Annotated in this window: 85 protein-coding genes and 6 pseudogenes (2 of these 91 running past the window's edge); 45 read left to right on the top strand and 46 right to left on the bottom strand. The window is 68.6% G+C overall.

The annotated features are described in order from the left end of the window. The 3 genes in view from OG504_RS02150 to OG504_RS02140 are tightly spaced (at most 2 nt apart) and all read right to left on the bottom strand, a layout consistent with a single transcriptional unit that may run on beyond the window. A protein-coding gene (locus OG504_RS02150; RefSeq protein ID WP_405988110.1) for a 2OG-Fe(II) oxygenase family protein crosses the window boundary here: on the bottom strand, positions 1–64 show its start. It extends 824 nt beyond the left edge of the window; the window shows 64 of its 888 coding nt (coding positions 1–64); it begins with the start codon at positions 62–64; its stop codon lies beyond the left edge, outside the window. Beyond that, a complete protein-coding gene (locus OG504_RS02145) occupies positions 61–1,041 on the bottom strand; it encodes a 2OG-Fe(II) oxygenase family protein (RefSeq protein ID WP_405988109.1) in 981 nt (326 codons plus the stop codon). Before OG504_RS02145 ends, OG504_RS02150 begins: the two co-directional genes overlap by 4 nt. A gap of 2 nt (positions 1,042–1,043) precedes the next feature. Next, positions 1,044–1,763 carry a tRNA-dependent cyclodipeptide synthase gene (locus OG504_RS02140; RefSeq protein WP_405988108.1) on the bottom strand — a complete coding sequence of 240 codons (720 nt, stop codon included), beginning with the start codon at positions 1,761–1,763 and terminating at the stop codon, positions 1,044–1,046. 478 nt (positions 1,764–2,241) lie between these two features. Between OG504_RS02140 and OG504_RS02135 the strand changes: the two genes are divergently transcribed. From OG504_RS02135 to OG504_RS02110, 6 genes are read left to right on the top strand one after another with little or no spacing between them, the layout of a single operon-like run. Then, positions 2,242–3,411, top strand: a complete 1,170-nt coding sequence (locus OG504_RS02135; RefSeq protein ID WP_405988107.1) for a hypothetical protein — start codon at positions 2,242–2,244, stop codon at positions 3,409–3,411. A 31-nt stretch (positions 3,412–3,442) separates the two neighbouring features. Next, positions 3,443–5,002: a carbamoyltransferase C-terminal domain-containing protein gene (locus OG504_RS02130; RefSeq protein WP_405988106.1), complete on the top strand. Its 1,560-nt coding sequence runs from the start codon at positions 3,443–3,445 to the stop codon at positions 5,000–5,002. Further along, complete coding sequence (locus tag OG504_RS02125; protein ID WP_405988105.1) at positions 4,999–6,801, top strand: amino acid adenylation domain-containing protein; 1,803 nt, start codon at positions 4,999–5,001, stop codon at positions 6,799–6,801. Before OG504_RS02130 ends, OG504_RS02125 begins: the two co-directional genes overlap by 4 nt. Further along, positions 6,798–8,060 (top strand): MFS transporter, encoded by a 1,263-nt coding sequence (locus tag OG504_RS02120; protein WP_405988104.1) that lies wholly within the window; start codon positions 6,798–6,800, stop codon positions 8,058–8,060. Before OG504_RS02125 ends, OG504_RS02120 begins: the two co-directional genes overlap by 4 nt. Further along, positions 8,057–10,438: a non-ribosomal peptide synthetase gene (locus OG504_RS02115; RefSeq protein ID WP_405988103.1), complete on the top strand. Its 2,382-nt coding sequence runs from the start codon at positions 8,057–8,059 to the stop codon at positions 10,436–10,438. The genes OG504_RS02120 and OG504_RS02115 overlap by 4 nt, the downstream gene beginning before the upstream one ends. Next, on the top strand, positions 10,438–11,802 hold the full coding sequence (locus OG504_RS02110) for a condensation domain-containing protein (protein ID WP_405988102.1): 1,365 nt from the start codon (positions 10,438–10,440) through the stop codon (positions 11,800–11,802). Before OG504_RS02115 ends, OG504_RS02110 begins: the two co-directional genes overlap by 1 nt. 721 nt (positions 11,803–12,523) lie before the next feature. On the opposite strand, the gene OG504_RS02105 is transcribed toward OG504_RS02110, so the two are convergent. After that, positions 12,524–13,426, bottom strand: coding sequence for a LysR family transcriptional regulator (locus tag OG504_RS02105; protein ID WP_405988101.1), 903 nt, complete (start codon positions 13,424–13,426; stop codon positions 12,524–12,526). A gap of 185 nt (positions 13,427–13,611) precedes the next feature. On the opposite strand from OG504_RS02105, the gene OG504_RS02100 reads away from it, so the two are divergent. Together OG504_RS02100 and OG504_RS02095 are read left to right on the top strand one after the other, a co-directional pair. Then, positions 13,612–14,550 carry a family 2A encapsulin nanocompartment shell protein gene (locus OG504_RS02100; RefSeq protein WP_405988100.1) on the top strand — a complete coding sequence of 313 codons (939 nt, stop codon included), beginning with the start codon at positions 13,612–13,614 and terminating at the stop codon, positions 14,548–14,550. Positions 14,551–14,921: 371 nt separating this feature from the next. Continuing rightward, the gene (locus OG504_RS02095; RefSeq protein ID WP_405988099.1) at positions 14,922–16,598 is read left to right on the top strand and encodes a family 2A encapsulin nanocompartment cargo protein cysteine desulfurase; all 1,677 of its coding nucleotides are present in this window, start codon (positions 14,922–14,924) and stop codon (positions 16,596–16,598) included. Positions 16,599–16,688: 90 nt separating this feature from the next. Here the strand turns inward: OG504_RS02095 and OG504_RS02090 are convergent, their stop codons facing one another. Beyond that, on the bottom strand, positions 16,689–18,374 hold the full coding sequence (locus OG504_RS02090) for an ABC transporter family substrate-binding protein (RefSeq protein WP_405988098.1): 1,686 nt from the start codon (positions 18,372–18,374) through the stop codon (positions 16,689–16,691). A gap of 161 nt (positions 18,375–18,535) precedes the next feature. On the opposite strand from OG504_RS02090, the gene OG504_RS02085 reads away from it, so the two are divergent. The 10 genes from OG504_RS02085 (at position 18,536) to OG504_RS02040 (ending at position 38,450) form a co-directional block, all read left to right on the top strand. Continuing rightward, positions 18,536–19,522 carry an ABC transporter permease gene (locus OG504_RS02085; RefSeq protein ID WP_405988097.1) on the top strand — a complete coding sequence of 329 codons (987 nt, stop codon included), beginning with the start codon at positions 18,536–18,538 and terminating at the stop codon, positions 19,520–19,522. Further along, positions 19,519–20,418, top strand: coding sequence for an ABC transporter permease (locus tag OG504_RS02080; protein WP_405988096.1), 900 nt, complete (start codon positions 19,519–19,521; stop codon positions 20,416–20,418). Before OG504_RS02085 ends, OG504_RS02080 begins: the two co-directional genes overlap by 4 nt. After that, positions 20,415–22,223, top strand: coding sequence for a dipeptide ABC transporter ATP-binding protein (locus OG504_RS02075; protein ID WP_405988095.1), 1,809 nt, complete (start codon positions 20,415–20,417; stop codon positions 22,221–22,223). The genes OG504_RS02080 and OG504_RS02075 overlap by 4 nt, the downstream gene beginning before the upstream one ends. A 154-nt stretch (positions 22,224–22,377) precedes the next feature. Beyond that, positions 22,378–24,126 carry a diacylglycerol kinase family protein gene (locus tag OG504_RS02070; protein WP_405988094.1) on the top strand — a complete coding sequence of 583 codons (1,749 nt, stop codon included), beginning with the start codon at positions 22,378–22,380 and terminating at the stop codon, positions 24,124–24,126. After that, a complete protein-coding gene (locus OG504_RS02065) occupies positions 24,127–25,080 on the top strand; it encodes a YihY/virulence factor BrkB family protein (RefSeq protein WP_405988093.1) in 954 nt (317 codons plus the stop codon). It begins immediately after the preceding gene. A 3-nt stretch (positions 25,081–25,083) separates the two neighbouring features. After that, entirely contained in the window at positions 25,084–25,887 is an 804-nt protein-coding gene (locus OG504_RS02060) for a phosphatase PAP2 family protein (RefSeq protein WP_405988092.1), read from the top strand. Between the two features lie 393 nt (positions 25,888–26,280). Beyond that, positions 26,281–29,277, top strand: coding sequence for a helix-turn-helix transcriptional regulator (locus tag OG504_RS02055; protein WP_405988091.1), 2,997 nt, complete (start codon positions 26,281–26,283; stop codon positions 29,275–29,277). A 108-nt stretch (positions 29,278–29,385) separates the two neighbouring features. Further along, the gene (locus OG504_RS02050) at positions 29,386–29,589 is read left to right on the top strand and encodes a hypothetical protein (RefSeq protein ID WP_405988090.1); all 204 of its coding nucleotides are present in this window, start codon (positions 29,386–29,388) and stop codon (positions 29,587–29,589) included. Between the two features lie 68 nt (positions 29,590–29,657). Further along, the gene (locus OG504_RS02045) at positions 29,658–33,893 is read left to right on the top strand and encodes a carboxypeptidase regulatory-like domain-containing protein (protein WP_405988089.1); all 4,236 of its coding nucleotides are present in this window, start codon (positions 29,658–29,660) and stop codon (positions 33,891–33,893) included. Between the two features lie 492 nt (positions 33,894–34,385). Next, on the top strand, positions 34,386–38,450 hold the full coding sequence (locus OG504_RS02040) for a beta-galactosidase (protein WP_405988088.1): 4,065 nt from the start codon (positions 34,386–34,388) through the stop codon (positions 38,448–38,450). A 60-nt stretch (positions 38,451–38,510) separates the two neighbouring features. On the opposite strand, the gene OG504_RS02035 is transcribed toward OG504_RS02040, so the two are convergent. Next, positions 38,511–38,831, bottom strand: coding sequence for a hypothetical protein (locus tag OG504_RS02035; protein ID WP_405996236.1), 321 nt, complete (start codon positions 38,829–38,831; stop codon positions 38,511–38,513). A gap of 278 nt (positions 38,832–39,109) precedes the next feature. On the opposite strand from OG504_RS02035, the gene OG504_RS02030 reads away from it, so the two are divergent. Together OG504_RS02030 and OG504_RS02025 are read left to right on the top strand one after the other, a co-directional pair. Next, entirely contained in the window at positions 39,110–39,901 is a 792-nt protein-coding gene (locus tag OG504_RS02030; RefSeq protein WP_405988087.1) for a hypothetical protein, read from the top strand. A gap of 665 nt (positions 39,902–40,566) precedes the next feature. Next, on the top strand, positions 40,567–42,084 hold the full coding sequence (locus OG504_RS02025) for an MFS transporter (RefSeq protein ID WP_405988086.1): 1,518 nt from the start codon (positions 40,567–40,569) through the stop codon (positions 42,082–42,084). Positions 42,085–42,397: 313 nt separating this feature from the next. Here the strand turns inward: OG504_RS02025 and OG504_RS02020 are convergent, their stop codons facing one another. Beyond that, the gene (locus tag OG504_RS02020; RefSeq protein ID WP_405988085.1) at positions 42,398–43,627 is read right to left on the bottom strand and encodes a PP2C family protein-serine/threonine phosphatase; all 1,230 of its coding nucleotides are present in this window, start codon (positions 43,625–43,627) and stop codon (positions 42,398–42,400) included. Positions 43,628–43,889: 262 nt separating this feature from the next. Here OG504_RS02020 and OG504_RS02015 point away from each other — a divergent pair, with 262 nt between their 5' ends. Next, positions 43,890–44,225 carry a hypothetical protein gene (locus OG504_RS02015; RefSeq protein ID WP_405988084.1) on the top strand — a complete coding sequence of 112 codons (336 nt, stop codon included), beginning with the start codon at positions 43,890–43,892 and terminating at the stop codon, positions 44,223–44,225. Positions 44,226–44,628: 403 nt separating this feature from the next. Here OG504_RS02015 and OG504_RS02010 read toward each other — a convergent pair whose 3' ends face one another. From OG504_RS02010 to OG504_RS01990, 5 genes are all read right to left on the bottom strand, one after another. After that, positions 44,629–45,654 (bottom strand): amidohydrolase family protein, encoded by a 1,026-nt coding sequence (locus OG504_RS02010; protein WP_405988083.1) that lies wholly within the window; start codon positions 45,652–45,654, stop codon positions 44,629–44,631. 305 nt (positions 45,655–45,959) lie between these two features. After that, positions 45,960–47,264: a C4-dicarboxylate transporter DctA gene (gene dctA, locus OG504_RS02005; RefSeq protein WP_405988082.1), complete on the bottom strand. Its 1,305-nt coding sequence runs from the start codon at positions 47,262–47,264 to the stop codon at positions 45,960–45,962. A gap of 104 nt (positions 47,265–47,368) precedes the next feature. Further along, positions 47,369–48,265: a hypothetical protein gene (locus OG504_RS02000; protein ID WP_405988081.1), complete on the bottom strand. Its 897-nt coding sequence runs from the start codon at positions 48,263–48,265 to the stop codon at positions 47,369–47,371. Continuing rightward, the gene (locus OG504_RS01995) at positions 48,258–49,124 is read right to left on the bottom strand and encodes an amidohydrolase family protein (protein WP_405988080.1); all 867 of its coding nucleotides are present in this window, start codon (positions 49,122–49,124) and stop codon (positions 48,258–48,260) included. The genes OG504_RS02000 and OG504_RS01995 overlap by 8 nt, the downstream gene beginning before the upstream one ends. A 659-nt stretch (positions 49,125–49,783) precedes the next feature. Further along, the gene (locus OG504_RS01990) at positions 49,784–50,458 is read right to left on the bottom strand and encodes a GntR family transcriptional regulator (protein WP_405988079.1); all 675 of its coding nucleotides are present in this window, start codon (positions 50,456–50,458) and stop codon (positions 49,784–49,786) included. 486 nt (positions 50,459–50,944) lie between these two features. On the opposite strand from OG504_RS01990, the gene OG504_RS01985 reads away from it, so the two are divergent. After that, positions 50,945–51,208, top strand: coding sequence for a PQQ-binding-like beta-propeller repeat protein (locus tag OG504_RS01985; RefSeq protein WP_405988078.1), 264 nt, complete (start codon positions 50,945–50,947; stop codon positions 51,206–51,208). Positions 51,209–51,260: 52 nt separating this feature from the next. Here the strand turns inward: OG504_RS01985 and OG504_RS01980 are convergent, their stop codons facing one another. Continuing rightward, positions 51,261–54,281, bottom strand: coding sequence for a glycosyl hydrolase (locus OG504_RS01980; protein WP_405988077.1), 3,021 nt, complete (start codon positions 54,279–54,281; stop codon positions 51,261–51,263). A gap of 235 nt (positions 54,282–54,516) precedes the next feature. On the opposite strand from OG504_RS01980, the gene OG504_RS01975 reads away from it, so the two are divergent. Continuing rightward, positions 54,517–54,828: a hypothetical protein gene (locus OG504_RS01975; RefSeq protein ID WP_405988076.1), complete on the top strand. Its 312-nt coding sequence runs from the start codon at positions 54,517–54,519 to the stop codon at positions 54,826–54,828. A 284-nt stretch (positions 54,829–55,112) separates the two neighbouring features. On the opposite strand, the gene OG504_RS01970 is transcribed toward OG504_RS01975, so the two are convergent. The 6 genes from OG504_RS01970 to OG504_RS01945 all read right to left on the bottom strand — a co-directional run bounded on the left by OG504_RS01970 (position 55,113) and on the right by OG504_RS01945 (position 62,013). Continuing rightward, positions 55,113–56,201, bottom strand: a complete 1,089-nt coding sequence (locus OG504_RS01970; RefSeq protein ID WP_405988075.1) for a PQQ-binding-like beta-propeller repeat protein — start codon at positions 56,199–56,201, stop codon at positions 55,113–55,115. A 584-nt stretch (positions 56,202–56,785) separates the two neighbouring features. Beyond that, positions 56,786–57,709, bottom strand: coding sequence for an STM4011 family radical SAM protein (locus OG504_RS01965; protein ID WP_405988074.1), 924 nt, complete (start codon positions 57,707–57,709; stop codon positions 56,786–56,788). Positions 57,710–57,718: 9 nt separating this feature from the next. Next, complete coding sequence (locus OG504_RS01960) at positions 57,719–59,056, bottom strand: STM4012 family radical SAM protein (protein WP_405988073.1); 1,338 nt, start codon at positions 59,054–59,056, stop codon at positions 57,719–57,721. After that, positions 59,053–59,868 (bottom strand): STM4013/SEN3800 family hydrolase, encoded by an 816-nt coding sequence (locus OG504_RS01955; RefSeq protein WP_405996235.1) that lies wholly within the window; start codon positions 59,866–59,868, stop codon positions 59,053–59,055. Before OG504_RS01955 ends, OG504_RS01960 begins: the two co-directional genes overlap by 4 nt. 7 nt (positions 59,869–59,875) lie before the next feature. Next, the gene (locus tag OG504_RS01950) at positions 59,876–61,057 is read right to left on the bottom strand and encodes an STM4014 family protein (protein WP_405988072.1); all 1,182 of its coding nucleotides are present in this window, start codon (positions 61,055–61,057) and stop codon (positions 59,876–59,878) included. Continuing rightward, entirely contained in the window at positions 61,054–62,013 is a 960-nt protein-coding gene (locus OG504_RS01945) for an STM4015 family protein (RefSeq protein WP_405988071.1), read from the bottom strand. The genes OG504_RS01950 and OG504_RS01945 overlap by 4 nt, the downstream gene beginning before the upstream one ends. Before the next feature lie 169 nt (positions 62,014–62,182). Between OG504_RS01945 and OG504_RS01940 the strand changes: the two genes are divergently transcribed. Then, positions 62,183–62,509, top strand: coding sequence for a hypothetical protein (locus OG504_RS01940; RefSeq protein WP_266867828.1), 327 nt, complete (start codon positions 62,183–62,185; stop codon positions 62,507–62,509). 87 nt (positions 62,510–62,596) lie between these two features. Further along, positions 62,597–63,667, top strand: coding sequence for a DUF6745 domain-containing protein (locus OG504_RS01935; RefSeq protein ID WP_405988070.1), 1,071 nt, complete (start codon positions 62,597–62,599; stop codon positions 63,665–63,667). 522 nt (positions 63,668–64,189) lie between these two features. Here the strand turns inward: OG504_RS01935 and OG504_RS01930 are convergent. Both OG504_RS01930 and OG504_RS01925 read right to left on the bottom strand, forming a co-directional pair. Next, positions 64,190–65,398 (bottom strand): serine hydrolase domain-containing protein, encoded by a 1,209-nt coding sequence (locus OG504_RS01930; RefSeq protein ID WP_405988069.1) that lies wholly within the window; start codon positions 65,396–65,398, stop codon positions 64,190–64,192. 273 nt (positions 65,399–65,671) lie between these two features. After that, positions 65,672–65,830: pseudogene (locus OG504_RS01925) on the bottom strand (IS5/IS1182 family transposase); the annotation flags it as partial. Positions 65,831–65,888: 58 nt separating this feature from the next. Between OG504_RS01925 and OG504_RS01920 the strand changes: the two are divergent. The 5 genes and pseudogenes from OG504_RS01920 (at position 65,889) to OG504_RS01900 (ending at position 68,925) form a co-directional block, all read left to right on the top strand. After that, positions 65,889–66,374: a nuclear transport factor 2 family protein gene (locus OG504_RS01920; RefSeq protein ID WP_405988068.1), complete on the top strand. Its 486-nt coding sequence runs from the start codon at positions 65,889–65,891 to the stop codon at positions 66,372–66,374. Positions 66,375–66,538: 164 nt separating this feature from the next. Further along, a pseudogene (locus OG504_RS01915) lies at positions 66,539–66,954 on the top strand (IS5/IS1182 family transposase); the annotation flags it as partial. A gap of 98 nt (positions 66,955–67,052) precedes the next feature. Next, a complete protein-coding gene (locus OG504_RS01910) occupies positions 67,053–67,541 on the top strand; it encodes a hypothetical protein (protein WP_405988067.1) in 489 nt (162 codons plus the stop codon). A gap of 123 nt (positions 67,542–67,664) precedes the next feature. Next, a complete protein-coding gene (locus tag OG504_RS01905; RefSeq protein ID WP_405988066.1) occupies positions 67,665–68,318 on the top strand; it encodes a hypothetical protein in 654 nt (217 codons plus the stop codon). A gap of 316 nt (positions 68,319–68,634) precedes the next feature. Beyond that, positions 68,635–68,925 carry a hypothetical protein gene (locus OG504_RS01900; protein WP_405988065.1) on the top strand — a complete coding sequence of 97 codons (291 nt, stop codon included), beginning with the start codon at positions 68,635–68,637 and terminating at the stop codon, positions 68,923–68,925. A gap of 156 nt (positions 68,926–69,081) precedes the next feature. Here OG504_RS01900 and OG504_RS01895 read toward each other — a convergent pair. Next, positions 69,082–69,648 (bottom strand): annotated as a pseudogene (locus OG504_RS01895) (transposase); the annotation flags it as partial. A 105-nt stretch (positions 69,649–69,753) separates the two neighbouring features. Then, positions 69,754–70,242: a MarR family winged helix-turn-helix transcriptional regulator gene (locus tag OG504_RS01890; protein WP_405988064.1), complete on the bottom strand. Its 489-nt coding sequence runs from the start codon at positions 70,240–70,242 to the stop codon at positions 69,754–69,756. A 64-nt stretch (positions 70,243–70,306) separates the two neighbouring features. Between OG504_RS01890 and OG504_RS01885 the strand changes: the two genes are divergently transcribed. Then, positions 70,307–70,687 carry a 4-oxalocrotonate tautomerase family protein gene (locus OG504_RS01885; protein WP_402166629.1) on the top strand — a complete coding sequence of 127 codons (381 nt, stop codon included), beginning with the start codon at positions 70,307–70,309 and terminating at the stop codon, positions 70,685–70,687. 94 nt (positions 70,688–70,781) lie between these two features. Here OG504_RS01885 and OG504_RS01880 read toward each other — a convergent pair. Both OG504_RS01880 and OG504_RS01875 read right to left on the bottom strand, forming a co-directional pair. Continuing rightward, a pseudogene (locus tag OG504_RS01880) lies at positions 70,782–71,714 on the bottom strand (transposase); the annotation flags it as partial. A 127-nt stretch (positions 71,715–71,841) separates the two neighbouring features. Then, complete coding sequence (locus OG504_RS01875; RefSeq protein WP_405988063.1) at positions 71,842–72,177, bottom strand: hypothetical protein; 336 nt, start codon at positions 72,175–72,177, stop codon at positions 71,842–71,844. Between the two features lie 203 nt (positions 72,178–72,380). Between OG504_RS01875 and OG504_RS01870 the strand changes: the two genes are divergently transcribed. Further along, positions 72,381–72,908 carry a SigE family RNA polymerase sigma factor gene (locus tag OG504_RS01870; RefSeq protein ID WP_405988062.1) on the top strand — a complete coding sequence of 176 codons (528 nt, stop codon included), beginning with the start codon at positions 72,381–72,383 and terminating at the stop codon, positions 72,906–72,908. Beyond that, positions 72,898–73,491 carry a hypothetical protein gene (locus OG504_RS01865; RefSeq protein WP_405988061.1) on the top strand — a complete coding sequence of 198 codons (594 nt, stop codon included), beginning with the start codon at positions 72,898–72,900 and terminating at the stop codon, positions 73,489–73,491. The genes OG504_RS01870 and OG504_RS01865 overlap by 11 nt, the downstream gene beginning before the upstream one ends. Positions 73,492–73,829: 338 nt before the next feature. Here the strand turns inward: OG504_RS01865 and OG504_RS01860 are convergent, their stop codons facing one another. Next, positions 73,830–74,714, bottom strand: a complete 885-nt coding sequence (locus OG504_RS01860) for a helix-turn-helix transcriptional regulator (protein WP_405988060.1) — start codon at positions 74,712–74,714, stop codon at positions 73,830–73,832. A gap of 36 nt (positions 74,715–74,750) precedes the next feature. Beyond that, on the bottom strand, positions 74,751–75,557 hold the full coding sequence (locus tag OG504_RS01855) for an SDR family oxidoreductase (protein ID WP_405988059.1): 807 nt from the start codon (positions 75,555–75,557) through the stop codon (positions 74,751–74,753). 366 nt (positions 75,558–75,923) lie between these two features. On the opposite strand from OG504_RS01855, the gene OG504_RS01850 reads away from it, so the two are divergent. Beyond that, on the top strand, positions 75,924–76,397 hold the full coding sequence (locus OG504_RS01850) for a hypothetical protein (protein WP_405988058.1): 474 nt from the start codon (positions 75,924–75,926) through the stop codon (positions 76,395–76,397). A 315-nt stretch (positions 76,398–76,712) separates the two neighbouring features. On the opposite strand, the gene OG504_RS01845 is transcribed toward OG504_RS01850, so the two are convergent. Then, on the bottom strand, positions 76,713–77,594 hold the full coding sequence (locus tag OG504_RS01845; protein ID WP_405988057.1) for a helix-turn-helix transcriptional regulator: 882 nt from the start codon (positions 77,592–77,594) through the stop codon (positions 76,713–76,715). Between the two features lie 187 nt (positions 77,595–77,781). On the opposite strand from OG504_RS01845, the gene OG504_RS01840 reads away from it, so the two are divergent. After that, positions 77,782–78,543, top strand: a complete 762-nt coding sequence (locus tag OG504_RS01840) for an SDR family oxidoreductase (RefSeq protein ID WP_405988056.1) — start codon at positions 77,782–77,784, stop codon at positions 78,541–78,543. 90 nt (positions 78,544–78,633) lie between these two features. Here the strand turns inward: OG504_RS01840 and OG504_RS01835 are convergent. From OG504_RS01835 to OG504_RS01810, 6 genes and pseudogenes are all read right to left on the bottom strand, one after another. Continuing rightward, positions 78,634–78,876: pseudogene (locus tag OG504_RS01835) on the bottom strand (helix-turn-helix domain-containing protein); the annotation flags it as partial. 836 nt (positions 78,877–79,712) lie between these two features. Continuing rightward, positions 79,713–80,564, bottom strand: coding sequence for an oxaloacetate decarboxylase (locus tag OG504_RS01830; RefSeq protein ID WP_405988055.1), 852 nt, complete (start codon positions 80,562–80,564; stop codon positions 79,713–79,715). 217 nt (positions 80,565–80,781) lie between these two features. Next, a complete protein-coding gene (locus tag OG504_RS01825; protein WP_405988054.1) occupies positions 80,782–81,210 on the bottom strand; it encodes a hypothetical protein in 429 nt (142 codons plus the stop codon). Further along, on the bottom strand, positions 81,207–81,803 hold the full coding sequence (locus OG504_RS01820) for a hypothetical protein (protein ID WP_405988053.1): 597 nt from the start codon (positions 81,801–81,803) through the stop codon (positions 81,207–81,209). The genes OG504_RS01825 and OG504_RS01820 overlap by 4 nt, the downstream gene beginning before the upstream one ends. After that, positions 81,796–82,299: a DUF4166 domain-containing protein gene (locus tag OG504_RS01815; protein WP_405988052.1), complete on the bottom strand. Its 504-nt coding sequence runs from the start codon at positions 82,297–82,299 to the stop codon at positions 81,796–81,798. Before OG504_RS01815 ends, OG504_RS01820 begins: the two co-directional genes overlap by 8 nt. After that, positions 82,229–82,855, bottom strand: a complete 627-nt coding sequence (locus tag OG504_RS01810; protein WP_405988051.1) for a hypothetical protein — start codon at positions 82,853–82,855, stop codon at positions 82,229–82,231. Before OG504_RS01810 ends, OG504_RS01815 begins: the two co-directional genes overlap by 71 nt. Here OG504_RS01810 and OG504_RS01805 point away from each other — a divergent pair. Further along, the gene (locus OG504_RS01805) at positions 82,846–83,052 is read left to right on the top strand and encodes a hypothetical protein (protein ID WP_405988050.1); all 207 of its coding nucleotides are present in this window, start codon (positions 82,846–82,848) and stop codon (positions 83,050–83,052) included. The genes OG504_RS01810 and OG504_RS01805 overlap by 10 nt on opposite strands. Before the next feature lie 30 nt (positions 83,053–83,082). Here the strand turns inward: OG504_RS01805 and OG504_RS01800 are convergent, their stop codons facing one another. After that, positions 83,083–83,712, bottom strand: a complete 630-nt coding sequence (locus OG504_RS01800) for a TetR/AcrR family transcriptional regulator (RefSeq protein WP_405988049.1) — start codon at positions 83,710–83,712, stop codon at positions 83,083–83,085. A 70-nt stretch (positions 83,713–83,782) separates the two neighbouring features. On the opposite strand from OG504_RS01800, the gene OG504_RS01795 reads away from it, so the two are divergent. Beyond that, positions 83,783–84,655, top strand: coding sequence for a ketopantoate reductase family protein (locus OG504_RS01795; RefSeq protein ID WP_405988048.1), 873 nt, complete (start codon positions 83,783–83,785; stop codon positions 84,653–84,655). A 94-nt stretch (positions 84,656–84,749) separates the two neighbouring features. Here OG504_RS01795 and OG504_RS01790 read toward each other — a convergent pair whose 3' ends face one another. From OG504_RS01790 to OG504_RS01775, 4 genes and pseudogenes are all read right to left on the bottom strand, one after another. Continuing rightward, a complete protein-coding gene (locus OG504_RS01790) occupies positions 84,750–85,049 on the bottom strand; it encodes a DUF2461 family protein (RefSeq protein ID WP_405988047.1) in 300 nt (99 codons plus the stop codon). Continuing rightward, the gene (locus OG504_RS01785; protein WP_405988046.1) at positions 84,950–85,465 is read right to left on the bottom strand and encodes a hypothetical protein; all 516 of its coding nucleotides are present in this window, start codon (positions 85,463–85,465) and stop codon (positions 84,950–84,952) included. The genes OG504_RS01790 and OG504_RS01785 overlap by 100 nt, the downstream gene beginning before the upstream one ends. A 9-nt stretch (positions 85,466–85,474) precedes the next feature. Beyond that, entirely contained in the window at positions 85,475–85,744 is a 270-nt protein-coding gene (locus OG504_RS01780; RefSeq protein ID WP_405988045.1) for a hypothetical protein, read from the bottom strand. Next, a pseudogene (locus OG504_RS01775) lies at positions 85,741–86,124 on the bottom strand (IS701 family transposase); the annotation flags it as partial. The gene OG504_RS01780 and the pseudogene OG504_RS01775, both read right to left, overlap by 4 nt. A gap of 779 nt (positions 86,125–86,903) precedes the next feature. Here OG504_RS01775 and OG504_RS01770 point away from each other — a divergent pair. Then, on the top strand, positions 86,904–89,144 hold the full coding sequence (locus OG504_RS01770) for a hypothetical protein (RefSeq protein ID WP_405988044.1): 2,241 nt from the start codon (positions 86,904–86,906) through the stop codon (positions 89,142–89,144). A gap of 303 nt (positions 89,145–89,447) precedes the next feature. Here the strand turns inward: OG504_RS01770 and OG504_RS01765 are convergent, their stop codons facing one another. Next, positions 89,448–91,508, bottom strand: a complete 2,061-nt coding sequence (locus OG504_RS01765; RefSeq protein WP_405988043.1) for a serine/threonine-protein kinase — start codon at positions 91,506–91,508, stop codon at positions 89,448–89,450. A 442-nt stretch (positions 91,509–91,950) separates the two neighbouring features. Next, on the bottom strand, positions 91,951–93,168 hold the full coding sequence (locus OG504_RS01760) for a tyrosine-type recombinase/integrase (RefSeq protein WP_405996234.1): 1,218 nt from the start codon (positions 93,166–93,168) through the stop codon (positions 91,951–91,953). Between the two features lie 1,338 nt (positions 93,169–94,506). Here OG504_RS01760 and OG504_RS01755 point away from each other — a divergent pair. The 4 genes from OG504_RS01755 to OG504_RS01740 all read left to right on the top strand — a co-directional run bounded on the left by OG504_RS01755 (position 94,507) and on the right by OG504_RS01740 (position 97,507). After that, on the top strand, positions 94,507–94,767 hold the full coding sequence (locus OG504_RS01755; RefSeq protein ID WP_405988042.1) for a hypothetical protein: 261 nt from the start codon (positions 94,507–94,509) through the stop codon (positions 94,765–94,767). A gap of 281 nt (positions 94,768–95,048) precedes the next feature. Further along, entirely contained in the window at positions 95,049–95,966 is a 918-nt protein-coding gene (locus OG504_RS01750) for an XRE family transcriptional regulator (RefSeq protein ID WP_405988041.1), read from the top strand. Between the two features lie 136 nt (positions 95,967–96,102). Beyond that, complete coding sequence (locus OG504_RS01745; RefSeq protein WP_405988040.1) at positions 96,103–96,483, top strand: hypothetical protein; 381 nt, start codon at positions 96,103–96,105, stop codon at positions 96,481–96,483. Positions 96,484–96,718: 235 nt separating this feature from the next. Next, complete coding sequence (locus tag OG504_RS01740) at positions 96,719–97,507, top strand: SAM-dependent methyltransferase (RefSeq protein ID WP_405988039.1); 789 nt, start codon at positions 96,719–96,721, stop codon at positions 97,505–97,507. 7 nt (positions 97,508–97,514) lie between these two features. Here OG504_RS01740 and OG504_RS01735 read toward each other — a convergent pair whose 3' ends face one another. Both OG504_RS01735 and OG504_RS01730 read right to left on the bottom strand, forming a co-directional pair. Further along, complete coding sequence (locus OG504_RS01735) at positions 97,515–98,447, bottom strand: helix-turn-helix domain-containing protein (protein WP_405988038.1); 933 nt, start codon at positions 98,445–98,447, stop codon at positions 97,515–97,517. An 85-nt stretch (positions 98,448–98,532) separates the two neighbouring features. Continuing rightward, the gene (locus tag OG504_RS01730) at positions 98,533–98,772 is read right to left on the bottom strand and encodes a DUF397 domain-containing protein (RefSeq protein WP_405988037.1); all 240 of its coding nucleotides are present in this window, start codon (positions 98,770–98,772) and stop codon (positions 98,533–98,535) included. A gap of 182 nt (positions 98,773–98,954) precedes the next feature. Here OG504_RS01730 and OG504_RS01725 point away from each other — a divergent pair, with 182 nt between their 5' ends. Next, entirely contained in the window at positions 98,955–99,464 is a 510-nt protein-coding gene (locus tag OG504_RS01725; RefSeq protein WP_405988036.1) for an ATP-binding protein, read from the top strand. Positions 99,465–99,803: 339 nt separating this feature from the next. Here OG504_RS01725 and OG504_RS01720 read toward each other — a convergent pair whose 3' ends face one another. Further along, entirely contained in the window at positions 99,804–100,736 is a 933-nt protein-coding gene (locus tag OG504_RS01720; RefSeq protein ID WP_405988035.1) for an LLM class flavin-dependent oxidoreductase, read from the bottom strand. 109 nt (positions 100,737–100,845) lie between these two features. Here OG504_RS01720 and OG504_RS01715 point away from each other — a divergent pair, with 109 nt between their 5' ends. Further along, positions 100,846–101,313 (top strand): MarR family winged helix-turn-helix transcriptional regulator, encoded by a 468-nt coding sequence (locus OG504_RS01715; protein ID WP_405988034.1) that lies wholly within the window; start codon positions 100,846–100,848, stop codon positions 101,311–101,313. Between the two features lie 69 nt (positions 101,314–101,382). Here OG504_RS01715 and OG504_RS01710 read toward each other — a convergent pair whose 3' ends face one another. Together OG504_RS01710 and OG504_RS01705 are read right to left on the bottom strand one after the other, a co-directional pair. Next, positions 101,383–102,639 (bottom strand): IS256 family transposase, encoded by a 1,257-nt coding sequence (locus OG504_RS01710; protein ID WP_405988033.1) that lies wholly within the window; start codon positions 102,637–102,639, stop codon positions 101,383–101,385. A gap of 456 nt (positions 102,640–103,095) precedes the next feature. Next, positions 103,096–108,150: a LamG-like jellyroll fold domain-containing protein gene (locus tag OG504_RS01705; protein WP_405988032.1), complete on the bottom strand. Its 5,055-nt coding sequence runs from the start codon at positions 108,148–108,150 to the stop codon at positions 103,096–103,098. Positions 108,151–108,628: 478 nt separating this feature from the next. On the opposite strand from OG504_RS01705, the gene OG504_RS01700 reads away from it, so the two are divergent. Beyond that, positions 108,629–115,343: the 5' portion of an RHS repeat-associated core domain-containing protein gene (locus OG504_RS01700; protein ID WP_405988031.1), read on the top strand. It continues 56 nt past the right edge of the window; only the first 6,715 of its 6,771 coding nucleotides appear in the window; its start codon is at positions 108,629–108,631; its stop codon lies off the right edge, out of view.

Here is a 115,343-nt window from a genome sequence, read left to right as displayed (position 1 = left end):
CGAAGACCAGGCCCGACTCGCCCTGGGTGCGGGCGCGTTGGAGAGCCAGTGATCGGGGTGTCACGGTGTACCCGCCTCCGGCATATCGGTGCCCTCGTAGATCTCGTGGTCGTTGACCTCGATGAGTTCGCGCGAACCACACACGCGTTCCAGGCCGGTGCCCGGCAGGTGGCGGTAGATGCCGTCGTCGGCGCCGGGTTCGCAGCGGCTGGAGCTGAAGTGCCCGAAGCTGGAGCGGTCCTGGTCCTGTCGCGCCACCCGGTGCATGATCGCGGCGACCGGCCGTGCCGCGCGTGCGGTCAGGATCTGCATCGCCAGGCCGAAGTTGACGACGAGACAGGCCGGGTCCGGCCGTACGGCCTCCCAGCGGTCGCGGCGGTTCACCTCAAGTCCCGGCACGGTCGTGCGCAGCAAGGTGACGAAGCCGTCGTCCTTGTGCGAGCTGAGCCCGATCGACGTGTGGTCGGGCCGGTAATGGTTGAAGGTCAGATGGTACGAGCCCGCTCCCCGGGAACAGCCGCCGGTCGCCTTCACCCAGTCCCCGGACGGTATGCCCACATGGGTGAGGACTGAGCGCAGCACCTGGCGGGACAGCCGGGTGAGCGCCTCCCCGAGAGCCAGGATCTCCGGCGGGAAGTCCCGCTGCCAGAAACGCCGTTCCAGAAGAAACTGCTCGATCTGGTTCACCCGTTGATGAAATCCGAGCAGCGGGTCGTCGAAGTGGTCCGCCCGCAGCTCGTGAAAGCGTCCGTACGGGACAGTCGAGGGCCCCAGGTGGAACTGCCGGGAAAAGATGTCTCCGGCCGTGGTGTCCAGGCTGTCCGGGATTTCGAGCAGGAACACGCCGTCGGCCAGCGCGCGTTCACCGGCGCTCGGCCGGCCGGCGGTGTCGAAGACGAGCTCGCCGTCCTCGATACGGGCCCGCTCCAGTACGGCCACGGGCAGTTCGGATTCGGTTGCGACGGTGTCGCCGGCCCGTTTGGCATAGACATCACGGTAGACGTGCCCGCGACGGATATCTGGGTGGATTTCCGAGGGCACTTTCAACGTCCTTTCAGATGTAAGGACACCACGATCAGCCGACGCAGTTCTTCGGGAGCGTCGGGATGTGTTCCAGCGGCGATCTCTGCAAGTGTGCTGAAGGATCCTGGATAGACCATGACGGGAATACCTCTTTCCTCAAGGCAGGCGAAGACCGCGAACTCCTCCAGAAAGTAGTCGGAGGATCTGCTCACCCTTCGGTCCATTTCCGTCGCCTCGACTCCGAGGGAACGTTTTGCATGATAGCCGCGGCCGAACGAGTCCACGGACTCCCGGAATTCAGCATCCGTCTCGTAATACTTCCGCAGATACCGGTGGTGTTCGCCGTAGCCGTCCCACTGCTGAACATCGCTGCAGCGCAGGAAGGTGAACGAGGTGTTTTCCCGCTGGCTCGCGAAGATCTCCCGGGTGTTCTCGACGAACTCGTCGCCGAGACGGATCGCCTCGGTCAGCGCGGCCTCGCCGCTCAGTGAACGGGTGGACTCCAGGGTGATGCGGTGAATACTGTCACCGATCAGCACGGTGCAGTCGGAAAACCGCCGGGAAATCCAGACGAGCATGCTCGCGAGCTTCCCCGGGGTGAAGTTGCTGTTCTCCAGGCTGACGCCGAGAAAACAGCGGTCGTGCTCGTCGTAGCTCTGTCTCCTGGAAGGTGGCGACACTCGTTGGATCTCGGCCTTGTAGCGGGTGCGGGTTTTACTTCCTGACACATCGAACGGCATGAATCAACCCATCCTGTGATGACGGGGTGTTACCGAAAGTTGATCGCTACGCCAAAGGACGCTAAATGGCCGTCGGACCGAGCGTCAAGCTTTCGATTATGAACGCTCTGTTGCGAAGTGAGCGGCCGTCAGGTCGGGGTGAGGGGGTGTGGACAACCTCAGCGACGCGTGCCATGCTCGTTGAGCGCAGTCGTTGATCCGCGTCAGGCCACATCGCTGGCCCATCGAGATCCGCTGAGCGTTTTCGGGCATACCTCAGGCCCAGTCGAGTGTGTGCTTTCTGTGTTCCTTCTGCTTCTCCCCATCCCCCTTCTTTCGTCCTTGGTACGAATGTCCAGCAGTAGGGAGAAGTGTCATTTCCGGAACGGTTGAGAGCACACGAGGCCCGCTGTCCTGGCAGCAGACCGCACGTCTGAGGGATGAGGCCGCCCATGGCCGCTACGCGGGAGTGGCGAGTCTCTTCCCCCTCCCGGATACGGTGTCGGACGATGAGGTGCGGGCGCGGCTGACCCGCATCGTGCACCGCGAAGAAGCGCTGCGGATCACCGACGCGTCGCTGCTCGACGGCGGTTGGGCCGGCTACGCCGACCGGATCGACCTGCCGCTGCGTTTCCGGTCCTGCGGGTCGCAGGCCGAGATGCTGTCCCTGGCCGGCCGGCAACCGGACAACTGGTTGGACCGGGACGGCACTCCGCTCTGGCGGATGACGGTCTTCGACCACCCCGACGACCACGGCCGCAGAGCGCGCACCCTGCACGCGATGTTCGACCACTTCGTCACCGACGGCCGCAGCATGCACCTCATCGAGCAGGAGCTGACGGCCCAGGCCGGCGCCCCCGGCCGCACGGCGGCCCGCAGGAGCTACCGGGACTGGGTCACCCGGCAGCACGCCCACTACCCGTGGGACGATCCCCGGCCGACCAGTCCCGCCCGCGAGTTCTGGCACCGCCATCTGGCCGGCACGTCCGTCGACCGGCCGACCGCGTTGCCCTTCGCCGGTGTTCCCCCGCCCGGCACCCCGGCGCGGATCACCTCCGTGAACCTGCCGGTGCCGCTGTCCGCCGCCGCGCTGCGCGCCGGAGCGGCCCGGCTCGGCGTCAGCCCCTTCCTGCTCGTCCTCACCGCCGTCGCCAGTGTCACCGCACAGGAGGCCGGCACGGACGACATCACTCTGCGCGTGATCAGCAACGGCCGCCCCGCCGGACACCTCAACACGCTGGGCTGGCTCGCCGACTCCTTCCCGGTCCGGCTCTCACACCCCGAACTGCCGGACGCCCAGCGCTCGTTGACACCCACGACGGCCGTGTGGGCACAGCTGCTGGAGTTCCACACGACCCCCATCGGATGGATCCGAGCCACCTGCCCGCCGGCTGCCGAGAACGAGATCCCGCAGGAGCGGCGGCGCATGCAACTGGTCGTGAACTTCGTTGCGCACGACATCGGCGGCAAGTACGAGGTCGCGACGGAGGAGAGCACCGAGCCCGGTGACATCGACGGGCTCCACATCGTCGTACTGCCGGGCCCGGACGGCCGGTTGCGGCTCGGCGCGATGTTCAGCCCCGGGTTCTTCCCGCCCCGCGAGACCCGCGCGTTCCTCGACGGACTCGTCAAGGGCATCGCCCGTCTCGCCCTGCACGGCAACCGCTGACCCTCCGCACGGAGATCGAAGGGACACCACCGTGTTGATACTCGCAATCAAGCCCGGCCACGACGGCGGCATCGCAGCCCTCCGCGACGGCAGGCTGCTGTTCTCCCTGGAGTCGGAGAAGGACTCCTATCGCCGCTACACCGGACTGACCCCGGCCACCGTCCTGTCGGCAGCCGAACTGTGCGACGGCATCCCCGATGTCATCGCGCTCGGCGGCTGGTACCGCAGAGGTGTGATCGACCGTCACATCGGTGCCGGTTACGAGGGGCAGGAGATCCACGACGGATTCAGGGACTTCTTCGGCAAACGCGTGCGGTACTTCTCCTCCTCGCACGAGCGCTCCCACATCATGATGGCCCTCGGGCTCGCGCCGGAGTCCGACGCCGAGTTCCGTACGGTGCTCGTGTGGGAGGGCTACACCGGCGCCTACTACGTCGTCGACCGGAACGCCCGGATCGTCAGGACGATTCCGGTGCTCAGCCAACCCGGGGTGCGCTACGCGCAGTTGTTCGCCATCGCGGATCCCGCCTACCCGAGTGACGCGACGCATCAGCGGTTCCAGGACAGCGGCAAACTCATGGCGCTGGCTGCTTTCGGACGGGCCGAGGACGCGGACGCGGACATCGTGGCGACCGTCGACCGGCTGCTGGACCCGGCCTCCGAACTACCGTTGCCGAAAACCGACTTCAGGGACTCCCCGGTCTACGACTCCGGGGTCACCAGCCAGGCCACCAAGACCGCCGCCGCCCTGTTGACCCGCCGCGTCTTCCAGCTCTTCGAGGACACTGCCCGGCGTCAACTCCCAGCGGGGACACCTCTGTTGATCTCAGGCGGCTGTGGCCTCAACTGTGACTGGAACGGTCTGTGGCGGCAGTCCGACCACTTCTCGTCGGTGTTCGTGCCCCCGTGCACCAACGACTCCGGATCGGCCATCGGAACCGCCGTCGACGCCCTCCACCACACGACAGGCCGTTACACCGTGGACTGGAACGTCTACGGGGGCCTGCCGTTCGACCGGGACAGCATCCCGGACAGTTCCGTGTGGTCGCACCGGCCCCTGGACCACCACCGGCTCGCCCGGACACTGTCGGCCGGACGGGTCGTCGCCTGGGTGCAGGGCCGCTGGGAGATCGGGCCGCGCGCCCTCGGACACCGCTCCCTGCTGGCCGAGCCCTTCACCGCACGAACCCGCGACCGGCTCAACGAGATCAAGGCCCGCGAGGACTACCGGCCCATCGCCCCCTGCTGCCGTGCGGAGGATGTCGGCGACCTGTTCGAAGGCGACTTCGACGACCCGTACATGCTCTACTTCCGCAAGGTCAAGAGCAGCGAACTGCACGCCGTCACGCATGTCGACGGCAGCGCGCGCGTCCAGACCGTCAGCCGCACGGACAACGCCGAACTCCACACCCTGCTCTCCGCGTTCGCGCGGGAGCGGGGTGCCGGAGTCCTGTGCAACACCTCCCTCAACTTCAACGGCCGGGGCTTCATCAACCGGATGTCCGACCTGGTCGAGTACTGCGAGGCACGCGGAATCGACGACATGGTCGTCGGCGACGACTGGTACTCGCGCCGGGGCGCCGCCGCATGACCACACAGACCTGGCAGGACCTGAGGACGGCGGAGTGCCTGCACACGCTGTTCGCCCGCACGGCGGCACTCCACCCGGGGCGGACCGCGGTGTCCGACGGGAGGGGCAGCCTGAGTTACGCCGAACTGGACGCGGCGGCGGACCGTCTCGCCCACCGGCTCCGGGCTCTGGGCGCCGGCCCCGAAGTACCGGTCGGCGTGTGCCTGGAGCGTGACATCGACCTGATCGTGGGCCTGCTTGGTGTCCTGAAGTCGGGCGCCTGCTATGTGCCGCTGGACCCCCGGCACCCCGCCGAGCGTCTGCGATCGGTACTCGACGACACCGGTGCGTCCCTGGTCGTCGGCGGGTTCCCCGACGACGGCGTCCGCACGGTGCCGGTGGCCGGCCCGGTGCCGGCGATCGAGCCGGGCGTGCCGCTCCCCACGGCCGACCCGGCCTGCACGGCGTACATCATCCACACCTCCGGCTCGACGGGCCGCCCGAAAGGCGTGCCGGTCACGCACGCGGCAGTGGTCCGCATGCTCCGTGCCTGCCAGGACCGACTCGACTTCTCCGGGCAGGACGTGTGGACTCTGTTCCACTCCGTGGCCTTCGACTTCTCGGTGTGGGAGACCTGGGGACCGCTCCTGCTCGGCGGTCGGCTCGTCGTCGTCCCGTACGAACTGAGCCGCGACCCCGACGCATTTCTGGACCTGCTGCTGCGGGAGCGGGTGACCGTAACCGGTCAGACCCCCTCGGCATTCCGCCAGTTGCTGCGCGCGGCGGAGCGTGCCCGGTTCCCCGTGACGGACCTGCGCGTGCTCGCCCTGGGCGGTGAAAGCCTCCAACCGTCGCTCCTGCGCCCCTGGTTCGAGCACTACGGCGACGCGTCACCCCGGCTGTTCAACATGTACGGCCTCACCGAGTCGACCGTCGTCTCGACCGTCCACCCCATCCGGTACGCGGACGCCGAGCGGGCTGCCTGCTCGATCGGCCGACCGCTGCCGGGTACCCGGGTCCATCTGCTCGACGAGGACGGCAAACCCGTCTCCGATGGCGCCACCGGCGAGGTCCACATCGGTGGGGACGGCATCGGCCGCGGCTACCTGAACCGGCCCGAGCTGACCGAACAGCGTTTCGTTCCGGACCCGTTCGGTCCGCCCGATGCCCGGATGTATCGCACCGGGGACCTCGCGTCGCACGACGTGGACGGTGACCTGGTCTTCCATGGCCGGGCCGACTCCCAGGTCCAGCTGCGCGGCTTCCGGATCGAGCCCGGCGAGGTGGAGGCGGCCATGAAACTCCACCGGGAGGTCGCCGACGCGGTGGTCACCGTACGCGAGAACACGTCCGGGGTACGGCAGTTGGTGTGCCACTGGATTCCCCGGCGGGAAGCCCTGGACGACGGCCGGGAGACCGCCGCCGCGATCCGGGCCGCGCTGACGGAGCGGCTCCCGGAACACATGATTCCGGCCGTCTTCGTCGCGGTGGAACGGTTTCCGCTGACCACGAGCGGCAAGCTCGACCTCGCCGCCCTGCCGGCACCGGCCCGGCAAGTCCCTGCGGAATCCGGCGGTGCCCGGCCGGTGGACAGCGCGGCCGGCGCGCTGCTCGCCGGGATCTGGGCCGAACTGCTGGAGCTCGACCAGGTCCGCCCCGACGACAACTTCTTCTCCCTGGGCGGCGACTCCATGCTGGCCGTCGAGATGATCGCCCTGGCCCAGGAGCAGGGGGTGGAGATCAGCATGCCCGCGCTGTTCGCAGGCCCCACCATCGCCGCCCTGGTCAGCGCCTCGGCGGCGGAAGGGGAAGGGCCGTGACGGATCGCCCCGCCCTGCCCGGGTCCTTCCGTTGGCTGCTGCTGGGCCGCTCGGCGGTCTCCCTGAGCGACGCGCTGATGCCAGTGGCCCTGGGGTTCGCGATCCTCGACGTGACGGGTTCGGTCGGCTCCCTTGCGACGGTCCTTTCCTGCGCGGTGGGGGCCCGTATGGTGGCGCTGCCCCTGGCCGGGGTGCTTGTGGACCGCTACGACCTGCGGCGTCTGGCCTGCTCGGCGGATCTCGTACGGTGCGGGGTGCAGGCCTTCGTCGGGGTGCAACTCCTGTCCGGGCAGCCGGGTGTCACCGCCATCGCCGCCATGGAGGTGCTCGCCGGGGTCGCGTCCGCGATCTCGATGTGCGCCGCGTCGCCCCTGGTGGCAGCCGTCGTGCGAGACGAGCGGGCGCGGCAGCGGGCCAACGCGCTGATGGCGACGGGACAGGGAACCGCCCTGCTGCTGGGGCCATTGGCCGCGGGCGGCATCGTGCTCACGGTCAGCCCCGGCTGGGTGTTCCTCATCGACGCCCTCGCCTTCGGATTCGGAGCCGCCACGTTCGCGGCCATCCGGATCCACCGAGGGCCCGCCGGTGTGCGCGGTGCGTCCGCGTGGGCCGATCTCGCCACCGGCTGGAAAGAGATCCGGTCCCGGAACTGGTACTGGATCACGCTCGTCGCGCACGGTGGCGTGAACTTCGCGGACCAAGTGCTCATCACGCTCGGCCCGTTGACCGCCGCCCGGCACCACGGCGAGGCGGTCTGGGTGGCGTGCGTCCAGGCAGGTGGTGTCGGACTGCTCGGCGGATCACTGCTCGCCTCCCGGTTCCGGCCGAGACGGCCGCTGTTCATCGGCAACACCGTCCTGGCGGTCTTCGCTCTTCCGCTCACCCTTTTCGCGGTCTGGGCCCCGGCGCCACTGATCGTCGCCGCCTACGGCCTGTCATGGGCGGTACTGGGCGCTGTCAGTCCGTTCTGGGCCACGCTGGTGCAGGCCCGCATCCCGCACGAGGCCCTGGCACGGGTCACGTCCTACGGCTGGCTCTCCTCGCTGGCAGCCCAGTCACTGGCCCTGTTGTTCGCACCGCTCGCCGTCGCCGCCTGGGGTTCCACCCCGGCGCTGGTCACCGCCGCTCTGCTGGTCGTGGTGCTCTGTTTGGCCTCGGCGTCGACGTCGGCCATCCGCCGGGTAGGTCCACCGGACACCACCGCAGCGACCAGAACCGAACTCCTCGCGTACGGCACGGCCCGGGACGGTGCCCCATGACGCTCGGTCATGAGGTGTCCGTCCACCAGGCGTCCGATGTCGAGGTCACGCTGTCGTCGGATCTCCTCGCGCCGCTCGACCATCTCGCCGAGGAGTGCGGTGTCGGGCGGAACACGGTGCTGCGCACGCTGCTCCGGGTGCTGACGCTCCGGCACGGCGGGCCCGGCACGGCGGAGGACGACACACACCCGGAGTACTCATGCCGCGAACGGCTGCGTCATGCCGTGGACGGCGGCTCCGTACCCGACGATGTCACGGACAGCGGGCCGACCGTCCGGGTCCCGTGCCCGATCGGTTCCCCGGCTCCGCCGTCCGAACTGGCCGCGCAGTATGTGCAGTTGCTTCGCCGGGCGACGGCTGAACCGGACCGGTCGCCGCACACCTTCTCCCTGCTCACAGAAGAAGCCGCGAAGCTGCTGCCCGACCCGTCGAAGGCCGTCTCGGACTCCTCGGGCCAGGCGGCCTCGGCCACCGCGCTCTCCCTGTTCCTGGACCACGCAGCTCGACACCCCGATGCCCCGGCGATCGAGTCGGCTGCGGGCACCTGGACCCGCTCCGAGCTGGCCCGACGGGCCGGCCGTGTCGCGGTCGCCCTGCGCGATGCCGGGGTCGCGGCGGGGGATGTCGTGGCCGTCCGCGCGGTACGCGGCCCGGGGCTGATCGCGTCACTCGTCGGCATCATGCTGGCCGGCGCGGTGTTCCTGCCGGTCGACGCACGGCTGCCACCGGCCCGGCGGCGCCGGCTCATGACACAGGCCTCGGCCACGGCCGAGATCGTGCTCGGCGGATCGGCAGCCCGGTGCGAGGACGAAGCCACGGAGCCGTGCGGGGCACTCCGCGTCAGCCTGCTGGTGGACGCGATGACGGCCGCCGTCGGCACACGTCCTTGGGGATCCGGACCGGAGTCGGCGGTGCCCGAGGCGATCCCGGCCCCCGACGGTCTGGCCTATGTTTTCTTCACCTCCGGCACGACGGGCGAGCCAAAGGCGGTGTGGGGTCGGCACAGCGGGCTGCTCCATTTCCTCGACTGGCAGGCACGACGGTTCGCCGTCACCTCGCGGGATCGTGTCGCGCAGGTCGTCGCTCCTTCCTTCGACCCCTTTCTCCGGGACGTTCTGCTGCCCCTGACCACCGGAGCCGTCCTGTGTGTGCCCGAGGAAGAGACCCTTGCCTCGCCCGACGCCGTCCTCGCCTGGCTCTCCCGCGAACGGGTCACCGTCCTGCACGCCGTTCCATCGTTGACGGCACGGTGGCTCACCGCAGCCGTAACACCACGCCTGGACCGGCTGCGGCTGACGTTCTTCGCCGGGGAACCGCTCACCGACTCCCTCGTGCGAGCCTGGCGCCGGCATCTGGCGGTCGGCGCCGAGCTGGTGAACCTGTACGGCCCGACAGAGACCACGCAGGCCAAGTGCTTCTACCCGGTGCCCGGCGAACCGTCCCCCGGCATCCAGCCGGTCGGCACGGCCATGCCGGGTGCGCAGGCGCTGGTGCTCGGGCCGCACGGCATGTGCGGAATCGGTGAGATCGGTGAGATCTGCGTCCGCACTCCCCATCACGCCCTGGTACCCGACGACCGTGCCGGTTTCGTCCGCAACGCGGCTCGCGCGGACCCCGACGATCTGGTGTACCGCACCGGCGACCTGGGGCGCTACCGGGCGGACGGCCAGCTGGAGATCCTGGGCCGCCTGGACCACCAGGTCAAGATCCATGGCACCCGGGTCAACCCGGCCGAGGTCGCGGCGGCCCTGGCCCGACACCCCCTCGTCGAGGACTGCGTGGTGGTCGGTCTGCGGGAGCAGGGCGTCGTACGCCTCACGGCCTACGTCACCCTCCGGTCCCCCGCCGACGAGCCCGAACGCCTGTTGCGTCACTGGGCGATCGACCAGTTGCCCCGGGCCATGGTGCCCAGCCGGGTGCTGGTGCTGGACCATCTCCCGGTCACCGCCAACGGGAAGGTGGACAGGGCCGCGCTGCCGCCCCCGACACGGATGTCCCACGAAGACGCCGGATCCGCAGGCGCGACGGCACAACGGGTGGGCGAACTGGCGGGACTCCTGCTGGGCCGTGCCGCGCTCACCCCCGACGACGACATCGTCGACCTCGGCGGGCATTCGCTCGTACTGATTCATCTGCTCTCCCGGATCGAGGCAGAGTGCGGAGCACGGCCGAACTTCGCCGAGGCGTTCCGGCACCCGACGCCTGCGCGGATCGCCCGGCAGATCGAGGAACTGAGATCGACGCCCCCGGACGACAGCTCACGTGCCGGGGCGCGGGCGGTCTCACGACCTCGACGGCTGTCGGAAAGTGAAGCGGACGTCCTGTTGGCGATGCTCGAAGAACTCGAAGAACTCGAAGAACCGGAGGCCGGGACGTGATGCCCCTTCTTCCCCTCGTCGCCCGTGCCGGCGCCTCGCACGAGCTACAGCGCAAGACGCGACGTCTGAACACGCTGCTCGGCGAGGCGGACAACGGAGAACTGCTGCCTCTGTCCAGCGGTCAGCAACGGCTCTGGTTCCTGGAGCAGTTCCACCCGGCCTCGTCGGCATACACGGTCAGTCGTCTGCTGCGTGTCCAGGGCCCGCTGCGCCACCAGGCGCTCCGCTCGGCCGTGGACGGGCTGGTGGCCCGGCACGAGATGCTGCGTACCCGTTACGCCACCGTCGGCGGCCGTCCCGTACAACTGCTGCCGAGACGGTCGCCGCGGCACGTCCACCACCTCGCCCACCGCACCGCCGCCTGCTCTGGCGAGGCCCTCGGCCAGGTCCGCGAGGCGGCCGGGCGAGTTTTCGACGTGTCCCGGGGGCCGCTCTTCGAGGCCGTGCTGACGGAGGTCGCCGCGGAGGACGCGTTTCTCCTGTTGCGCATGCACCACTCGATCACCGACGCGTGGTCCAGTGACCTGCTCGTACGTGACCTGCTGCTCCTCTACGAACTCCACGCTCACGGCCATTGCGACGCGCTGCCTGAGACCACCGCCTACCGGGACTTCATCGCCTGGGAAGAGGTGCACGCCGCGTCCTCCTCCGTGCGTGACGGACTGGACTACTGGCGGGGCGCGCTCGCTGCCCCCCGGGGCACGCCGGCCCTTCTCGGCGAGCGCCAGTCGGAGTCCGACGCGGCGGACACCGTGCGTTTGACCCTTCCGCCTGCCACCGTTCGGAACCTGTCGGCTTTCTGCCGTCGGACGCGGACCACGTCCTTCATGGTGCTCCTCGCGGTCTTCCTGACCATGCTGCGGCGGCACACGACCGAGCACGACCTGGTTGTCGGGACACCCGTGGCCAACCGCAGATCCAGCGCCTTCCACGAAACCGTGGGCTATTTCAGCAACACCTTGGCTCTGCGTACCGACCTGCCGGACCCGGTCGGGTTCCCCGAGGTCCTGTCCCGTGTCCGCGACACGGTCGTCGAAGCCCTCACCCACGATGACGTTCCCCTCGCCGATGTCGTCCGCGCCGTAAACCCCGAACGCGGCCCGGGGGGCGACCCGTTGTCCAGAGTGGCCTTCTCTCTGCAGCCTCACAGGGAGGACATTCCCCGCCTCACGGCCCTCGACGTCCGGCCGATGGTCTTGGAAACCGGGACCACCGCCTACGATCTCGTACTCGATCTGGCAGAGACGGGCGACAGTGTCCTCGCGGACTTCGTCTACCGCACCGGCCTCCTCCGCCGGGAAGAGGTGCGCCGCATGGCCGCCGAGTTCGTGTCGCTTCTGGAAGACAACGTGCCGCCGGTGTGAGTGGCTCGCTGATGCTCCCGATATCTGGGCCTTCATATTGCCGGGGCATCGCAATCAATGGGACTTCATGACTCAACCATGACTTGCTCATGACATATCTGGTGAACTCTTGCTCTCCTACTCCGTGTCGGCGCATCGTCGCTCTGCGGCACCGATCCCGTGTGTCGCATCCGTCCGAGCACGCGGTCCTGGTGGCGAGGACCTGAGTGCCGGGGACGTTCGGACTCGTAGGTCTCCAGCAGGGTTTCGGTCATGCGTCCCGTCGGGGCGGCGGCGCCGGCCAGGAACACGCGGCCGACGCGGTAGTTCTCTGCTCGGCGGGCGGGGGCTGCCGAGCCGGGAGGCGTAGCGGATGGTGACGAGCCGGCATTCGTCGGCGTAGAAGGAATGGAAGCGTTCGGTCACCTCGTGGTGGGTGGGGTCCTCGGCCGGGTCGGCGGTGGTGCCGGAGTACGCGATCCGGTGCAAGCCCGGCTCGCCGATCGGTACGACGCCGGCGAAGTTTCCGTCGGGCCTGGCCCATCTCGGTCACCGCGGTCGGCGGCACTGCCGTGTCCGCGCCGAGCACGACATCGGCGACGGTGTTTCCCGTGACGTCAGGAGAGACGTTCGATGTCTCAACTCGCAGACGCAGCAGCTTTGTTCGTGGCCGAGCCCTCCACCCGGCCCCTGACCGTCGGCAGCTGCCGCCGCACGAACCGGACCGCACCAGCGTGTGGCGTCAGGACGGCCACTCCGGTTCGGAGACGGTCGCGGCGAGTGCGTCGAGGAGCACCTGGGCGGGTTGGGACGCGGGCGGCTTGCCGTACACCGCGGCCACGACCTGTCTGCGCATACCGGCGATGCGGTGCAGTCGGACACCGGGGTGCCTGTTGGCGAGGAGGGTGAGGCCGGGCAGCAGGCTCACGCCGAGGCCGGCCGCGACGAGCGCCTGTACGGCGACGTAGTCGTCGGTCTCGAACTCGACGACCGGCTTGAACCCGGCCCGCCCGCAGGCCGCGACGAGGTGCTCGCGGCAGCGTTCGCACCCGGCGATCCATCGTGTGTCGGCGTAGGTGGCCAGCTCGGCCGGGTGGCCGTCCCAGGAGCGGTCGGCCGGTGTGACCACGTACAGCGGCTCGTCGAGAAGGGGCGTCATTGTGGTGTCGCGGCGATCGCGCTGGGGCGGGTCGCCGTGCTCGAAGACCAGCGCCACGTCGACGTCGTTGTTGCGCAGGGCGTTGAGCGCGTCCGGTGGTTCGGCCTCGCGCAGGGTCAGCTCGATGCCGGGATGCCGGTCGGAGACACGGGCGGCGGCGAGCGGCACCAGGGTGGCCAACGCCGAGGGAAATGCGGCCAGTCGGACCCGGCCGGTGCGCAGTCCGGCCAGTTCGTCCAGTTCCGCGTGCACCGATTCGACCTGCGCGAGGATCGACTCGGCGCGGTCCACCAGCAGTCGGCCGGCCTCGGTGAGCCGGATACCGCGCCCCATCCGCTGCAACAGTGGCATGCCGACCTCGGCCTCGAGTTTGGCGAGTTGATGGCTCACCGACGGCTGCGCGTAGTGCAGTGCCTCGGCGGCCGCCGTGATCGAACCCTCGCGGGCGACGGCGACCAATACACGCAACCGACTCAAGTCGATCATTTGCGAATCATAGACCGCGTCGATGACGGCCTCGAAAACACGCATTGGACCATTACCGGACCTACTGCGACGGTGAATCGATAGTGGGTGCGAGAGATCTCGGCCGCACACCTTCCCGTCGGTGACCGTCGGTGATCTCACCCGTCACGCGTGCCCGGACTCCGGGCGCGGAAAGGAGATGTCGCATGACCACGGCTGTGAATCCACCGTCGCGATCGATGTCGGTGAGCGACAGCGCGGCGCGAACTCTCGCGAACGCCACCAAGACCGTTCCACAGATGAGCTCCATCACGCCTCGCTGGCTGGTGCATCTGATGTCCTGGGTCCCGGTCGAGGCCGGTATCTACCGGGTGAACAAGGTCGTTCACCCCGAGTCGGTGCGCATCGAGTGCGACAACTACGACGAGTCGCCGCTGCCGGACACCTTCGTCGACTACGAACGGGAACCCCGCGAGTACCGGCTCAAGGCCGTCCAGACGGTCCTGGACCTCCACACCCGGATCTCCGACCTCTACTCCAGCCCGCACAACCAGACCGCTCAGCAACTGCGGCTGACCATCGAGGCGGTGAAGGAGCATCAGGAGGGCGAGCTGATCAACAGCCCGGAGTACGGGATGCTGGCCAGCGCGGCGGGGACACAGCGGATCTCCACGATGGCGGGCCCGCCGACGCCGGACGACCTGGACGCCCTCATCACGAAGGTGTGGAAGCAGCCGGCCTTCTTCCTCACCCACCCCGAGGGGATCGCCGCGTTCGGCAGGGAGTGCACCCGGCGTGGTGTGCCGCCGGCCACGGTGAGCATGTTCGGCTCGCAGTTCCTGACCTGGCGCGGACTGCCGATCATCCCGTCGGACAAGGTCCCGCTGGAGAACGGGAAGACGAAGTTCATCCTGCTGCGCACCGGCGAGTCGCGCCAGGGCGTGGTCGGACTGTTCCAGCCCGGCCTCTCGGGCGAGCAGGGGATGGGCCTGTCGGTGCGCTTCATGCAGATCGACCGCAGCGCCATCGCCTCCTACCTGATCTCCCTGTACTGCTCGCTCGCCGTACTCACCGAGGACGCGCTCGCCGTGCTCGACGACGTCGAGGTGGACAAGTTCCATGACTACGCGCCGAGTTACCGGTAACCATGACCACGCCCCCGACTACCGGTAACGAAGCCGCCCCCGCGTGGCTGCCGGACGAGGAGACGCTGAGCCGGATGGCCGGGGAGTTCTTCCGAGCACTCCCCGGGCAGCCGGCGGACACGGAGGCGCCGGCTCCGGCCTTCGACGGTCGGCCGGAGTGGCCGACGCCCACCGGCCTGCCGCTCGCGGACTCTTCTCCTACGGCACCTGCGGGGCCGTCGGCCGCGCAGTCCGTTCCCACGGTGCCCACCGGTCCGCCGGCCCCGGGCCCGTTCCCCGCCCAGCCGGCCGGAGCGCCGACGGCGGATTTCGCGCCTTCGGTGCCAACCGGTCCGCCCGCTGCTGGATCCGCTCCCGCGGTGTCCGCAGGCATGCCGACTGCGGACCCGCTTCCTCCGGTGCCCACCGGCCTCCCGTCCATGGACCCGCCGCCCCCGGCACCGACCGCCGGAATGAGCCCGCCGTCCGGGCCGCCACCGACCAGCGCCCCGGCCACGTTCATGGCGAGCCCCTATGCGGTGGGTGCGCCCGGAGCCGCCGGACCCACCCCGGAGGCACCGGCCCAGCCGGTACCTCCGGGGCCGCCGCCCGCCCCGTCGCCGGCCGCACCGGCCCGACTTCCGGACCCCGGGCCGTACTACTTCCTCACCGAGGCACCCGGGTACCCCGCCCAGGCGCCGGAGCTCCCCGGCTTCGGGCACCTCGGGCTGCCGCCGCTTCCCGACCTCATGTCACCGACCGCGACGACCGCGCCGTACTACTTCGTCCAGGAACCCGACGCGTCCGGTGCGCCGTCGGGACTGCCGCTCGACCAACACCCGGCCTTCGACGTGCAAGCGGTCCGCCGGGACTTCCCGATCCTGTCCGAGCTGGTCAACGGGCGGCCGTTGATCTGGCTGGACAACGCGGCGACCACGCAGAAGCCGCAGGCGGTGATCGACCGGCTGGTCGAGTTCTACTCGCGGGAGAACTCCAACATCCACCGGGCGGCGCACGAGTTGGCCGCCCGGGCGACGGACGCCTACGAGGGCGCCAGGAAGACCGTCGCCCGGTTCATCGGGGCGGGCTCCGCCGAGGAGATCGTGTTCGTCCGGGGCACCACCGAGGCGATCAACCTGGTCGCCAAGGCATGGGGTCCCGCGCACATCCGCGCCGGCGACGAGATCGTGCTCTCCCATCTGGAGCACCACGCCAACATCGTGCCCTGGCAGATGCTGGCGGAGCAGACCGGCGCGGTGATCAAGGTGATCCCGGTCGACGACAGAGGGCAGTTGCTGCTCGACGAGTACACCGCGCTTCTGTCGGAGCGGACCAAGCTGGTCGCGGTCACCCAGATGTCCAACGCGCTCGGCACCGTCGTACCGGTCGAGCAGGTCATCGAGATCGGACATCGCGCCGGGGCACGTGTCCTGGTCGATGCCGCGCAGTCGGTCCCGCACCTGCCGATCGACGTCAGGGCACTGGACGCCGACTTCCTCGTCTTCTCCGGGCATAAGTTGTTCGGACCGACCGGGATCGGGGTGCTCTACGCCAAACGCGAGGTCCTTGAGGACATGCCTCCGTGGGAGGGCGGCGGCAACATGATCACCGACGTGACCTTCGAGAAGTCCAGCTTCCAGCCGCCGCCGGGTCGTTTCGAGGCCGGTACCGGCAACATCGCCGACGCGGTGGGGCTGGCCGCGGCCATCGACTACGTCGAGCGCGTCGGCCTGCCGAACATCGCCGCCTTCGAGCACACCCTCGTCGAGCACGCCACCGAGGGCCTGCGCGGCGTGCCCGGGCTCCGGCTGGTCGGCACCGCGCCGAACAAGGCGAGCATCGTGTCGTTCGTCCTCGACGGCTACGAGCCGGCCGAGGTCGGCACAGCGCTCAACGAGGAGGGCATCGCGGTCCGTTCGGGCCACCACTGCGCGCAGCCGATCCTGCGCCGGTACGGACTGGAGGCCACCGTCCGGCCGTCGTTCGCCTTCTACAACACGCATGGGGAGGTGGACACGCTGATCGCGGCGGTCCACCGGCTCGCGGACCGCCGAGGCGGGCGCCGCTAGCCGTATGTGCCACCACAACCGGTACGGCGGAGACCTGTCCGAGGTCTCCGCCGTACCGGCACGAAGCCGGTCGTTCCGCTCTCCGGCAGGTCACTTCTTCAGCCAGCCGACCCTCGTGTAGTCGACGTCCGCGAGGCCGCTCGCGCCGTAGTTGGCCAGGTTCGAGCGGACCGCGAGGACCTGGGGGCGCTGGTAGACCGGGATGGAGTGGCCCAGCGCCCAGATCTTGGCGTCGGCCTCGTTGTAGAGCTTGTTCGCCTCGGTGGTGTCCGTGGTCTCGGTGGCCTTCTTCAGCAGGGCGTCGATCTCGGGGGAGCCGACCGAACCGTAGTTCTGGTAGAGGTTCTTGCCGGACGGCTCGCGGTAGATCGGGTACGCCTGGGAGCGGAAGATCTGGTCGACCCAACGGAAGCTCGTCAGATCGAAGTTGCCGATGGTGACGTACTTGGAGAAGTAGTCGTTCGACGGCACCTTCACGATGTTCAGCTTGATCCCGACCTGCGCCAACTGTGCCTGCACCAGCTCCGACTGGTCCACCTGCGCGGAGGTGGAGCCCGCGCTGAGCGTGTAACCGAGGGTGAGCTGCTTGCCGGCCTTGACCCGCTTGTCGCCCTGGAGCTTCCAGCCCGCCGCGTCCAGCAGCTCGCCCGCCTTCTTCAGGTCGTACGTGCCGTAGGTACCGGAGTTGTCCTGGTAGCCGGCCTGGTTGGGCATGAAGAAGTGGCTGCCGTACGGCTTCAGTTGGACGGGGAGGTCCTTGCCGAAGGCTGCGGCGATGGACGTGCGGTCGATGGCGTGCTGGAGGGCCTGGCGAACGCGGACGTCCTTGAGCGGGCCGCGCGCGCCGTTGAACTCGATGTGCACCTCGTCCCAGCGGGCGCCGACGCGGATGTCGGTGCCGGCCGCCTTGTACAGCCGCTTGTAGTCCTCGGGCAGGAGCGCGCTCGCGTAGTCGATCTCCTTGTTGAGGTAGGCGTCCGTCCAGGCGGAGTAGTCCAGGGCGCGGAAGACGATCGAGTCCAACTTGGGCTTCGTTCCCCACCAGTTGGGGTCCGGGACCGCTGTGATGGTCTGGGCCGCCTTGTCGTACGAGGAGATCTTGAAGGCGTTGCCGGTGATCGGGATCCGCTGCGTCCAGCCCTTGTTGAACTTGTCCGGGGTGCCGATCCCGGCGGCCGGCAGCAGCGGGTTGAAGAGGTGCTCCCAGTCGGCGTACGGCGTGGAGAAGGTGACCTTCACCTGGTGCGCGTCGGCGCCCTGTTCGACCTTGCCGATCTGCTCGTAGCCGGAGGTGTCGGCGGCCTCGTACGCCTTGTCCGTGCCGTTGTTCGCCTTCCACAGGGCCTCGAAGTCCCGCCAGCCGATGGCCTTTCCGTCGGACCACTTGGCTTTGGGGTTCAGCTTGTAGACGACCGTCTGCGGGCTGGTCGAGGTCACCGAGGCGGAGAGCAGGAAGTCAGTGTCGGGGTGGGACTCGCCCTGGGCGTCCGCCCAGAACAGCCGGGGCTCCACGAGTTCGTTGATGTCCGTCGCGTCGCCCTGGTTGCCGTTGGCGGTGTAGCGGTTGTAGTCCGCGATCCACTGCGAGATCGCCAGCTTGAGGGTGCCGCCCTGCTGGACGTCGCTCAGCGGACGGGCGTTGATCTCCTGGCTGCCGGCCGGGGCCGCGCTCTTCCGCGCGACGGGTTTGCCGTCGTCGGAGGAGCCGCAGCCGGTCACCAGCAACGCGGTGGCCGCGGTGGCGGCGATCCAGGCTGCGGCGGAGGTCTGTCGCATGTCGGTGTCCTTCGTGAGGCCGGTGATCATCGGTGGGCGCGCCGGGACTTCAGGTGGATGCACCGAACGTAGAACGGCCTACGACCCGCGGGGGAGACCCCCTGGACACCTGACATGTTCTCTTCATAGTGTGGCAACAAGACGCCTGGACCATTTCTTCTGTGCCTGCCTACCTGGCCAAACGACTCGGCTACTACGCCCTGTTGCTCCTGGCCGCCGTCTGCCTCTCCTACCTGCTGGCCTCCCTCGCGCTCCACCCGCGCGAGTACTACGCCGGCCGGCAGCCGCCCATCCCCGTGGCCTCGGTGAACCACCATCTCGACGAGATCGGCGTCAACGACCGCACCCCGCTCCTGACCCGCTTCCTGCGCTGGCTCGGACACGCGGTGCGCGGCGACCTCGGGCAGACCATCGACGGCACCTCCGTCAACGCCGAGTTCGGCCGCCGACTCGGGGTCAGCCTGCGGCTGCTGCTCGCCGGGACCGTGTTCGGGACCGTCGTGGGAGTGCTCGTCGGGGCCTGGACGGCGGCACGGCAGTACCGGTTCAGCGACCGGGCCGTCACCCTCGCCTCCTTCGCACTGCTCTCAACTCCCGTGTTCCTGCTGGCGATCCTCCTCAAGACCGGCGCGATCTGGTTCAACCAGACCACCGGCACGGACCTGATCCAGTTCACGGGAGAGAAGAGCCCCGGCGTCACCGGCGGCCTCTGGACCGTCCTCAAGGACCGCAGTGTGCACCTGCTCCTGCCCACCCTCTCCGTCGCGCTCTTCGCCGTCGCGAGCTACAGCCGCTACCAGCGCAACACGATGCTCGACGTCCTCGGCTCGGACTATCTGCGCACGGCGCGGGCCAAGGGCCTCGCCCGCCGCACGGTCTTCCTCAAACACGGACTGCGTACGGCCCTCATCCCCATGTCGACCTACTTCTCCTACGGCTTCCTCGCGCTGTTCACCGGTGCCATCTTCACGGAGACGATCTTCGGCTGGCACGGGATGGGGGAGTGGTTCGTCGCGTCGATCGGCAAGAACGACGTGAACTCCGTGGTCGCCGTGAACCTCTTCGCCGCCGTCACCGTGCTGCTCTCCGGTTTCCTCGCCGACGTCCTGCACGCAGCGCTCGACCCGCGCATCCGGCAGGCGTCATGACGACGGCCGTCATTGCCGAAGAGGCACCCGTCGCCGCCCCGCCCGCCGGTCGCGCCACCGTCGTGCTGCGCCGCTTCCTGCGCAACCGCACCGCCCTCGCCGGAGCCGTCGTCCTGGTACTGCTGTTCCTGCTGGCCTTCGTCGGGCCGTACGTCACCCCGTGGTCGTACAGCCACATCGACTACACCGCGCTGCGGGCCGCCCCCGACACCGACCACTGGTGGGGGACGAACCGGATAGGTCAGGACGTGTTCGCGCAGACCGTGCGCGGTCTGCAGAAGTCGCTGATCATAGGGCTGCTCGTCGCCGTGCTGTCGACCGGGCTCGCCTCGCTCGTCGGCGCCTGCGCCGGATACTTCGGCGGGTGGACCGACCGGCTGCTCATGTTCCTCGTCGACCTGCTGTTGGTCTTCCCGTCCTTCCTGATCATCGCGATCGTCTCGCCCCGGCTGAACTCCAGCGGCTGGTTCGCCCTGGTCGGGCTGCTCGGACTCTTCGCCTGGATGATCACCGCCCGGGTCGTGCGGTCCATGACCCGCTCCCTCAAAGAGCGCGAATTCGTGCGCGCCGCGCGGTACATGGGCGTCGGACCCTTCCGGATCATCTGGCGGCACGTGCTGCCCAACGTGGCCTCCTTCCTCATCATCGACGCGACCATCCAGGTCGGCGGCGCGGTGATGAGCGAGACCGCGCTGTCGTACTTCGGCTTCGGCGTCCAGCCACCCGACGTGTCCCTCGGCACGCTGATCGCCGACGGGACGAGCGCCGCGGTCACCTACCCCTGGATGTTCTTCTTCGCGGCCGGACTCCTGGTCGTCTTCGTCCTGGCGGTGAACCTGGTGGGCGACGGGCTGCGGGACGCGCTGGACCCCACCTCGAAAGGCGCCTCCCGATGAGCCCGATACTCCAAGTGACCGATCTGGACGTCGACTTCGACGGACGACCCGCCGTACGGGGGGTCGGTCTCACCCTCGAACGCGGTGAAGTCCTCGGTCTCGTCGGCGAGTCGGGCTCCGGCAAGTCCGCGACCGCGCTCGCCGTACTCGGCCTGCTCCCGGGCAACGCGACGGTACGCGGATCCGTCCGGCTCGACGGCCAGGAACTCGTCGGCGCCTCGGAGCGGCAGCTCACGAAGGTTCGTGGCAGCCGGGTCTCCATGGTCTTCCAGGACCCGCTGTCCGCGTTCACGCCCGTCTACCGGATCGGCGACCAGATCGCCGAGGCGGTACGCGCCCACCAGGACGTCTCCCGCGATCAGGCCCTGGAACGAGCCGTCGAACTGCTCGACGTCGTCGGGATCCCCGAACCCGCCCTGCGCGCACGGGCGTTCCCGCACGAGTTCTCCGGCGGCATGCGCCAGCGCGCGATGATCGCCATGGCGATGGCCAACGACCCCGACATCATCCTCGCCGACGAACCGACCACCGCCCTCGACGTCACCATCCAGGCCCAGGTGCTCGACGTCCTGCGCACCGCGCGGCGCGAGACCGGGGCCGCGTTGCTCCTGGTCAGCCACGACCTCGGTGTCATCGCCGGGACGGCCGACCGGGTGGCCGTGATGCACGGGGGACGGGTCGTCGAATCGGGCACGGCCGTCGACGTCTTCGAGCGGCCCCAAGAGCCGTACACGAAGCGGCTGTTGGCCGCCGTGCCCCGGATGGACACTCCGCGCGCACCCCAACCGCCCACCGGGGAAACGGTGTTGAAGGTACGCGGACTCACCAGGACCTTCCCCCTCCTCAAGGGAACCGCCTTCAAGCGCCGGATCGGCTCCGTGTACGCCGTCGACGGCGTCGACCTCGACATCAGGCGCGGCGAGACGCTTGCCCTCGTCGGCGAATCGGGGTCCGGGAAGTCGACGACGCTCTTCGAGCTGCTCGAACTGGCCCGCCCGGAAGGCGGATCGATCGAGCTGTTCGGCAGGGACCTCGCCCGGCTCGGCAAGGCGGAGGTGAAGGCCCTCCGCCGCCGCGTCCAGATCGTCTTCCAGGACCCGATGGCCTCCCTGGACCCGCGGATGCCCGTGGGGGACATCGTCGCCGAGCCGCTGCGCACCCAGGGGGTCGACCGGGCGACGATCGGGCGTCGCGTGCCCGAACTCCTCACCCAGGTCGGGCTGGACCCGGCACACGCGGAGCGCTACCCGCACGAGTTCTCCGGCGGCCAGCGGCAGCGCGTCGGCATCGCCCGCGCGCTGTCCGTCGAACCCGAACTGCTCGTCCTCGACGAACCGGTCTCGGCCCTCGACGTCTCCGTCCAGGCCGGCGTGCTCGAACTGCTGCGACGCCTCAAGGAAGAGCTGGGCCTCGCCTATCTCTTCGTCTCCCACGACCTGTCCGTCGTACGGAACATCGCCGACCGCGTGAGCGTGGTCTACCTCGGCCGCACGGTCGAGGCCGGCCCGGTCGACGAGGTCTTCGAGCGACCCCGGCATCCCTACACCCAGGCTCTCCTCTCCGCCGTACCCCTGCCGGATCCGGTACGCGAGCGGGCACGGCAGCGGTCGCGCATCCTGCTCGCTGGGGACCCGCCCAGCCCGACGCGACGCTACGGCGGCTGCCGGTTCCGGGCACGCTGCCCGCTCCACCGGCAGTTGGGGGACGGGGAGCGGAAACGGTGTGAGCAGGAGGTTCCGGTGCTCGACGGGGACGGGGCGGCCTGCCACTTCCCGCGTGTACGGGAGGTTGTCCTGCCGTCCTAGGGGGCGGGTCCGAGACGGTCGTCGTGGTGTGGGCTCGTGGATTCCCACGTGAGGGTGTGTCTGCGCCTCGGCTTCGGGGGCAGACGGCGATGGATCGGGTGCGAACGGCACCCGGCCGTGGACCGCCGCGAGGCGCCGACCCGTGGGAGCTCCGATGTCGACCGCCGTGCCGGGAAGAGCAGCAGGAGCGACCGGGGACGAACCTGAGGCGGTCCGGCGGGGTCGGTCGCCTGTTCTGCCCCGGGGTACCGGCAGTACCGCGGCGCGCATCGGCGTACTGACCGTCTGTCAGGCCGCCCTGATCGTGGGCTTCGGGCTCCTGATCACGGGACCGGCCCGGAACGTGTGGCCGCTGACGGTCGAGGACCATGTCGACGAGGGGTTCGAACGGATCCGTACGAGCTCGCTCACCACCCTGTCGTACCTCGGCTCGGAGGCGGGCAACACCCTCACGGTGATCGCCGTCACCCTGCTGAGCTGCGTGGCCCTGCTGCTCGTGCCCCGGCTGCCGATGTGGCGTCAGGCGGTGTTCCTCGCCGTCGCCGTCTCGCTCCAGGCACTGGTGTTCCTGGCCGTCACCGAGTCGGTGGACCGGACCCGCCCTCATGTGCACCGCCTCGACGCCTCCCCGCCCACGTCCAGTTACACCTCCGGCCACACCGGCGCGGCCACCGCGCTCTACGCCGGACTCGCGGTGCTCGTGCTGTCCCGGGTGCGCAGGCCGTGGCGGTGGCCGCTGGCCGGGCTGCTGTTCCTCGTGCCCCTGGCCGTCGGCGTTTCCCGCCTCTACCGGGGCATGCACCACCCCACGGACGTGATCGGCGGTATCGCCAACGGCACCCTGTCCCTGCTGATCGTCGGCCGCGCCCTGTTCACCGACGCGTCCGTGGCCGCCGTTCCCGCGCAGCGGACCGGGCACGCCGACACGACCGCGCGGGGCGAGGAGCGCGAGCCCGGCAGCACCGCCGTGATCTTCAACCCCACGGTGACCGACGCGGCGGCCCGCGAGAAACTGCGGCGGATCCTGGAACAACACGGCCACCGCGCACCGGAGTTCATCGAGACCACCGCCGACGACCCCGGCACCGGCCAGGCGACCGGAGCGGTCAGGGCCGGAGCGGACCTGGTCGTGGTCTGCGGCGGCGACGGAACCGTGCGGGCGGCCGCCGACGCCCTGGCAGGCAGCGGCGTACCGCTCGTCGTGGTGCCCTGCGGCACCGGCAACCTGCTGGCCCGCAACCTCGGCCTGCCGCTCACCCCCACCACCGCGCTCGACACCGCCCTGTCCGGCACCCCGCACCGCATCGACCTCGGCCGCATCGAGGGGGACGGCCTCGCCCCCACCCACTTCACCGCGATGTCCGGGGCCGGGCTCGACGCGGCGATGCTGGAACACACCGACGATCGCGCCAAGTCCGCCGTCGGCTGGCTCGCCTACGTACTCGCCACAGTCGGCACCCTGCGCACACCCCGGATGCGGCTGACGGTCCGGTTCGACGACGGGCCCGTCCTGCACCGCACGGCCCGCATGGTGCTCCTCGCCAACGTCGGCACCGTACAAGGCGGTCTGACACTCCTCCCGGCGGCCCGCCCCGACGACGGCCTGCTCGACGTGCTGATCCTCGACCCGCGCGGCCCCGGCGGCTGGATGCGCGCTCTGGGCATCCTGATGCGCGGTCGCGGGCGGAACGCGTGGCCCACGACCGTGGAAACCCTCGTCCCCGAGGGCACCGGCACGAAGGGCGTACCGGTGGAGTTCCGCACCTTCCGACGGGCCGAACTCACCTTCGCCGTACCGCAGTCGCGTGAACTCGACGGCGACCCGGTGTCCCACGGCCGGCGTCTCACCGCAGAGGTCCGCCCCGGCGCGCTGACCGTGCTGCTGCCCATCCGGGAGAAGTGAATGGGTACCGCCACCAAGGTCCCCGAGACCCGCGACATGACCGGCGACGACCTCTCGGCCGACGAGGCCCTGGCGTCGCTCCGCCGCTACGGCCGCTGGCCGCTGCTGCGCGACTCCTTCGTCCGGTTCCGCTACGCCGACGGCTTCAGCCATTCCCGCGCGCTCGCCCTGCAGACGGTGCTGGCGGTGATCCCGCTGGCCATCGCCTTCGTCGGCCTCTCCACGGCGCTGCACACGGAGAACATCGGACGACTCGCCGAACTGACCATCCACCGGATCGCGCAGGGGCCCAGCGCCGACGTCGTCGACGACGCACTGGACCGAAGCCGCCACAGCGCGGGCGACGGTGACGAGATCGCGCTCTGGTTCGGCCTGCTCTTCTCCCTGGTCAACGTCACCACCGCGATGTGCCAGATCGAACGCGGCGCCAACCGGATCTACGGGAACGAACGCGACCGCCCCTTCCACCAGAAGTACCTGCGCGGGCTCGTGATGTCGCTGAGCGCCGGGATCCCGCTCGGACTCGGGTTCGTCGTGATGGTGGCCGGCGGCGACCTGGCCGCCGCGGCGGCGACGGTGTACCACCTCGACGGCGATGCCAGGACCGCCTGCGAGATCCTGCGTTGGCCCTTCGGCCTGCTGCTCGCCCTCCTCTCGGCCAGCGCGATCTTCCGCCGGTCCCCCCGCCGCCGCCAGCCCGGCTACACGTGGCTGGCCTTCGGCGCCGCCGTCTACCTCGTCCTGTGGACGGCCCTGACCTGGCTGCTGAGCCTGTACCTGGACATCAGCGGATCCTTCGACACGGTCTACGGCCCGCTCAGCGCCTTCATGTCCCTGCTGCTCTGGGCCTACCTGACCTCCATCGCCCTCTTTCTGGGCCTGTCCTTCGCCGCGCAGCTGGAGGCCGCGCGGGCGCTGCGACCGGGTCCGATCGCAGCCGACCCGGGAGTGTGAAGAGTGGTTCGCGCCGCGGCCCAGCGCCTTCGTGACCTCCGTCGTCGGACGGCCGACCGCAGATTCGGCATCCACCTGTTCACTTCGGCCACGGTCGCTGCCACAGCTGCCGTCCCCTTCGGCCTGCTGCTCGTCCTGGTCGAGGGACACTGGCAGCCGCTGCGCCGTCTCGACGCGGGCGCGGCACGGAGGTTGAACGAGGCCGCCCTCGAACACCCGGCGTGGACAAGCACGTTGAGGTTCCTGTCCGACCGGGTGTGGGACCCGGTCACCCTGCGGACGGCCGTAGCGCTGCTGACCGTATGGCTGTTGTACCGCCGGGCCTGGCGTCTGGCCGCCTGGTCCGCCGTGACGGCCACGGCCGGTGGGCTCATCGGGCTGCTGGTCAAAATCGTGGTCGAGCGGGCCCGACCGTCTCTGGAGGACCCGGTCGCGCACGCACCGGGTTTCTCCTTCCCCTCGGGACACGCGATGACCGCGACCACCTCGTTCGCCATCTTCCTGTTGGTCCTGCTGCCCCTGGTGCCGCGTGCCCTGCGGGCGTTGTGCTGGGGCGTCGCGATCGTGTCCGTACTCGGCGTGGGCTTCACCCGGATCGCCCTCGGCGTCCACTGGTTCAGCGACGTCGTGGGCGGCTGGCTCCTGGGCCTCGCCGTCGTGGCCCTCACCACCTGGGCCTTCGAGGCCTGGCGCACCGACGCGGGCCGTCGCCCCGCCGGCTTGAGCGAGGGACTGGAGCCCGAACTCACCGGCGCCCACCCCGAATCCGACCCCTCCGTCCGGAACACACGGCGGATCGGTAGGTGACTGACGACCGAGTGCGCGAGATCCCAGGAGGAGCGTATTGGTCGGGCAATCGTGGGACCTTGTCCGCGGTTGGGTCGGCTCCGGAGGTAGCCCTGTGCGCAACACCCTTAGAGAGTGGGCGAGTTCCGCGCACCGGCACTGACGCGGGCATCACCGACCAGGCGCGTCGCAACTCCGCCTCGGCGCACTGAGCAGCAGGATCACAACGGCGTCGGCACTTGTTTGACGAGCCGTCAATAACTGACGGTGTCTCAGAATTGTATGAAGCGGCAGAAGTTGGCCTGCCAGGGCGCGGTCAATACGGCGATCGTGGCATGCTGCGATGTCGAGGCCCGCACGGGCAGTCGGCGCCCGGGTCGCGCAGACCCTGGGCAGGGTGGGGAAGGCGGTCGGATGGAGCGCTCTGGGGAGGAGCGCCTCCCGCGCGTGCTGCCCGGCGTCAGCGCTCCGCGTTTCGTCGGCCGAGCGGCCGAACTGCACCGGCTGACGGACGCCTTGGCCCGGCCGCCGGCCGCGGTCCTCGTCGAGGGCGAGGCCGGAATCGGCAAGAGCCGACTCGTCCAGGAGGCGCTGGAGGAGCCCGGTATCGCCGCCCGACGGCCGCTGTCCGCCATGTGCCCCCCGTTCCGGGAGGCCCTCACCCTGGGCCCGGTCGTCGATGCCGCCCGTGAGGCCCGGCCCGACGTGGCGGAGCTGGCCCTCACTCCCCTCGCCGGGGTACTGCGGCCGCTGTTCCCCGAGTGGACGCAGGACCTGCCGCCGTCGCCCGAGACGCTGTCGGACGCAGGCGCCGCCCGGCACCGGCTCTTCCGCGCACTGGCCGAACTGCTGGACGCCATGGGCGTCGGCGTGCTGGTCCTGGAGGACGTCCACTGGGCCGACGAAGCCACCCTGGACTTCCTGATGTTCCTCGCCTCCCGCCGGTCCCGCCGGATGAGCCTGGTGCTGACCTACCGTCCCGAGGACGTGGCGCCGGATTCCACGCTGATGCGGCTGACCTCCCGGCCACCGGCCGGCACCGGGTACGTACGGATCGGCCTCGGCGCGCTGGACGTGCCGCAGACCGCCGAGTTGATGTCGTCGATGCTGGACGGGGAACACGTCTCCGAGGCATTCGCGTCGTTCCTCCAGGAGCGGACCGACGGTGTGCCGCTGGCGATCGAGGAGTCCGTCCGGCTGCTGCGCGACCGGGCCGATCTGGTCCGGCGCGACGGCGAGTGGGTGCGCAGGACGCTGGCCGACATCGCCGTGCCGCCCACCATCCGGGACGCGGTCGCCGAGCGCGCCTCGCGCCTCACCCCGGTCGCGCAACGCGTCCTCCAGGCCGCCTCCGTGCTCGCCGAACCGGTCGGCTCGGCCGTCCTCGCGACGGTGAGCGGGCTCCCGAACAACGTTGTCGGCGAGGCCGTGGACGCCGCCGTACGCAGTGGACTGCTCGGCGAGGACCGCGCCGCCCGGGTCCGCTTCCGGCACGCGCTGGCCGCCCGTGCGGTCTACGACATGACACCCGCGCCCGACCGCCGAGCCCTGCACCGGGAAGCGGGCCGCGCACTGCGGGCCGTGACACCGCAGCCGGTGGCCCGGCTCGCCCACCACTACCGGGAGGCGGGGGACACCGGGCAGTGGCGCGAGTACGCGGAACGGACCGCGGACCTCGCCCTGGCCTCCGGGGACCATCGCACCGCTGTCGGACTGCTGCACGAGTTGCTCACCGAGAGCGATCCGCCCGCCGCCTCGGTGGCCCGGTGGGCACAGAAGATGCCGGTCCTGGCCTTCAACGGGCTCGTTGCCCGCGGCGACCTGACCCGCGCGCTGCGCAGGGTGCTGGACACAGAGGCGCTCGCCCCGCACGACCGCGCGGCCGTCCGCACCCAGCTGGGGCGCATGCTGCTGCACGCGGGCGAGTACGCGGCCGGCGCGGCGGAACTGGAGCGGGCACTGCCGGACCTGGCCGACGAACCGTTCCAGGCCGCCTGGGCGATGAACACGCTCGGCGCCCCGCCGAGCACCCTGATGACCGCCGGGGAACACCGCCGTTGGCTGGACCGGGCGGCCGACGCGGCCCGGCTGCCGATGACGGCGGACCAGCGGCTGGCTCTCGCGGTGGACCGGGCAACCGCCCTGCTGGACATGGGCGACGAGGTCGGCTGGGACGTGGTCGCGGAACTGCCCGACACCGCGACGACGCCCGAAGGAATGATGCAGCTGACCCGCAGCGGACTCAACATCGGTAACGGGGCCATGCGTTGGGGCCGCTATGACCAAGCCAGAGCGCTGCTGACGACCGGGCTGGCCAGGGCCGAGGGACACCGGTACCGGCGGCTGCACGACATGATCCTGGTGACGCTGGTGCACCTGGACTGGTTCACCGGCGCCTGGGACGGACTGGCCGAGCGGGCCGCCGCCCTGGCAGAGGTGGACGAGGAGCCGCTGCTCCAGCTGGACGCCCTGCTGGTCACAGCCCTGCTGGACGGGGCGGTCGGCGGCGGCGACGCGAACCCCGGCCAAGTGGCGGTGGCCGAGGGCGGGTTGGGCACCGTCGAGGAGCGGCTGCGCCAGGTGCTCGACGCGGGGCTGCGGCGCGGCATCGTGGATCTGCCGCTGGAGCCCGCGGCCGCCCTCGCGCGGATCCGGCTCGCCGAGGGGTCGGCCGCAGAGGCGCTGGAGTTGACGGAGGGACCGGCCGACGTCGTGGCCCGCAAGAACATCTGGCTGTGGGCCACCGAGTTCGCACCGGTACGGACCGGCGCGCTTCTCGCGGTCCAACGGCCCGACCAGGCACGGCAGTTCGTCGCGGACCTGGCCGAAGGTCTCAGCGGCAGGAACCTCCCGGCAGCGCACGCGGCCCTGGAGACGTGTCTCGGAGTGCTGGCGGAAGGAGAGGGCCGCAGTGTCGACGCAGCCGCCGCGTTCGGCCGGGCCGCCACCGCCTGGACGCGCCTGCCGCGACCGTATGACGCACTGCTCGCGACCGAACGCCGGGCCGGCTGCCTGCTGACAGCGGGGGACAGGGACACCGGACTGGCCGAACTCGCCCACGTGCAGGCGGGATTCACGGCTCTGGGAGCACGGAAGGACGCCGACCGGGTGCACCTCGCGCTTCGTGCGGCCGGGGCTCCGGTACGACAGGTGTGGCGCGGCGGGCGGCGCGGCTACGGCGACCAACTGTCGCCGCGCGAGCTGGAAGTGGCCCGGCTGATGCTCACCGGTCTGACCAACCCGGCCATCGCACGAGCACTCTCCCGATCCCCGAAGACCGTTGCCGCGCAACTGAACTCCGCGATGCGCAAATACGGAGTGACCTCGCGCACCGCACTCGCGGTCACCCTGACACAGGCCGGAATCACCCCGCCGGAAGGCCACGTCACCGGCGCGCGCTCCGATCTTTAGGTCATCCGCCCCATCGCGAGGACACACGGCGACCATCGATACTCGATGCGCGCACGATCCCCGAGCCGGCCTGCACCTGGGCATGACCGGAAGGGCGTCATCCATCGGATGAGCAGCACCCCCGAACCGAAGTCCGGCGCACCGAGCGCCCGTACAGACATCCCCGCCACCGGAGCGCGGCACACCGAAGTGCCGCCCACCGGAGCGCGACACCCCGAACCGACGCCCGCCGCACCGGGCGTACCCGCCGACGACACGACGTCGGACCCCGCCTGCGCGGACGACTCGTACAGCGGTTACGAACCTCTCTGATCCCGGCCCGACCGGGTCCTGAACGCGACGAAAAGGGTGCCCCCTTGCTGTCCTCAAGACGTGCGCGCATGCGCGCACCCCTCTCCCTTCTCATAGCGGGCTGTCTCGGCGCCGCTGCTCTCACCGCGATACAACCGGCCACCGCCTCGGCGGCCACCCCCAGTTCCTCGGCCTCCTCGTCCGCCGCCGACTCCGCCAAGTCCTCCGACCTGCTCAACGCCGTGCCGCAGGACAACGTCCCGCAGAACTACGTCCCGGCCGGCTGCAACAACCCGAGCCTCAAGGACGGCGTGGCCCAGTGCTTCGCCGACGTGCGTACCGGCTCCGACCACATCGTCCGGCCGCAGGTGAGCGCGCCCCCGTCCGCGGCGTTGGGCCCGGCCGACATCCAGGCGGCCTACAGTCTTCCCGCCGGCGGCGAGGGCAGGACGGTCGCGATCGTCGACGCGTACGGCGACTCCCACGCCGAGGCCGACCTGGCCGCGTACCGCGCGTACTACGGGCTGCCCGAGTGCACCACCGCCAACTCCTGCTTCCGCAAGGTCGATCAGAGCGGTGGCACGGACTATCCCGCCGACGACGAGGGCTGGGCGCTGGAGACCGCGCTCGACCTCGACGCCGTCTCCTCCGCCTGTCCGGCGTGCAACATCCTTCTCGTGCAGGGTGATTCGGCAAGCCTTGACGACCTGGGCACCGCGGTCGACACCGCCGTACGCCTGGGCGCCAAGTACGTCTCCAACTCCTACGGTCTGCCCGGCGAGAGCGCCTCCGAGACCGCGTACGACCACCACTACGACCACCCCGGGGTGGCCGTGGTCGCGTCCACCGGCGATACCGGCCATGTCCAGAACTGGCCTGCCACCAACCCCGATGTGGTGGCCGCCGGCGGCACCCGGCTGACCCGCACCGCGGACACCGAACGCGGCTGGACGGAGTCCGCCTGGACCTCCGGCGGATCGGGCTGCTCGCTGTACGAGACCCAGCCCACCTACCAGCGGGGGCTCGCCACCGGCTGCGACACCCGGGCGACGGCCGACGTCGCCGCGGTCGCCGACCCCGCGACCGGCCTGGCCGTGTACGACACGGTGGGCAGGGACGGCTGGCTGCAGGTCGGCGGCACCAGCCTCTCCGCACCGCTGATCACGGCGATGTACGCGCTGGCGGGCACCCCCGTCGAGGGCACCTACCCGGTGACCTACCCGTACATCAACGCCTCCGGGCTGACCGATGTCACCGAAGGGTCCAACGACGACTGCGGCACGGTGGTGTGCACCGCCGGCCCCGGCTGGGACGGACCGACCGGTCTCGGCACCCCGGTCGGAGTGTCCGCGCTGGCCTTCGGCGTCCATGGAACGCTGTCCGGACGAGTCACCGACAGCGTGTCCGGCGCCCCGCTGGCCGGTGCGGCGCTGGCCGTCTCCGAAGAGGCGACGGGCGGCCGGGAGTACCACGTCACCACCGACGCCGAAGGCGCGTACAGCCTCCCCGTCGCGGTGGGCGAGTACCGGATCACCGCCACCGACTTCGGCTACCGGGAGAACACCAGCTCCGGAGTGAGCGTCGCCGAGAACCAGAGCACCACCGCAGACCTGACCCTGGTGAAAGTGCCGACCCGGACGGTGTCCGGCACGGTGAAGGATGGCAGCGGGCACGGCTGGCCCCTGTACTCGAAGATCACCATCGACGGCTATCCCAACGGAGCCCTCTACACCGACCCCTACACCGGCAGGTACAGCGTGGACCTTCCGGAGGAGGCCACCTACGCCGTCCATGTGGCCCCGGTCTACCCCGGCTACCAGAGCACGGACCTGAGTGTCCCGGTGGGCACCGCCGACGTACGTGCCGACGTGGCCCCGGACGTGGACCTGACGGCCTGCGTGGCGCCCGGCCACGCGTACCCGGGCGCGGCCGACTTCGGAGGCTGGACCGGCACGACACCGGAGCACGGCTGGACGGTCGTCGATCACGGGACGGACGGCGCCACCTGGGACTTCGCCGACAGCTTCCTGGCCAACTACACGGGCGGAACCGGGAACTGGGCCGCCGCCGACCCCTGGGGCCGGGGCGGTGTCCATGAGGACACCGAACTCATCTCGCCCACCTTCAGCCTGGCAGGCCAGAGCTCACCCGTCCTCCGCTTCTACGCCCTCTACGCAGCCAGCAAGGATTCGGCGGCGACCGTCGACCTCAGCCTCGACTCGGGCGCGACGTGGACCACGGTGTGGCACCGGGACACGGCCGAGTACCTGGGCCACGTCGAGGTTCCCCTGACCCAGGCGGCAAACGCGAAGCACGTCAAGGTGCGCTTCCACTACTCCGGCAGCGGCCTGTCGATCTGGCAGCTCGACACCGTCACCGTCGGCTCCTGCGCAACTGTGAGCGGAGGCATCGTCGCCGGAAAGGTCGTCGACGGCAACACGGGCGACGCCATCACGCCCGCCACCATCACCGACACCGCCGACGGCTACGCGACGGCGACCACCGCGGCGACCCCCGACGACCCGGCGTCCGACGGCTACTACTGGCTGTTCAGCGCCCCCGCCGGACGGCACACGTACCGGACCGCCGCCGCCCGCTACACCACCTCGACCGGCACCTTCACCACGCGGCCGGACAAGGTCAACCGGTTCGACCGCACGCTCAAGGCGGGCCGCCTGGCGGTGAGTTCGGCCGGTCTCTCCGTCAGCGAGACGCTGGGCGGATCAGGGAGCAAGAAGGTCACCTTCACCAACAAGGGGCAGGCGCCGCTGCACGTCAACCTCGGTGAGCAGAGCACCGGTTACACCTCGCCGGACGGGATCTCCACGACCACCTCGGATTCCTCGGCGGGGGCCCCGACGCTGCGCGTGAAGGGCAACTACTCACCCGGACCGATGAGTTCCCTCCCCTCGGCCACGAAGAGCACGTCGAGCGAGCCGTCCGCCACTGCATCGACGGGTCCCTGGACCGGTATCGCCGACTACCCCGAGCCCGTCATGGACAACGCCGTGGGCACCTACCAGGGCAAGGTCTACTCCGTCGCCGGAGTCTCCGGTCTCTTCGGCGGGGAGTACCTCGACCGCGGCTATGTGCACGACCCGTCCACCGATGCCTGGACCCCCATCGCCGACCTCCCCGAGGCCCTGGAATCACCGGGTGGGGCGTTCATCGACGGGACCATGTACGTCGCCGGCGGCTGGACCGAGAGCGGTGCCCGCGCCTCGCTCTACGCGTACCACCCCACCACCGACACCTGGACCCGCCTCGCCGATCTGCCCCAGGCGATCGGCATGCCGAACGTGACCACCCTCGACGGCAGCCTCTACGTCATCGGAGGCTGCACCGGATCCGGCTGCGGAGACAGCGTCAGCACCGTCTACCGCTACACCCCGGCCACCAACAGCTGGACCCGCCGCGCCGACTACCCGTTCACCATGGAACGCGGGGCCTGCACCGGTATCACCGGTGAACTGGTGTGCGCCGGCGGCATCACGGTCGTCGGTGGAGGGGTCGCCCCCCCCAAGGGACAGACCTACCGCTACAGTCCCGCCGCCGACACCTGGACCCGTGCGGCCGACATGCCCGACGCGAGCTGGGGCGCCACCGCCAGCGGGAACGACGGCAGACTCCAGGTCGTCGGCGGCATCGTCGGAACGGCCGCGGTCAACACCGTCGCCGAATACGACCCGGTGTCCAACTCCTGGTCCAGCCTGCCCAACACCGGCTCCGCCGTCCTCCGGGCCGGCGGCGGCTGCGGGATCTACCGCATCGGGGGCATGACCGCGGCCCTGGACGCCGTCTCCGCGGCCGAGATCCTGCCCGGGCACGACCAGTGCGACGGCGACGACGTCACCTGGCTGTCGGCGGACAAGACCTCGTTCGATCTCGCCCCCGGCCGGTCCACCACGGTCACCGTCCACGCCGACGCCTCCGCCGTGGACAGGGCGGGCACGTACACCGCGCGGCTCACCTACAGCACCGACGCTCCCTACGCCGGAGCGTCGGTGAAGGTCAGCCTCAAGGTCGAGGTCCCCCGCACCTGGGGCCATCTCTCCGGAACGATCACCGACAAGCGCACGGGAGCACCACTCGCCGCGGCCACCGTCCTGATCTGCCCGGTGGCGCACGCCGGAACGACCGGCTGCGGCCACCTCGTACACACCGTACGCACCGACTCCGACGGCCACTACGACCTCTGGCTCGACGCCCGCCCGAGCCCGCTGCGGATCACGGCCTCTGCCGCCGGCCACCGCTCGGCATCCAAGGAGGTGACCCTGCTGCCGGGCCGCGCCACGACGGCCGACCTGTCGCTGACCGCGACCTGACCCCACCGTCACCCCGCGCCCGCCCGGACTCTCTGTCCGGGCGGGCGCGGCTTCGCCCTGTTCCTGCGCACACCCCGAGACGGGTGTCCCTCGGTGGGTGTGGACGGTCCGCGCCGCGAGGAACTGGGACCGCGTGCCGATGTCTGTCCAGGCAGGACGTTGTCGTGGTCGCTGCGCTGACACCACTTCCCGACCGGACCCTCAACGGGCGGTTCCAGCAACAGTCGTTGGCCATCCTGACGAGGCCGGGTCGGGTCTCGGACGTGAGCCCGGGGCCCGACCTCACGGCTGTGTTCTTCCGACCCATTGTGGTTGGGCCCGCGCCCCCTTACTGTTCGGCTTTGCCTGAGTCTGTTTGATGCTGTTCGCCCAGTCGGTCTGGAGGCCGCCGTGCGGGATGGTCGGAACGGTTCAGAGGGTGCGAGACCCGGTCGCCGTCGGTGGTGGAGGGCGATCCTCGCGACTGCCGCGACCATCGCCCTGGCGGTGGGCATGACCGCGCCAGCCACGGCGGTCGCGCAGGACGTCGGAGAGCAGCCTCCCGCCGTCGCGTCGCAGGCGCACACCGTGACTCTCGACGGCTACTCCTTCCTCGTCGACGGCAAACGCACCTACCTGTGGTCTGGCGAGTTCCACTACTTCCGCCTCCCGAGCCAGGACCTGTGGCGCGACATCTTCCAGAAGATGAAGGCCGCCGGCTTCAACTCGACCTCCCTGTACTTCGATTGGGGCTACCACTCACCGAAGCCGGGCGTGTACGACTTCACCGGGGTGCGGGACGTCGACAAGCTCCTCGACATGGCCCAGGAGGCCGGCCTCTACGTCATCGCCCGCCCGGCGCCGTACATCAACGCGGAGGTCGACAGCGGCGGCCTGCCCGGCTGGCTGACCACCAAGGCGGGCAACAACCGCAGCGACGACCCGCGGTTCCTGAAGTACGCGGACGAGTGGCTGACCCAGATCGACCGGATCATCGCCCGCCACCAACTCACCAACGGCACCGGGTCAGTGATCGCCTACCAGGTCGAGAACGAGTACTACAACGGCTCGGCCGCCGGCCGTTCCTACATGCAGCACCTGGAGGACAAGGCCCGCGCCGACGGCATCACGGTCCCGCTGACCGGCAACAACAACGGCACCTTCAACTCCGGTACCGGCGCCCTGGATGTCGACGGCCCGGACTCCTACCCGCAGGGCTTCGACTGCTCCAACCCCGCGAAGTGGAACGGCGTCCCCGACATCAGCTACGACCACCCGGCCGGAAAACCGCTGTACTCACCGGAGTTCCAGGGCGGCGCCTTCGACCCCTGGGGCGGACCCGGTTACGACAAGTGCGCCCAGCTGATCAACGACCAGTTCGCCAACGTCTTCTACAAGCAGAACATCGCCGTCGGCGCGACCGCGCAGAGCTTCTACATGACCTACGGCGGCACCAACTGGGGCTGGCTCGGCATGCCCGAGAACTACACGTCGTACGACTACGGGGCCGCGATCCGCGAGACCCGCCAGCTCGATCCGAAGTACGACGAGGACAAACTCATCGGCTACTTCACGCAGTCGGTCGCCCCGCTGACCAAGACCGAGGCGATCAGGGCCACACCGCCGGACGACTCCGCGGTCGTCGACACCGCCCGGATGAACCCCGACACCAAGACGCAGTTCCACGTCCTGCGGCACGGCAACTCCACGTCCACGGCAGTCGACAAGACCCACATCTCCCTGGACTTCAACGCCCAGCCGACCACGGACACCACCTACACCTGGGACGACCCCGACTCCGCGCTCCAGTACGCCGGTTCGTGGTCCCATGTGGCCAACACGAGCTACACCGGCGGCGATTACCAACACACCGAATCGTTCTCGAACAAGGCGGGCGACTCGCTCACCGTCCCCTTCGACGGCACCGCGATCCGCTGGATCGGCTCGAAGACCAACAACCACGGCAACGCAGACGTCTACCTCGACGGCACCAAGACGGCCACGGTCGACGACTCCGGCAGCGAGAGCCAGGCGGTGCTCTTCCAGAAGACCGGCCTGACGCCCGGCGCGCACACGCTGAAGATCGTGGTCGCCGGGAGTCACGGCTCGGGATCCACGGACAACTACGTGGCCGTCGACGCCATCGACGTGCCCACGGCCGCCACCGTCGAGCCGACCTACCCGGTCGTGCCCCAGCAGCCCGGCACCGCGATCACCCTCGACGGCCGCGACTCCCACGTCATCGTGGCCAACTACCGCCTCGGACAAGCGCAGTTGCAGTACTCGACCTCCGAGATCATGACCAGCGCGACCATCGGGGACCGGGACATCGGCGTGCTCTACGGCGACCAGGGCAGCGACGGCGAGACCGTCCTGCGCTACGCCACCAAGCCCACCGTGACCGCCGACGGCGGTACGATCAGCACCACTTGGGACCCGGCCACCGGAGACCTGCGCCTCAACTACACACACCAGGGCCTGATCCGCATCACCATCAGCGGCGACGGACAGCGCCCGCTCCTGCTGCTCGTCGGCGACAAGTCCACCGCGAAGACCTTCTGGCGTCAGGACACGGCGAGCGGCCCCGTGCTCGTGCGCGGCACCCATCTCCTGCGGACGGCGACCAGCCTGCACGGCGGCCACACCGTGGCGCTCACCGGCGACAACGCCGACGACAAGAACATCGAGGTGTTCACCTCCGCAGCCCAAGTCACCTGGAACGGCAGGACATTGGGCACCGATGCCATCGACACGGGGAGCCTCACCGGGAAGATCCCGGCGGCCGCCCCGATACATCTGCCGACGCTCACGAACTGGAAGCACGCCGAGGAATCCCCCGAGGCGGCCCCCGGTTTCGACGACACCAGCTGGCAGGTGGCCGACAAGTCGACCACCAACAGCGTCTCCGGCGTCAACTCACCGCCGGTGCTCTACGCGGACGACTACGGCTTCCACACCGGCAACACGTGGTACCGCGGCCGATTCCGCGCCACGGGCAAGGAGACCGGCATCCACCTGGTCTCGGACTCCGGCGGAGGCGCCCAGGCGTTCTCCGCCTGGCTGAACGGAACCTTCCTGGGCAGCTCCACCACGGGCAGCGGTGACTTCACCTTCCCGGCCGGCTCCGTGAAGTCCACCGGCGACAACGTCCTCTCCGTGCTCACCGTCAACATGGGGCACGAGGAGGACTACAACTCCACCAACGGCAACAAGACCGCGCGCGGCCTGACCAGTGCCTCCCTCGTCGGCGCGCCGCTCACGTCCGTCACCTGGCGCCTCCAGGGCGTACGGGGCGGCGAGGACCTCCAGGACACCGTCCGCGGCCCGCTCTCGACGGGCGGCCTCTACGGCGAGCGGGCCGGCTGGTCCCTGCCGGGCTACCCGGATGCCAACTGGAGCCGCGTGTCCCTCCCGACAACCGACACGACACCCGGAGTCTCCTGGTACCGCACCGACGCCAACCTGGACCTGCCGCACGGCCAGGACACGTCGCTCGGGCTGACGTTCACCGACGACCCGGCCCGCAAGTACCGCGCCACGATCTTCGTGAACGGCTGGCAGGTCGGCAACTACGTCAACTACCTAGGCCCGCAGCACACGTTCCCGGTTCCCAACGGCATCCTGAACCCGAACGGCCACAACAGCATCGCCATCGCCGTCTGGAACCTCGACGGCAGTACCGGCGGCCTCGGCAAGGTCGCGCTGACCAACTACGGCAGCTACGCCTCCTCCCTGCGCGTCGCGCAGAACGACAGCCCTCGCTACGACGCCCGGACCTACGCCATGCCGAAGCGACCGGGAGCGGACGTCACCCTGGACGTGCCGGACACCGCCCAGCCGGGACAGGCCTTCACCGCCCGGGCGACGGTGCGGGTACCGAAGGACCGTCGGTCAGCTTCCGGACTGACGGCGTCGCTCTCCGCCCCCGACGGCTGGAGCGTGAGCGCCCCGAGCCCCACGTCGGTCAAGCGCCTGCAGCCCGGTGCGTCGGCCACCTTCACCTGGCAGGTCGAGCCGCCGACCGGAACGCTGCCATCCGCCTCGGCACTCACCGCCACCGTGCACTACCGGCAGAACGGACGGCAGGCCGTCATCGCCGACGAGCGCATCGTCGGCGGAATACCGCCCGCTCCGCCTGCCAGGAAGAGCGACGTGAGCGCCCTGCCGTTCCTGTCCTCCACGAACGGCTGGGGCCCGGTGGAACGGGACACCAGCGTCGGCGAGCAGGCGGCCGGGGACGGTCGTCCGATCACCGTCGCGGGCGTCGGTTACGCCAAGGGCCTGGGCACCAACTCCGTCAGCGACGTCCAGCTCTACCTCGCCGGGCAGTGCTCGCGGTTGACGGGGGATGTCGGCGTCGACGACGAGACGGGCGGCGCGGGCACGGTGACGTTCTCCGTGATCGCCGACGGCAAGACCCTGGTCACCACGCCGACGATCCGCGGCGGACAGGCCGCGGTGCCGATCGACGTCGACGTCAGCGGCGCCCAGGTGATCGACCTCAAGGTCGGTGACGCGGGCGACGGCAACGGGAACGACCACGGGGACTGGGGGATGCCGACGCTGACGTGTGAGTGAGCGTCGCTTCGTTCGCGGGTTGTCGCCGTCGGCTGCGAGGCGGGTGAGCGAAGCCGGTTCCTACGTGGGGCTCGCATCGTCGAGGAAGTGAAGCAACACGGCGGCCTCGGCGCGGAGTCGTGCGATTCGGTGCACGTGCGCGGGCGTGGTCAACTGTGCCGCGGCTTCCAGACGTTCGGCGGCTTCGGCTCTCACGATCTCGACCACACGGTGCTCACTCAGCTCACGCCGAGCCCTCTCCGTGACGCCGACACCGACCGGCGATTGCTCAAGGGCCGAGCCACGAAGCTCGGTTCCCTGCACGGGCACCGCCTCGGCGTTGTCCAGCGCGCCGAGGGTTGCCCGAAGAGCGCTCATCGCGACCTTGTCACCTGCGCGCATCGCTTCCGGGAGCGCTCGACGCATGCGAAGACGTAAAGACATGTCGGCGAGCCTATGGCGGCGCCCTTCGGCCCCACAACGCGAATTGCGTGCTGCGCCAGACCTCCCGCAGCGATCGCCTGGACCGGGGATGTCGTTGCCCTGCCTGGCGGATGCGGCCGTTGGTTCGAAGAACAGGGCAACCGGGACCGTCCCGCACGGGTCTAGCCACCGATGACACACCATCAGGTCTCGTCGTGCGGGGACGCGGCGAACCCAGTGTCCCGAAGGGGGACTCCATGCGTATACGCCCGGCCGTTTCCGTCGCTTTCCTGACGGCCACCCTTTCAGCATCGGTGCTTCCGGCAACCGCCCGAGCGGCGGACACGGCCGCTGCCGACGACACCACGTTCTCGAACATCGTGGTCAATGGAGGCAAGGACATCGTGCTCGGCCTGACCACCAGAGAGACCGTCACGATCACGTGGACGGCCCATGACCCGGAGGGCGTCGCCGCGTCCTGGGCCTACCTGTGGCACGGTCCCAACACCGACGACGCCGACGGCATCCTGCCCCTGTACCCGCCGGCCGGTACATGCGTGGTGTCGCCGACCGACCCGACGACCTCCACCTGCAAGGTGAGCATCGCTGTGAGTACCGCGCGGGACTTCGACCACAACGGCCTCGCCGGCGCCTGGAAGGTGCTCGCCGGGGCGCAGGACACCGACGACAACTGGACGGAGACCGACGTTGCCGGTACGGCGAACTTCAAGCGGAACGCCAAGGTGACGGTCAACGCCTCGCCCGAGCCGGTGAAGAAGGGCAGGACGATCACGGTCACCGGGAAGCTGACCCGCGCCGACTGGGAGAGCGACACCTACACCGGCTATCGGGGGCGGACGGTCCAACTGCAGTTCCGTAAGAAGGGAAGCTCCGTCTACACCACGCTGAAAACCGTCACCAGCGGCGCCGGAGGCACGCTGAAGACCACAACCAAGGCCAAGACCGACGGCTACTACCGCTTCGCCTTCACCGGCACCCCCACCACCGGCGCGTCCACGGCGACAGGCGACTTCGTCGACGTCAGATGACGAACCGCACCCGTTCCGGCCTGTCGGCGCGGTGTCGCGGTCGAACGGCCGGTGATCGTGACGTGGTCGCCCGAGTGCCCGTCCGGTTGCCTGCCGACGGGTGCACGAGCAGGCGGCGTGAGGTGGCCCGGTCGCTGCCCGGCAGCCGCGTCACGGTCGACCTCCGTGCCAAGTTCCATCGCGGCGAGCTGACCCGGCAGAGGACGAGTGACGCGCCGGCGGCCGTTTCCGACCTGCTTGGACCAGGCGAGTCCAAGCGTGCCGAAGAGATGGCATCTCCCTTCGGCACCGTGTCGAGGAGCGGCGGACTCCGGCGTCTCCCGACGCTGCCAGGTCGGCCGACGGATGCGGAAGTCGCAGATGGAGGCGACCATGAGCCTCATCGAGGCGAGTGGAGATGCCCATATGACGCGTTCTGCCAAACCTCTTCGGTATGCCCTGCGCCACCTCGCGCCGACCACGGTGCCCGCGGACCTGACCGGCGCCGCGGGGGGACAGTCGGCCCTGCTCGCGGTCACCGTCGCGATGCAGCCCCGTCCACGGCCGAACCCGCCGACGGGTTCGGAACAGGGGACTGCCCACCCGTAAGCGCACACGGCTCGGAAAGGACACCGATGTCCGGAAGTGGAACCTCCTCCTCATCCAGACAGCTGACACTGGCCGCGATGATCTTCGCGGTGGCGATGACGTTCATCGACCAGACGATCGTGTCCATCGCCGCACCGAACATCCAGGCCGAGCTGGGGCTGACGAACACCGGCGTGCAGTGGGCCATCAACTCCTACCTGCTGGCGATGGCCGCCCTGTTCGCCTTCGGGGGACGGCTGGCCGACACTGTCGGGCACCGGCGCATGGTCATCCTCGGGGTGATCGTCTTCGCCGTCGCGTCCGCACTGTGCGGGCTGACGCCCAAGGGTGGCGCTGCCGAGGGATGGCTGATCGCGTTCCGGGCGCTCCAGGGGGCGGGCGGAGCGCTCATGTACCCGGCCGCCCTGGCCATCGTGGTCAACTCCTACGCGTTGCAGGAGCGAGGCAAGGCACTCGCCCTCTTCTTCGGCGTCGCGGGCGGTCTCACCGCGGTCGGTCCGATCCTCGGCGGCTGGCTGACGCAATGGACCTGGCGGGCCATCTTCTGGGTCAACATCCCCGTCGCCGTCGTGGCACTGGTGCTCATCGCCATGGCGCGTCCACACACCCCGAACCGGCCGGCCCCGATGGACTACCGCGGACTGGCACTCATCGTGGCCGGTGTGGGCCTGAGTATCTTCGGCTTCCAGCAGTCCTATCTGTGGGGCTGGCAGTCCGCGGCGACCTGGCTGTGCATCGTCGTGGGCCTGCTGCTGCTCGTGGTCTTCGTCCTCGTCGAGCGGCGAACCGTCCATCCGCTGCTGGACGTCGAACTCTTCCGCGACCGGGCCTTCTCCGTACAGAACGTCGTCCTGGGCGTGGCCATGGCAGCGTTCGTGCCGGTGTTCTTCTTCACGAGCGTGTACGCGGAGGTCGCCCTCGGAAAGAAGGCGTCCGAGGCCAGCCTCGACCTGCTCTACTTCTTCCTCGGCTTCGTGGTGGCCGCGCAGGTCGGCGGACGCATGCTCGACCGGATCGGCGCCAAGCGGCCCGTGGTCCTGGGCTGCGCACTGGCCTGCGTCGGCTTCTTCCTGTGGGCTGGCCGGGTGACCGAACTGAGCGAGAGCCGCATCGTGTGGTGCATCGTGCTCGCGGGCGCGGGAATGGGGCTGATGCTGGGACAGTCCAACACCGACGCGGTCAACCGCGTACCCCAGCTCTCCTACGGCGAGGCGACCGGAGTCACCCAGACCGTGCGCAACTACGGTTCCAGCCTGGGCCTGGCCGTCCTCGGCACGATCTTCGCCTCGGTGCTGCAGTCACGGATCACCCGGTCCCTGACCGCGCAGGGGATGGCCCACGATGCGGCGAGCCGAGAGGCCAAGTCGATCTCCCAGCTGAGCTCAGGGCAAGGCAGTGGTGGCACCGGGTCCATTCCGCACTTCGTGCGGCTGGGCGTGGCCGAGGCAACCCGCTCGGTGCTGCTCGGCATGAGCGTGATCATGGCCATCGCGTTCGTCGTCGCCCTGTTCGGCCTACGACGCGGAGTCCAACAGGAACTGCCCGCCGACAAGGGGGGATCGAGACTGGCCCCGGCACCGGAAACAGGAGACTGACGGGACGCCACGGCAGGCACAACGAGCGGGGACTGGACCTGTCGGTCACGCCGGGGCGCCGACCGGACCAGCCTGGTGAGGTACGAACTCCGCACATGGTCGGCTTGCGGCCGGGCAACTCGATTCCACCCGACTCGGGACGCCCGGCCGTGCTCGTTCTCCGGTACCCGCACGGGGCCGCCGGGCCGCCGTGATTCCGACATGCCTCAGGTACGGCGTCACCGGCGTTTTCCTTCCCCGTTGTGACTCGGCGTCTGTGCCCACACTTTGACCCCGCGGTGAGTCGACGGTTCGGTGTCGGGCGAAGCCGCCGTCACAGCCGCAGGACGATCAGGGCCGTGTCGTCGGTGTTGCCCTCGGCCGGGAGCAGGTCCGCGAGGAGGGCGTCGGCCAGGGGCTCGGGTTCCGCGTGCCGGTGGCGGGCGAGGGAGTCGGCGAGGCGGGCCAGCCCCTGGTCGATGTCCTCCGTGCGACGCTCGATCAGTCCGTCGGTGTACAGCACGAGGGTGGCGCCCGCGGCGAAGGGGATGCTCGTCTGCGGCCGGCCGACATGTTCGGGTCTGGCGCCCAGGGGCGGGTCGGTGGCCTGGTCGAGGAAGGTCACCGTGCCGTCGGGGTCGAGCAGGGCCGGGGGAGGGTGGCCCGCGCAACTGTAGGTGATGGTGTGGTCGTCCCAGTCGACGAACGTCGTCACCGCGGTGGCCGATTCGGCGCCCTCGACGAAACGGGCGTACAGACCGAGGGCCTCCAGCGCGGAGCCCGGCCCGTCGGCGACCCGGCAGGCCGCGCTCAGGGCACTGCGCAGCTGGCCCATGGCGCAGGCGGCAGCCAGACCGTGCCCGACGACGTCACCGACGGCGACCGCCATTCCGCCGTCGGGCAGGTCGACCAGGTCGTACCAGTCGCCGCAGACGTTCAGGGAGTCCACGGCGGGCCGGTAGCGGACGGCCGCGCGGTGGTGGCCGACCGGTCGCGGCGGGGGCAGCATCGCCGCCTGCAGGGTCAGTGCCACCTCGCGCTCATGGGCGTGGGCCCTGCGCAGCCGCTCGTTGACTTCCTGCAGCTCACGCGCCCGGGTGTACAGCTCGGCCTCCAGTACCCGGGACCGTCTGTCGTCGGCTCGGCCACCGAAGGCCCGGACGAACTCGGTGACCTCCTCCACCCGGTGGACGATCAGCATCACCTTTCCGTCAGGGCCCCGGACGGGCGCGTTGACGGGGCTCCAGAAGTGTTCCACCCAGCGGCCGGGCCGCTGGGGGTCCTCGATGTCGTAGCGGAGCAGTGCCATGGTGTCTCGCTCGCCGGTGGTCACCGCGCGCAGCATCGACTCCCGGGTCTCGCGCATGCCGGCCGCCGCCGGGTCCTTGGGGTTCTCGGGGAAGACATCGAAGATGTAGCGGCCGACCAGCTCCTCGCGGGTACGTCCCGACAGGCGCTCGAAGTCCTCGTTGGCGTCGATGTAGACCAGCTCGGGGGTGAGCAGCGCCACCATGCCGGGCAGGGCGTGGAAGACCGCCGCATGGTCGATCTCCGGAAACTGCATGGCCTGCCCGCTTCGATGCCGAGGGTCACTGTGTCGTTCCACGATAGGAGGGATCCGGCCACGAGGCCCGGAAACGGGTCTTTCGGTCCGGCGAGCAGCGATAATGCCGCGGGCCGTCACCCGACCGGGTGGCCTGCCCCCGAGGGCCGCCCTGGGCGACTGAGCGATGGTATGGCCCGGTGAGCGGCCACGCCGTTCATGAGGCGGCCCCTGTCGAGCCGCCGACGCCCGCGGTGACACGGCGGTATGTACACGGCGGTGTGTGCGTGTGCACCCCGCCGGCCAGGATGAGTACTTCATGCGTATCGGTGATGTCGTCGCGGGCAAGGATGCGCCGCCGCCGCAGCTGTCGGAGCGCGAGCTCGCGGAACGCCGCTGTCGCGCGGCCGAGTTGGCCTCGACCTACCGAAGCGGGTTCCTGTGGCTCGCGGGCCCGGCAACCGTCTGCCGTGGGCAAACTCGTCCTGACCTCGGAGATCGTCAAGCGCGCCGATGGCAGGACAACGTTCGCATGGTCGATGAACTCCCGCCGACCGGCCGGGCCTACGAGACGGTGTCGGCCGGTGGCGGGGCGGTGATTCGGTGGTCACGCGGATGAGCGGGCGTCCGGCACGACCACGGGCCGCCGGCCGGCACTGGACATCCCCGATGCCTCCAGGAGAAGCCCCCCCCGATATTTTCTTCGCGGTTCCGCCGCGCGCCTGGCCCTGGAACGCACTCCCTTGCCCGGCCCGCCGGTGAGCAGGACCTGATGTTCGGGGTTCGTGGAGGTGTCGGTGTCTGCCTACGCCTTCGTACGTCGGAGAGCCGGCACCCTTTGTCTTCTCGGAGGGCTGCCCGGAACACAGGACGGCCGCCAACTGCCTGGGCCGGCGCGCCTCGGCGTGGGGAAACCACGTGGTCGGCGCCGGAGAGGAGGCCCGTACGGGTCTCGATGTCGACGAGGATCGTGGGTGAGGCGCAGGGGCTCGATCGCACCTGATGCTCGGCGCCGAGAACATTCACCGGCCCTGGCGCTTGAGCAGCGCGTCGACGCGGGGGTACACGGCGCGGGCGTTGTGTTCTTGGACCGCCGCCAGGTCGTCCGCGGGCAGCTTGGCCGCCTCCGCGTAGCGGCGGGTGTCGTCGAAGTGGTGGCCGGTGCACGGGTCGATGTCGCGGACGGCGCCGATCATCTCCGAGGCGAAGAGGATGTTGCGGGCCGGGATGACGTCGTAGAGGAGGTCGGAGCCGGGCTGGTGGTAGACGCAGGTGTCGAAGTAGACGTTGTTCAGGACGTGTTGCTCCAGTGGCGGTTTGCCGAGTGCCATCGCGAGGCCCCGGAAGCGGCCCCAGTGGTAGGGGACGGCGCCGCCGCCGTGCGGGATCACCAGGCGCAGGGTCGGGAAGTCGGCGAACAGGTCGCCCTGGACGAGCTGCATGAACGCCGTGGTGTCGGCGTTGAGGTAGTGGGCGCCGGTGGTGTGGAAGGCGGGGTTGACGCTCGTGCTGACGTGGATCATCGCGGGGATGTCGTACTCGGCCATCTTCTCGTAGAGCGGGTACCAGGAGCGGTCGGTGAGGGGTGGGGAGGTCCAGTGGCCGCCTGAGGGGTCGGGGTTGAGGTTGACCGCGACGGCGCCGAACTCCTCGACGCAGCGGGTGAGTTCGGGTACGCAGGTGGCGGGGTCGGTGCCGGGGGACTGCGGGAGCATCGCGGCGGGGGCGAAGCGCTCGGGGTACAACTGGCTGACGCGGTGGCAGAGTTCGTTGCAGATGGCCGCCCAGGCGGCGGAGGTCTCGAAGCCTCCGATGTGGTGTGCCATGAACGACGCGCGGGGCGAGAAGACGGTGATGTCGATGCCGCGTTCGTCCATGAGCCGCAGCTGGTTCGGCTCGATGGTTTCGCGCAGTTCGTCGTCGGCGATGCGCAGGTCCGCGCGGGTGGGGGCGGTGGACGGATCGGTGAGGGAGGCGATCTGCCGCCTGCGCCATGCCTCCAGGGCCGGCGGGGCGGTCGTGTAGTGACCGTGACAGTCGATGATCATGAGTTCTTCCCTCTCGCGGAAGCCTCGTCGTGACGCGGCGCGGGGCTGTGCCGGTCACGCGGTCCAATGTCGTCAAAGAAATCGGGGAGGGGGTACGCCGTCGATCGGCGCAGCCTTTGGGACGCCTGGCGCGGGTGATGTCGCAGGCTCGGAGGCTGCCTCGGGGATGCGTGTCATCGGAAGGTTGCGGCTACGGGCGGTGGTGTGCGGCCGGACACTCGCGCGGCCCCCGGTGCCTGCCGTCCCTGCCGGCCTGAGATCGCCCCGATCGTCCAGCCTTGCCCCGCTTCGCTCGCGGGTGCGTGTCACGCGGCTGTCTGGTACCCGGCATCGAGCTCAGCGTGCAGCCGGTCCCGGTCGATGGCGTTCTCCCATTTCCCGACCACGAGGGTCGCCACGCAGTTGCCGGCGACATTGGTGAAGACGAAGGCGGCCGACAGGATGCTGTGAATACCGACGACCAGGGCGATGCTGTCCACCGGGATCTTGTGCGTCGCGCTCAGGGTCAGTGCCAGCACGGCGAGCGCGGATCCGGACACTCCAGCGCCACCCTTGGACGTGAGCAGCAGGACGAGCAGGAGACCGACCTGCGCCTGCCATCCCAGATCACTCCCGGTCGCCTGCGCCAGAAAGACGCTGACCGAGGCGAAGTACAGACACGTCCCGTCGTGATTGAAGCTGTACGCGGTGGGAAGCACCAGGCCGACCACGGGCTCGTCCACTCCGAGTTGCTTGAGCTTGGAGGTGAGTTGAGGGAAGACGCTCTCCGACGAACTGGTGCCGAGCACGAGGAACAGCTCCGCGCGGAAGTACCGCAGCAGCTTGAACAGACTGATGCCCGCATACCGCGACACCGGCCAGAGAACCAGGAGGAAGAAGAGCAGGACGATCAGATAGAAGACTCCGATCAGTTTCCCGAGCGAGGTCAGTGTGCCCAGTCCGTACTTGGACACGGTGAACGCGATGGCGCCGAAGGCCGCGAGCGGTGCGATGCGCATGACCTTGCCGATGATCCAGAACAGGGTCTGCTGGACGCTGCCGACGATGTCCAGTACGGGTTGCGCCCGGTCGCCGAGAGAGGCCAGCCCGCAGGCGAACAGGACGGAGAACACCAGGACTTGAAGGATGTCTCCTTCGGCGAACGCCTGTACCGCGGATGTGGGCACCAGACTGACGAGGAAGTCGTCGAAGCCTTCCGACTTGGCGGGTGCGGTGTTCGCCGCCGCGTGCAGTGACGACGGATCTATGTGCATGCCCGCACCGGGGCGGAGCACGTTGACCACGACGAGCCCGATGACGAGGGCGATCGTCGTGATCACCTCGAAGTACACGAGCGCGCGCACCGCGATACGGCCGACCTTGCCGAGATCACGGACACTGGCGATGCCGTGGGTGACGGTGCAGAAGATGATGAGGCCGACGACCATCTGGATGAGGTGGATGAAGATGTCGCCGAGGAACTGAAGATGGTGTCCGACGGACGGGGCGAAATTGCCCACGACGACGCCCAGTGCGACTCCGGCGATCACCTGGAAGGCGAGGTCGTGGTAGAAGCGGTGGCGCGGTTTGACCGGTTGCACGGGTGTGGCCGTGGATGTTGCTTCACTCATCGTCGTTTCCAGTTTCTTCGTTGAAAGACTGGTGGGGAGAACCGGTCGGGGAACACCGGTGGGGAAATCGGGGAGTGCGGCAGGAGCAGTCGGCGTACGGGGGCTCAGTCGGCGTCGCTGCCGAGAACGCTCCTTGCCGGTTCGAAGATCTCGTCCGGTGTGAGTCCTCTGGGCAGCAGTCCCTGTTCCAGACAGGCCCCCACGATGTGCTCGATGGGCTCACGCAGGCGGTCGAAGCCGAAGAGGGTCGGGGACGGTACGCCGGCCGGGCGCTCGACGGCCGCGTCGGCCCTGAGCAGAAGGTGATACGCCGCTCGGACCGCCTGCGGGTCCCGGCGGCAGGCCGACGCACCGGCGACGACCATGTGGTTGACGGGCAGGTACCCGTGCTGGTGCCACCACCGCTCGTCGCGAGCGTCGGCGTCCGGGACGACGCGAACGAACTCCTCTCCCTCGGGGAGATCGTTGCCGAGTATCGCGGCGTCGATCCGGCCCTCGCGCAGCATGTCGGGCAGAGAGGCTCCGCCGCTCCCGCGCCTGACGAAGTCGGGGTCCGTGTACTGGGCCACGTGGGGTTCCTCGTGGGTGATCCAGCGCATGTCGCGTGCCGCCAGTCCGAAGTCCTCGGCGAGGTGCGAGCGCACCCACATGCCCGTGGTCTGGGTGTACGAACGCACACCGACCTGTGTGCCGGCCAGGTGTGCCGGTGCGACAGGTCGTGAGGCGTGGGCGATGAGACAGCCGCGCTGGAAGCGCGCGGCCACCACGGCCGGCAGCAGGACCACGGGACGGCCGTAGGCGATGGCCTGCAAGGCGGTCACGACGGCCAACTCGCAGAGGTCGTAGGCCTCTTCGCGCACCATGGGTGCGAAAGCCCGGTGGACCGGTGCGATGTCGGTGAACGACAGGGTGACCCGCTCGTCACGGAGTTCGCCGCTCTTCAGCTTCGCGGTGTGAGGGTGGTCGGCGAGGACGGTTCGCAGGACGGCGGGCTCAGGCACGGGCTTCGCCCGTCGTCGCGAGGGAGGAATAGAACGCGCGGGCCGTACCGCCGAGGACCGACCTCAGGTCGTCGTCGGAGAGGCTGGACAGCGCGCCGCGGGCCTCGTCGAGGATGTCGGAGAGAGTCCCCTCCGCAGCGGGGAAGTTGGAGCCCCACGCGATACGTCCGGCGCCGTACGAGGCCACCAGGTCCGTCAGGAAAGCCTCGGTCGTGGACTTGCCCGCCCTGGAGGCCTCCAGGGCACGGTGGGTGAGTTTCAGGTGTACACCGGGGTGGACCGCCAACTCGAAGAGTTTCCTCGACAGTTGGTACGGGTGGCCGTCGGACAGGTCGGGGCGCGCGCAGTGGTCGAGCAGTACCCGCACACGGGGAAAACGCTCCAGCAGGTTCTGCAGGGCGGGCAGCCCCTGGATCGTCATCTGCAGACACACGGGGATGTCGTTCTCCTCCGCGTAGGCCCATGCGGGATACGAGCGTTCATGGCCCAGCCAGTCCGCCTGGCCGGGCATCGTGGTCCCGGTGGTGAACAGGCGGAAACCGGAAAGTCCCTGGTCCTGCCACTTCTTGATCTCGGTCACGGCGCCGTCGGCCAGGGCGTCGATCGAGTAGACCCCGACGAACCGGTCCGGGTGGGAGCGGACCGCTTCGGCGACGTATCGGTTGTCGTGGCCGTAGACCGTGGAGGCCTGCACCACCACCGCCCTTGAGATACCCGCGCCGTCGAGTGCGCGCGTCAGGCCGTCGATGTCCACCGGGTGGGCCTGTGACCACGCGGACTGTCGTCCCCCGACAGGGGCGTGGGGATATCGCGCGGTGTCCGGTGAGATGACGTGCGTGTGCGTGTCCACGATCTCCATCAGGCCTCCCAAGGTCTTCGGCTCGGTGTCGGTCGCTCGGCATGGCCGAAAGTCGTGCACCGACTGCACCGACTGAAGTCCAGGGCGGCAAAATTGTCAACAATTTCATCCGAACATTTTTGCAGTTATGAGTCGGCGAAGGTGCCGGCCGGCCGTGGGGGTGGGGGGTGACGCGCGGCCCAGGACGACGCGAAGCTGGCCCTGACGTGGGGGAATCTCCATCTGCTGATCCGCCGTGGGCAGTGCGGTGTCCCAGGCGTGGTCGGCTGCGCCGACAGGCCCTGGGGGCGCACATCAGGTGCTGACGCATGCCTCGAAAGAAGCGACTGTGACTGGCGCCGAACGCGTACACGGCCATCCGGCCGGGCTCGAGTGGGTGACCTGCCGCAGCAGCTCGGCGGCCTCGGGCACGCGCTTGTCGTAGCCGGACTGCTGGGGCAGCGGGCGGGGGAAGGGGGGACCGCAGGTGAACCCGGGGATGGCGGAGTCACCCGGCTTCGGAGGTGAAGCCGAGCATGGTCGGCACCATTGCCGGCCTGACGAGTTCGGCGCCGGATGCGGAGACGCCGTCAGCAGGCCGTCGGCCTCACGGTGCACTCGGAGCAGCCGACTTCAGCCCAGGAGGCAAGACACCCTCCGCTCGCCGACCCCTCGGCGGATCACCTGGGGGCGACGGACCGGGCGGTCCCCGTCGTGCGCAGTTCGTCGATCACGCTGGCCAGCTGCGCCTCGGTGGCCGCTTCGGCGGAGTCGGCGTCACCGGCCACGATGGCGTTGATGATGGACAGGAGCTGGGGCAGCGACTGCTGCGGACGCCCAGGCCGCATCGCGAGGCGGAACTGGAATCGCACCATCTGCGTGTTGAGCCGTTCCAGTTGACGTTTGGCGACCGCCTGGCCACTGAATTCGATGATGAGGTCGTGCAGCCTTCGGTTGAGCGTCGAGTAGGTCTCGGGGGCGTTCTCGGCGACCGCCGCACACAACTGCGTGCCGACCTCGGTGAGTTCGGCACGCTGCGCCTCACTCGCGTACGTCGCTGCCCTGCGCGCGCACACCCGCTCCAGCGCCGAGCGGCACTCGGTGATCTGGATGGCCTCCTCGATCGAGATCAGCCTGACCCGCGCCCCACGGTTGCGAACTATCTCCACCAGGTCGTCGGAGGAGAGGTCGACCAGCGCTTCGCGTACGGAGCTCCGGGTCACCCCGAGATCATCGGCCAGGTCCTGCACCACCAGCCGCTGACCCGGCACAAGGTCACCGTCCCGCAGAGCGTCGCGGATGTGCGCGCTCACGTGGCTTCGAGCAGCCGCCCCCTTGATGCGCGTGCTGGTCACCGGCTGTCGTTCCTCTCTCGCACACGAACATCCGCCGCCGTGTTACCAGGCTTCGGACCAGATCACTGATTTTATCATCGGAGATATTGTCAGCAATTATTGGTGACGATCGGCCGGGCTCACGGCACACGGCGCCCGCCGAACGGCAAGAAGAAGCCAAGTGGTCTTCCCCGGATACTGCCACGGGTGAAGTGGCCACCATGGCGGCGGGCGACATGCACCGCGTGACCACAGCCCCTGAAGCCGACAACGGCTGGATACGCTCCTCATCATCAGCGTCCCGCCGTGCGCTGGAGATCGGGTGCACCGTGACTCTGGAGAGGCGGCCGCGGTGTCGAACTGCGCGAACGCGTCCGGCTGTTGGCCGGCCCAGTGCCGTGGTCCTCGAGTTCTCGCGCGTCCCAGTAAGTCGACGGCGCCCGTCAGTACTGTTGGGCGGCCTGTGCGGGTGCGCGGTCGGGGAGGATTTCGCCAAGGGCGAAGGGCATGCCGGAGAGGTCAGTCCAGTGGGGGCCGGAGTCATCGAGCCCTACCCGCAGGCCCTTCCGTGGCTGTCGGCGGGCAGGGCCCCGGACACCGGTCTCACCAGCGGGTGGTTCCCGAGGCCGCTCGCTCGCACCGCCCACCTCGTGCGCGCGGCCGAGCCGGCGTCTGCAGACCGGCGGGGAGGTGTATTCGACGCTCGCGGTGGCGGACGGGACCGTGTACATCGGCAGCCTGGACAATTTCCTGGACGCGATGCACACCTGACACCGGCGCGCACTCGTGAACTACCCGTCTACGAGAGCCCGGTCGAGGGCGGTCAGCTCACCTTCTGCTGCACGTACGGCGTGAGTCGGACCGGTCCGACCAGGCCGTAGGCCTGTCTCGCGGATGTGCCGAACACCGTGGGGTTGCTGATCCGCAGCCGGTTGAACAACGGGGTGGCCACCTCGACCTCGATGATGTTGGCGCCGTGGCGCAGATGTCCGCCGAGGTCCACCACGGGGTTGAGCCGGTCGACAGGGTCGAGCTGTGTTCCGTTGACGGTGACCCGGCAGGTGTCGCTGACGCTGCCGAGGTGGAGCAGGGCACCCGTGTCGGAGGACCAGGTGTTCGGCAGGGTGACCGTTGTCCGGTAGCGGCCGATGCCGCCCACATCGGCCAGTTCGGGGATCTGCGACCACGGCAGCAGGGCATCGAGGACGAGGCTGTGCGTGACGACCGTGGTGGTGGTCGCGGTGGCGCCGGGCTGCCAGTCGTCGACCGAGAGCGTCCACCGGTCGAGGGGGACGGCCGGCGGTACCTCGGGGATCTCCGTGGTGACCTTGTGGCCCGTCGACAGGGTGGTGGTGCGGATACCGGCCGTGAAGGCTCGTACGGCCAGTGATCCGTTCGCGAAGAGCGCGGCGTCCGCGTCGGTGGCGATCGCGTGCGGACGGCTTCCGGAGCGGTCCCCGAACAGTCCCGGGGCGCCCAGCGCGACGACGAGGGTCTCGCCTGGCTGGAGCGTCACCCGGAAGGTGAACGCGTCGCCGTCCTGGGTGTACCGGGCGAGCCGGGTGACCCGCCCGTTCCACGGGTCCAGCAGGTAGGGGACCGCGCCGGACCCCTTGCGGTGGGTGGCGCGCAGTGTGACGTCGTGGTCGATGAGGGCGACGGCAGGCTTGACGGTCTCGGCGTGCTTGCCGTTGCACAGGTAGTAGAAGTCGGCGTCGTCGGTGACCCGGTGGGCGTTCAGCAGGGTCGACGACACGGAGTAGACGGCGTCGGAGGTCACGCCGAGTTCCGCGAACGCCGCGCCGACCAGGGTCTTGTCGGTGATCTGGCGGACGTTCGGCAGAGAGAGCAACTGGGCGGTCAGCGCGCGTAGTTCGGCCGTCTCCCCGTCGTCGGGGAGGCCCGGGGTGAGTGCCTGGTCGAAGGCGCCGAGGAGCACGGTGGGCAGGCCCGCACGCGCGAACTTCAGGAGTCTGCGGGCGTCGGCGACGGCCAGCGTGGGGGTGGAGCCGTAGAAGAAGTCGCCTTCGAGGAACAGGGCCTTGTAGGCGGGCCCGTCGGGTGCGAGGCGCCTGCCGGAGACCTTGGCGGTGGGCAGGTCGAGCAGGGGGCCGCTCAGGAACTGGTGGGTCCAGCCGAGGGGGACGCCCGTCGAGGTCAGCCAGGATGCCCCGATGCCGGTGGCCGTGTAGCCGGTCTGCCGGAAGACGGCGATGTCCGTGCGGGCGGTGCCCGACCGGAGCACCTCGTGGACGCGGCCGAGGTAGGCGGCGATGTCGGGCACGTGGCGCCAGGTCGGCTGCCTCGGCCCCCACGACTCGCCGTATCCCGGGGCCCCGCTGTACGGGCTGAACGCGGCGAAGCCGGGCCAGCCGACGCCCGGTGCGGTGGCGTAGGAGAAGCCGTGGATCACGGTCTGGTTGACGCCCGCGGCGTACGCCCCGCCCATGGTGCGCAGGAACTTGTCCCACGTGGTGTTGTAGGCGCCGCCCGCATACGCGCCCGCCTCGCAGGACAGGGTGCGGTGACCGGCCATGTCACGCCCGCCCGCCAGGCAGCGGTAGTCGTCGAGGTTCTTGAAACCGAGCGACTCGCCCTCGGGGACGTCGAGAACGGCCGCCGAGGCGATGGCGTCGGTCTGGAGACCGTACGGCTGGGAACGCAGCTTCATGCCGTGTCCGTGCGCCCAGGACGCGAGCGCCCCGAGGTGGTGCTTGTTGAACAGACCGGAGACGGTCTCCCAGAAGTCGTGCCGGATCTCCTGGGTGAGCCGCGCCTCGAAGGCGAAGATCTGGTTGCCGTTGTCGAGGACGACGGCCGGCAGATACGGCAACAGGTCGCGTCCGGTGTGCTCGCGGAAGGCCGCGGGCAGGCCGGACGTCCACTGCAGCCCCTTGGTCTCCAACTCGACGGAGTCCTCGAAGAACGTGCCGCCCGCCGATCTCAGGAGTTGACGGAGCGTGGAGTCCAGGATCATGGAGTCCCAGTAGCGGGTGACGGCCGCGGTCCCCGCCGCGCTGAAGTGGTCGACGACATACGCGGCGGGGGAGGAGTGCGGCCCTGCCTCGGGCTGCTGGCCCGAACCCCGCTGCCAGTACGACAGGATCACCCAGGCCGCCGAGTCGGGCGGAGTCCAGCTCAGATTGCCGCCCGACACCTGACCGGTGAGGTCGGTGACGCTCTCGGCGTCCAGTCCGGTCGCCTTGCCGCTGGAGTAGGCGGTGTTGACGCGGGCGGCCTGCACGGCGACGAGCTTCTGCTCGGTGACACCCGAGGCGGCCGCGTAGACGGAGGCCGGCACCGGACCGTCGTAGGCTGCGCCGCCGGTCAACGTGGCCTTGCCGTAGGCGAGTTCCTTCACCGCTGCGTCGTCGTCGGGGGTCACTCCGGGCACGGCGACGGGCCAACTCGGGCCGAGGGTGAGGTCGATGGTCAGTCCGCGTCGGGCGGCCTGCCGCAGCGCGGCCGTCACAGCGTCGCGCCAGGCCGGGCTGCCCCACCCGTGGTGGGCGGTGTCCAGCACGGAAGTGTCGGTGATGCTGTGGTGCACGGCCGCGATCTCGGCGCCGCCGAATCCCGCGTCGGCCATCCGGTCGATCTCCCGCGCGATCTCCACCGGGTCCACCAGTCCGTCCGGCCACCACCAACGGAACCTGGGCCGGACCGACTTGACGGGTCGGGCGAACCAACTCGCCGTGGGCGCGGCCGCGGTGGAGCGAGTCGTCCCGGAGGATGCGGCGGCGCTCGCCGTCGGACCGAGTGTCGCGAGGACGCCCGTCGTCAGAGCGGCCGCCATGACGGACCGGCGCGTCGCACCGCCACGCTGCGGGTGGGTCTCATGCATGGTTCAGCCCCAACTTGTCACGGGAGAGCGAGTGTTGAATCGTTTCATTCACTATGAGTGCGGGAACCGTAATTCGCCCTCTGAAGTGAGGTCAAGAGGAATGACAACGATTCATGTCCGTGAAAGGTGGGGCGTGTTGGTGGAGCGGTGCGCTTCGGGGCGGGATGTCGGGCCGGACCGAGGTCAGCCTGGAGGAGCGGACGTCCGGCCGGGGTCCGTCGGGTGGGCCGGGGGCGTGGCGTCGACGACCTCGGTGACGGACCGGCGATCGGCGAGGATCCTCGGTGTCCACTGGCTCCAACAGGCCTTGGCGTACCGGGACCTGGCCGCGGGATTCGGTCGGCAAACCGCAGTGCCCGCTCCGCTGTCCCGCGACCCCGACGAGGAGGTACGCCTGGTCCACTTCCTGCGCCGTGACCTGCGTGGCGACGACGGACATGCCACGGCGACAGCGGTCCGTATCGTCTGGACCGCCGAACATCTCAACGTGGCCCGCCGCCCGCCGCCCAGCCTGGAAGCCGCGGCGAAGCCGAGTGGCCGACGCTGATTGATTCCACGGGGCGGCGCCGCAGGAGGGGCATACGGCAGCCGCTCGGCTTCCCTGACACCACATGGCCGGGAGCGCGGTAGCCATCGACATCCACCCTTTTTCTGAGGATGCCGGGGCGTGGGGGCCCGTGCCGAGGAGGTCCGCGCCTCGTGCCGAGGAGGGCATTGCGTAGTGAGGGGGCTCGATCCGGCCTGTGCGGGAGGCGGGAACGACGGAGACGGTGGCGTGGTAGGCGCGCCGGTGTCAGTGGTCGGCCCTGCTGGCGCCAGTCCGCTTCCTGCTCAGGCGTGGACGCCCAGCAGACGCCCGTTCTGGAGGCCGAAGTGCAGTACGCCGTTGGCCACCGCAGGTGTGGAGAAGACCGGGCTGCCGGTGTCCGCCTGCCACCGTTCCTCGCCCGAGATCGCGTCCAACGCCCACATCCGACCGTCGTTCGTACCGACGTACAGCGTGCCGTCCGCCACCACCGGGGCCCAGCGCACCCAGACACCGACCTTGCGACTCCACCGTCTTTCGCCGGACACGGCGTCGACAGCCCACAGATATCCGTCGGCGGTGCCGAAGTAGACGATGCCCTGGGCCACCGCCGGCGTGGATTTCACCCAGGCGCCGGCCGGGAGCTTCCATCGGACCTGACCCGATGTCGCGTCCACCGCCCACAGGTGCCGGTCGGCGCTGCCGACGTAGAGGATGCCGTCGGCCACCACCGGCGACGACCACAGTCCACTCAGCGTCTTCAATTGCCACCGCACCTGACCGGAGGCGGTGTGCAAAGCCCACAGAACGCCGTCATTGCTGCCGACGTAGACGGAGCCGGCCTCCGCGGCCGGCGAGGAGCGCACGCCTTTGCCGACACGGACCTGCCACCGGCTCGCTCCTGAGGCGCTGTCGACCGCCCGGAAGAAGCCGTCGTTGCTGCCGAAGAGGACCATGCCGTCGGCGACCACCGGCGTGGACCGCACCAGGCCGTCCGTCCTGACCCGCCAACGCTCCCGGCCCGAGACGGCGTCCACCGCCCACAGGCATTTGTCCCAACTGCCGATGTAGACAGTGCCGTCGGCGACGGCGGGCGACGCGGCCACCACGCCGCCGATCCTGCACTGCCAGCGTTCCTCGCCGGACAGGGCGTCGACGGCCCACAGGGTGTGGTTCCAACTGCCCACATAGACGGTGCCGTTGACCACGGCCGGTGACGATTCCTTCACTGCTCCGCCGGTGTCCAGCTGCCAGCGCAAGGCACCGCGCTGCTGCCCTGCCTCCTGCTCTCCGTTCCCGTCGGCGCCGCGGGCGGAAACGAGGGCATACGGTTTGACGACGACCGGCCGGTACGCGAAGTAGCCGATGACCTCGATCGCGTTGAAAATCCCCAAGGGCACGAGGATCAGTGCCCACCACGGTGTGAGTTGGCCCACGAGGATCGATATCAGCGCGGCGACGCAGCCGATCCCTGAGCAACTGGCAACGAGAAGCTCAAGGGCTCCTTTGGCGCGAAGGCCTCGAAGTAGCATGGCCGACAACATATGATCACTCGACTGTCGAATCGGTCAAGATTGCGGAAAACGTCAACACCCGGTGATCCGGCGGAACTTCGGCGCAAGGCGCTGTTTGATCGTCGCAGTCGCAGTCGCAGTCGCAGTCGCAGTCGCAGTCGCAGTCGCAGTCGCAGTCGCAGTCGCAGTCGCAGTCGCAGTCGCAGTCGCAGTCCCGATCCTGTCTCGTTCGCCCGGACTGCCTTTGCCGCTGCCGTCGGCCTGACCTGTCAGGTGCTGTTCATGCCCGGCCGGGACAGCGACCCCACGCGCCGATCCGCGTCGGGCGGCGACGCGGCCTGAGCCAACGGCCAACTCTCCTACGAGGCGCTGTCGCCGGCGCCGCGCACCATGATCGACCTGCTGGTTGCGGCACCCGCGCGGCCCGCGCCGGACGCATCGCCGCCGTCCGCGAACCCGTCTTGTCAGCGGACCGATCCGTCGCCCTCGCCTCCGCCGGACATCGACCGCGCCGTGATCTGCAGGGCGCGCGCGGTGCCCGGTCGGGGAAGGGCGGACGGCACCCGCTCCAGGACACCGCCCGCGAAGACGTCGTACAAGGGCAGGGACTCCAGGTGGACATAGCCGATGTGGCAGTCGCAGACGGCCAGCGGACACGCGCGCGGTCGCAGCTCCGCCCGGTAGGAACCGTCGTACAGGTTCCCCAGCTCGTCACGGACGAAGTGGCAGCGGCGGACCGTGCCCGCGCCGTCGACCGAGATCACGGACTCGCCGGTACGGCACGGGAGTCCGGCACTGCGGTGCGGGTGCCGACTGTACGGGAACAGGGGGTCGAGCGCGGTCCAGTCGTCGGCCTCGGCGTCGTCGTAGGTATGTCCCTCGGCGGCGTTGATCCAGAGGTAGACGTGCGGGGGCAGGTCGTCGCGGAGGCGGCGGGCCGCTGCCAGATGGGCGGGCAGGCCCACCACGCCGACACTGAAGCGCACCCCGCGGTCGGCCAGTTCACGGCACTTGCCGAGGAAACGGTCGTAGGGGGTCTGGCCGGGGTGGTAGGTGCACCACAGGGCGAGTGTGTCGAGGTCGGCCTCGGTGAGCCAGCCGGTGCGGCAGCTCAGGTTGGTCTGTATGGCGACCCGGCGCACATGCGGCAGCCGGGACAGCTCGGTGAGGGTGCGCCGGTACCAGGAGCGGACCAGGCCCTCGCCCCACGGTGTGAACAGGAGCGACAGGTCGTCCTCGCTGGCCGTCGCCCACCGCGCGAAGCGCTCCAACGCCTGCCGGTCCGCGCGGAGTTGGGCGGTCGAGTCGCGGCGCTTGGCGAACGGGCAGTAGGGGCAGTCGTAGTCGCAGGACGCGAGCGGCCCCCGGTACAGGACGGTGAGATCCATGACGGTCCGTCACTTCCGTTCGTAGGCGGCCATCGCGGACCGCACCTCGGGGGAGAACAACTCCGGCCCCACGGCGTCCGAGTGCGCCAGGCCCTCCGGGGTCAGCACGAGCGACTCGCCCGCCGCGCCGGTCAGCCAGCCGTGTCCGGCAAGCCGGTCGAGCTCCGCCCCGAAGTCGTCGTCGGGTGAACTCCCGAAGCGGGCGCGGTAGTCGGCGACGGACAGACCCTCGGCCTGGAGGAGGGACTGGAGGAGATGACGGCGACGCGCCTCGTGTCCGTCCACGCGGTAGCCGACCTCCGCGTGCGCGAAGTCGGTCGTCGTGACGTAGTCGTCGATGATGCCGCGGATCTCGTGCATGCCGACCGCGTAGTCGAAGGAGTAGTGCAGCGCCGATGTGTACGAGCGGGCCCCGCAGCCGAGCCCGATCATGCCGTCCGTCTGGCAGGCGTAGTCGTCGGCGCCCTGGGGCGGGGCGTCGGCCCGGCGGAACATCCGCATCGACTGCTGGACATAGCCCCGCGCGAGGAGGTGGTCACGCCCCGCCCGGTACAGCCGCAGCCGTAGTTCGTCCCACTCCGGGTCGACTCCGGCGTCCCCCTGGTGCCGGCCGAGACCGGTCAACGGGCGGACGTAGAGCGGGTACAGGTACAGCTCCTCGGGGCGCCAGGTCAGGGCCGCGTCCAGCGAGGTGCGCCAGGTTCGCTCGGTCTGGCCGTCGATGCCGTAGATGAGGTCGATGTTGAGAACGGGGATGGTGGTGTCCCGGATCCGGCCGAGCGCGGCCTCCACGTCGGCACGGCGCTGCGGGCGTACGGCGGCCCTGGCCTCGGAGTCGACGAAGCTCTGGACGCCCAGGCTGAGGCGGGTCGCGCCGCGCTCCGCGAGGACGGCGAGCCGGTCCGCGGTGGCCGTGGCGGGCGAGGCCTCCACGGAGAGCGGGACCGCGCGCAGATCGGCGCCCATGCGCTGCTCGGCAATGTCGCACAGGCGCTCCAGCTCGGACGCGGTGAGGAAGGTCGGGGTGCCGCCGCCGAACGCCGCGGTGGCGAACCGCACCGGCTCCGCATCGCCGAGTGCCGCCCGGACGGTGTCCGCCTGCCGCTCCAGGGCGTCGAGATAGGCGCCGGTCAGGCCGTCCGGGGCACCGATGCGGGTGAAGAGGTTGCAGAAGCCGCAGCGGACCTCGCAGAACGGTATGTGGACGTACAGCGAGAGGGCGCTGCGGTCCTCCGTCGCCCACAACTCCCGCAGCGCGGGCCGGTCGGGGAGGCGGCGGTAGGCCGTCTTGTGCGGATACGCGTAGACGTAGTGCTGATAGGGGCTGGTCTCTTGAGCGGTGGTCATCGGACGGCCTCGGCGGGGTCGAGGAGGAAATGGGCGTACGGCACGGTCCACACGGACTCGTGGCCCAGACGGTGGCCGGTGTAGCCGTCGTCGCCGTAGGCGGTGCCGTGGTCGGAGCAGACGATGACGAAGCAGGGGCGCCGGGAACTCGCCGCGGCGAACAGCCGCCCGATGTGCCGGTCGACGTACTCCAGCGCGGCGGCGTGCGTCTCCCGGGTGTCACCCGCCTCGCGGGTAGCGCCCGGCAGGTGGAACCAGTTGGGCTGGTGCAGCGCCGACACGTTCACGAACAGGAACAGGCGCTGCTCGGCGGGCAGTTCGCCCACCACCTGTTCCACGCGGTCGATCTGGTTCTCGAAGGAGTGCGGCGAGGTGACGCCGAACTCCTCCTCCCAGTGCGCCTCTTGGAACAGGCCGGGCAGTACGGAGCCCAGCGGACCGCGCCGGTTGAAGAAGCCCACGCCCCCGACGCAGACGGTGCGGTAGCCGGCCGCAGCCAGTCCGGACACCAGGTCGGGGGTGTCGTAGACGAAGGTGCCCTCGGCGGTGGTCTCGCTGCCGGCGAAGCTCGCCGCGAACAGCCGTGGATGCGGGCCGGGTTCGGCCGGAGTGGGCAGGAACCCGGCGAAGATCGCCTGGTGCGAGGCGTAGGTGAAACTGCCCGGAGCGTGCCGCCTCTCCCAGCGTCCGCCGGGCAGATGGCGGGTGAGATGCGGGATGCGCCCCTCGGCCGCCAGCTCGACGGCCACGTCGTGCCGCAGCGTGTCGAGGGTGACCAGCAGGATGTCGTGGTCGCCGACGATCGCGTTCATGTCGGGCTCAGGCATGGGCTGTTCCTGTTCTGTACGGGTGAAGCGGGCCGCTTCCGGCCGGTGCGCGCAGGACGGCCGCCACCTGCGCGCCGTAGGTGTCCAGACCTTCGGCGCCACTGCCGGGCAGTCCGGTGAGCCGGGGGAGCAGGTCGCCGAAGGCGTTGACCTCGCCGACGAAGCTGCGCCGCCAGTCCACGGCCGGCAGCAGGTCGACTCCGACGCACAGCGTGCGCGGGAAACAGGACGCGGCGCGCTCGCACACGTCCAGGACGTCGGACCACCGGGCGCCCGCGGCGGTGACGGCCCGTCGGACGCCGTCGAGATCGCCGCGGCTGCCTCCCAGATGCAGGTTGGTCAGCGGCCAGCGACTGGTACGCACCACCGTGTGGGTGGCCCGGCCGGCCACGACGACCACCCGGAGATCCGCGGCACGGCCCGCCTGGGAGGCCTTCGGCACCCAGCGTTCGAGATGCAGCCCGTCCGGGGCCAGCGCGTCCACGATGCGGGCGACCTCCCGCTCGTCGTGATAGCGCCGCACCCGAAGGGAGTTGTGGAGCGCGCCGTCCGGACCGGTCTCGACGGATGTGGTGGCCCTGATCCGGCCGCCGCCGGCCGTCTCGACGGCGAGGACACCCGAGGCCGACGACCCGTGGGCGGGCTTGACGAACAGCCGGGGCATCCGGTGCTCGCGCATCAACGTCCGTACGTCGTCCCAGCCGTGCACGCGCGCGCCGTGCGGACCCGAAGTGGGGGAGTCCGGGACGGGCACCCCGGCCGCGTCCAGTACGGCGTGACACGCCCGTTTGTCGAACAGCGCCGCCAGGTCGTCCGGGTCGGCGAGGGGGATGCCGCCGCGCAGCGTGCGCAGCGCGGCGGTGAACCGCGTGTACCAGCGGGCCGAGCCCTCGACCCGGGTGGGGTCCGAGGCACCTCGCAGGAGCCGGTCGACCTCGGGGTTCTCGCCGGGGGAGTCGACCCGGACGAACTCGTCGGCGGCGAAGGCCGCTCCCCGCGCGCGCAGGACGTCCGTCCAGGCGACGACGCGGGGTGCGGGCAGCCCGGCCGCGCGCACGGCGTCCGCGAAGAGGGCCACCCTGCGGTTCTCGGGGTTGCCGACCACCGCGAACCGGGGGCCGGTACGGGCGGGCGACACGGTGACGATCGGCCAGGCCGCGGTGGACGCGGTCACTCCCCGACGGCGACGTAGCGCCAGACCGTGCCGTCGTCCTCCGTGTCCTCCTCGGCGTCGTCACGGTCCAGGTCGACCTCCACGCCGGCCGGCACCAGCGTCTGCCGTATCCGCTCCGTGACGGCCTCGCTGAGGTAGTTGTGGTGCAGGTCCAGCTTCTTGAGGTGCGTCAGCGGCTGCCCGCTCAGCAGCGCTACGGCGCCCTCGTCGGTCAGCACGCCCATCGACAGGTCCAGCACCTCCAGGCGCTCCACCACCGGGGCGGCGGCGACCGCGGCGGCCACCGCGTCCTGCATCTCGCTGTTGCGCAGGGCCAGATGACGCAGGCGCGGCAGCCGCGCACCGGACAGGATCGGCTCCAGGTCGGCGGCCTCGCTGTCACCGCCGTAGTCCGGCGTGCCGAGCCACAGGTCGAGGTGCTCCAGGGCGGGCAGGTCACTGGCGCCGATGCCGCGCACCACCTCGACGGGCAGTCCGCCCGTCTCCGCCACCAGCCGGCGCAGCGTGCCGTGCCGCAGCGCGGTGAACTCGAGCCCGGTGCCGCCGCGCACACCGAACTCCTCCAGCGCCGGGTAGGCGTTGAGCAGTGGTGAGACATCGCTCTGGTGGATCCAGGAGATCTCGCACTCCTCCATCACCAGGTCGCCGACGAACAGCGCGCGCAGTGCGGGGAAGGCGTCCCGGGCCTCCATCAGCGCCTCGAAGATCTCGGTGGGCGCGCTGTCGTAGGCATCTCCCCATGCGCCGATGATCAGCGCCCGGACCCGGTTCGTGTCGACGGAGGCGCGGAAGCGGGTGAACGTGTCGGGCCATGCCTCGTCGGCGTCGTACACGTCGCTGATCAGGCGCCAGGCGACCGAGTCCGGCTCGGGCAGCCCCTCGGTCGGGGCGCCCGGTCCGGGAAAGGTGAACGCGGGCAGCCCGTGCAGCGCGTCGAGGTGCTCACCGATGGTCATGCGGCCGCTCCTGAGAAGGAAGTGTGCGTGGTCTGTGGTGCCGCATTTCTACCAACCGCCACTGACAGTGCCCGTCGGCGGGGCGGGCCAGGGGGCGTTGTCAGTGGCGGCGCCTAACGTCGTGGTCATGAGGCCGGTGCGCGGAGCACCCGGCGGTGAGGGGACAGCCATGTACCGACAGGGAGACGTGCTGATCGTGCCGGTCGCGCAGGACGCGGTGCCCGCGCACGCGGCGCACGCCCCGAGGGAGCGGCGCGACGGACGCGGGCGGCTCGTGCTGGCGCTGGGGGAGGTGACGGGGCACGCTCACGCGGTCGTCGGACCGGGGGAGTTGGTGCGCGAGCCGGGTCCCTACGGTCCGTTGCTGCTCCATCTGCCCCAGGGCGGGCGGGTGGTGCACGAGGAGCATGCGGTGATCGTGCTGCCCAAGGGGTGGTTCCGGGTCGTCAGACAGCGGGAGTACGTGCCCGGGTCCGTGCGGATCGTGGCCGACTGAGCGACCCGGATGTACCGGCATCACGACAGAACTGGGCGGGGCACGGAGGAAGCGCACGTGAGCGGGACGGACACAGGGGTGGACAGGATGACGGACCTGAAGTCGGGCGGCACACCGGACTTGGCGGCGGGGAGCGTGGTGACCGGGCCCTCCGGTGACCTGGCGGAGTGGCGGGAGTGGGCATCGGCGACCGGTCCCGCGGACCGGGCGCGCGCCGAGGAGGGCGTCCGGCGGGCCTACCGGCTGGCGGGACTCGCGGAACCGGAGCGCGTGGTGTGGGTGGGTTCGCCCCGCGCGGCGGTCGCTCTCCTCCGGGAGCAGGCGGACCGGGGCCCGAGCGTCCGGGACGCGGTGCGCAGTACGCCGTGGGCGGCGGCGAGACGGCGGCTGCACGCCGAGTTGGGGCCCGAGGGATGGTCGGCGCACTGGGCGGCGACCGGCGGACGGTTGTGGCCGTCGACGCAGGCACTGGTGGACCGGATCCGTACCGGCGTGATCGAGGAACTGGCCGGAGGCGACACCGGAAAGGAGGCCGCGGAGATCCGGCTGATACTCCTGGACGCCGTGCTCGGGCAGCACGACGCGCCGTGGCTCGCGGCGTTCGCCGCCGCCGGCGGCCCGATCGACGCACTGTCCGGGGTGTGCCGCAGCACCGGCTGGTGGTGGCCGTTCGCGCGGGTCGCGGTGCTGTCGGAGCGGCCCACGGCCCTCCACCGCGACGAGGCGGGACGACTGGACCACGGGGACGGCCCGGCGCTCGCCTACCCGGACGGCTTCGCCCTGCACGCCTGGCGCGGCATGCCGGTTCCGGCCGCCTTCCTGGCCGAACTGCCCACGCTGACCCCGGAACGCATCCGCGCCGAGGAGAACGCCGAGCTGCGCCGCGTGATGCTGGAGTACTACGGCTACGACCGGTACCTCACCGATTCGGGCGCCCGTCCCCTGCACCGGGACGAGACGGGCACGCTGTGGCGGATCGACCTGGCCGACGACGAGCCCGTGGTCATGGTGGAAGTACTCAACTCCACACCGGAGCCCGACGGCACCCACCGTACGTACTGGCTACGAGTTCCCCCGTCGACTCGCACGGCCAGAGCGGGAGTGGCTTGGACCTTCGGGCTGGACGCGGGGGCGTACGCACCCGAGCGGGAGACCTGATAGTTCCCCGTATCCCCGTACACCGCCGGACCGGAGTGGCCGTCCCGCTTCAGGACGCGGCCGTGGTGGCAGCTGTGCCCGGCTCGGCCGGTAGGGGCGACGGTAGGGCTTTGATTTCCACCGGTGGTGGACAGCGCTGCCGTGGCCGTCGATGCGGTCCGCCGGCTCGGCCGAACTCCACGACGAAGGGCAGGTTTTCGACCGCCGCTACCTCTCCGAAGCCTCCATAACCTCCATGACCGAGCTCTTCACCACCGGGCCAACCGGACCCGAACCGCAGAGCACTCCACAACCGTGACCAAAACAGCTGCCGTGGCTGCACCACCCCACGGGACATGACGTCGGTGAGGCGAGGGCGGCGTGAGGCGACGGCGCGCGCGGGAATCGACACGGACAGATCTCCTGAACGATGCCGCCCTGCCACTCCACGCCAACTCGCCGCCGAATCAACCGAGTTGAAACCGCTCGGTCAAGCGTTTCATATCGTGATCCGGAGGCGGCGCTCGCACAGAAACGTGCTGGTCAGTCGAAGATGGCGCAGTTGACCGCGTCCATCAGGGCGGCGCCGGTCTGGTGTGCCTGCTTGGTGAGGGTGGACGTGGCGAAGAAGAAGGCGGCGGTGCGTTTGCCGGTGGAGTCGGTGACGTTGTAGGTCGCGTAGCCCGGGACGATGCCGACGTGGTCCCAGACCGTGCCGCAGTCGGTCTTCGCCGTCTCGATGCCCAGCCCGTAGCCGAGCTCGTCCGGGTCTCCCGGCCCGTTCTCCGGCACGGTGGTGCGCATCTCGGCCAGTTGGGCGGCGGGGAGCAGGCGGCCGGACATCAGCGCGCCGTAGAAACGGGACCAGTCACCGGCGGTGGACACGATCGCGGCGTCCGCTCCGTCGGCCGTGACGTAGTCGTCGGTGACGTCCACGTGGTCGTCGTGCTGCGGTCCGGCGTAGTTCCTGAACTCGTCGGGCACGTCCGGTGGCATGTGGGCCGCGTCAGGTTCGTAGCCGTGAGCGTGCCGGTCGTGCCAGGCGGAGCCGGTGGCGTAGAAGGTGTGCCGGAGCCCCAGGGGTCCGGCGATCCGGTCGCGCACCAGCGCCGCCAGGTTCTTGCCGGTGGCCTTCTCCAGGACGGCGCCGATCGCGATGTAGTTGGTGTTGCTGTACGACCACGCGGTGCCGGGCTCGAACAGCGCCGGGTGTCTGCTCACCAGGCTCAGGATTTCCTTCGACGTCCATACGTGGGAGTCCCGGCCGGTGAGGGCCGGTGCGAGGGCGGGGTCCTCGGTGTAGTCGAACAGCCCACTGGTGTGGTTGAGCAGCATGCGCAGGGTGATCGCTCTTCCGTTGCGCACCTGGCCGGGCAGCCACTTGTCGATCGGGTCGGTGAGGGCGAGTCTGTGCTCAGCGACCAGTTGCAGGACGAGGGTGGCCATCACCGTCTTGGTGTTGGACGCTTCTCGCACCTCGTCGTCCGCGGTGAGCCGATGGTCCTTCTTGGTCCAGGCGGCCTGCTCGGAGATCTCGATGGGCCTGCCGTGACCGTCGTCCACCCGCACGGTCACCCCGGGCACTCCTTCTTCCACCAACTTCCGCGCCAACTCCCGCAGGTGAGCGCGTGTCTGCGCAGTGCCGTCCTGTTGGACCGCCGAGAGCGTGTGTGGGCTGACGGCCGCACTCTCATGGACCGTGTCGGCACTCGACTCGGTCGCAGCGAGGGGCATGACGAGGGCCGCGGACACCGCGACTGTTGCTACTGCGCGAAACCCCGTCAGTTGCGGGCGCCGTCGAACACGCACCTTTACACGCACTTCATGCTCCTTCGAGAATCCGGGAAGGCCGTCGGGCACTTCGGGGGACAGCGAGGAGAACACGGAACTCCGCCCGGCGAGTTGCCGCCCGGCTCTGGGGCGAAGCCGGCTGCGGCGGGCGCTGCGCAGCCCTGGGAATCCTTCGGAGGATAGCCGAAGGCGGGGTGAAAGAGATGAGTATCTGTTAGAGCGTCCGCCAGTAGGTCATCGGATGCGGGGGGTGCGGGGTCGTGTGTCCCATCGGTAGAGGGTCCGGGCCCGGTGGATCAGGTAGCGAACGGTGACGAGTACGCAGGCCAGGGCGGTGAAGAACTCGATCGTGGCTTTCCGTCGTTCGGTGCAGTGGCGGAGTCTGCCGAAGTCTGCATCGCAGTGAGTGGCTGCAGTCTCGCGGGCCATCGATTCTCATTAGCCTGCCGGCATGACGATCCTGGACAATTTCACGGCTCGCCTCGATCGGGTCGAGGCCGAGTTCGCACTGCGCCGCTTGGCCCACGACTACTGCGTGGGTGCCGATCATCGAGACCGTGTCCGCTGGGAGGCGATCTGGGCAACGGACGCTGCGTGGGAAACCGGCCCTGACCGGATATTCATCGGATTCGACGCTATTTGCGCCGCCGTGGAGCAGCAGTGGCGGACCTTCCCGATCATGCAACATGCCACCGCCAACCACACAGTAGACATCGACGGTGACAGCGCGACGGGCCGATCCGATGTCGTGGTCATGGCCCAGCTTCCCGACCACCGGTGGAGTCTTGGAGGAGGCACCTACGAAGACGAATACCGCCGCGAGGAAGGGATTTGGCGCATCGCACGGCGCCGGGTGACACATCCCTTCGATCTTGCACCACTGCCGCCAAGTGACGGACCGATTCACGTCGCCGGTCTTGATGAGCCCTACACGTAGAAGCCGTCTGCCAGCGGTATGCCGGTCGAGCACGTAGCTGGCGCGCTCCCATGGCGGCCGCCCCTGCATCCCCATGTTGGGGCGTCCGCCACTACACGGGTGATGCGGTGCAGGCACAGTCCCCGATCATGGGGTTCTTGCGTTTCATGACTTTCGGGGTGTCCGTGCCTGCTGTTCCACCATGCCTGCTCAAGCCGGTTCGCGACCAATTCCTGGCGCTTCTTCCTGACCGCGAGGACAGCCATCCGCTGGGCTGTCACAACCCACGGATTGCGGACGAGGTCGTCTTTGACCGCCTGGTGCAAGCTCTGGCATTCGGCTGCGGATATGAACGTGCGGCTGATGAGCAGTGCTCCGCCACGACGCCGCGGCGCCGCCGGGACGAGTGGATCGCGCTTGGAGTCATGGAGGCGCTTCGGTTGCTGGTCCCGTCCGCATACGACCGGATGATTGGCCTCGAACGGGACCACCCCGTCGCGGACGGCTGCATCACGAAGGCCCCCACGGGGGGGGCGGGTGCTCGGGAAGAAGCCCGGTCGACCGGGGCAAACAAGGCCTTAAGCGCTCGCAGTTGACCGAAGCGGGCGTCCGCCGAGGATTCGAGCCGGGACGCGGATGCGTAGTCCTTGGTCGATGAGCACCAGGCGAAGGGGCGAACGCCGCAGCTGACCCTGGACAATGCCTATCGCTCTCTGGACGGCGCCCCGGAGGGGACCCGGTCCGAGCTTCTGCCCGAAGAACACGAATGCAAGAACATGCCGGGATAAGAACCCTGACCTCGAGTACCTCGACGAGCAGGGCAACGTCGTCGGCTATGGCGAGGTCAAGACGGTTGGGGATGCCGATCAGGGAGCCTTCAACAAGCAACTCGCCACGGCCGTCAAGCAGTTGCGCGTTCGCGAGGACGTGGAGGGGGAGATGGACGTCAACAAATCTTCGTTCAGGTCCCCGACCTGGTCGATGCTCGGGAGGTCAAAGGGTGGGTCCGCGCCCATCAGAAAGGCCGCCTGCAATCATGGAAGCGACCTCGACAAGATCCGCGGATACCATGTGCGGGTCTACACCGAAAGCGGCAGCAAACTGGCCGACTTCGACCTCGGGATCGACGCCGACGAAGGCCATGTCGAGGGGCATACCTACTATTCGCCGAACGGGAACTCCTACTGATCCGCCTGCTGCCGCTGACTGACACCAGGCTGTAACCCGGAGCAGGGGCGGATGCGTACCGTGAGGACGCGTCCGCCCCCCTGTGTCCGAAAGGCGCGTTCCTTGTCCTCGACGCTTTACCGCGTGCGTGAACCGTTTCCCGATGCTTTGAGCGCGCTGACTCGGGCGCGCGCGATCATGCGCGACCTGACCGACTGGACGGCCGAGCCCTGGCCTCAGCTGGAGAAGGTCACCACGGTCGAGCAATTCACCTACGCACTTCGCGCTTTCGGCACCGCCCGGTTCACCGCGGACCGGGTACCTCATGTCTTCCCTTTCATGGACGAGTTGCGGCGCCGAGGAGTCGTCACGTTCGACGCCCGGCAGATGAAGTCCTGGTTCAGCGGCGACGTGCGGCTGGGTCCGGACCTGGCGGATCTCTGGCCCTTTCCCGAGAGCGTGGACCTCTCCCTGGCTGCGACTTCGCCCTTCGGCGCCCCCGGCGGCGAGCCTGAGGACACCTGCACCGAGGAGGAACTGGACCGGATGGTCTCGGTGCTCGGCCCGCTGACCCTGAGCGTCACCTGGGACTGCGCCTGGCGTGGTCTCCCGGAGGCCAAGGGCTGCGGCGTGCTGCTCTGCCTGAACAGCGTCTGGCTGCGGCAGCACGACGAGCCGTCCCCGGGCGAGTTCGGTGTCTGGATCTCCCTCGGCCCCCGGGTCGCGTGGACGCCCGCGGGCCAGACCTGGGTCCGCGACTCGGGACTTGAGCTCGGCGAACCCCAGACAGGCTGGTGACCCGCGCGCCCGGATTCGCCAGCGGTCAAGCACTGGGCCGCAGCTGCGGGAGAGCCGCTGGAGCGGTATCAAGTCCGTCAGTGGGTTCCCTCTGCGGGGTTACAGCGAAAGCGTCGGCAGTCTGGGCGCCTTCGACCTTGGCGGTGACGCCGACAGGGGCCATGTCGAGGGGGATACCTGCTATTCACCGAGCGGGTACTTCTACTGATCCGCCCCTGCCCTTGTCCGAAAGGAGCGTTTCCTTGACCTCGACGCTTTACCGAGTGCGCGAGTCCTTTTCCGATGCCCAGGTGCTCTGACGCGGGCGCGAGAGATCTTGCGCGAGCTGGCGGACTGGCCCTCCATTCCTTCCCCCCGACTTGAGCCGGTCGCCACGGCTGAGCAGTACATCTACGCCCTATCCACCTTCGACACTGCCCGCATCTACGGAAATCAAGACGAGCCCGGTGTCGCACCTTGCCTGGATGATTTTCGGCGCCGGACCGTCGTCACGCTCGACAATGAAAAGCCGAACTCCTGGTTCGCCGGCTACGTGAGACTGCGCGCCGAACTGGGCGACCTCTGGCCGCTCCCCGAGAGACTGACTCTTAGCCTCGATCGTTCATGAGTCCCCGTCAGCTTGCTGATGGGGACTTTGTGTCTGTGCGGTGGGGCTTTTTCGGGGCTGGGGCAGGTTGAGGGCCTGGCTCGCGCGTCGGGTGGGCGCCGGGTTCCACTTCGCCGGTGCGGTCGTGGGGGTTGTCGGGATGGTGGAAGTGGCTGGTCAGCCGGGGTTCGGGAGGATGTGGAGCCTGGCGATCGCGTGGGTGATGACGTCGGTCCAGGGCCATCGGGCGGGCAGGCGGAGCCAGTGGCGACGGCCGGTGTTCACGAGCTGGGCGGCTGCGGAGAACAGCCGCAGGCGAAGCCGTTTGGGTTCCCAGCGGCGGGTCTTGCCGGTCAGGGCGAGCATGGGCATCCAGGCGAGGAGGTCGAGTGCGAGGGAGACGATCTCCAGTCAGATCCGGTACTGCGCGGTGTCGTGCAGGGGCAGGTTGCGCAGTCCGGTGTCGCGGGCGTTTCGGATGCGGTCCTCGCAGCGTGCCCGGCGGCGGTCGCGTAGTTCGAGGTCGGCGAGCTGGCCGCCTTGGGTATTGGTCGCGAAGCAGGTCAGCCGTAGTCCGTCGAGGTCGGTGAAGCGCAACTGGACGCTGGGGTGCGGGCGTTCCTCTCTGACGATCAGCCGCATGCCCTTGGGCCAGGTGCTCAGGTCGGGCATGTCGGTGATCTCGGCGACCCAGGCGCCGGGCCGCTCGGTGCCGCCGGCGTCGTAGGCCGGTGTCCATGCCTTCTTGTCCTGTCTCAACGAAGTTAGTCGTCCACCCTTGCGCTGACCTGCGTGGACTGGATTGGGTGAGACGCGGAGACTTGGTTCGTTGAGACAAACCTCGGCCCGCTAACGCAGCTGCGCGTTCCGATGCTGGTCGCCCGCCTGCTCCAAGGCGGCCTCGTAGGCGTGCAGGGCGGTGATGACTGTGGCGCGTTCCGAGGGGTCGAGACCGCGCATGACGCGTTCCCAGGCAGAGGCGCTTCCGGAGAGCCATTCGCCGATCGGTGCGGCGTAGGCGGGGGTGATGGCGATGATGCGGCGGCGGCGGTCGGTGGGATCGGCAGTGCGTTGCAGGACGCCCGGCCTGGACAGCTCGCTGACCATGAGGCTGACGGTCGTCGGGGCCACCTCCAGCCGAGCGGCCAGCTCGTTGATGCTGGTGGGGCCGTCGTATTCCAGGTGGGCCAGCAGTGCGAGGTGTCGCGGTGCCAGGTCCAGACCCTGGAGTGCCGGAGGTATGGGCAGGCGCTTGGCGCGGCCCACGAGCCGTGGCATGAGCAACAGCAGGGTGCGGACGGCCTCATTGACGGCTGGACCGTCCGATTCCGTGGACATCAGCGACCTCTTCTAGATACCTTTAAAAACAAAGGCTTTGGATTCAAAGGGAACGAGGTTCACTATGCCGCATCTGACCGTCCACCTTCCAGAGAACAGGCTGACCGGGAACGAGCCCACGCTCGTCGCCGCACTGACCGACGCTGTCGTCGACGTCTATGGCGAATGGGCCCGTGACCTCGTAAGCGTCCGCCTGGCCGGAGTCCCCGCAGGCCGTTTCGCGCAGGGTGGCAAGGCCGTGGACACAAACGCCTCGGTGATTTTGGGCGTCCGCGCCGGCGTCTTCGACCGCCCCGACGCCGCCCAGATCACCGCCCGCCTCGGCACCGCGCTCACCGACGCGATCACCCGCGTCGTCGGCGACGACCTCCGCGCCGGCACCATGGTCGAACTTGTGGCGTCACCGCCAGAACGTACTTTCGTCGGCGGCACCCTCACCGTGTGACCCCCCATCTGGGCCACCTCACGACCCGGCTGTACTCAGGCTCAGCAGCGGTAGTAGGGGGGAACGGACTCCACCGTGATTCCGGGTCGGCTTCACCGGGCCCCCATCCAGCACCCCCGAGCGCGCTCAACCGCGCGACTGGGTTCGCTGAGACAGAAGCCCGAACGACTCGGTTCGTTGAGAAAGCGACTCGATTGAGTGAGACGGGACACTTCTTCGGGATCTTCAGCACGGCCTGGTGGAGGGTGTCGGTGATGGTCATTCCGACGGAATACGACAGCCACCGGCCGGGCCGGGAGAGCCAGTCAAGGAAGGTATGGGTGCCGCCGGCGGAGTCGGTACGGATCAGCGTCTGGTGTCCCCGCCGCAGGTGTTTCGGCAGTTGGGCCAGGGCGAGTTGGGAGGTTTCGATGTGGTCGGCGGCGGTGTTGGAGCCGACGTTGCCGGGCCGCGGCAGCGCGGCCACCGGCTCTCCGGACCCGGCTGGGCCGTGGTCGACGAACGCGACGAGCGGATGGTGGCCGAAGGTCTTCTTCCACGTTGGGGTGGCGTCCTGCTTCTCGGAGTGCGCAAGGACCGGCACCCCGTCGATGTCCACGATCACCTGGCCGTCGGCGGCCGGGCTGTCCGCGCCGGCCAACTCCCACACCCGCGAGCGTACTTCGGCCCGTGCCGTGCGGATCGCGGTGAGCGCCTTCGGTCCGGCTGAGGCGAGGGTGTCGATGAGCCGGGAGACCGTGGGGTCCGATGCCACCGGGCCGAACATGTCGGGCTCGGCCCGCAGCATGGCGACATCGGCGAGGCAGTCCCCGCCCAGAGCCGTTGCCAGCGCGACATCCAGCAGGACCTTGCCCGGGTCGTGCACCGTCCTCGGCTTGTGCCACGGCGCCATTGCCGCCGATATCGAGGTGTCCAGGCCCACCTTGCGGACTGTCTCGACCAGCAGCACTGCCCCGGCCTGCGAGACCACCCCGCTGACACCGCCCTCGAGGCGGACACGTGGGTACACCCCGATACGCTTGCTCACCTGGAGAGTGCTTCCTTCCGTGCAGCCAACAGGACCCTAGACAGGTCCCATCGTTGCAGGTCAGAAGCACTCTCCGCTTATTTGATCAAGGCATGGGCGAGCACACTCATGAACGATACGAGGTCGATCAGCCCTTCGGCGCGTGAGCTATCGCGATCGTCTTCATCTTCAGGGTGCGCACCGCCGCGGGGTCGGTCACGGGCCGGGAAGTCTGTCCCCTGGCCGCGGCGGCCTTCTTCGCCTTCAGGGCCTCTGCGGCTTCGGGGCTCGGCGTGGTGCGAGAACTCTTCTCCTTGGCCGCGGCGGCGACCGCCTCGGCCTTCTGCTTCTGCGTGCGCGCGGAGTCGTCGTCCGTCGTGGAGTGCGAGGTCGCCGTGGCCGCGTGGACCTGCGACCCCGCCGCCACCGTCAGACTGCCGAGCGCCAAAGCGCTGACCGCGGCGGTCCTGAACGTCGTTCCCATCCTGCTCGGCTTACGGGGGGCTGCATGGCGCATGGGTGTTCCTCTGCTGTCGGCTTGGCTTGGACAGCTGGACTACGCAGCGCGGGGCCCCGGACGCGACACTCGGATGCGGTGATACAGATCACAGAGAACCGCTGTAGCGGGTGATCAGCGCTCCTGCGTACTTCCCCTACAGAGGACCCCTGGCCGTTCTGTGGACGGATATGAATGGCGGAAGAGTGGCGAGAGGCACGGCGGAAGAGGAGTTCGATGAATTCTATGCAGTGGCCTACCCCAGGCTCGTTCGGCAGATTTACGCGATGACCGGCGATCTGCCGGAGGCCCAGGATGTCGTCCAGGAGGCGTTCATAAGGGCCTGGAGTCGGCGTGGGATATTCACGAGCGACGGTTCCCAGGAGGCGTGGATCCGCACCACGGCCTGGCGGCTCGCCGTATCGCGCTTCCGGCGTCTGCGGCGCGGTGTGCAGCTCATTCAGCGCCATCACGACCAGCGCCACATCGAAGGCCCATCCCCCGAGCGCATCGCTCTCGTCGAGGCACTTCGCACTCTTCCGAAAAAGCAGAGAAGTGCCGTCGTCCTCCACCACCTGTGCGACCTCAGCGTTGAGCAGATAAGTGCCGAGACGGGCTGGCCGGCCGGCAGCATCAGGGTCTGGCTGGTCCGCGGGCGCCTGTCACTCGCCCGCCACCTTTCCTCCCTGCCGGACCAGGAGGTGGACCATGTCCGGTGAGTACGAGCGTCCTGTCTGGCTTACCGAGAGCGTCGCCCAGTTGGAGAGTGTTCGGGTGGACCGGCCGGTGTCCGCACAGGAGTTGCGTCGCCGAAGCGTCCGACGCCGTCAACGCCGTACCCGTTCTGCCGCCCTTGTGGCGATTGCCGTGGCGGCACTCGGTGCGGGCGCCTACTGGAATTCCATGGGCGCGGACCGATCGGCGGAAGATCCCGCCCGCCTCGGTGAGGTTTCCAAAATATCAGCGGCCCAGGAGAAAATGCGGGCTTACTACTCGGTTCTGCCGGATGCCTTCGCCTCCCGGCATTCGACGTCGAAGCTGCGGAAGCTGATGACCGCGTATTTCACGGACACGGCACTGAAGCGAGAAGTTGTTCTCGAAGGCCGCGGAGCCGGCGACCTGGCGGCCACGTGTGGGGATGTGGAGGCCACCACCACCTTCACCGTCGGCGACCCCCGTAGCGCCGGGGCCGACACCGTCCGTGCACGCGTGACGAGCAACAGCGCACCGGAATCGATCGAGGTCGATTTCGATCTCCGCACCATGAGAATCTTGAGATGGTCCTGCCCCGACGGGTCCTGACTTCTGCCGGCCGTCACGGGCCGTAGGCCCCGGGTACCGGAGGGCCGGTCCCATCAGCCTGGATCCACCGGCTTGATGCCGGTGGATGGTTCACCCAGAAACGAAGAAGTGCCTTGCGACCTGCGATGATGGGGTTTTTCCAGGACCACATCAGGCACGATCGACAAGGCACTTCCGAGATGTAAAGTTCCCATGCCGCAGCGGCGGTCTCATCCGTGTTCGACGACCCGAACCTGGTCGCGTACGGCGGGCTGGAGCCGGTGGTGCGGCTGGCCGAGCAGTGCGGTCTGCCCGCGCTGGTCGGGGAGACGGACCCTGGTACGGCTGAAGGGGTTGGACTATCCGTTGTGTGCTTCGAGCTCGGTCGCCAGCGTCTGTTGGGTGGCCGCCCACGACGCCAGGAGCGCCAAATTGTCAGCGGTCGGTGTGCCCGCGGGTGCGGTGTAGATGTTGAGGTGCAGGCCGGGTTCGGCGGGCAGTTCCAGGGATTCGACGTCCAAGTCGAGCTGACCCACGATCGGATGGTGCATACGCTTGCGGCCGGACCGGTGCAGCCGCACGTCCTGAGATGCCCACCGCTGCCGAAATAGCTCACTGCACGTTGACAGTTCGCCGACCAGGGCGATCAGTTCCTCGTCGTGCGGATTGCGGCCGGCTTCCATGCGCAGCTTCGCGGCCACGCCACCGGCAACCTGGTCGTAGTCGACAAAGAAATCTCTGGCCGCGTCGGGGTTCAGATAGACGAACCGCGCTGTGTTCGCGGGCCGTCGCGGGTCGGCCAGCACCGGTGAATACAGCGCGCGAGCGAGTTGATTCATGGCGAGCACGTCATAACGGCCGCTACCGATCCAGGCCGGCGCATCGGAGATCGCGTCGAGCACCTGCTGCAGCGTCGAGCGCACCCCCACGGCAGGCCTGCGCCGACGTGGGCTGCGGGGCGCCTTCGATTGGCGCGCGAGGTGGAACAGGTGGTCGCGCTCGGCTTCGTCGAGCTGCAAGGCGGAGGCCAACGCGTCGAGCACGCCGTCGGAGGCACCGGCGAGGCTGCCGCGCTCCATGCGCACGTAGTAGTCGACCGATACCCCCGCCAGGAGCGCTACCTCCTCGCGGCGCAGACCTTTGACCCGGCGGTTGCCGCCGTAAGCGGGCAGGCCCGCCTGCTCGGGTGCGATGCGGGCGCGACGTGAGCTGAGAAACTCCCGGATCTCGGTGCGTAGATCCATCGCGGTTATCTCCTCACCGTAAGCCCGTCCCGCACCTTAATGGATATTTGTTGCGGTCGTTGCGGTGCCGCCGTCCACCGGGATGATGGCGCCCGTGAGGTAGGACCCAGCCCGGCTGGCGAGAAACACGGCGGCACCCGCCATGTCGTCGTCGCGGCCGACCCGGCGCAGAGGGGCCGCCGCCGCGATCGTGTCGCCGATGGCATCGAGAGTGGTCGCCATCATCTGCGACGGGAACACTCCCGGTGCTACCGCGTTCACCGTGATGTGCTGTGGGCCCAGCTCTCTGGCAAGCACCCTGGTGAGCTGATGGAGTGCCGCTTTGCTGCTGGCGTACGAGTAGTTGGGCGACGGAGCGACGTGGATGGCGGCGATGCTGCCGATGTTGATGATCCGTGCGGGATCATCGGCGGTGCCCGCCTTACGAAGTGCCGGGAGCAGTGCCTGCACCAGCCAGAACGGCGACTTGAGGTTGAGGTCGAGCACTGTATCCCAGGCCTCGTCCGGGAACGTCTCCAACGGCTCGCGCCACATCGCTCCCGCGTTGTTGACGAGGATGTCCAGGCGTTCCGAGTCGGCCTGGACAAGATCAGCGAGGCGCTGACACTCGTCGTGCCTGGACAGGTCGGCGGGGATTGCTCGCACGTCGCCGAATTCGGACAGTAGACGCTGTGCCTCCGCGCACGTGTCTGCGTTGCGTGAGCTGATGACGACGCGGGCGCCCGCCTGGAGAAGGCCGCGCGCGATCATCATCCCAATTCCCCTGGTGCCGCCAGTGACAAGGGCGTACTTCCCACTCAGATCGAAAAGTTCTGTGTGAGTGGTGAACTGGTTCTCCGTCATTGGTATCCGTTCCTTCTGTCGTAAAAGAATGCGCCGACAGGTCGCGTATTCGGGGCAGCTGAATTGAATGATGATGGTAAAGCTGCAGCGCGTTTCCATGGAGTGTTGTCGGCGCTTTCGGCTCAACCAGGTTGACAGGAATTTGGAACGTCGGGGAGACCCTGGTGATACAGGTACTGTCAGAACCCCCTTCCCTGGTGCGCTGAGTCCGGATCACCCCGGCTTGATGCCCGTGGATGGTTCACCCAGAAACGAAGAAGTGCCTTGCGACCCGCGATGATGGGGTTTTTCCAGGACCACATCAGGCACGTTCGACAAGGCACTTCCGAGATGTAAAGTTCCCATGCCGCAGCGGCGGTCTCATCCGTGTTCGACGACCCGAACCTGGTCGCGTACGGCGGACTGGAGCCGGTGGTGCGGCTGGCCGAGCGGTGCGGTCTGCCCAAGCTGGTCGGCGAGCACGTCCGGCTGCCCGCCTCGAAGGACGGCACCGGTGCCTTCCCAGCGGCGAAACCGATGTCGCTGGTGGGCGGCATGGCCGCGGGCGCCGACGGCATCGACGACATGGACCGGCTGCGGCACGGTGCGATGGGCCGCCTGTTCTCCGGAGTGCGGGCCCCGTACACGCTGGGGTCGTTCCTGCGCTCCTTCACTCACGGGCATGTGAAGCAACTGAACGCCGTGGCCCGCCGGTTCCTGCCTGAACTGGCCCGTCACACCCCGATGCTGCCCGGCGCGGACCAGGCCGCATACGTGGACATCGACGACACCATCCGCGGCACCCACGGCTACGCCAAACAGGGCGCCGGATACGGATACAGCAAGGTCAAGGGGTCGTGAGCCCTGGCACGTGTACCTCGGCGTGTTGTCCGGATTGCCTCTGTGCACCCCGTACGGGGACGATCCTCCGCCTTGCGATCGCAGGCACCGGGCGCTGCCCGGTCCGGCCGGACGGCGGCACCTTGTCGAGAACGCTCTAGTGGTGGGGCGATGTGCCGGCTTGGACCAGGGCCCGTGCCAGGTCGGTGCTCTCCGGAAGGCAGCCGAGGGGGTAGCGCCGAGGTAAGCACCAAAGCCGTCAGTTGTTGATTTTGAGGGCTTGATGGCTCTGTTGCGCTGACTTTCTACGTGGCCAAGGCCGCGACCGCGTGTTCGTCAAGGTGTCTTCGGGTGCGGGATGTCCGCCGGGTTGTCGTGTGCTGTGTCGGTGGGCTCGGTGGGCTCGGTGTGTGAGAGTGCGGCGAGGAGCTGCAGTTTCTCGTCGCTGTCGCTGTTCTTGGCGGGGTAGTAGACGACGAGGATGACGTCGTCTACGGGGAGTTTGTCCCGGTGGAGGCGTAGTTCGCCGACGACGGGGTGGTGGACCGTGGTCGTGCCGCCGTCGAGGCTGCGGACGTCGTGGCGGGCCCACAGGGTGCGGAACCGCTGACTGGACAGTGCGAGTTCTCCGACGAGTTCGACGAACCGGGGGTTGTCGGTGTCGTCCCCGATGGTGGTGCGAAGGGCAGCGATGAAATCGGCGGTGGCTTTCGTCCAGTCCTGGTGGAAGGCTTGTTCCTCGGGATCGAGGAGGAGCGAACGCAGCCGGTTGTGGCCGGGCCGCAGCCGGGGGGAGAGCGCGACGGCCATGGGGTTGGAGGCCAGGACATCGAACGCGCGCCCTTCGACGAACGCGGGGATCTGAAGGTGGGCGAGCAACTCGTGCACCCGTGCCGGTACGTGCTCGGGCCGCTTGCGGTGTGGTGCCCTGGGGCGTGCCGCCGTGAGGCCGAGCAGATACGTCCGTTCGATGTCGTCGAGCTCCAGGACGCGCGCGAGTGATGCGAGCACCTGGGGTGAGGGGTTCTTGTCACGGCCCCGTTCCAGGCGCAGGTAGTAGTCGGGACTGATTCCGGCGAGCAAGGCGACTTCCTCACGGCGCAGGCCGGGCACGCGGCGATTGCCGCCGGACGGAAGCCCTGCCTGCGCCGGAGAGACCAGCTCACGCCGGGCACGAAGGTAACTGCCGAGCCGGTTGCCGGATTCCTCGTCCTTCATACCGACACCGTAATGCGGTGCGCGTGTCCCAGCGGGGGCCCTGGCAGGACCAGGGAAGACGGGGGCCCTGCCCCACCCGGCGCGTGCGGCCAAGACTGCGGTGACACCGTTTTGAAAGAGACGGAGAACATCACTGTCCGCGTCGGGCTTGAACGCCGTCGGCGCTCTGAACTGAAGGGAAGATCCCGTGGATCTCTCCAACCGCACCGTTCTCATCGTCGGCGGAACCTCGGGTATCGGGCGGGAGCTGGCTCGCCGGTTCGCCGCAGCAGGCAGCGCCGTGGCCGTCGGCGGCCGCAGCCCGGAGGCTCTCTCGGAACTCGCCGGGGAAGGTTTCGGCACGTTCGATATCGACGTCACGGACCGTGCCTCCGTTGCGTCCTCTCGTGATGCCGTGCTCGCCCGCTACCCCGAGCTGGACACCGTGGTGACCATGTCGGGGGTCATGCTCCTGGAGGACCTGCGAGACCCGGCGCACTTCGAGGCGGCGGAGACGACGATCGACACCAACCTGCTCGGCACCATCCGAGTCATCGACGCCTTCACCCCCCACCTGGTCCGGCGGGGCGCCGGCACCTTCATCACCGTCACCTCCGGAATCGCCTTCCTGCCGTTCCCGCCCATGCCCAGCTACGCCGCCTCGAAGGCCGCGGTGCACGCCTACTCAGAGGCACTGCGCGCGCAGCTCGACGGCACCGGTGTCGGCGTCGTCGAGCTCGTCCCCCCGGCCGTCACCACAGCCGGCCAGGAAAAGGTGAACCCGCGCGCGCTGCCGCTCGACGACTTCGCCACCGAGGTCATGCACCTGCTCTCGGAGAACCCCACCCCTCGCGAAATCCTCGTGAAGGGTGTCCTCATGCACCGCTGGGCCGAGCGCGACGGCACCTACGACGACCTCGTCGCACAGCGCTCCCAGGCCCTGACCATGCTCCCCAGCCGCGAAGACTGACACCCTTTTCCCCCGCGGGCAGCCTCCTCGCTCATCGCCCCCGAGCGGCCAACGGGCACCGACCGCAAGGCGTCGGCTGGAACGTCGACGCTCGAAGGACGCGGTGACGGCGTCGGCGGCGTCGACCGCGGTACGGACGAGCGACCGCCAGCGGTGGTCGCGTTCCGTGAGGCAAGCGGCCACGAGGTGGTCCTTCGAACCGAACTGGTTGAACAGGGTCCGCTTGGTCACCCTCGAGTGCTCGGCGATCAGATCCACGCCGACCGCGGTGATTCCGCGGTGGTGGAACAACTCCTCCGCGGCCGCCACGATCCGGCGGCCGGCCGGCGTCAACGGTCGAGTCTCCTGCACTGCGGGCCCCTTCACTGATCGGTGTACGGTGAGGCATGTTCACCGATCGGTATACCTGCTAGGAGGTTCAGGCGATGAGTACGTCCCGGTTCGTGCGAGCGGTACGCAGCAGGCCGACATCTTTCCGATGACCCACCATGTGGAGTGTGTCGCGATCCTTGAACCGGTCGCCAAGCCATCCTGACCTGCGGTTTTGTGCGTACGCGTTATGTGCGGTGTGGGCGTTGCGGGCGATATCTTGACGCTGAAATGACGCTCGTGACGCTCGTTCTGATGGAGTGTCAGTCATGCTGCGCTGCTGGTCAGGCGATCTGGTGTGTAGTCCGGCTGACGGGCGACGTTGGACCGTGCACGGTCCGGATCTTGGATGGTGAGTGATGTGGAGGGGAGGCTGGTCCAGCGGTCCGGTGCCGACGACCGTGAGGTCGTCGGTCAGGACGTACGAGCCGGCATCGAGGAGCATGTGGCAGTTCGGGCAGAGCGGTGTCCCACGTCCAGGAACTGCCGGGACCGGCTGTGCACGGGGAGCCGGGTAGGAGGATGCTGGGGTGCTTGTACCGGCGTTCTGAGCCCGACGGGTGGAACGAGCTGCTGTGCGCTGCACATCGACGAGCCGGGACCGGTCGGACGCGTCCTCGGCCACTACCACCACCGCATGAACACAGCCCCGGCCCCCTGAACGAGTCCAACACCCCGACGACGTGGCCGATACGGCGCCGGCAGCCTCCGTTCTTCCTCCCGGGAATCGGTATGACGGCGACCCCGTGCCGCGTTGCCGAGTCGGATCACCACCGGCCCGTCTCCGAGCCTCCGTGACGTCAGCCGTGGTGGGTGCCCAGCGTCCCCCGGAGGTTTCGGGTGAGCAGTTCGACGGACTGGGGGACGCCGACCGCGTCGTCCCCTCCGGCCGGGAGCCGTCCGTCCGTCGCCTTGAGGTCGGTCAGAGCCTTGTCCATCGCCTCGTGCGCGGCGAAGAGACAGGGGGTGCTGTAGATCGCCACGTCCACACCGAGTTCCGCCAACTCGCTCAGTGACAACCGGGGGGAGCGGCCGCCGGCGATCTGGTTGAACAGCAGGGGCTTGTCACCGATGGTGTCGCGGATCCGGCGGATCGCCTCGACGTCACGCACGCCGTCCACCAGCACCACATCGGCGTCGGTGGCGGCGAGTGCTTTGGCGCGCGTGAGGATCTCGGCGTCGTCGGTGGCGTCGGTCCGTGCGACCACAGCCAGCTCGGTCCTGCAGTCCAGCACCCGTTCGAGTTTGTCGAGGTACTCGTCGAGCGGCAGGAGCTGCTTTCCCGCCACGTGGCCGCACCGGCGGGGGCGCTTCTGGTCCTCCAGGATCACCCCCGAGGCACCGGCCTGTTCCAGACGTCGTACGACATGACAGGCCACCTCCGGGTCGCCGTAGCCGTCGTCGATGTCCACCAGCAGGTGGTGTCGGGGGAAGGCCCAGCGGAGCCGTTCCGTGAAGGCCACGATGTCCGGCCATGCGATGAAGCCGATGTCCGGCAGGCCGTAGTAGGACGCCGCGAACCCGAATCCCGAGACGAAGAAGCCGTCATAGTGCTGGGCCGCGATCGATGCCGAGTACATGTCGTACACGCCGATCAAAGGTGTGGTGCGGGCAGTGGCGATCGCGCTGCGCAGTGCGCTGCCGTGCGGCATTGAACAAGTCCTCTTGTTTCTGGCCAGGTTGGTGATGTGCGCTCGTGTAACGATCGATATCTTTTGGGAGTTACGGAGGTGTCTCCTCCGAGGATTTCAGTAGGGGTCCGGACCGCCATCGTCGACGGGCCCGGGCCGCGCCCGCGATACGTCCGCGGCGGCCAAGCCCGGTACCAGAACGATCCCATTCCCGTACGTTCGATCCTGCCCACGCGGATCACGCTGCTTCGGAATCCCGCTCAGGTGTCTGGAGATCGCGAAGGAACCACGGCCAGGCGTCTTTGAGGTAGAGGCCGAACGGTATCCACCAGATCAGGTCGTTGGTCGAGACGAGGACGACCGAGTCCACCGGCCACTTTCCCGTGACGATCAGCCAGAGCAGGCCGACGGGGCCGAGGATCTTGCCGGTCATCCCGACCGCCGCGATGAGCCAGCCGCGGGCCGGAACGCGGGCCACCTCCAGATACAGGATTCCGTACAGTCCCAGGACCATGCCCAGCGTCGCGAAGATCTGCGGGGTGTTCGATGCGGCCATGCCGGTGAGGTGGAAAAACCACTGCGGGTTGTACACGGCGTAGCAGCCCCATGCGATGTTGTAGATCCCCGCCGCGACGAAGGTCGTCCGGTGCAACCGTACGGACTTCACTCGGCGGCCCCGCTCTGCAGCGGCCTGGGCCGGCGTGCGCCGACCCCGGGCGCCTGCCACGGCCGTCGCGCCAGTGGGCGCGGAAATACGATCACGGCGTACGCGTCGCGTGTCGCGGAGGCGAAGGTACCCACAGCGAGTGCCGACAGGCCCAGTCGCAACCACAACGGCACCGGCGCCAGGTCGATGGCCAGCCTGCTGGGCAGGTGCCGCCAGTGCAGGATCACCGGGATGAGATGGGCAAGCATCGCCCCGTAGACGATCGCCATGATCGTGTGGGTGACACGCTCGCCGGGCAGCAGTCCGCCCATCGGTTTGCGCACCTGGTCCTCGATGATGAAGTCGGCCAGGGTGATCGAGATCTCGGACAGGAGCAGCGCGGCGAGGACGACCGCCCATGCGCCCCGCCGCACGATCCATGGCAGGGTGCCGAACACCGCGACGTAGATGGAGCTCCGTCCCGCGTGCAGTTTCAGTTCCGGTTGCAGGCCGGGCACGTGCGCCGGCAGTCGGCCGCGGATTTCGTGAAAGCAGACGGTGTCGAAGCCGCCCAGCAGGCCCAGTACAGCCAGCAGCCACAGAGCGTCAGCCATCGATGTACTCCTCGATAGAGCAGGTGCAGGAAAGCAGCAGGCCCGTCAACGGCGCCCGTATGCACAGCCGCAGACGAAAACGCGGCGCTCCCGTGCCGTCGCCCTGCTCGCTGCGGGCCGACGCGGACGCCTGCGGCGCGAGCCGGGCGGGAAGGCGCAACCGATGTCGGCCCAAGCACAGCGCCGCACCGTCGGGGGCCCATCGGAGCTCAGTGTCGTCAGCAAGCAGCCGCATGCGCAGTTCAAATGGTCCGAAACGCTCTTGGACGCGGTCCGCGTCGCGCGAATGGCGGCTGATCATCCGCTGACGACCGATCTGCCGGACCCACCTCTCGTCCCGGCCCTGCCCCGGACCTCGTCCGGGGTCGCGGCACGATCCGGCGGCAGATCCCGATCCTCGGTCACCGGTACGCCGATACTCGATTTCACGCGGCTCGCGGTCGCGCAGTACTTCTACCTGAACCGGTACGCACGCCGCCGTCGCCGGTAGTCGCATCACCCTGCCGACCACCCGCCCTGACCACCGCTCCCCGCGCTGGACGTCCAAAACACCGGGACCGCGGACGCTGTAGGCACCGAGGTGGAACCGGCGAACCCAATCGAACCGCTCCTTCACCACGCCTCCCGGTGGCCTCGGCCAAGGGGTACTCACCCTCCTCGGCGCGCCGCGCACCCGATGTCCCCGCTCTTGGGCGTCGACCTCGCCCACACGCTACGGCGCAGAGAAGGCCCTCACGCACACGACCCAAAACCACTGTGGCTACGGCGACTTCTTCCGGGAGCAGTGCGGTCCGGGCGGGCGAGTCGGCTTCGGCAGTCGCGACCACGATGCGCTGGTCTGCTTCCTGCGGGATCGGCAGGGCCTGCGAGGTCGGGTATTTCGGGCCGACCAGCGGATGGTTCATCCGGTAGGTCGCCAAGTCCCCCTTCCTGACCTTGTGTTCGGACGCCATCGCGGCGAATTCCGGGCTCTTCATGGTCAGTTCGCCGATGACGGCGGCCAGGTCCGGGTCCTCCGGGTACTTGCACCATGCACGGTGGTGTGCGAGCACCGGCCCGGATGTGCCGCGCTGTCGGGCTCGAGATCAAGGCCCGGTTCGCCGCCCTCCGCTGCTTCGCCCTCGACGGCACCGAACACCCGACCCGCAAGGCCCAGGGCAGTATGATCCGCCGATACATCACCTGGCGGAACAAGAACGCCGCCGCCGAACCCCTCACTGCCCTCGTCCACAGGGCGAACGCCGCCTGATCCGCGCCGCCAGCGTCTGTCTGTGGGGCGTCAGGGCCGGATCGGCGGCGCACTCATCGCTGCCGTCAGGAACGTGATCGCCCATTGCCGGGCTGCCTCGCCCGCTACCGGGGACACGCAGCCAGGGGAGGGCTGCTGGTGGACCTGGAGGCGGTCGACGGCCGTCACGGCAAAGATCCCCCGCATCCGGAACCACAGTTCCTCCGGGGAAAGGCCGGGCAGTACCCGCGCGAAGGCTGCGAAGTAGCGCTCACGGACCGAGTCCTCGGCCGGGCCGGTCCAGCTGCGTGCCTCCTCGGCCGGGTCGCTGAGGATCGTCACGATCAGCCGGGAGGCCCGGGCGCCGCCCTCGTCGCCGGCCGGCATCTCGTCGAACAGCGGCCCCGCAAATGCCTCCACCAGTTCGCTGACCGGTGGGTCGAGGGTCCGGGCGAGCAATGTGTCGAGCCTGGTGCACTGGGCGGCGGTGATGGGCTCGACCACGCGGCGGACGACTGCCGCCATCAGCTCCGCCTTCGAGCCGAAGTGGTAGCCGACGGCGGCCAGGTTCGCGTTGGCGAGTTTGGTGATCGCGCGGACCGAGGTGCCGCGGTATCCGTGCTCGGCGAAGAGGTGCTCGGCCGCATCGAGGATCTGGGTGCGGGTGTCTGGGGTCGCCACACGAGGGACTCTACATATGTTTGAATGAAACGAACGTATGAATCAAACGAACGTATGAAAGAGGGCTGTCGTGAAGCTGCTCGTGTACGGCGCCGGAGTGCTCGGCAGCCTGTTCGCCGCCCGCATGTATGAGGCCGGTCACGATGTCTCGCTCCTCGCCCGGGGCGGGCGCCTGACCGCTCTGCGCCGGCACGGCGTGCAGCTCGCCGAGGAAGACAGCCCAGCTGTCAGACGGGTACCGGTACCGGTGGTCGAGCACCCGGACGGCGGCTACGACCTGATCACCGTCTTCGTCCGCACCCACCAGGTGGACGCGGTGCTGGAGTCACTCGCCGGCCTCGAAGGTGACGTGCTGTTCCTGCTCAACTGGGCGGCCGGCCCTGAGACGTTGGGTGCGGTGATCGGCCACGAGCGGGTGTTGCTCGGCTTCCCCGCGGCTGGCGGCACGATGGACGGCGACGTGGTCCGCTACCGCAAGAGCGATTTCATCACCCGCCGGGTCGCGATGCCGATCGGCGAGCCCGATGGCCGTACCACCCCGCGACTGGAACGGATCGTGGAGACGTTCCGTACCGCCGGGATCAACGCCAAGGCCGAGCCGCAGATGGATGCCTGGCTCAGGACGCACGCCGCGTTCGAGGTCCCGCTCGGGCAGGCGGTACACGCGGCGGGCGGCCCGGTGGTGCTGGCCGACGACCCGGACGCGGTCCGCGGCATGCTCCACCTCATGCGGCAGAACCTCGCCGCGATGGAGGCGCCGCCGGTACCTCGCGCGTTCGCCGCGTTGCGGGCTCTGCCGCGAGGGCTCCTCGTGGCCGTGCTCCGGCGTTTCCTGAAGAGCCCGACGGCCGTGCACAGCGGACTCAACGACTCCTCGCCTGCCGCGGCGGCCGAACTCGAGCGGCTGGCCGAACAGCTCCGCACCCCTGCGGGAGCCCGCTAGGCAACCCAGGAGGGCGAAAACCTCGCCACGCACACCACCGTCAGTCCCACAGTCCTTGAACCAAGCTCCCGTGCCGCGTGGCGCTCTCGTGATGTCAGGCGGTGCGCTTCACGTGGCGGACCAGCCACATCAGCAAGGCGTCCAGGTCGGCGGCGGCCGAGAGGACCCGGTCGACCGCTTCGGAGGTGTGCAGCCACTGCTCGCAGCCAAGGGGCCGGGCGGCGATCAGTGAACGGTGGCGCAGCAGGTCCGCACGGGAGTGGTCCGTCGGATAGCCGCGCGGGGGGCGTTTCATCACGTCCCCGGAGATGTCGTAGCCCTTCTTCCGTACGTCATCGACGATGGCGGACAGTTCGCGACCGCTTCCCTCGGAGGCGACGGCTTTGCGGAACATGTCCACCTGGCCGGGATCGGGGTACCACCAGGCGCCCTGGATCCGCAGGCCGTCCAGTCGGAGGCGACGGCTTTGCGGAACATGTCCACCTGGCCGGGATCGGGGTACCACCAGGCGCCCTGGATCCGCAGGCCGTCCAGGTCGAACCGCAGACCGATCTCGATCTTGCGGCCGAGCCGGATCACCGCGCCCTGGTGCTGCCACCACCAGGAGTCGGTGCGGTAGTGCCAGACGGAGAAGTCCTCGTACCGGGGGTCGGTGTCCGCGACCTCGTTGAGCAGGGCGATCATCGGCTGCCGGACCAGGCGTTCGCGGTCCGCGCGGTAGCGCTCGCGGGTCGCGTGGGTCGGTTCGCCCTGGAGCTGCCACAACACGTCCATGGCCTGCTCCGGCCAGCCGGTGAACTGTCCGCGCATGCGCGCAGGTTAGCTCACCCGTGATCCGCGCGCGGAGAGTGAGGCGGGCAGGGAGGCGTAACCCCGGACAAGGTGGGAGGTGCTGCGGCGGGGCTCACCGGCGAGTTCGATGTGCCGTGCGCGGTGGGCGAGTTCGTCGAGGAGCAGGGAGAGCGCAGTCGATGTGAGGCGGGCGGTGAGGTTGCGCAGCCGAACTTGGGATTCCACATCGGTGTGGAAGGAATCGGTTCGGCCATTGACAGCGAAGTTGGTACTCCAGCTGTAGATCGCGATCTTCATGTCGGGGATGCGGCTTGTCGCCGGTAATGGCTGGTGAGGGGTCGCTGCTGATGGAGCCGCCGCCGGTGCGACCAGCCGAGCCGGTAGGTCATGTCGTGGCGAGGCGGCGTGGTGAGCGTGATGAGCGTGATGAACAGGCGCTGGATCTCGTTGCGGGACAGCGGGACCAGGGCGTCCGGGACGGGACTGCGGGCGTGTTCGTCGGCACGGACTACCGCGAGGAAGGCGTGGGCGAGCATCGAGAGGATGACCCGGCGCGTCCAAGATCGGTAGCGGCGCACCTGGTGCTCGTCGAGTCCCGCCGGCCCTTTCTCGGCCTGGAGGGTTTCTTCCACACGCCACCTCGAACCAGCGGTCTTGACCAGCACAGTCAGCGGGACCTCACGCAGCGTCCGGCGAAGCGGTGTACGCAGGAAATCTGCGTGGGTCAGACACAGTCTGACCGGGCAAGAGGCAGTTGATTTGACGTGGCGTCAGTGGCGCCCCCGGCAGGACTCGAACCTGCGGCCAAGCGCTTAGAAGACACCTGCTCTGTTCTCAAATGCGGCAGCCAGGGCACGCTTGCTTGACGCAGTTGGACGACGAGCGGGACCTGTCCAACGACGTGGTGGAGTTCCGCTTCAACGTTCAGTTTTCGCCGCCCCTTTTGCCCTCTTTGGGGACCGGCCCGGCAGGTCTCCTGTGTGTGACTTGCTGCTGTGATCAGAAACGTCCCCTGCATGCGGGCGGAGACTGGGCGCTCTCGGCCGGCTCGAACGTGCCGCCGAGTGCTCGGAAGTCGCCTGTTGCACTCGTCACCCAGGTAGCCCCGTCGGCGGCTATGCCTGGCGGTTGTAACACGGGATCGCCGGTTGGCCAAACCGGCGCTTCTCCTGATCATTGTCTGCGTTCGTTGACGGACATTGCGATCCCCTTGTCCGCGCCAGGCGATGGCTGCCTGTGTGCGCGAGTGGGAGGGGGAAAACGCCTCGTCGGTCGGGGACCAGATGGGGACCAGTGCGTGGTGCACGCAGTGGCCTCGGAGTGTCGGTGTTGATGAGGAGCATGCAAGTGATGAAACGGCGTCCTTCAAAGATTGGACGAGGCGCCGTTCTGGTGCCTGGAAGGGGTAGCGGTGTTGCGGGGTTCGAGTTGTCGAGGAGCAGAGTCGGGGGGACTTGTGGGTATCGAGCTGTCGTTGGCTGACGTTCCGCTCGGGCCGTTCGAGGGTTCGTTGGTCACGGTGTATTCGGCCAGGAGCAAGGAGGCCAATCTGCACGTGTCGAGGCAGTGCGGACAGTTGCGCACGTCCGAGGTGAGGACCGCCGACGTGCCGCTGGAGACGGCGATGTTGCGTCGGTTGTGCTCGCGATGCGCGGCATGGGGTGTCTGGGGCCGGCCGGGTACCGGACTGGGCATGTTCCTCGGGGCTCTCGGCGGAACGGGGCTGTTGTACCAGTTGCAGTCCTACGTGGAGCCGGACGAGGAGGAACGCTGGACCGACCGCGAGGCACGGGAAGCCGCCGAACTTCTTCGCACTGAACAGGATGTCGACCCCGATGACGACGAGGAGGAGGTGGAAGGCGGCATATCGCGGCGGGAGGCACGTGAGGATGCAGAGGAGCTGCGCGGTCTGATCTTTGCCCACTGGCGCGGCGCGGGACGGAGCCTGCATCGGGCACATGCCGTCCTTGCTCACTTTCCCTGGCTGGAGGAGTGGGCGAAGCCGTCACTGACGGTCAAGACGCGGTACCTGGAGACGCTTCGGTCTCAGGCGGCGCGGTTCGTAGACCCGGAGGAGCTTGTCGTGGCTGCTGCCGCAACGGCACTCCCTGTGCCCGAGCTTCCGCACGCGGATCCGGCGTTCGCGGTGCTCGGCGGCAACAGCCGGGTGTCCAGGGCACTGGTGGACCTGTGGCACCGGTGGCAGAGCGCGGCCGAGCGGCCCTGGGAAGGTCCGGGGACGCGTGCATACCTCTCGTACGACATCGTGCGAGGCATTCGCAGCAATCGGAAGGGCTTCGACGCGGCCCGAGCCGAGGCAGCGCGCCTGATCGCCTCCTGGGAGGAACAGGCCCAGGCGGCAGCGACGCCGGCGGGCCGGGCACCGAGATGCCGGCTGACGGCACAGACGCCGGAAGCATCCGACGCCATGCCGCGTCACGGTGCCCGGGATTTCCTGGACGGGCTGGATACGTGGACGCTCGGTGTGCTGCTCACGTGGACAGTTGACGCCGACTGGGGCAGCGGCGTCCTCACCCTGGAAGTGCCCGATCTCGTCGCCGAACGGCTACTGAGCCCGGCGAGCAGCCTTCCGTGCAGTCCAGCCGCCGCGGCGCCGGATCTGCCCGAACCTGACCGCAGTCCGGGAAGGCAGCCGGGCATCGTGCGGCCGGGTGTCTTCGATGACACCCCGGTCTTCGACCGGCGCCCGGTCACCCTCGATCACATCCGCGCGCTGCACACACTTGGGCCCGCTGCCGACGAGCTCTACCTTGTCTTCTCGGCGAGCGGGGGAGCGGAAGTACTGCCTCTGGACACCGTCGAGAAGCGGCTGGCCAAGGGGTGGCTGGGCGTCCTCATCGCAGGTGCCCGTGACCTGCCTGGAAGCGTGCTCGGCCGGCAGGAGCTGGAACAGAGCCCCGAGCCGGAAGCGCGTGAGACCCAGCTGCCCGGTCGCGGCCAGGACGTCCACGATCCGAATTTCGGCGAAGGACTGGGTCTTGCCGAGGGCACACGCCGGACCCTTCGCCAGACGTATGCCACCGAAGACCGGAACCTGAATCTTCGCCTGCTCGCCCTGGCGCGCGGTGCGCATGACCTGCGAAGCCTGGACGCCGGACGGCCTGGCGGGCTGCCGGTGGCCGTATGGCACGGCCTGCTCACCGAGGACCGCCTCAGCCTCGCGCCTTTCCGGCAGCCCGGCAGCGACCGTTGGCGAAGCGGCAGTGGCCTCCCTCTGGGGCCCTTGGCCGCAGTCCAGCTCTACACCACCAACGCCAGCCCTCTGATTGAGGGCAAGGGCCACTCGCCGCTGTGCCGGCACGCACACGAACGTGCGGTTGTGGCTGGCGACGACCTCCTCACGGTCGCCGACCTCATGGCGCGCACGGACTTCGACTGGTGCAGCAAGTGCGGCGGCTACGCCATGCGCAGGCTCACCGCCACCCAACTGTCCTACTACCGTGCAGCTCACCAACTGCACGGTATGAAAGGGCGACTCGACGGCGGGAGCGGAATTCCCGACACTGAGATCTCCACGGTGATCGCTCGCCTGGACGAACTGGCGGCCTGGCACGCGGATGATGAAGCAGAGTGGGGCGGCAGTGATTCCTGGCAGTGGCAGGACACCATCCGCGAGCTCAGGCGGCGAGTCGCGAGTTCTCACACCGTGACCGCCCCTGGCGAACCCGCCTCCTGACCAGGCGACGGTCCTCGGACGTGCGTCGCGGATGCCCCGTCGGCGATGACACAAGCGTCTTCTCCAACTGGGCCGAAAGCTCGGCGAGGTTGACTTGGGGACCAGCTCTGGGGACCAGTGGTCGGTGCATGGATCTGCCTTTCGGCGTTGGCGGTGGCGGAGACCAGAGGAAAGAGGGATTGCGCCCCAGCGGCCGACCTCCTGACCGACGGCAGCCCTTGGGGCTCCTCGTCAGGGTGGGCGCCTTTCTTCGCTGGAGGTCGCCGATCCGCTCCTCATGAAATTGAGCCGTCGTCGAGAGGCTTACGGAGTGCAGGTGCCTGAGCCGATGAACTGGCGTGTTCCGGTGTATGGGTCGAAGACGGCGACGGCCCAGTGGGTGTAGTTCCAGGTTTTGTTGCTCTTGAACTCGGCGGTGAGTTTGCCGCAGAGGGCTTTCTCGGCGGCACCTTTGAGGTTGGACTGCGAAGCGCGGCTGGCGAATCGGCTGTTGGGGTCGTCGGTCCATACGTACGCCGCTTTTTCGACAGGGTCGAAGCCGAGGTTGATGCCGTCGTTGACGGTGAGGGCCTCCTCGTTCGTCGTGGTGGTGTCGGTGTTCCAGGTGGCAACGATGGCTTTGACCGTGGCGTCGGCGATGCGGATCTCCGCCTTGTCGCTGCTGGGAATCTCAGCCGTGGCCATGCCGGATTCGTCTCCGTACCACTGGCCGGCTACCTCTGTGAAGCATCCGGTGGTGGCCTCTCCGAAGCCGATAGCTGCTGCATCGAGGTCTCCGTCGGATGTCTTCCAGTTGATGGAGAAGCGGCCGTAGGGCCAGGTGCTCGGATCGTTCTTGAGGTGGTGCGCCAGGGTGGAGCAGGCCGCCATCTCCCCGGCCCTGCGGAACACGTCCTGATAGGTGTCGGGCAATTGCGGCACTGGCCCACCGGTCACCATGACCGTCTGGGCCCGCTGGTTGAATGTGATGGTGGGTTTCATGAAATCCATGTCCTTGGTCGCCAGCATGGACGTCATCCGGTCGCGGATCGCCGTCTCGGCGTCCCGCTCCTCGGTGGTGTTGGCGGTGGTGCTCGATCTCCATTCGTCGGCAGATGGCTGGGCCTCGTCGGCGGCACGGGTGTAGGCAGGGGTGGGCACCCCAGCTAGCGGATCCGTCGGGATCCTGATCGTGCGTGGATCGACCGCAGGAGCGGTGACGGTTTCGCCAGGGGCGCCGGAAGCCGTGCCTGCGGAAGCAGCGAGTGCGGAGGGTCTCCCTGAGGACGGCGCCGAAGTGGCGGTGCGCTCGGAGGTGATGTCCACGTCCGCCCGGTCGCTCCTGCTGTAGAGAGTGACGATGCCGCCTGTGATGGCAGCGCCGACTGTCACCGTTGCGACGGCGGTGATGAGCGCCCGCCTACGGATGGGAGCAGCGGTCAAGTGCCAGGCAGGATCTTCCACGCTGGGCAGGTTCCACTCGGCGGTGAGGCAGTCGCTGACGCGTGTGGGCTCCGCCCCGGCGTCGGCGCCGAGGACCTGGGTTGTCTGGCCGGCCAGCAGCCGCGCACATTCCTCTGCTGCCGCGTCGGCGATGATTCGCTCGGCAGGGTTCTTTGCGAGCGCCTTCGTGAGGGGCTCGTGGAGTTCGTCGGGGAGGCTGTCGAGAGCGGGTTCCTCGGACATGACCCGGTAGGCGATGACGTCAGGAGCTCCAGTGCCGAAGGGCAAGCGTCCCGTGGCGGCGTAGGCGACCAGCGCGCCCCAGGCGAACATGTCGCCTTCGGGGCCGGCGGTACCTGTTCGGTACTGCTCGGGGCTGATCCAACCGGGGGTGCCGGTCACGACACCGGTCCGGGCCACGGAGGTGCCGTCAGCGGCATGAGCGATGCCGAAGTCCAGGACGCGGGGGCCGGCCTGGGTGAGGATGACGTTCTGCGGTTTCACGTCCCGGTGGACGACGCCGGCGGTGTGGATGGCGGCGAGGGCCTGGGCGGTACCGGTGGCGAAGGCGTAGAGGGTGCCGCCGGTGAGCGCGCCGTGGGTGGCGAGATGCTGATCGAGGGTGAGCCCTGGGGCGTAGGCGGTGGCCAGCCAGGGGTTCTCGGCATCCGGGTCTGCTGCGAGGAGGGGTATGAGGCACGGCCCCTGCACTCGGGCGGACAGCTGGACCTCTCGGCGGAAGCGGGCCCGGAACTCGGGGTCCTCGGCCTGCGCGGGGTGAATCACCTTCACCGCGACACGCAGGCCGGCCGGATCGAGAGCGGCGTGAACGGTACCCATGCCGCCCGCGCCGAGACGGCCGACGATCCGGTAGGGGCCGACCTGCTTCGGGTCACCAGAGCGGGCAGGCTGGACCCGCGTCTCTGCGCGAGCGATGCTCACAGGGTGTTCGTTCCTCTTCTGCGATGGAGCGCCATGAGACTGGACGCACGCCCGTGAACGGAGCCCCCAGCCTTAGGAACGGGATCGTATCGGCAGACTGCCGCAGCGAGTCGGGCAGTTCGCAGCTTCGTTGTCGCGAGGACGCTCCACGGAATGGCCTGGCGGCAGAGCTATGACATGCGGGTGGGGACCAGTTGGGGACCACACGGTGTGCGCGATGGCGCACGGCGGAGCTCTGGACGCACAAATCGCGTCCAGATTAAGCCTGTTATATCCAGAAAATGCCCCCGGCCCTCACTCCTGGGGGTCAAGGGGTCGCAGGTTCAAATCCTGTCGTCCCGACTCTATGGAGTCGCAGGTGAGGGGCGGTTTCGGAGGAATCCGAAACCGCCCCTTGATCATTTCTGGGGACCAGTTGGGGACCAGCCGGTCTTGACCGGTGTCAGCGGGTGAGGACCGTCGTCGCGGGAAGTGTGCGCGGGGCGCGGAGCACGCTGAGGTGTGCGGAGAGTGCCGTACCCGCAGCTGTGATCTTGTGGACGTCCGGGTGCAGGTAGCGCTGAGTGGTCGTCAGCGAACCGTGGCCGGCGATCCTGCGCAGGACGTGGAGGGGGACTCCGGCGTCCGCGAACCAGGTGAGTCCGGTGTGGCGGAGATCGTGGCGGCCCAGGTGCTCGTAGCCGAGGCGGGTGACGACCTCGTCCCAGTGGGTCGCGTCGCGCAGGACCGCGGTGGAGATGCGCCCTCCACGCGGGCCGGTGAACAGACGCGCGTCTGGGGCGGGGCCGGCGGAGAGGATGCGCTGGGCCACGAGCGGGCGGATCTCCTCGACGATGGGAACCTTCCGGGCGCGCTTGCCCTTGGTGCCCTTGTCGGTGAGTCCGCCGGGCGCGGGTGTGGTCTGGCGCCGTACCGTCCAGATCCACTGGCTGGTGTCGATGTCTCCGACGCGGCACCCGGAGACCTCTCCGATCCGGGCGGCGGTGCTCGCGGCGAAGAGGACGACGTCGCCCCAGCCGCGGTACTGGTTGTAGGACGCGGCGACGAGTGCGTCGGCCAGTTGGACGAGGGTGTCCCAGTCGGGCAGGGCGAGAGCGCGTGGGTCGCGGAGTTCGTCCTCGGCCTGCTTGTAGAGCTTCTGCCAGCCGCTGACGCGGGCGGGGTTGACTTTGATGATGCCGTCGCGGACCGCCTGCTCCATGACGCGGACCAGAACGGCGATGGTGTTCTTGACCGTTGAGCGGCTGTGCTCGTCGACGATCCAGTTCTGCACGCTGCGGTCGACGACTCCGTTGGTGATCATCCGTACGGCGAGGTGGCCCAGAGCGGGGACCACACGCATCCGCCAACCCGCGAGATACGGGTCGAGTGTTTTCAACTCCAGCCCGCGCAGGGCGAGATCCATGTTCGCGTCGCCGTATGCGGCGAGTTTCATAGTGGCGAGCGACGGGGACAGCCCGGCCTGCGCGGCCTCGATGATGTCCTGGAGCCACTCCTGCGCCTCGTCCTCGTCCGCCTTTCCCTCCGACAGCGACAGGCGCCGTTTGGTAGCGGGGTCGAACCATCGGACGCGCGCTCGGTAGGGGTGGGGGCGATCGGGCCGGTATTCGATGTCGGTGGAGAGTCGGACACCGACCGGAACAATGGCCTTCTCGGCCATCAGGCTGCCCTGCCCGGGACGGTCCGGCGGCTGCGCAGCCATTCCTCCACGTCAAGCGCGCTGTACAGGACGACGCGCTCGGAAACGGAGACGAACGGCGGGCCCTGCGGCGGCCGAGCAGTGCGCCAGCGACGCAGAGTCGAGGCGTCCACGTGCAGGCAGGTGGCGAGGTCTTTCGTCGAGTACCAGGCGTTGGCCAGGAGGGGGGAACGGCTGTCAGTTGGGACGGTGTCAGTGCATCTGGCTATGGAGTGCGCCGCGCCCTCCTTCTGCTCGCGCGGCTGACGGTCTGTTGAGGCGGTTATCGGTTCAAGGGGCAAGTGCGGTGGATCTCCGGGCGGTGTGGAGCACCAAACAGATACAGGAGAAGAACCTCCGGCGACGGACGGCACGGCTCGCATATGGAGAACAAGGGAATCCACCCGCGCAGCGGTGGGTTCTCGCGCCGATTGATCGATCCGCGCTGGTGCTCGGGGCGGACGTTGGACAATAATCGTCTGCAGAAACGCCGGTTTGGCCAACCGGCGATGTGCGGCTATGTTCCCCTCACTCACGACGAGATTTTTGGAGAGCGAGTCGCTCTGACACCTCCGCTGTGCGAGCGGAGACGAACCGATGTAGACGTTGGGGAAGCCGTCCGCGGAACACCTCCGGTGGCGCAGCGTCGACTTGTACCCCACCTCGGCACGGGGCAGTTCATTCGCGACACGTCTGCTGGGGCGGAGTTCCGGAGCGTGGACTCGCCGTCTGCCGTCGGCTCGCGTCCACTCCGCTTCCGATGCGTTCCGCCACGACTGAAATCGTTCAGTGCAGGAACTGCGCGTGGGCGCGGCGATCGCGACGGCTGAGTGGTCTCGTTCAGATGGCCGTGGAGGTATTGGAGATGTAGGTGGATCTCGTGATCCGGCGGTGGGTCTGACTGACAGCCTCGCGGCATCACGTGCGTGGCTCAGCCACGTGTGCGGAGTGACCCGGTCCGCCGGGGGCGGCTGTTTTCACGAGCCTCCGGAACGGGCTGCCGTCCTTCACTCGTTCGGGTTACTTCTCGGAGGGTCACATGAGCAGAGTGTCGAGTGATGTCTGGTTTGACAAACCCGCTTTGCGGCACTGAATCGACCGAGATCGATCAGACAGGGGCAGGGGTGGTGCGTGAACCGTCCCCAAGGAGCCCTGAGTGGGTCAACGGGTCATGGTGCGTTCCGTTTTCACGGACGAGCCGTGACGTGGCGAGGGCAGCGAAGGGCTAATAGCGTTCCGCAGCCGTACATGAGTCAGGACCCCGGTAGCGCGGGGCCCTGACGGTGAACCATGTGCGCTTCGAACGAAAGGAATCCGAAGATGGTCCACATGCGCGGGCTGCTTGAAAGGCTGCTCCCGGCATCACCAGACATTAGCGTTCCGCCGCTTTTCATGGCCCAAACCAGGTCGCTGAGTTGCTTGGCCGTCAAGGTGCACTGGAGTGCAGCCGCGACGACGCTCCTCACCGGGGTGACGGCAGCCTTCGGCCCTGTCGTGCCCGACAAGGTGTGGTGGGGCGTCGTTGCGGCGGTGATCGCCGACGGATCGGTGATCAGTTACCAGCGTTTCCGGCGCCGCTGACCCGCGTGGCGGTGGGCGGACCGTTCTGAAACGGTCCGCCCCCGCCCGCGGAGGTCGTTTCGTTCCGGGGGTGGGGGAGTCGATTTCCGTCCCCGGAACGCCACAGTTTCAGCGGATGGACGGGAAACATGCAGCAGAGTGGGGCACGTTCTGGCCCTGGTGAGCGCTACGAGTACGCCACATGCGGCTACACGGTGTGCGGGCGCAAGTTCAGGCGGCCTAAGGGGCCGGGCCGCCCTCGCCGCTACTGTCAGGATGCTTGTCGGCGCCGCGCGCAGCGCATGCGCGCCAGTCAGGTCAACGGTGAGTCGGCGGTGCTGTTCGCGCCGCGCTGGGGACCCGGTGTGGCGCAGGAACTGCTCGCCTTGGCGGGGGAGTTGGTGGAGGCAGAGCACCAGGGGCTTGATCTGGCTGAACTTGTCGGGCGGGCGCTCGCGGTGGGAGCCGAGGTTGAGCACTATCTCGGGGCCGCAGTGCATGACGCCCGGGAACGCGGGGCCAGCTGGGGTGATGTGGCCCGCGAAGCGCGGGTCAGTGAGGCGACCGCCCGGGCGAAGTGGGGGGCAAGGACGCTGCGTCGGCAGATGCGGCGGCGTGCCGAGAACGCGGTCGCCCCCGTAGGCACGCAGGCCGAAGCGGAGCGGCATCCCGGAGCGCCGTCGCACCGGCAGAAGTTGAGCGCTGCGCTCTCCTTTCTTCTGCGAGCCCACGGGGGTACGGCCCAGTCACTGGCCCGGCAGGCCGGTGTCTCACCGTCGTGCGTGTCGAGACTGCTCGCCGGTCAGAGAGTCCCGGACTGGCCCACGGTGTTCACCGTGGTCACAGCGGCCGGCGGACGGCCCGAGGAGTTCCGCCTGCTGTGGGAGTGGGCGCGGGGAGTCCAGCAACTGAGGCGGGGTTCCGCCGCCGCCGCTCTGGCACGATTCCACGGTGCTTTGCGAGGACTGCAATGGGCCGCTGGCACCGCGTACGACGGGGGTGAACAGGACGGTGAACCGGTGTCGGACGCCGGCATGATCGAGGCTGTTCTCAGCGGTGATCTCGTGCCCGACTGGGAAACGACGCACCGGATCGTGCAGCACCTGGGAGGCACCCCCGCACAGTTACGGCCGTTGTGGGAGGACGTCCAGTACGCCTTCGTGATCGCGCACGACTTCTTCCCGGCCCAAGGAGTTCCCGGTGCCAGCGAACTCGCCTGACACTCCGGGACGCGGCCGGCCGCGGCGCACCGTGCCGTTCGCGTCCAAGCGGCGGCAGTCGCCTCCTTCGCCGTCGGCGCCGGGTCTCGTGGTGATCACGGCCTGTACGCACAGCGGTCCCGGTGTGGAAATCGGTATGCCGGCGCCGTTCGCTGCCTTCTGCGCGCGTTACTTGGACGTCTACATCCGGTATGCGGTGGTACGGGTCGGGGACGAAGGCCGGGCGCGATGGCTGGTGCAGGCGGCGCTGGGGGACTTGGCCATGGTCTGGGCCGAAGCGCTGCAGAGCCCGTCCCCGACGGCGTTGGCCTGGCGGCTCCTCGCGGCCCGGGCCGGTGTGGCCGCGGACGACGGCGGACAGCTGTATCGCGTCCTGTCGGCGCCACAGGCGGACGCGGTGCTGCTGCGCTACCGACTGGGCCTGTCACCGGCACAGGCCGCCGAGGTCATGGGCTGGGCCGAGGGTGAGTTTGCCTGCCTGCTCAGAGGCGCCGTGCGCACGGGTGCTGCCGCTTGAGACACATTTACGCGCAGGGCGTAGGAGGGGCGCGCTCGCGTACGCGGGTCACCGTTGGACCCGCTGCACGGCGTGCCGGTTTGCTTTTTCACTCCTGAGTGGCGCACGAATCACGCTGGAAAGGTGGAACGCGTGGTGCATAACTCCTAGCATGGAGTGTCTACTTGACGCGCTGTCTCACAGATCGTCCTGTGCGGTCGCGCGCGGCAGGCAACGGCATGCGGGGGACGCGCGGATGATCGATGTGAGTCAGGCCAGCGACGCACGTATTTATGACTACTTGCTCGGCGGCAGCGACAATTACCCTTCCGACCGGGTCGCTGCCCGACGGCTTCTGGAAATCGCCCCGAACACCGGTGAACTCGCCCGCATCAACCGGCAGTTCCTGGCGCGGGCCGTACGGCATCTTGCCGGGGGATGCGGGATCGGCCAGTTCCTCGACAACGGGTCCGGGCTCCCGAGCCGGGACAATGTGCATCAGGTTGCCCGCCGTAGCAACGGGGCTGCCCGCGTGGTCTATGTCGACAACGACCCTCTGGTGCACGCCCACGCCCGGATGATGCTGGACGAGGAGAACACCCTGATCCTCGACGCCGACATGCTGGAGACGACCGCCGTCCTGGAGCAGAGCGAGCAGGCCGGCTTCCTCAACCGTGAAGTCCCGGTGGCCGCGCTGTTTGTTGACTCGTTGCACTGCGTTGCCGACGAGCGTGATCCCTGGGGACGCGTGCGGGATCTGATGGACCGTCTACCGTCGGGGAGTTACCTCGTCCTGAGCCATCTGGCCAGTGACGATGTCGAGTTCCGGACGGAAGCCTCCCGTCTGATGTGGCAGCTGACCGGGCGGCAGTGGGCCCGGATCCGCTCCTTCGCCCAGGTGCGCCGTTTCTTCGAAGGGCTGCAGCCGGTGGGCGGCGCGATCGGGGACGTCGCACGGTGGAGAGCCGGCGGCGAACCCCAACTGCAGTTGGAGCTGGCCGACACTACGTTGGTCGCCTACGGGGGAGTGGCGCGCAAACCGTAGGCAGGGCTCAGTGGGCGAGCCTGTCGATGTAGTGCTGGAGCATCGCGAGGGTCTCCTCGCGTGTGGTGGCGCTCGCCCAGAGCGTCGTCAGTACCAGCTTGTGGCGTTCCACGTCCTCCGGATCGGTCAGATAGCTGCCGCCGATACCGACCTCCAGATACACCATGTCCTGCTCCCGGTCGGCGGGGAAGGCGAGATAGGTGAGTGACGGCACTGGAGCAAGCGCGTCGTCTCCCGCGCTGAAGGGCAGGATGCGCAAATGGACCCGCTCCTCGTTCTCCTCCAGGTTGTAGAGCTCGCGCAGCTGGCTGCGCATGACGGCGGCTCCGCCGACCGGACGGGCGAGGACAGCCTCATCCAGAAGCGCGAAGTACTCCGGTGCACCAGGTTCGTGCAGCAGGCTCCGTCTCCTTTGGCGCACCTTTCCCGCCCGGTCCAGCCGCTCCTGGCGCTTGTCGGCGTCGTCTGGCGTGATGAGTGGCAGGGCACGCTGCATGAGGGCGCGGGCATAGGCGCGGGTCTGCAGCAGGCCCGGTACGTACTGCACTTCGAAGGTGCGGATCGCCTGGGCGGTCGCCTCGACACTGATGAGGCGCTCCAGCCATCCGGGGATGGCGTCGCGGAACTCCTCCCACCAGTAGGTGTCCTGGGAGCGGCGGACGAGCTTCTCCAGGGACTCCAACTGCTTGGGATCGGTGACACCGTAGTACTCGGCGAGCGCCAGTACGATGGTGACTTTCAGCGGGGTGGACCCGTTCTCGATGCGGCTGAGCGTGGGTGCGGAGCCGACCAGGCCCTGCCGCACCACGTCCACCATCCGCAGGCCCTGCTCTTTCCGCAGCCGGCGCAGGTGGGCGCCGACCACCCGGCCCGCGCCGGCCGCAGGACTGTACGGATCGTCGCTGTCTCCGACAGCCCACAGGACTTGACCGCCCGACACCCAGACTCCTTGGTCACTGTTGATTCAACACGGAAACCTAGATTGGGATCCGGGAAACATGACCGCAAGCCTGGAGAGGCGACTTTCAGACGGCCAGCATGTCGAACTCTCCCAGCCTCACACCGATCAACAGCGCTCCGATTTCCGAACGCTTGTACACCAGGGCGGGGCCGTCCGGGAAGCGGGAGTTACGGACGGCCACGTCACCGTTCGGCAGGGCCGCAAATTCTACACAGTTGCCGCCGTCGGGACTGCTAGCCGAACTTTTCACCCACTCCACACCGCGGATGGAGTCAGCGGCCACACCATTTTCGTAGGCTTGCAATTCTCGTCCTCTCGCCGTTCCAGTCATCGAAGTTCCGCCCTGTCACGCCCTACGGGCAGGGTGGGACGGACGCCACGGGCGCTCATGAAATTTCATAGGCGTGTGGAATATGCTCGATCCTAGGGGGTTGTTTTCATGTCTCGCGTCCCTCGAAAGGGCTCTCTTTCTCGTACGGTGATCCGATGAAAAGGGAGCGAACATTTGTGCGCAACGAAGTGGGTGCTGCGTCCGTCAGCTTGGCTGGATCTGCAGGGGTAGCGATTCCTGGCGGAGTGTGGGCGCTTGACTGGGGCGTGGCCATGGGGATCTCCGTGGCCAGATTCGCCACCCGCAGGGTCGGCGTATGTGCGGACGGGCTTGCCCAGGTCCGGGAGTTCACCCGCCGGCAGCTCGCGGGATGGGGCCTGGACGGCGGAATTGACGACGTCGTGAGCGTCGTGGGAGAGCTCACCGCCAACGTCGTTTGCCACGCCGCCGCCGAGGAGGGCGGCGTCTGGCTGGCACTGGCCACCAGTCCCCGCAGCGTCATCTGCGTTGTGCGGGATCCCAGTTCACAGACCCCTGTCCCGCGTGCGTCCGTGTTCCCAGCGGTCGACGGGCGGGGCCTGGGGATTGTCGCGGCGCTGTCGTGTGCATGGGGCTGGAGGACGGAAGCAGACGGCAAAGCTGTGTGGGCCCGTATCCCCTTGTGACGCAGTGGCCTTGAGAGCGCCACACTTTCGGTGGCGCCGACCCTGTTCTATCGTGGCAATGCTCGGCCAGCCCACCGTAGTGCCCTAAACCGGTGGGGCCGGGGCGCTGTCGAATGCCCCCTCGTCACCCTGGTCTGTAGCAGCACGCATGTCAGCCCAGCGATGACTATGGGGCTTCATCGGTTTCCTATGACGCACCACGTGGAGTGCGTCGCGATCCTTGAACCGGTGGCCAAGGTGTCCGAGGAATAGTCAAGACTTGTGGATCAGTTGAGGTGAGTCAGCTCAGGCGACCTGGGCAGGGAGGAGCGTGTTGCCGGGTGGCGGACGGCCCTGTCATCAGCATTCTCCGGTTGCGCTGCGCACGGGCGTGATGATCTCGTCGGCGAGCCATCGCGCGGCTTGTGAGGGATAGGGGCTCCGCAGGCTCAGCACGAGGTGCGTCACACCTGCGGCGATGAGTTCCGTGATGACCTTGCGGTCGGTGGCCGGGTCGTCGTAAGACACGATGTACTGCACGGAGCGGGTGATCGTCCGCGGATCACGGCCGATGGCCGCGCAGTGGTCGTCCAGAACGGCACTGCGCTCGGTGATGAAGTCCAGCGTGTTGTGCGGCGGTCCGGGGATGTTCCAGATATCGGCGTGCTCGGCGACCAGGCGGAGCGTCCTGTTTCCCCAGCCGCCGATCAGCAGGGGCGGTCCTGACTGCTGAACAGGTTTCGGCTCGTTGCGGTTGCCGGTCAGGGTGTAGTAGCGCCCGTGGAAGTCGAAGACGTCCCGCGTCCACATGCCGCGAAGGATGGTGATGGTCTCCTCCAGGCGGGCGATGCCTTCGGCGGGCGGGACAAGCGTGAGGCCGTAGGCCGCGTACTCCGCGACGGCCGGGTTCTCGCCCACGATGCCGCCCGCGTCGGGTGGCTGCACGGTGCCGCCCACGCCGAGGCCCATGATCAGGCGGCCCCTGGAGATCACGTCGACTGTTGTGGCGATTTTGCCGAGGACGGCGGGCGGCCGGATCCGATTGCTCGTCACGAGCAGGCCGAGGCGCAGCCGCTGGGTTCTGGCGGCCAGGGCGCTCAGCAGCGTCCACCCTTCGAGGATCTGCCCGTCCTTCAGGCCGGCGATCGGCATGAGGTGGTCCCACAGCCAGGCGTCCGCGATTTCGGGCAGCTCGTCGGCTTCCTGCCACACGCGGAGGATGTCCTGGTAGGGGACCCGCATCGGAGTGGTCTTGATTCCGAATGTTACGGAGGGGAGGTGCTGGTAGGACATGGTTGCCACGTGCCCTTCGAGTCGACGCGCCGCCGTTGACGGCGACGGCATCATCACCGTAGCGGATCGTCAGCATGACTGACTATCAGTCTCTGGATACGCTGTGGCCATGACTCGCGACGCACCGCCCGAGGTCCTCTCCTCCCGCCTCGGTTATCTGCTCAAGCACGCGTACCTGCGCTTGACCGAGGAGTCCGCGCGGGCCTTGGCGCCGCACGGGATCGACGGCCGTGAGCTGGCGGTTCTCGCCGTCCTCGACGCGCATGACGAGCTGTCTCAACTGGAAGCGGCGGGCAAGCTGGGCATCGACCGCACGACGATGGTGGCCCTCGTCGACGCCTTGGAGGGCAAAGAACTGGTCGAGCGTCGCCGCAGCCCCCAGGACCGACGCAAGAACATCGTGCAGCTGACGCCGACCGGACGGGAGCGCCTTCGCGACGCCGAATTCGCCCGCGAGGAGATGGAACGCCGGTTCCTCGCCCCGCTCTCCAACCCAGACGCCACGCTCCTGATCCGCGCCCTGCAGTCCCTCGTCGGTGCCCCGACGGGCGCTGGCCAGGCGTCTGACTCGGCATGACAGACCGTGACGTTGGCTCACGTCCGTAGACCTCCGTAATCAGTGAGACGGGTCTCCAACCGTCTCGGGTCAGGCTGCGTGGGCCTTGGGGCGTTCGACGAGTTGACCCCGTTCGAAGCGGGCTCCGGCCCGGACGAGGGCGACGAGGTGCGGTGCGTTCACCGCCCGCCATCGCTGCTGGGCGGATTCGACGAGCTTGAAGACCATGGCCAGAGCGGCGGCCGGGCTGCCGGCACCCTTGGTGATCTTCGTGCGGAGCCGCACCGTGGCGAAGGTCGACTCGATAGGATTCGTGGTCCGCAGGTGGATCCAGTGCTCGGCGGGGAAGTGGTAGAACGCCAGCAGCTCGTCCACGTCGTCGGTGATCTTCTTGACGGCCTTGGGCCACTTCGCGCCGTACGTCTTCTCGAATGCGGCCACAGCCTTCAGCGCATACTGCTTGTCCTCGGCGTTGTAGATCTCCTGCAGGGCCTTCTTCGCCCCGGGCTGGGCGGACTTCGGAAGGGCGTCGAGGGTATTGGCGATCTTGTGAACCCAGCACCTCTGATGGCGGGCTTCGGGAAAGACCTCACGGAGGGCGTTCCAGAAGCCGCGCGCCCCATCGCCGACCGCGAGGACGGGGGCGCGCATTCCGCGGCGTGCGCAGTCGCGCAGCAGGTCGGCCCAGGAGTCGGCTGATTCGCGGTAGCCGTCGCTCATGGCGATCAGCTCCTTGGAGCCATCTGTGCGCACGCCCATCAGCACGAGCACGCACGACTTCACCTCCCGCAGGCGAATGCGCAGGTGAATGCCATCGGCCCAGACGTAGACGTAATCGGTGGCGGACAGGTCGCGCTCGCCGAACGCGGCGTGGTCGGCCTGCCATTGCTGGGTGAGCCGGATGACCGTGGCGGGCGACAGGCCAGCCGCCGAACCGAGGAACTGCTCCAGCGCCGGTACGAAGTCACCGGAGGACAGGCCGTGCAGGTAGAGCAGCGGCAGCACTTCGCTGATCCTCGGGGACTTGCGACACCAGGGTGGCAGGATCGCCGAGGAGAACCGCTTGCGCTCGCCCGTGGTCTCATCGATCCGCTTGTCGTTTACCCGCGGGGCCATCACCTCGACTGCCCCGGCCGAAGTCGTCACCCTGCGCGGCTGGTGGTGGCCGTTGCGCACGACCAGGCGGTGGCCCTGCTCGTCCCGCTGGTCGGCCAACTCGGCTATGTAGGCGTTGACTTCGGCTTCCAGTGCGGCGGCCAGCATCCGCCTCGCGCCCTCACGGACGATCTCATCGATCAGCGAAAATCCGTTGGGGGTGGTGCCGTCGTCGTTCACTACGCTGAGCACGGGCGTGCCTTCCCGACCCGCGCGGCTACGCGGGCCTACTCGATACCAGTCGATCGATCATTCGGGAAGGTACGCCTCCCCGAGCCGATCCACAGGATCTGAGCATTGCTCAAGGTGTCCTGACCTGCGGTTTTGTGCGTGCGCATTATGCGCGGCGTGGGCGTTACGGGCGATATCTTGACGCTGAAATGACGCTCATTTGACGCTCGTTCTGATGGGATGTCAGGTGTGTGGATGGGCCGGTCAGGCCACCTGAAATGATCAGGTTCCAGTCCGCTCGCGCGGAGCCGACTCGCTGAGCGCGCCTACCGCGACCACTTCAAGATGAGCCTCCGCTCGTGTGGAGGCGCTCCCTCGATCGCGATCACGACGAATTGCCGCCACAGTCGTGGAGTGCCGAAGGGCCGGACCCGGCCATTCCGGGTCCGGCCCTTCGGGTTCTGTGTGGTGGGTGTGTCAGGTGTAGTAGCCGCTGGAGTCGATGACGAGGTCGGTGGTGCCGGTGCTGTCGTTGTAGAGGGTGATGGATCCGCTGGTGTCGGTGGGGGTGAGGGTGAGGTTGGCGAGGGTGTCGCCGGTGCCCCAGTTGAGGTTGCTGGTGGCGGGTTTGCCGGTGCTGGTGGGGTAGACGGTGGCGTTGCCGCCGGCTGTGGGGCCGGTGATGGTGACCATGGCGGCGATGGTGGGGGTGGTGGCTGTGGTGACGTGCTGGGTGGTGGTGCTGGTGAGGGTGTAGGTGTTGTTGGCAGCGACGGGGGTCGTGGATCCGCCGATGCCGCTGCGGGTGTCGACGAGGCGGGTGGGGTTGATGGTGTGGAATTTCTGGCCGGTGGTGCTGGTGGTGTAGTAGCCGGAGATGTCGGCGAGTACGGCGGTGGCGCTGGCGTGGACGGAGATGGTGATGGTTCCGGAGGTGCCGATGGGGACGTCGCCGGAGAGTGAGGCGATGGCGTTGCCGCTGTTGAAGCTGAGGCTGGTGGCGGCGGTGGGGGTGTATCCGGTGGCGTAGGTCTGGAGGTAGCCGGTGCCGGTGGCGTCGGCGGCGGCGAGGTTGATGGCGACGGCGGTGGCGGTGCTGGGGATGCCGTTCTGGCCGGTGATCTGCAGGGTGAAGGTTTTGTCGGCTGCCACGGTGCCGGTGGTGGTCAGGCTGGTGTGGGCGATGCTGGAGCGGGTGTCCAGGGCGCGGACCGCGCTGGTGAGCGGTGTGTAGGTCTGGTCGCCGGTGACGGTGGCGTCGCTGGTGAAGTAGCCGGTGACGTCGACGATGAGGGCGGCGGTGCCGCCGGTGGTGTTGATGTGGGTGTAGAGGTCGATCTTGCCGTCGTTGCCGACGGGGACGATCTGGTAGCCCGTCGCGGTGGTGGAGGCGGTGAAGTTGGTGGAAGAGGTCTTGGGGCGTTGGGTGCCGTCGGCGTAGGTGGTGACGTAGCCGCCGTCGGTCTGTGCGGTGGCGGTGACGTCGACGGCGACCGCCGTGACCGAGGCCGGGATCGTGCTGGGTGCGCCGCTGACCGGGGAAGTGACGCTGTCGCCCGCGATCTTCAGATGGGTGACGGAGTCGGTCGCGATCGTGCTGGTGCCGGCGGTGACGCCGCTGGTGTAGGTGAGGCCGCTGCTGGTGCGGGTGTCGAGGATGCGGGTGGGGGTGACGGCCTGGTGGTATCCGGCGGGGGTGTAGGGCTGGGCGGGGGGTACGACGGCGCCGGTCCAGTTCTGTGCGCGGGCGAGTTCACCGGTGAAGTAGTCCGTGCGGGCAGAGGTGATGTAGGCGTCGCCGAGTTGGAAGGCGCCGCTTGCTCCGGTGCTGGGTGCGGTGTGGTTGCCGGTGGCGACGAAGACGTCGTCGACGTAGAGGTTCATTACGCGGGTGGTCTTGTCGTAGGTGGCGGTCAGGTGTGCCCAGGTGCCGAGGTGGACGGTGCCGCCAGTGACGGTGTCGAAGGTCGCCGCGGTGCCCGCAGTGGTGTTGAGGCTGAACTGCCAGCCGTCCGTGGTGGGGATCAGCAGGATCCCTGAGTCTGCGCTGCCGCTCTGGGAGAGGACGGCGCCGCCGTAGGCGGTGGGGTTGGCCCAGATGGACACAGTGAGGGACTTGGTGAGATCCAGGGCGGCCGTGCTGCCCTGCAGGTAGTCGTGGTCGGTGGCGTCGAGTGCGACGTCGGGGTCGAAGAGGCCGTCGGTGGGCGCGGTGACACCGCTGGTGCCGGTGAGGCTGATTGCGCTGGTGCCCCCGTCCTTCGCGGTGAGCGGGTGGACGGGGTCGTTGTTGTAGTCGTTGAGGGGCCAGTCGTGGGTGTCGGTGGTCAGAGCCTGGCCTGCGGGGGTCGTCCAGGTGGCGGTGGTGCCGGAGAGGGTCATCTCATGGGCGGTGGCAGTGCCGGTGCTGCTGATGGTCCACAGGTCGGGTGAGCTGTCGTTGTTGATGTCGGCGGCCTGGAGGGTGGGCTGGCTGACGGAGTCCCAGCCGGTGGTGGCTGCTTCGACGGAGGTGAGGGCGGTGGCGCCGTTGGCGAGGCTCTCGAGGTTGTCGGGGCTGAGGTACCAGAGCTGGCCGTGAGAGGGGTCGCTGGTGTCTGTGCTGGTGTCGCGGGCGAATAGTTCTGGTAGGCCGTTGGCGTCGAAGGTGCTGGTGATACTCCAGCCGCTCCAGTCGGTGGTGCAACTGGTGGTGGTCGCGGTGTTCTGGGCGAGGCAGTACGGGTTGTACTCGGTCAGCTCGATGGCCTGATCGGCTCCGGGGTACATGCCCTGGCCGTCGCTTGAGGGTTCGTCGTAGAGGTAGCCATTGATCAGGAGGAGGAGGTCGGGGTAGCCCGTGGGGGTGTAGCCGTTGAGGGTGTTGTACAGGCTGCCGCCGCTCGCGATGGAGGTGGCGGGGTTGGTGGTGACGGTGGTGGTGTCGCCGTCGCCGGTGGTCGTGGTGGTCAGGGCGAAGACTCCGGTGGAGTTGGTGATGGGGAGGGAGTCGACGGGCTGGAGGTCGGTGCCGTCGCCCTGGCCGCGGAGGATCTCGCCGCTGATGGCGCCGTTGGCGGTGTTGTCGCTGTAGTCGAGGACGTCGTTGAAGCCGGCTCCGGTGAAGAAGTGGCCGGTGATGGCCTGGGTGCCGTTGAAGGACGTAGGGGTCTCGGTGGTGTCGATGCCGTTGCCGTCGATGCCGACGTTGCGTGCGAGGGAGTCGACCTTGCCGCTGCCGGTGCCGGCGGCCTGCCAGAGTCCTGAGGGCAAGGAGTTCTTGCCGCCGACGGTCAGCAGGTCGGCGTTGCCGTCGCCGTTGAGGTCGTCGTCGGTGGCGGTGGCGGGAGCCTGGGCGATGAACCGGTAGTCGTCGGTGTCGCCGATGTTCCCGCCGCTGGAGACGGCGGTGACGGTCAGAACGTTGGTCTGCGTGGTCGGCTTCAGCGAGATGGTGGCGGTGTAGGGGCTGGAGCTGGAGGCGCTGATGCTGACCGGGTTGCCGCCGTTGAGCTGGTAGCGGTAACTGCCGGGCCCGGAGCTGGTGTTGGTGTCCGTCAAGGTGAAGCCGGCGGCCGTTCCCACTGTGCACAGGCTGTCGCCCGAGGGGCTGTCCGCGAGTTCAGGGCACTGACTGGTGGTGGAGGCGATGGGACTGATGGTGGGTGCGCCGGGGATGGTGGGGTCGTAGTAGAAGTGACAGGTCTTCGACTGACTGCTGGTCAGGTCTCCGTCGCCGACGGTGAGGTACCAGGCGAACTCGGTTTTCGCGGTGAGGGCCTGGAAGGGCCCCGAGGTACTGGTGTGGGAGTAGAGGGTGCTGGCCGTGGTGCCGTTGGGGGTGCTGATGGCGCGCGGGTAGGTGGTGCCGCTGGACATGTTCTTCAGCGTGAAGTTGGCGGTGAGCTTGTTGATGCTGCCGTCCGGGTCGGACACTCCGGCGCGCAGGGTGACGTCGCCCAGGCCCAGAGTGGTAGGGGTGGTGGCGGTGCAGCTGGTGGCCGGGTTGGTGGTCAGGGTGGTCGGGGTGTTGGGGGTGTGGTCGTAGGTGGTGGTGATGGTGGCCTGCTTGCTGAACTGCTTCCAGGCGAGGTCGTCGCCTTCGTCTGCGGCGCGCAGGCCGAAGGTGGCCTTTGACCACTTGCTGGCGGCGGCCGACTTCATCAGCGAGCTGATGTCGAAGGTGACGTCCGCAGGACCGCAGGAGGTGGACCAGCCATGTGCCGCTGTCTGCGTGTCGAGTTTGCTGAACCAGAACTTCTTGTCCGGGTCACTGGAGCTGTGCGAGTTGGACCAGGTGGTGCCGGAGGTGATCGAGGCCGTGTGCCACAGGTCGACTTCCGTCTTCGTGCAGGAGGCCGACCAGTTCTCGTAGAAGGAGATGCTGGAGGTGATCGAACTCGGGTCCGCGCCCCAGACGCTGCTGTGGATGCTGGTCTGGAACAGGGCCCGGTTGGTGGAGACGTCGGAGGTCCAGTCGGTGTAGCCGACGTGCAGGGGGCCAGGCGTGGATGCGGCGGGCTTGTAGAACGAGGTGTCGGGCCACTCGCTGTCGACGAACGCCCACGCCTGGACGGTGTCGGTCTGGCCGGAGGGGACGAAGGTGGGGTCTATGTAGACGGGGTAGACGGTGTCCTTGCCCGCCAGCAGCCGGTGGTCGGGCGAGAGCCGTATCTTCCCGGCGCGGTAGTCGGCCTTCAAGCTGGTGGTACGGGCCGCTGTTCCGGGAGAGGCGGGGCTGGAACTGACCGGGTCGCCGGTGCGGGTGTCGACGCTCTGGCCGGTCTGGGGGTTGGTCGCCTTCGGGGTGCTCGCGGCGGCACGGCCAGAGTCCCACATGGTGGGGGCGGTGGCGGAGAAGACGGTGCGTCCGTGGCGGTCCTTGGCGGTGATGTCGCCGGCCGTGTCGCTGGCCAGGGTCACTCCGGTGGCCTTGGTGGACAGATTCAGGTCGGTGAGTGCGGGGTTCGCCGCAGCGGTGGCGTTCTTGACGACCAGGACCTCACTGAACCCGCCGGTGTCCTGCGCGGTGACGGCGAGATCCACATCGGGAAGCACGCTGCGGTAGGTGGCGGTGGCGCCCGAGAGCGAGGGTGCTCCCAGCGTGAACGCGGCGGGCAAGGACACCGCCAGGGCTCCGTCGCCGGCCCGCATGGTGGCCAGCGGGGCGTCCGCGCTGCCGCCGGACAGCGTCAGGGAACTGGTCGACACCTTGGGGGAGATGGTGCCGTCCGCCTGGCGTACGAGCGTCGGATCCAGGCTCTTCCATCTCCCGTGCACCAGCTTGCGCACGGGGGCGATGGTCTGTCTGAGCGTCAGCGTGCCGTTCGGGTTCGCGGTCAGTGTGGAGGAGTCCGTCGTCGCGGCCGTCGCCTGGACCGGCTTGCCGGAGGCTCGTGCCTTCGCCAGGGCCTGATCCTCGCTCAGCCCCGGGGAAACGTCGGCCGAAGGACGGCTGGCTCCGCCGGCGTGAGACGCCGGTGTGGCCGCGTGAGCGACGCTGGGAAGCCCCAGGGCGCCCGAGACAGCCAGAGCAACGGTACCGACAATCATGCGGCGCGCCCAGGAACGGGGCAGAGATGTCCGCGAATTATTTTGCATTTTCTTTCCCCCACTTATTCATGCTGATGGAAAATTCCGCACGGCTTACCCTCGACCTATGCCGAACGACCTCGCGCGAGGGTCAATGTCTCGCAAAATGGCCTCGGTGGATTTGGTCGTCCGTTGCGACGCCCACCCATTGCGGAGTGGGGTGCGGATGTGGCGTTACCGACGGCCGGATCGCGCCACCGTATGAGGATTTAGTGGCCCGGCACGCGGTTGTGTGACCTAGATCACGGCGCGTGTGTGCCTTGGATGTCCACTTCTGTTGAAGTTTGGTCATCTTCTCGGGCGGGTTCTTTCCTAACTCATTATTCATTTGGATTGAACCTTCATGTACTTCTTTTCGTCGGAGAGCAATCGCCGCAGCGGTAATAGGGGCTGGCGGTTGTTCGATATTTCGACATGTCGTCATGGCGAGGGGGAAGCCGTGTCCGGTAGACGGGTGCGCGGAAACAACGGAGCGGTAAAGGCGCGATGTCGGCGCACGGCCGGGAGGCTTCTAGTCGGGTGGGCCGCGGTACTGGCCTGGTCCCTGTGCCTGAGTCTGGCCTCCGGATCGACAGCGACCGCGCTGACCCCGTCCACCACGTCCACTGCGGACGCGAAGCCGAAGGCGGACCTCGGCCGCTCAGTCACCGGCCTGAAGCCCGTTCCGCACAAGAGCGTGCATCTCTCCGCCGCCACCCGGCACACGGTTGTACCGACCCGGACAGCATGGCCGGCCGCCAAGACAGGGACGCTGAAACTCGCAGCACCGAAGCACTCGGCGGCCACGGGCTCCAAGGCCACCGCGTCGGGAACACCGGTCTGGGCACAGGCAGTAGCACCCAGCAAGGGCACCTACACGGGCCCGACCGCGCTGGGGGTCTCGGTGCAGTCACGGACCCTGTCCACCCGGCTGGGTGTGTCCGGCCCGGTCTGGTCCCTCGCCACCAGCCAGAGCGCCGGTACCGGTGCATCTGGCTCGGGCCGAGTGACAGTGGGCCTGGACTATGGCGCCTTCCAGCAGGCCGTAGGCGGCAACTACGCCTCCCGGCTGCGACTGGTGACACTGCCCGCCTGCGCACTCACAACCCCTCAACTCGCACAGTGCCGCAAGCAGACACCCCTGACATCCCTCAACGACCCCAACAACACAGCCGTATCCGCGGACCTCACGCTCGGCAGCACAGGCTCACTCAAGAGCGTCGCCTCCACCAACATCAGCCAGGCCGCGGCTGGATCGGCGTCTTCGGCTGTCTATACCGGTGCGGCCTCCAAGTCTGCGACGGCGCAGACAGCCTCGACCTCCGGCGCGGCCACCGTGATCGCGGCCACCGACTCCACCGGGCAGGAAGGCGGTGCTGGAGGAAACTACGCCTCGACCCTGTCGTCCGAGGGCTCCTGGGGCCAGTCGGGGTCCTCGGGTGACTTCACCTACACCTACAAGGTCGACTCGCCAGCGGCCACAACGTCGCTGGCGCCGGATGCGTCGCTGTCCTACGACTCCGGCAGTGTCGACGGGAAGACGTCCAACACCCAGGCCCAGTCATCCTGGGTGGGCGACGGCTGGACCACCCAGGATTCCTTCGTGGAGCAGGAGTTCACGCCCTGCTCCGACTCCCCGGAGGGCAGCGCCGGCTCGGTGACCACGTCGGACGAGTGTTATGACGGCCCGATCCTGACGATGTCCCTGAACGGGTCCTCGACGTCCATCGTCTACGACAAGGACGCGTCCACCTACAAGCTGGCTGGCGACAACGGCGCCACGGTCCAGAAGGTGACCAGTTCGTCGAACGATTCGGGCACCTATGACACGTCGTATTGGGTGATCACAGAGCGGGACGGCACCAAGTACTACTTCGGCCGTAACGAATTGCCCGGCTGGGCCTCCGGTAAGGACGGGACAAACTCGGTGGACACCGAGCGCGTGTACTCCGCCCACTCCAGTGATCCTTGCTATGACTCGACGGCCACGAGCAGTTACTGCACGATGGCCTACAAGTGGCACCTGGACTACGTCACCGCCCCCACCGGCGACGCGATGGCCTATTACTACAAGCAGGACACCAACTACTACGGTGCCCACAACGGGGCTTCCGAGGTCAGGTACGTGCGCGATTCCTACCTTGCGCACATCGACTACGGGTTCACCACTGCCACAGGCCCCTACGGCACCGTCCCCGACAAGATCGTCTACGGCACCTCGGTCCGCTGCACCTCCACCAGCACCAACTGCGGCAGCTCGGAGACTTCCTCCAACGCCTCGTACTACCCGGACGTCCCCTACGACCTAGTCTGCGCGTCCGGAGCCACCTGCAGTGCGTACGCGCCGTCGTTCTTCTCCACCGTCCGCTTGAGCTCGATCACCACGCAGCAGTACTCGGTCTCCTCCAGCGCGTATGCAACGGTCGACTCCTACGCCCTGACCCAGACCGAGCCGTCGACCGGTGATGCAACCAGCGCGACGCTGTGGCTCTCTTCGGTCCAGCGCACCGGCTCGGACACCACCGCGGGCGGCTCGACCTCGTCGATCACCATGCCGGCGGTGAAGTTCACCGGCTCGGCTCTGGAGAACCGGGTCAGTACTTCCAGCTACCCGGGCCTGTTCCGCTACCGCATCACCGCGATCACCAACGAACTGGGCGGGGTGACCGGGATCTCCTACACACTGCCGACCGCCTGCTCGACCTCGGCCACACCGTCCTCGAACACCGCGTCCTGTTTCCCGGAGAACTGGACGCCCAGCGGCTACATCAGTCCGATGCTGGACTGGTTCAACAAGTACGCGGTCCAGGAGGTCCTGGAGACCGATACCACCGGTGGCTCGGCGACCAAGGAGAGCGATTACTCCTACTCTGGTGCGGCCTGGCACTACGACGATGATGAGCACGTTAAGGCCAAATACCGCACCTACGGGCAGTGGCGCGGCTACCAGCAGGTGACCACCACCATCGGCAACGGCTCCGGCGACGCCCAGACCAAGCAGGTCGACTCCTACTACCAAGGAATGGACGGCGACCGGCTCTCGGCCACCTCGAACCGCAGCGTGTCGCTGACCGACTCCCAAGGCGGCAGCCACACCGACTCCGCCCAACTCAGCGGGCAAGTACTGGAGTCCACCTCTTACCTCGGCAACGGCGGCGGAGTCGACCACTCCACGATCACCTCGTACTGGATCTCCGCGCCAACGGCGACCCGCACCCGCTCAGGGCTGCCGGACCTGACCGCCAACGCTTCAGGCACAGCCGAGGTTTGGACCCGGCAGCGGCTGACCGACGGCGGCACCACCAGCTGGCGCTACAACGAGACCGACACCACCTACGACGCCACCCGCTCCGACGACGACTTCGGCCTGCCGACCTACACCTACGCGCACACCGTGCCGGCCGGCACCGCCTACGACCAGTGCACCGCCACCACTTACGCACTGGCCAACACCAGCGCCAACATCGTCGGTCTGGTTTCCGGCACCGAAGTGGACTCGGTCGCCTGCTCGGGCTTCACCGAGGGGTCTGTCACCTCCGTACCGGACGGGCTGAACACTCTCGGCGCACCCGCCAGCGTCAACCGGCCCGACCAGGTGGTCTCGGCCACGCGGACGTTCTACGACGACACCACGTTTTCCACCACGTTCCCGCAGGCGAGCGCCCCGACCGTGGGGTTGGTCACGATGACCCGCAAGGCCACCGACTACGGAACAGGCGCGTTCACCTGGCGCACCACTGCGAAGAACACTTATGACAGCTCCTATCACCGTTTGGCCAACATCACCACCGGTAACGGCAACACCACCACGACCACCTACACGGTCAACTCCGCCTACCTGACCACCGGGCAGACCATCACCGAACCCAGCGTCAGCGGGGTCGCCCACACAAGCAGCTCGACGTTCGACCCAGAGCGCGGGCTCACGCTGACCGCCACAGACGCCAACCACGTGGTGACCGCCTTCCAATACGACGCGTTGGGGCGGGCCACGTCCGTATGGAAGAACTCCCGCGCTACCACCTCGCTGGCGAATCTCACCTATACCTACACCCTGTCCAACACCTCCCTCTCGGGCGTGGTGACCAACACCCTTAACGACAACAGCGGCTACCTCACCTCGGTCAGCATCGAGGACTCCCTCGGCCGCACCCGCCAGACCCAGACCTACACGCCGCAGGGCGGCCGTCTGATCGACGACACCCTCTATGACTCGCGCGGCTGGACGGCGAAGCAGAACACCGACTACTGGGACTCCACCACCACACCGACACTCGGGCTGAAGTCGGTGGCCGACAACCAGGTCGCCGAGCAGGACGTGTTCACCTACGACGGTCTTGGTCGGCAGGTCTACGACATCTCCGAGAAGAACGCGGTGATCGTCTCAACTGAGACCACGGTCTACAACGGCGACGCCACCACAGTGATTCCGCCCGACGGCGGGGTCTCCAAGACCACGCGCACCGACCCGGCCGGCCGCACCAGCGAACTTGACGAGTACACCGCCGCACCCACGCTGACCACGCCACTGAACACCGCCACCGGAATCTTCTACCTCACCGGGGGCACCCGCACCGCGACCACCTACGGGTTCGACGGCCACAACCAGCAGTCCACCACCACCGACGCCAAGAACCAGGTGTGGACCAGCACCTTTGACCTGGCCGGCGAGGTGGTCTCCAAGACCGACCCCACCGCCGGCACGACCTCCGCCATGACGTACGACGCGGACGGCAACCTGCTGCAGGCCCAGGACTCCCGCGGCCAGTACGTCTCCTACACCTACGACGCGCTCGACCGTAAGATCGGCCAGTACGCCGCCTCCACCGCCGGCCAGGCCGCCTACGCGTCCACCAGCTCACCGGGCAACCAGACCGCGGCCTGGGTCTACGACAACTCCAACACCGCGATCTCCGGTATGACCTACCCGGTCGGGCACGTCACCACCGCCACCTCCTACAGCGGCGGCTACGCCTACGTACAGCAGGCCGTGAACTTCAACGTCTTCGGCGAATCCCTGGGCGAGGAGACCATCATCCCCCCGGGTGCACAGGGCTCGGTCCTCGGCAAGACCTGGAAGATCACCCACACCTACACCAGCGTCAACGGGTTGCTGTGGACCGACGGGTACGCCCTCGGCGGCGGACTGCCGGCCGAGGTCATTACCCACGGCTACAACAACGACGACGAACAAAACGCGCTGGCCACCACTGCCTACAGCTACGTGCAGAGCACGGCTTACAGCGCCTACAACCAGGTCGCCCAGGTCCAGCTCGGCTCCGCCACCTCGTACGCCACCGTCACCGACGGCTACGACGCACACACCGGGGACCTGACGGACCAACTCGTCACCCGCTCCACCACCACCCCCGCCACCATCGACGAGACCGCATACACCTACGACCTCTCCGGCAACATCACCCACCAGACCGAGACCCGCTCCGGCTCCAGCACCACGGCCGAAACCCAGTGCTACACCTACGACACCCTCGACCGCCTCACCACCGCCTGGACCACCGCCTCAACCGCCACCGACACCTGCAACACCACCCCCACCAGCAGTGACCACAGCACCGTCGGAGACGGCATCACCGGCGGAACCTACTGGACCAGCTGGACCTACGACGACATCGGCAACCGGCTCACCCAGACCCAGCACACCGTCTCCGGCACCGGCAGCGACACCCTCACCACCAGCGGCTGGTCCAGCAGCCAGCCCAACACGATGACCGGCACCACCACCACGGGCGGCTCGACCGGCTCGACCAGCTACGGCTACGACGCCGCCGGAAACACCACCACCCGCGACACCAGCACCGGCGACCAGACCCTCCTATGGAACAACGCCGAACAGCTGACCAGCGTCTCCAACAACACCACTGGCACCGCCACCAGCTACATCTACGACGCCGACGGCAGCCTCCTGCTACAGATCGACCCCAGCACCACCACCCTCTATCTCGGCAGCGAACAGATCACCCTCAACGACGCCGCCGGCACCGCCACCGGTGTGCGCTATTACAGCGCCCCCGACGGCACCACCATCGTCCGCACCGGCACCGGCACCAACTACGGCTTCGAACTCGCCGCCGACCAACACGGCACCAATGCGCTCTACCTCGACTACACCGCCCAGACCCCCACATGGCGCCAGTTCGACCCCTACGGCAACACCCGCGGCACCACGATCACCTGGGTCGACAACCGCACCTTCCTCAACAAAACCACCGACACCACCACCGGCCTCACCGACATCGGCGCCCGCGAATACGACCCCACACTCGGCCGATTCATTAGCCTCGACCCCGTATTCGAAGTCACCAGCCCACAAGAGCTCGGCGGATACACCTACGCCGGCGACAACCCCATCGGTGAGAGTGACCCCACCGGCCTATGCATGGCGGACATCTGCGGTGTGGGTACGCCCAAGGGCAACGTGGTGGGCGGTTCGAGCGGTGTCATCAATGATGGGCCGGTCGATCCCGGATACAACAGCGCGGGCTACTGCCACAACGGCTCATGCGGCCGGACCCACTACAACACGAGCTGGGGCACAACACACAAGAGTTCGAATTCGAATAACTGCTGGCCGCTCTCTGCTTGCTCGGCTCCTTCCCCTTACTACGGAGATATGGGGGACGCCCCCAAGTCTCGGAATGTCACCCCTTTCCTCGCGAAAATCAAGAAGGCGCTTAAGGAGTATTGGAAGTTTCTAAATCCGACTTGTTCGGGCGGTAGTGGCAAGGGCCCGCTTGTGGTGTGCCAACAACCCCTCGCAGGGACGTTCCAGATAGGGCCACTGGGCGAAGAGGGCGGATTCGGCGAGCCTGGTGAACGAGCCCCGCTGCCAGGTTTCGCCGAGGGGGGACCAACGTCAGGTCTTGGGGTTACTCAGGATGGCAAGGCTTACGACGTGGTGAGCGGAAATAAGAAGGCTGACGCCGAATTGATCAACATAGTCAATCAGAGGCTACAGGACAAGGGTGTGCTGCCGGGAAGGGTCACTTCAAGTCGCGCCAGCGACGCCGAACAGAAATTCGCCGCCGTAATGCTGCGCGATAAGATTGCCAAGGCGGACCTGTATATAAACAACCCCTCCGGGCCATGCGCGCAGAGACTGGGATGCGACGACGTGCTCAGCACCATCCTCGGCAACAAAAAGCAGCTTACGGTAC

Origin of the sequence: Streptomyces sp. NBC_00986, from assembly GCF_045162565.1 — a bacterium.
GTDB lineage: Bacteria > Actinomycetota > Actinomycetes > Streptomycetales > Streptomycetaceae > Streptomyces.
Note: the sequence above shows the minus strand (reverse complement) of the source record. Positions and strands in the feature narration are given on the sequence as shown.

Bases quoted from the DNA above. Each gene is read 5' to 3' on its own strand.
- OG504_RS01720 (WP_405988035.1), bottom strand. From the start codon at position 100,736: ATGTCCTACCAGCACCTCCCCTCCGTAACATTCGGAATCAAGACCACT.
- OG504_RS01755 (WP_405988042.1), top strand. From the start codon at position 94,507: ATGGTCCACATGCGCGGGCTGCTTGAAAGGCTGCTCCCGGCATCACCA.
- OG504_RS01980 (WP_405988077.1), bottom strand. From the start codon at position 54,281: ATGCATGAGACCCACCCGCAGCGTGGCGGTGCGACGCGCCGGTCCGTC.
- OG504_RS01965 (WP_405988074.1), bottom strand. From the start codon at position 57,709: ATGGATCTCACCGTCCTGTACCGGGGGCCGCTCGCGTCCTGCGACTAC.
- OG504_RS01705 (WP_405988032.1), bottom strand. From the start codon at position 108,150: ATGATTGTCGGTACCGTTGCTCTGGCTGTCTCGGGCGCCCTGGGGCTT.
- dctA (WP_405988082.1), bottom strand. From the start codon at position 47,264: ATGAGTGAAGCAACATCCACGGCCACACCCGTGCAACCGGTCAAACCG.
- OG504_RS01815 (WP_405988052.1), bottom strand. From the start codon at position 82,299: ATGCGACTACCGGCGACGGCGGCGTGCGTACCGGTTCAGGTAGAAGTA.
- OG504_RS01920 (WP_405988068.1), top strand. From the start codon at position 65,889: ATGACGATCCTGGACAATTTCACGGCTCGCCTCGATCGGGTCGAGGCC.
- OG504_RS01845 (WP_405988057.1), bottom strand. From the start codon at position 77,594: ATGAAGGACGAGGAATCCGGCAACCGGCTCGGCAGTTACCTTCGTGCC.
- OG504_RS01760 (WP_405996234.1), bottom strand. From the start codon at position 93,168: ATGGCCGAGAAGGCCATTGTTCCGGTCGGTGTCCGACTCTCCACCGAC.
- OG504_RS01985 (WP_405988078.1), top strand. From the start codon at position 50,945: ATGCCGGAGAGGTCAGTCCAGTGGGGGCCGGAGTCATCGAGCCCTACC.
- OG504_RS02100 (WP_405988100.1), top strand. From the start codon at position 13,612: ATGACCACGGCTGTGAATCCACCGTCGCGATCGATGTCGGTGAGCGAC.
- OG504_RS01955 (WP_405996235.1), bottom strand. From the start codon at position 59,868: ATGAACGCGATCGTCGGCGACCACGACATCCTGCTGGTCACCCTCGAC.
- OG504_RS01715 (WP_405988034.1), top strand. From the start codon at position 100,846: ATGACTCGCGACGCACCGCCCGAGGTCCTCTCCTCCCGCCTCGGTTAT.
- OG504_RS01830 (WP_405988055.1), bottom strand. From the start codon at position 80,564: ATGCCGCACGGCAGCGCACTGCGCAGCGCGATCGCCACTGCCCGCACC.
- OG504_RS02125 (WP_405988105.1), top strand. From the start codon at position 4,999: ATGACCACACAGACCTGGCAGGACCTGAGGACGGCGGAGTGCCTGCAC.
- OG504_RS02050 (WP_405988090.1), top strand. From the start codon at position 29,386: ATGAGCAGCACCCCCGAACCGAAGTCCGGCGCACCGAGCGCCCGTACA.
- OG504_RS02055 (WP_405988091.1), top strand. From the start codon at position 26,281: ATGGAGCGCTCTGGGGAGGAGCGCCTCCCGCGCGTGCTGCCCGGCGTC.
- OG504_RS01750 (WP_405988041.1), top strand. From the start codon at position 95,049: ATGCGCGCCAGTCAGGTCAACGGTGAGTCGGCGGTGCTGTTCGCGCCG.
- OG504_RS01745 (WP_405988040.1), top strand. From the start codon at position 96,103: ATGCCGGCGCCGTTCGCTGCCTTCTGCGCGCGTTACTTGGACGTCTAC.
- OG504_RS01940 (WP_266867828.1), top strand. From the start codon at position 62,183: ATGTACCGACAGGGAGACGTGCTGATCGTGCCGGTCGCGCAGGACGCG.
- OG504_RS01885 (WP_402166629.1), top strand. From the start codon at position 70,307: ATGCCGCATCTGACCGTCCACCTTCCAGAGAACAGGCTGACCGGGAAC.
- OG504_RS01995 (WP_405988080.1), bottom strand. From the start codon at position 49,124: ATGGAGATCGTGGACACGCACACGCACGTCATCTCACCGGACACCGCG.
- OG504_RS01790 (WP_405988047.1), bottom strand. From the start codon at position 85,049: ATGTTCCGCAAAGCCGTCGCCTCCGAGGGAAGCGGTCGCGAACTGTCC.
- OG504_RS01945 (WP_405988071.1), bottom strand. From the start codon at position 62,013: ATGACCATCGGTGAGCACCTCGACGCGCTGCACGGGCTGCCCGCGTTC.
- OG504_RS02040 (WP_405988088.1), top strand. From the start codon at position 34,386: ATGACCGCGCCAGCCACGGCGGTCGCGCAGGACGTCGGAGAGCAGCCT.
- OG504_RS02115 (WP_405988103.1), top strand. From the start codon at position 8,057: ATGACGCTCGGTCATGAGGTGTCCGTCCACCAGGCGTCCGATGTCGAG.
- OG504_RS01865 (WP_405988061.1), top strand. From the start codon at position 72,898: ATGTCCGGTGAGTACGAGCGTCCTGTCTGGCTTACCGAGAGCGTCGCC.
- OG504_RS02035 (WP_405996236.1), bottom strand. From the start codon at position 38,831: ATGCGCGCAGGTGACAAGGTCGCGATGAGCGCTCTTCGGGCAACCCTC.
- OG504_RS01785 (WP_405988046.1), bottom strand. From the start codon at position 85,465: ATGCGCGGACAGTTCACCGGCTGGCCGGAGCAGGCCATGGACGTGTTG.
- OG504_RS02110 (WP_405988102.1), top strand. From the start codon at position 10,438: ATGCCCCTTCTTCCCCTCGTCGCCCGTGCCGGCGCCTCGCACGAGCTA.
- OG504_RS01870 (WP_405988062.1), top strand. From the start codon at position 72,381: ATGAATGGCGGAAGAGTGGCGAGAGGCACGGCGGAAGAGGAGTTCGAT.
- OG504_RS02010 (WP_405988083.1), bottom strand. From the start codon at position 45,654: ATGATCATCGACTGTCACGGTCACTACACGACCGCCCCGCCGGCCCTG.
- OG504_RS01740 (WP_405988039.1), top strand. From the start codon at position 96,719: ATGATCGATGTGAGTCAGGCCAGCGACGCACGTATTTATGACTACTTG.
- OG504_RS02080 (WP_405988096.1), top strand. From the start codon at position 19,519: ATGACGACGGCCGTCATTGCCGAAGAGGCACCCGTCGCCGCCCCGCCC.
- OG504_RS02045 (WP_405988089.1), top strand. From the start codon at position 29,658: ATGCGCGCACCCCTCTCCCTTCTCATAGCGGGCTGTCTCGGCGCCGCT.
- OG504_RS01860 (WP_405988060.1), bottom strand. From the start codon at position 74,714: ATGGATCTACGCACCGAGATCCGGGAGTTTCTCAGCTCACGTCGCGCC.
- OG504_RS02070 (WP_405988094.1), top strand. From the start codon at position 22,378: ATGTCGACCGCCGTGCCGGGAAGAGCAGCAGGAGCGACCGGGGACGAA.
- OG504_RS02030 (WP_405988087.1), top strand. From the start codon at position 39,110: ATGCGTATACGCCCGGCCGTTTCCGTCGCTTTCCTGACGGCCACCCTT.
- OG504_RS02025 (WP_405988086.1), top strand. From the start codon at position 40,567: ATGATCTTCGCGGTGGCGATGACGTTCATCGACCAGACGATCGTGTCC.
- OG504_RS01820 (WP_405988053.1), bottom strand. From the start codon at position 81,803: ATGGCTGACGCTCTGTGGCTGCTGGCTGTACTGGGCCTGCTGGGCGGC.
- OG504_RS01890 (WP_405988064.1), bottom strand. From the start codon at position 70,242: ATGTCCACGGAATCGGACGGTCCAGCCGTCAATGAGGCCGTCCGCACC.
- OG504_RS01725 (WP_405988036.1), top strand. From the start codon at position 98,955: ATGAAAAGGGAGCGAACATTTGTGCGCAACGAAGTGGGTGCTGCGTCC.
- OG504_RS01960 (WP_405988073.1), bottom strand. From the start codon at position 59,056: ATGACCACCGCTCAAGAGACCAGCCCCTATCAGCACTACGTCTACGCG.
- OG504_RS01780 (WP_405988045.1), bottom strand. From the start codon at position 85,744: ATGAAGATCGCGATCTACAGCTGGAGTACCAACTTCGCTGTCAATGGC.
- OG504_RS01910 (WP_405988067.1), top strand. From the start codon at position 67,053: ATGCCTATCGCTCTCTGGACGGCGCCCCGGAGGGGACCCGGTCCGAGC.
- OG504_RS02020 (WP_405988085.1), bottom strand. From the start codon at position 43,627: ATGCAGTTTCCGGAGATCGACCATGCGGCGGTCTTCCACGCCCTGCCC.
- OG504_RS02140 (WP_405988108.1), bottom strand. From the start codon at position 1,763: ATGCCGTTCGATGTGTCAGGAAGTAAAACCCGCACCCGCTACAAGGCC.
- OG504_RS02090 (WP_405988098.1), bottom strand. From the start codon at position 18,374: ATGCGACAGACCTCCGCCGCAGCCTGGATCGCCGCCACCGCGGCCACC.
- OG504_RS01875 (WP_405988063.1), bottom strand. From the start codon at position 72,177: ATGGGAACGACGTTCAGGACCGCCGCGGTCAGCGCTTTGGCGCTCGGC.
- OG504_RS02065 (WP_405988093.1), top strand. From the start codon at position 24,127: ATGGGTACCGCCACCAAGGTCCCCGAGACCCGCGACATGACCGGCGAC.
- OG504_RS02075 (WP_405988095.1), top strand. From the start codon at position 20,415: ATGAGCCCGATACTCCAAGTGACCGATCTGGACGTCGACTTCGACGGA.
- OG504_RS01935 (WP_405988070.1), top strand. From the start codon at position 62,597: ATGACGGACCTGAAGTCGGGCGGCACACCGGACTTGGCGGCGGGGAGC.
- OG504_RS01855 (WP_405988059.1), bottom strand. From the start codon at position 75,557: ATGACGGAGAACCAGTTCACCACTCACACAGAACTTTTCGATCTGAGT.
- OG504_RS02095 (WP_405988099.1), top strand. From the start codon at position 14,922: ATGCCGACTGCGGACCCGCTTCCTCCGGTGCCCACCGGCCTCCCGTCC.
- OG504_RS02105 (WP_405988101.1), bottom strand. From the start codon at position 13,426: ATGATCGACTTGAGTCGGTTGCGTGTATTGGTCGCCGTCGCCCGCGAG.